At 32.3% G+C, this 111,761-nt stretch carries 111 protein-coding genes, 1 other RNA gene and 1 pseudogene; 57 read left to right on the forward strand and 56 right to left on the reverse strand.

All coding sequences use genetic code 11. The annotated features are described in order from the left end of the window. The coding region (locus BKH44_RS03295) for a hypothetical protein (RefSeq protein WP_143428293.1) at nt 1-1,092 on the reverse strand (1,092 nt) is incomplete at its 3' end. 147 nt (nt 1,093-1,239) lie between these two features. Between BKH44_RS03295 and carB the strand changes: the two genes are divergently transcribed. The 7 genes from carB to BKH44_RS03330 all read left to right on the forward strand — a co-directional run bounded on the left by carB (nt 1,240) and on the right by BKH44_RS03330 (nt 8,782). Further along, on the forward strand, nt 1,240-4,521 hold the full coding sequence (gene carB / locus BKH44_RS03300) for a carbamoyl-phosphate synthase large subunit (RefSeq protein ID WP_095270052.1): 3,282 nt from the start codon (nt 1,240-1,242) through the stop codon (nt 4,519-4,521). Continuing rightward, nucleotides 4,518-4,961 carry a Sua5 YciO YrdC YwlC family protein gene (locus tag BKH44_RS03305; protein ID WP_257842580.1) on the forward strand — a complete coding sequence of 148 codons (444 nt, stop codon included), beginning with the start codon at nt 4,518-4,520 and terminating at the stop codon, nt 4,959-4,961. The genes carB and BKH44_RS03305 overlap by 4 nt, the downstream gene beginning before the upstream one ends. A 70-nt stretch (nt 4,962-5,031) precedes the next feature. Further along, nucleotides 5,032-5,700 (forward strand): outer membrane beta-barrel protein, encoded by a 669-nt coding sequence (locus tag BKH44_RS03310; protein WP_095270054.1) that lies wholly within the window; start codon nt 5,032-5,034, stop codon nt 5,698-5,700. A gap of 83 nt (nt 5,701-5,783) precedes the next feature. Then, complete coding sequence (locus BKH44_RS03315; RefSeq protein ID WP_095270056.1) at nt 5,784-6,038, forward strand: RNA-binding S4 domain-containing protein; 255 nt, start codon at nt 5,784-5,786, stop codon at nt 6,036-6,038. 18 nt (nt 6,039-6,056) lie between these two features. Further along, the gene (locus BKH44_RS03320; RefSeq protein ID WP_095270058.1) at nt 6,057-7,043 is read left to right on the forward strand and encodes an A/G-specific adenine glycosylase; all 987 of its coding nucleotides are present in this window, start codon (nt 6,057-6,059) and stop codon (nt 7,041-7,043) included. A gap of 153 nt (nt 7,044-7,196) precedes the next feature. After that, on the forward strand, nt 7,197-8,096 hold the full coding sequence (locus BKH44_RS03325) for a hypothetical protein (protein ID WP_143428294.1): 900 nt from the start codon (nt 7,197-7,199) through the stop codon (nt 8,094-8,096). Between the two features lie 50 nt (nt 8,097-8,146). Continuing rightward, nucleotides 8,147-8,782: a C39 family peptidase gene (locus BKH44_RS03330; protein ID WP_257842581.1), complete on the forward strand. Its 636-nt coding sequence runs from the start codon at nt 8,147-8,149 to the stop codon at nt 8,780-8,782. A gap of 71 nt (nt 8,783-8,853) precedes the next feature. Here the strand turns inward: BKH44_RS03330 and BKH44_RS03335 are convergent, their stop codons facing one another. The 4 genes from BKH44_RS03335 to BKH44_RS03350 all read right to left on the reverse strand — a co-directional run bounded on the left by BKH44_RS03335 (nt 8,854) and on the right by BKH44_RS03350 (nt 11,834). Then, nucleotides 8,854-9,768: a hypothetical protein gene (locus BKH44_RS03335; RefSeq protein WP_095270064.1), complete on the reverse strand. Its 915-nt coding sequence runs from the start codon at nt 9,766-9,768 to the stop codon at nt 8,854-8,856. A 13-nt stretch (nt 9,769-9,781) separates the two neighbouring features. Next, the gene (locus BKH44_RS03340; RefSeq protein WP_095270066.1) at nt 9,782-10,108 is read right to left on the reverse strand and encodes a hypothetical protein; all 327 of its coding nucleotides are present in this window, start codon (nt 10,106-10,108) and stop codon (nt 9,782-9,784) included. Nucleotides 10,109-10,426: 318 nt separating this feature from the next. Continuing rightward, nucleotides 10,427-11,023: an FAD-dependent oxidoreductase gene (locus BKH44_RS03345; protein ID WP_095270068.1), complete on the reverse strand. Its 597-nt coding sequence runs from the start codon at nt 11,021-11,023 to the stop codon at nt 10,427-10,429. A gap of 28 nt (nt 11,024-11,051) precedes the next feature. Continuing rightward, a complete protein-coding gene (locus BKH44_RS03350) occupies nt 11,052-11,834 on the reverse strand; it encodes a sulfite exporter TauE/SafE family protein (protein ID WP_095270070.1) in 783 nt (260 codons plus the stop codon). Nucleotides 11,835-11,968: 134 nt separating this feature from the next. Between BKH44_RS03350 and BKH44_RS03355 the strand changes: the two genes are divergently transcribed. The 5 genes from BKH44_RS03355 (at nt 11,969) to BKH44_RS03375 (ending at nt 16,960) form a co-directional block, all read left to right on the forward strand. After that, complete coding sequence (locus BKH44_RS03355) at nt 11,969-12,745, forward strand: DnaJ domain-containing protein (RefSeq protein ID WP_095270072.1); 777 nt, start codon at nt 11,969-11,971, stop codon at nt 12,743-12,745. Nucleotides 12,746-12,912: 167 nt separating this feature from the next. After that, nucleotides 12,913-13,764 (forward strand): NAD(+)/NADH kinase, encoded by an 852-nt coding sequence (locus BKH44_RS03360; RefSeq protein WP_343217633.1) that lies wholly within the window; start codon nt 12,913-12,915, stop codon nt 13,762-13,764. Beyond that, entirely contained in the window at nt 13,761-15,311 is a 1,551-nt protein-coding gene (locus tag BKH44_RS03365; protein WP_095270075.1) for an AAA family ATPase, read from the forward strand. Before BKH44_RS03360 ends, BKH44_RS03365 begins: the two co-directional genes overlap by 4 nt. 8 nt (nt 15,312-15,319) lie before the next feature. Continuing rightward, nucleotides 15,320-16,645 carry an NFACT family protein gene (locus tag BKH44_RS03370; RefSeq protein ID WP_095270077.1) on the forward strand — a complete coding sequence of 442 codons (1,326 nt, stop codon included), beginning with the start codon at nt 15,320-15,322 and terminating at the stop codon, nt 16,643-16,645. 9 nt (nt 16,646-16,654) lie between these two features. Further along, a complete protein-coding gene (locus tag BKH44_RS03375) occupies nt 16,655-16,960 on the forward strand; it encodes a hypothetical protein (protein ID WP_095270079.1) in 306 nt (101 codons plus the stop codon). Here BKH44_RS03375 and carA read toward each other — a convergent pair. From carA to BKH44_RS03400, 5 genes are all read right to left on the reverse strand, one after another. Then, nucleotides 16,957-18,078, reverse strand: a complete 1,122-nt coding sequence (carA, locus tag BKH44_RS03380) for a glutamine-hydrolyzing carbamoyl-phosphate synthase small subunit (protein ID WP_095270081.1) — start codon at nt 18,076-18,078, stop codon at nt 16,957-16,959. The genes BKH44_RS03375 and carA overlap by 4 nt on opposite strands. Further along, nucleotides 18,078-18,629: a DUF507 family protein gene (locus tag BKH44_RS03385; RefSeq protein WP_095270083.1), complete on the reverse strand. Its 552-nt coding sequence runs from the start codon at nt 18,627-18,629 to the stop codon at nt 18,078-18,080. Before BKH44_RS03385 ends, carA begins: the two co-directional genes overlap by 1 nt. A gap of 78 nt (nt 18,630-18,707) precedes the next feature. Next, complete coding sequence (locus BKH44_RS03390; protein ID WP_095270085.1) at nt 18,708-20,690, reverse strand: PBP1A family penicillin-binding protein; 1,983 nt, start codon at nt 20,688-20,690, stop codon at nt 18,708-18,710. Beyond that, nucleotides 20,683-21,786, reverse strand: a complete 1,104-nt coding sequence (locus tag BKH44_RS03395) for a pyridoxal phosphate-dependent aminotransferase family protein (protein ID WP_095270087.1) — start codon at nt 21,784-21,786, stop codon at nt 20,683-20,685. The genes BKH44_RS03390 and BKH44_RS03395 overlap by 8 nt, the downstream gene beginning before the upstream one ends. Beyond that, nucleotides 21,779-23,107 (reverse strand): methyl-accepting chemotaxis protein, encoded by a 1,329-nt coding sequence (locus tag BKH44_RS03400; protein ID WP_095270088.1) that lies wholly within the window; start codon nt 23,105-23,107, stop codon nt 21,779-21,781. The genes BKH44_RS03395 and BKH44_RS03400 overlap by 8 nt, the downstream gene beginning before the upstream one ends. Nucleotides 23,108-23,303: 196 nt before the next feature. On the opposite strand from BKH44_RS03400, the gene BKH44_RS03405 reads away from it, so the two are divergent. Further along, entirely contained in the window at nt 23,304-23,756 is a 453-nt protein-coding gene (locus BKH44_RS03405; RefSeq protein ID WP_095270090.1) for a Fur family transcriptional regulator, read from the forward strand. On the opposite strand, the gene pseI is transcribed toward BKH44_RS03405, so the two are convergent. From pseI to flgH, 5 genes are read right to left on the reverse strand one after another with little or no spacing between them, the layout of a single operon-like run. Next, nucleotides 23,749-24,762, reverse strand: a complete 1,014-nt coding sequence (pseI, locus tag BKH44_RS03410) for a pseudaminic acid synthase (RefSeq protein WP_095270092.1) — start codon at nt 24,760-24,762, stop codon at nt 23,749-23,751. The two genes, BKH44_RS03405 and pseI, sit on opposite strands and share 8 nt — an antisense overlap. Next, the gene (gene pseH, locus BKH44_RS03415; RefSeq protein WP_095270094.1) at nt 24,755-25,267 is read right to left on the reverse strand and encodes a UDP-4-amino-4,6-dideoxy-N-acetyl-beta-L-altrosamine N-acetyltransferase; all 513 of its coding nucleotides are present in this window, start codon (nt 25,265-25,267) and stop codon (nt 24,755-24,757) included. Before pseH ends, pseI begins: the two co-directional genes overlap by 8 nt. Before the next feature lie 7 nt (nt 25,268-25,274). Continuing rightward, on the reverse strand, nt 25,275-26,201 hold the full coding sequence (locus BKH44_RS03420) for a glycosyltransferase (RefSeq protein WP_095270095.1): 927 nt from the start codon (nt 26,199-26,201) through the stop codon (nt 25,275-25,277). Further along, a complete protein-coding gene (gene pseF / locus BKH44_RS03425; protein WP_095270096.1) occupies nt 26,198-26,884 on the reverse strand; it encodes a pseudaminic acid cytidylyltransferase in 687 nt (228 codons plus the stop codon). The genes BKH44_RS03420 and pseF overlap by 4 nt, the downstream gene beginning before the upstream one ends. Then, nucleotides 26,885-27,595, reverse strand: a complete 711-nt coding sequence (gene flgH, locus BKH44_RS03430; protein ID WP_095270097.1) for a flagellar basal body L-ring protein FlgH — start codon at nt 27,593-27,595, stop codon at nt 26,885-26,887. Between the two features lie 67 nt (nt 27,596-27,662). On the opposite strand from flgH, the gene BKH44_RS03435 reads away from it, so the two are divergent. Then, on the forward strand, nt 27,663-28,109 hold the full coding sequence (locus tag BKH44_RS03435) for a GatB/YqeY domain-containing protein (protein ID WP_095270099.1): 447 nt from the start codon (nt 27,663-27,665) through the stop codon (nt 28,107-28,109). On the opposite strand, the gene BKH44_RS03440 is transcribed toward BKH44_RS03435, so the two are convergent. Beyond that, a complete protein-coding gene (locus tag BKH44_RS03440) occupies nt 28,103-28,633 on the reverse strand; it encodes a phospholipase D-like domain-containing protein (protein ID WP_095270101.1) in 531 nt (176 codons plus the stop codon). The genes BKH44_RS03435 and BKH44_RS03440 overlap by 7 nt on opposite strands. Before the next feature lie 79 nt (nt 28,634-28,712). Between BKH44_RS03440 and BKH44_RS03445 the strand changes: the two genes are divergently transcribed. The 4 genes and pseudogenes from BKH44_RS03445 to argS all read left to right on the forward strand — a co-directional run bounded on the left by BKH44_RS03445 (nt 28,713) and on the right by argS (nt 32,578). Then, nucleotides 28,713-29,957, forward strand: coding sequence for a hypothetical protein (locus BKH44_RS03445; RefSeq protein WP_095270103.1), 1,245 nt, complete (start codon nt 28,713-28,715; stop codon nt 29,955-29,957). Beyond that, on the forward strand, nt 29,957-30,574 hold the full coding sequence (gene gmk, locus BKH44_RS03450; protein ID WP_180674097.1) for a guanylate kinase: 618 nt from the start codon (nt 29,957-29,959) through the stop codon (nt 30,572-30,574). Before BKH44_RS03445 ends, gmk begins: the two co-directional genes overlap by 1 nt. A 66-nt stretch (nt 30,575-30,640) precedes the next feature. Then, nucleotides 30,641-30,862: pseudogene (locus tag BKH44_RS03455) on the forward strand (twin-arginine translocase TatA/TatE family subunit); the annotation flags it as partial. A gap of 126 nt (nt 30,863-30,988) precedes the next feature. Then, nucleotides 30,989-32,578 (forward strand): arginine--tRNA ligase, encoded by a 1,590-nt coding sequence (argS, locus tag BKH44_RS03460; RefSeq protein ID WP_095270107.1) that lies wholly within the window; start codon nt 30,989-30,991, stop codon nt 32,576-32,578. 3 nt (nt 32,579-32,581) lie between these two features. Here the strand turns inward: argS and BKH44_RS03465 are convergent, their stop codons facing one another. Genes BKH44_RS03465 through BKH44_RS03480 form a run of 4 tightly spaced genes read right to left on the reverse strand, consistent with a single transcriptional unit; the run spans nt 32,582 to nt 38,436 of the window. Then, a complete protein-coding gene (locus BKH44_RS03465) occupies nt 32,582-33,853 on the reverse strand; it encodes a TolC family protein (protein WP_095270108.1) in 1,272 nt (423 codons plus the stop codon). Then, nucleotides 33,850-36,978, reverse strand: a complete 3,129-nt coding sequence (locus BKH44_RS03470; protein WP_095270110.1) for an efflux RND transporter permease subunit — start codon at nt 36,976-36,978, stop codon at nt 33,850-33,852. Before BKH44_RS03470 ends, BKH44_RS03465 begins: the two co-directional genes overlap by 4 nt. Further along, nucleotides 36,975-38,006, reverse strand: coding sequence for an efflux RND transporter periplasmic adaptor subunit (locus BKH44_RS03475; protein WP_095270111.1), 1,032 nt, complete (start codon nt 38,004-38,006; stop codon nt 36,975-36,977). The genes BKH44_RS03470 and BKH44_RS03475 overlap by 4 nt, the downstream gene beginning before the upstream one ends. Further along, entirely contained in the window at nt 37,999-38,436 is a 438-nt protein-coding gene (locus BKH44_RS03480) for a MarR family transcriptional regulator (protein WP_095270112.1), read from the reverse strand. Before BKH44_RS03480 ends, BKH44_RS03475 begins: the two co-directional genes overlap by 8 nt. A 131-nt stretch (nt 38,437-38,567) precedes the next feature. On the opposite strand from BKH44_RS03480, the gene rnpB reads away from it, so the two are divergent. From rnpB to BKH44_RS03510, 7 genes are all read left to right on the forward strand, one after another. Then, nucleotides 38,568-38,900: RNase P RNA component class A (gene rnpB / locus BKH44_RS03485), an RNA gene on the forward strand. Between the two features lie 52 nt (nt 38,901-38,952). Continuing rightward, complete coding sequence (locus BKH44_RS03490; protein ID WP_095270114.1) at nt 38,953-40,173, forward strand: malic enzyme-like NAD(P)-binding protein; 1,221 nt, start codon at nt 38,953-38,955, stop codon at nt 40,171-40,173. Further along, the gene (rsmH, locus tag BKH44_RS03495; RefSeq protein WP_095270226.1) at nt 40,173-41,111 is read left to right on the forward strand and encodes a 16S rRNA (cytosine(1402)-N(4))-methyltransferase RsmH; all 939 of its coding nucleotides are present in this window, start codon (nt 40,173-40,175) and stop codon (nt 41,109-41,111) included. Before BKH44_RS03490 ends, rsmH begins: the two co-directional genes overlap by 1 nt. A gap of 3 nt (nt 41,112-41,114) precedes the next feature. Continuing rightward, entirely contained in the window at nt 41,115-41,405 is a 291-nt protein-coding gene (locus tag BKH44_RS03500) for a hypothetical protein (RefSeq protein WP_257842582.1), read from the forward strand. A 373-nt stretch (nt 41,406-41,778) separates the two neighbouring features. Next, the gene (locus BKH44_RS03505; protein ID WP_095270115.1) at nt 41,779-42,042 is read left to right on the forward strand and encodes an HpaA family protein; all 264 of its coding nucleotides are present in this window, start codon (nt 41,779-41,781) and stop codon (nt 42,040-42,042) included. A 2-nt stretch (nt 42,043-42,044) separates the two neighbouring features. Then, nucleotides 42,045-42,206 carry a hypothetical protein gene (locus BKH44_RS08770; RefSeq protein WP_180674098.1) on the forward strand — a complete coding sequence of 54 codons (162 nt, stop codon included), beginning with the start codon at nt 42,045-42,047 and terminating at the stop codon, nt 42,204-42,206. A gap of 9 nt (nt 42,207-42,215) precedes the next feature. After that, the gene (locus BKH44_RS03510; protein WP_095270117.1) at nt 42,216-42,515 is read left to right on the forward strand and encodes a hypothetical protein; all 300 of its coding nucleotides are present in this window, start codon (nt 42,216-42,218) and stop codon (nt 42,513-42,515) included. 145 nt (nt 42,516-42,660) lie between these two features. On the opposite strand, the gene BKH44_RS03515 is transcribed toward BKH44_RS03510, so the two are convergent. The 10 genes from BKH44_RS03515 to ribE form a co-directional block, all read right to left on the reverse strand. Continuing rightward, on the reverse strand, nt 42,661-43,743 hold the full coding sequence (locus BKH44_RS03515; protein WP_095270118.1) for a hypothetical protein: 1,083 nt from the start codon (nt 43,741-43,743) through the stop codon (nt 42,661-42,663). Between the two features lie 180 nt (nt 43,744-43,923). Then, complete coding sequence (locus BKH44_RS03520; RefSeq protein ID WP_095270120.1) at nt 43,924-44,478, reverse strand: YceI family protein; 555 nt, start codon at nt 44,476-44,478, stop codon at nt 43,924-43,926. 53 nt (nt 44,479-44,531) lie between these two features. Next, a complete protein-coding gene (gene gltX, locus BKH44_RS03525) occupies nt 44,532-45,920 on the reverse strand; it encodes a glutamate--tRNA ligase (protein WP_095270121.1) in 1,389 nt (462 codons plus the stop codon). A 495-nt stretch (nt 45,921-46,415) separates the two neighbouring features. Further along, nucleotides 46,416-47,591 carry a DegT/DnrJ/EryC1/StrS family aminotransferase gene (locus tag BKH44_RS03530; RefSeq protein ID WP_257842583.1) on the reverse strand — a complete coding sequence of 392 codons (1,176 nt, stop codon included), beginning with the start codon at nt 47,589-47,591 and terminating at the stop codon, nt 46,416-46,418. Beyond that, entirely contained in the window at nt 47,566-48,330 is a 765-nt protein-coding gene (locus BKH44_RS03535) for a MetQ/NlpA family ABC transporter substrate-binding protein (RefSeq protein ID WP_095270124.1), read from the reverse strand. Before BKH44_RS03535 ends, BKH44_RS03530 begins: the two co-directional genes overlap by 26 nt. Then, nucleotides 48,327-49,124 carry a MetQ/NlpA family ABC transporter substrate-binding protein gene (locus BKH44_RS03540; protein WP_095270126.1) on the reverse strand — a complete coding sequence of 266 codons (798 nt, stop codon included), beginning with the start codon at nt 49,122-49,124 and terminating at the stop codon, nt 48,327-48,329. Before BKH44_RS03540 ends, BKH44_RS03535 begins: the two co-directional genes overlap by 4 nt. A 13-nt stretch (nt 49,125-49,137) precedes the next feature. Further along, nucleotides 49,138-49,782, reverse strand: a complete 645-nt coding sequence (locus BKH44_RS03545; RefSeq protein WP_095270127.1) for a methionine ABC transporter permease — start codon at nt 49,780-49,782, stop codon at nt 49,138-49,140. Beyond that, nucleotides 49,772-50,815: an ATP-binding cassette domain-containing protein gene (locus tag BKH44_RS03550; RefSeq protein WP_180674099.1), complete on the reverse strand. Its 1,044-nt coding sequence runs from the start codon at nt 50,813-50,815 to the stop codon at nt 49,772-49,774. Before BKH44_RS03550 ends, BKH44_RS03545 begins: the two co-directional genes overlap by 11 nt. Nucleotides 50,816-50,950: 135 nt before the next feature. After that, nucleotides 50,951-51,220, reverse strand: a complete 270-nt coding sequence (locus BKH44_RS03555; RefSeq protein WP_095270129.1) for an EscU/YscU/HrcU family type III secretion system export apparatus switch protein — start codon at nt 51,218-51,220, stop codon at nt 50,951-50,953. Further along, the gene (gene ribE / locus BKH44_RS03560) at nt 51,221-51,841 is read right to left on the reverse strand and encodes a riboflavin synthase (protein WP_095270131.1); all 621 of its coding nucleotides are present in this window, start codon (nt 51,839-51,841) and stop codon (nt 51,221-51,223) included. Between the two features lie 105 nt (nt 51,842-51,946). Here ribE and BKH44_RS03565 point away from each other — a divergent pair, with 105 nt between their 5' ends. The 10 genes from BKH44_RS03565 to mrdA all read left to right on the forward strand — a co-directional run bounded on the left by BKH44_RS03565 (nt 51,947) and on the right by mrdA (nt 59,978). Beyond that, nucleotides 51,947-52,714 (forward strand): TatD family hydrolase, encoded by a 768-nt coding sequence (locus tag BKH44_RS03565; RefSeq protein WP_095270132.1) that lies wholly within the window; start codon nt 51,947-51,949, stop codon nt 52,712-52,714. 95 nt (nt 52,715-52,809) lie between these two features. Next, nucleotides 52,810-53,925 (forward strand): lytic transglycosylase domain-containing protein, encoded by a 1,116-nt coding sequence (locus BKH44_RS03570; RefSeq protein ID WP_095270134.1) that lies wholly within the window; start codon nt 52,810-52,812, stop codon nt 53,923-53,925. Further along, nucleotides 53,922-54,887, forward strand: coding sequence for a septal ring lytic transglycosylase RlpA family protein (locus BKH44_RS03575; RefSeq protein ID WP_180674100.1), 966 nt, complete (start codon nt 53,922-53,924; stop codon nt 54,885-54,887). The genes BKH44_RS03570 and BKH44_RS03575 overlap by 4 nt, the downstream gene beginning before the upstream one ends. A 2-nt stretch (nt 54,888-54,889) precedes the next feature. Next, nucleotides 54,890-55,474, forward strand: a complete 585-nt coding sequence (hisB, locus tag BKH44_RS03580; RefSeq protein ID WP_095270135.1) for an imidazoleglycerol-phosphate dehydratase HisB — start codon at nt 54,890-54,892, stop codon at nt 55,472-55,474. Further along, entirely contained in the window at nt 55,471-55,965 is a 495-nt protein-coding gene (locus BKH44_RS03585; protein WP_095270137.1) for an HAD hydrolase family protein, read from the forward strand. The genes hisB and BKH44_RS03585 overlap by 4 nt, the downstream gene beginning before the upstream one ends. A gap of 85 nt (nt 55,966-56,050) precedes the next feature. Next, a complete protein-coding gene (locus BKH44_RS03590) occupies nt 56,051-56,515 on the forward strand; it encodes a hypothetical protein (RefSeq protein ID WP_143428295.1) in 465 nt (154 codons plus the stop codon). After that, nucleotides 56,512-57,015 carry a lipopolysaccharide transport periplasmic protein LptA gene (lptA, locus tag BKH44_RS03595; RefSeq protein ID WP_095270140.1) on the forward strand — a complete coding sequence of 168 codons (504 nt, stop codon included), beginning with the start codon at nt 56,512-56,514 and terminating at the stop codon, nt 57,013-57,015. The genes BKH44_RS03590 and lptA overlap by 4 nt, the downstream gene beginning before the upstream one ends. Continuing rightward, nucleotides 57,012-57,635 (forward strand): ribosome biogenesis GTP-binding protein YihA/YsxC, encoded by a 624-nt coding sequence (gene yihA / locus BKH44_RS03600; protein ID WP_095270141.1) that lies wholly within the window; start codon nt 57,012-57,014, stop codon nt 57,633-57,635. Before lptA ends, yihA begins: the two co-directional genes overlap by 4 nt. 86 nt (nt 57,636-57,721) lie before the next feature. Then, nucleotides 57,722-58,213, forward strand: a complete 492-nt coding sequence (locus BKH44_RS03605; protein ID WP_095270143.1) for a hypothetical protein — start codon at nt 57,722-57,724, stop codon at nt 58,211-58,213. Next, nucleotides 58,188-59,978, forward strand: a complete 1,791-nt coding sequence (mrdA, locus tag BKH44_RS03610) for a penicillin-binding protein 2 (RefSeq protein WP_095270145.1) — start codon at nt 58,188-58,190, stop codon at nt 59,976-59,978. Before BKH44_RS03605 ends, mrdA begins: the two co-directional genes overlap by 26 nt. A 12-nt stretch (nt 59,979-59,990) precedes the next feature. On the opposite strand, the gene BKH44_RS03615 is transcribed toward mrdA, so the two are convergent. The 6 genes from BKH44_RS03615 to BKH44_RS03640 all read right to left on the reverse strand — a co-directional run bounded on the left by BKH44_RS03615 (nt 59,991) and on the right by BKH44_RS03640 (nt 67,270). Then, nucleotides 59,991-60,983: a formate dehydrogenase subunit gamma gene (locus BKH44_RS03615; protein WP_095270146.1), complete on the reverse strand. Its 993-nt coding sequence runs from the start codon at nt 60,981-60,983 to the stop codon at nt 59,991-59,993. Then, entirely contained in the window at nt 60,970-61,647 is a 678-nt protein-coding gene (gene fdh3B / locus BKH44_RS03620) for a formate dehydrogenase FDH3 subunit beta (RefSeq protein ID WP_095270148.1), read from the reverse strand. Before fdh3B ends, BKH44_RS03615 begins: the two co-directional genes overlap by 14 nt. 9 nt (nt 61,648-61,656) lie before the next feature. Continuing rightward, nucleotides 61,657-64,494 (reverse strand): molybdopterin-dependent oxidoreductase, encoded by a 2,838-nt coding sequence (locus BKH44_RS03625; protein WP_095270149.1) that lies wholly within the window; start codon nt 64,492-64,494, stop codon nt 61,657-61,659. An 18-nt stretch (nt 64,495-64,512) separates the two neighbouring features. Continuing rightward, nucleotides 64,513-64,719: a hypothetical protein gene (locus BKH44_RS03630; RefSeq protein ID WP_095270151.1), complete on the reverse strand. Its 207-nt coding sequence runs from the start codon at nt 64,717-64,719 to the stop codon at nt 64,513-64,515. An 80-nt stretch (nt 64,720-64,799) separates the two neighbouring features. Continuing rightward, the gene (locus BKH44_RS03635) at nt 64,800-65,567 is read right to left on the reverse strand and encodes a molecular chaperone TorD family protein (protein ID WP_095270152.1); all 768 of its coding nucleotides are present in this window, start codon (nt 65,565-65,567) and stop codon (nt 64,800-64,802) included. After that, nucleotides 65,567-67,270 (reverse strand): 4Fe-4S binding protein, encoded by a 1,704-nt coding sequence (locus tag BKH44_RS03640; protein WP_257842584.1) that lies wholly within the window; start codon nt 67,268-67,270, stop codon nt 65,567-65,569. Before BKH44_RS03640 ends, BKH44_RS03635 begins: the two co-directional genes overlap by 1 nt. A 218-nt stretch (nt 67,271-67,488) precedes the next feature. On the opposite strand from BKH44_RS03640, the gene fdhD reads away from it, so the two are divergent. Further along, nucleotides 67,489-68,286 (forward strand): formate dehydrogenase accessory sulfurtransferase FdhD, encoded by a 798-nt coding sequence (gene fdhD, locus BKH44_RS03645; RefSeq protein ID WP_095270154.1) that lies wholly within the window; start codon nt 67,489-67,491, stop codon nt 68,284-68,286. A 3-nt stretch (nt 68,287-68,289) separates the two neighbouring features. Beyond that, complete coding sequence (locus BKH44_RS03650; RefSeq protein WP_095270155.1) at nt 68,290-68,628, forward strand: LysR family transcriptional regulator; 339 nt, start codon at nt 68,290-68,292, stop codon at nt 68,626-68,628. Here the strand turns inward: BKH44_RS03650 and BKH44_RS03655 are convergent. From BKH44_RS03655 to tig, 6 genes are read right to left on the reverse strand one after another with little or no spacing between them, the layout of a single operon-like run. Then, nucleotides 68,625-70,670, reverse strand: coding sequence for a heavy metal translocating P-type ATPase (locus tag BKH44_RS03655; RefSeq protein WP_095270157.1), 2,046 nt, complete (start codon nt 70,668-70,670; stop codon nt 68,625-68,627). The two genes, BKH44_RS03650 and BKH44_RS03655, sit on opposite strands and share 4 nt — an antisense overlap. Nucleotides 70,671-70,728: 58 nt before the next feature. Next, a complete protein-coding gene (locus BKH44_RS03660) occupies nt 70,729-72,240 on the reverse strand; it encodes a YifB family Mg chelatase-like AAA ATPase (protein ID WP_095270158.1) in 1,512 nt (503 codons plus the stop codon). 20 nt (nt 72,241-72,260) lie between these two features. Continuing rightward, on the reverse strand, nt 72,261-72,782 hold the full coding sequence (def, locus tag BKH44_RS03665) for a peptide deformylase (RefSeq protein WP_095270160.1): 522 nt from the start codon (nt 72,780-72,782) through the stop codon (nt 72,261-72,263). Further along, nucleotides 72,782-73,852, reverse strand: a complete 1,071-nt coding sequence (locus BKH44_RS03670; protein ID WP_095270162.1) for a diguanylate cyclase — start codon at nt 73,850-73,852, stop codon at nt 72,782-72,784. The genes def and BKH44_RS03670 overlap by 1 nt, the downstream gene beginning before the upstream one ends. 19 nt (nt 73,853-73,871) lie before the next feature. After that, nucleotides 73,872-74,459, reverse strand: coding sequence for an ATP-dependent Clp endopeptidase proteolytic subunit ClpP (gene clpP / locus BKH44_RS03675; RefSeq protein ID WP_095270163.1), 588 nt, complete (start codon nt 74,457-74,459; stop codon nt 73,872-73,874). Then, a complete protein-coding gene (gene tig, locus BKH44_RS03680) occupies nt 74,459-75,814 on the reverse strand; it encodes a trigger factor (RefSeq protein WP_095270165.1) in 1,356 nt (451 codons plus the stop codon). The genes clpP and tig overlap by 1 nt, the downstream gene beginning before the upstream one ends. Nucleotides 75,815-75,895: 81 nt before the next feature. Here tig and fliI point away from each other — a divergent pair, with 81 nt between their 5' ends. The 5 genes from fliI (at nt 75,896) to BKH44_RS03705 (ending at nt 81,146) form a co-directional block, all read left to right on the forward strand. Next, a complete protein-coding gene (fliI, locus tag BKH44_RS03685; protein ID WP_095270166.1) occupies nt 75,896-77,197 on the forward strand; it encodes a flagellar protein export ATPase FliI in 1,302 nt (433 codons plus the stop codon). A gap of 134 nt (nt 77,198-77,331) precedes the next feature. Continuing rightward, complete coding sequence (locus tag BKH44_RS03690; protein ID WP_095270167.1) at nt 77,332-78,501, forward strand: NifS family cysteine desulfurase; 1,170 nt, start codon at nt 77,332-77,334, stop codon at nt 78,499-78,501. Between the two features lie 33 nt (nt 78,502-78,534). Next, a complete protein-coding gene (locus BKH44_RS03695; protein ID WP_095270169.1) occupies nt 78,535-79,515 on the forward strand; it encodes an iron-sulfur cluster assembly scaffold protein in 981 nt (326 codons plus the stop codon). A 24-nt stretch (nt 79,516-79,539) separates the two neighbouring features. Further along, nucleotides 79,540-80,319: a type II restriction endonuclease gene (locus BKH44_RS03700; protein WP_095270170.1), complete on the forward strand. Its 780-nt coding sequence runs from the start codon at nt 79,540-79,542 to the stop codon at nt 80,317-80,319. Beyond that, nucleotides 80,319-81,146, forward strand: coding sequence for a Dam family site-specific DNA-(adenine-N6)-methyltransferase (locus BKH44_RS03705; protein ID WP_095270171.1), 828 nt, complete (start codon nt 80,319-80,321; stop codon nt 81,144-81,146). Before BKH44_RS03700 ends, BKH44_RS03705 begins: the two co-directional genes overlap by 1 nt. Nucleotides 81,147-81,167: 21 nt before the next feature. On the opposite strand, the gene pstS is transcribed toward BKH44_RS03705, so the two are convergent. Further along, nucleotides 81,168-82,166 carry a phosphate ABC transporter substrate-binding protein PstS gene (gene pstS, locus BKH44_RS03710; protein ID WP_095270173.1) on the reverse strand — a complete coding sequence of 333 codons (999 nt, stop codon included), beginning with the start codon at nt 82,164-82,166 and terminating at the stop codon, nt 81,168-81,170. 107 nt (nt 82,167-82,273) lie between these two features. Between pstS and BKH44_RS03715 the strand changes: the two genes are divergently transcribed. After that, nucleotides 82,274-82,942 (forward strand): response regulator transcription factor, encoded by a 669-nt coding sequence (locus BKH44_RS03715; RefSeq protein WP_095270175.1) that lies wholly within the window; start codon nt 82,274-82,276, stop codon nt 82,940-82,942. Then, entirely contained in the window at nt 82,935-84,284 is a 1,350-nt protein-coding gene (locus tag BKH44_RS03720; protein ID WP_095270177.1) for a HAMP domain-containing sensor histidine kinase, read from the forward strand. Before BKH44_RS03715 ends, BKH44_RS03720 begins: the two co-directional genes overlap by 8 nt. Here the strand turns inward: BKH44_RS03720 and pstB are convergent, their stop codons facing one another. Genes pstB through pstC form a run of 3 tightly spaced genes read right to left on the reverse strand, consistent with a single transcriptional unit; the run spans nt 84,285 to nt 86,742 of the window. After that, nucleotides 84,285-85,049 carry a phosphate ABC transporter ATP-binding protein PstB gene (gene pstB / locus BKH44_RS03725; protein WP_095270179.1) on the reverse strand — a complete coding sequence of 255 codons (765 nt, stop codon included), beginning with the start codon at nt 85,047-85,049 and terminating at the stop codon, nt 84,285-84,287. It abuts the gene before it with no gap. Beyond that, nucleotides 85,046-85,888: a phosphate ABC transporter permease PstA gene (pstA, locus tag BKH44_RS03730; RefSeq protein WP_095270181.1), complete on the reverse strand. Its 843-nt coding sequence runs from the start codon at nt 85,886-85,888 to the stop codon at nt 85,046-85,048. The genes pstB and pstA overlap by 4 nt, the downstream gene beginning before the upstream one ends. Further along, on the reverse strand, nt 85,885-86,742 hold the full coding sequence (gene pstC / locus BKH44_RS03735; RefSeq protein WP_095270185.1) for a phosphate ABC transporter permease subunit PstC: 858 nt from the start codon (nt 86,740-86,742) through the stop codon (nt 85,885-85,887). The genes pstA and pstC overlap by 4 nt, the downstream gene beginning before the upstream one ends. A 143-nt stretch (nt 86,743-86,885) precedes the next feature. Here pstC and purM point away from each other — a divergent pair, with 143 nt between their 5' ends. From purM to rpsR, 8 genes are all read left to right on the forward strand, one after another. Beyond that, a complete protein-coding gene (gene purM / locus BKH44_RS03740; RefSeq protein ID WP_095270186.1) occupies nt 86,886-87,881 on the forward strand; it encodes a phosphoribosylformylglycinamidine cyclo-ligase in 996 nt (331 codons plus the stop codon). Nucleotides 87,882-87,900: 19 nt separating this feature from the next. Beyond that, on the forward strand, nt 87,901-88,578 hold the full coding sequence (locus tag BKH44_RS03745; protein ID WP_095270188.1) for an SH3 domain-containing protein: 678 nt from the start codon (nt 87,901-87,903) through the stop codon (nt 88,576-88,578). Continuing rightward, nucleotides 88,575-89,393 (forward strand): shikimate dehydrogenase, encoded by an 819-nt coding sequence (locus BKH44_RS03750; protein WP_095270190.1) that lies wholly within the window; start codon nt 88,575-88,577, stop codon nt 89,391-89,393. Before BKH44_RS03745 ends, BKH44_RS03750 begins: the two co-directional genes overlap by 4 nt. Further along, nucleotides 89,393-91,354: a ribonuclease R family protein gene (locus tag BKH44_RS03755; RefSeq protein ID WP_095270191.1), complete on the forward strand. Its 1,962-nt coding sequence runs from the start codon at nt 89,393-89,395 to the stop codon at nt 91,352-91,354. The genes BKH44_RS03750 and BKH44_RS03755 overlap by 1 nt, the downstream gene beginning before the upstream one ends. Next, nucleotides 91,336-92,337, forward strand: coding sequence for a DNA polymerase III subunit delta (holA, locus tag BKH44_RS03760; RefSeq protein ID WP_095270193.1), 1,002 nt, complete (start codon nt 91,336-91,338; stop codon nt 92,335-92,337). The genes BKH44_RS03755 and holA overlap by 19 nt, the downstream gene beginning before the upstream one ends. A gap of 83 nt (nt 92,338-92,420) precedes the next feature. Then, nucleotides 92,421-92,849, forward strand: coding sequence for a 30S ribosomal protein S6 (rpsF, locus tag BKH44_RS03765; protein ID WP_095270195.1), 429 nt, complete (start codon nt 92,421-92,423; stop codon nt 92,847-92,849). A gap of 15 nt (nt 92,850-92,864) precedes the next feature. Next, a complete protein-coding gene (locus BKH44_RS03770) occupies nt 92,865-93,368 on the forward strand; it encodes a single-stranded DNA-binding protein (RefSeq protein WP_095270197.1) in 504 nt (167 codons plus the stop codon). Between the two features lie 8 nt (nt 93,369-93,376). Continuing rightward, nucleotides 93,377-93,631 (forward strand): 30S ribosomal protein S18, encoded by a 255-nt coding sequence (gene rpsR / locus BKH44_RS03775; RefSeq protein ID WP_095270199.1) that lies wholly within the window; start codon nt 93,377-93,379, stop codon nt 93,629-93,631. Nucleotides 93,632-93,695: 64 nt separating this feature from the next. On the opposite strand, the gene BKH44_RS03780 is transcribed toward rpsR, so the two are convergent. The 5 genes from BKH44_RS03780 to glmU all read right to left on the reverse strand — a co-directional run bounded on the left by BKH44_RS03780 (nt 93,696) and on the right by glmU (nt 98,987). After that, nucleotides 93,696-94,196 carry a chemotaxis protein CheW gene (locus BKH44_RS03780; protein ID WP_095270201.1) on the reverse strand — a complete coding sequence of 167 codons (501 nt, stop codon included), beginning with the start codon at nt 94,194-94,196 and terminating at the stop codon, nt 93,696-93,698. Then, nucleotides 94,189-96,495: a chemotaxis protein CheW gene (locus BKH44_RS03785; RefSeq protein WP_095270203.1), complete on the reverse strand. Its 2,307-nt coding sequence runs from the start codon at nt 96,493-96,495 to the stop codon at nt 94,189-94,191. Before BKH44_RS03785 ends, BKH44_RS03780 begins: the two co-directional genes overlap by 8 nt. Before the next feature lie 96 nt (nt 96,496-96,591). Then, nucleotides 96,592-97,341, reverse strand: a complete 750-nt coding sequence (locus BKH44_RS03790) for a metallophosphoesterase (protein ID WP_095270205.1) — start codon at nt 97,339-97,341, stop codon at nt 96,592-96,594. Nucleotides 97,342-97,360: 19 nt separating this feature from the next. After that, nucleotides 97,361-97,585, reverse strand: a complete 225-nt coding sequence (thiS, locus tag BKH44_RS03795; RefSeq protein ID WP_095270207.1) for a sulfur carrier protein ThiS — start codon at nt 97,583-97,585, stop codon at nt 97,361-97,363. A 70-nt stretch (nt 97,586-97,655) separates the two neighbouring features. Further along, the gene (gene glmU / locus BKH44_RS03800) at nt 97,656-98,987 is read right to left on the reverse strand and encodes a bifunctional UDP-N-acetylglucosamine diphosphorylase/glucosamine-1-phosphate N-acetyltransferase GlmU (RefSeq protein ID WP_095270208.1); all 1,332 of its coding nucleotides are present in this window, start codon (nt 98,985-98,987) and stop codon (nt 97,656-97,658) included. Nucleotides 98,988-99,124: 137 nt separating this feature from the next. Between glmU and fliP the strand changes: the two genes are divergently transcribed. Continuing rightward, nucleotides 99,125-99,835, forward strand: a complete 711-nt coding sequence (fliP, locus tag BKH44_RS03805; RefSeq protein WP_095270210.1) for a flagellar type III secretion system pore protein FliP — start codon at nt 99,125-99,127, stop codon at nt 99,833-99,835. 33 nt (nt 99,836-99,868) lie between these two features. Further along, nucleotides 99,869-100,762: a site-specific DNA-methyltransferase gene (locus BKH44_RS03810; protein WP_219349881.1), complete on the forward strand. Its 894-nt coding sequence runs from the start codon at nt 99,869-99,871 to the stop codon at nt 100,760-100,762. Nucleotides 100,763-100,767: 5 nt separating this feature from the next. Here BKH44_RS03810 and BKH44_RS03815 read toward each other — a convergent pair whose 3' ends face one another. From BKH44_RS03815 to gatC, 4 genes are all read right to left on the reverse strand, one after another. Beyond that, nucleotides 100,768-101,505 (reverse strand): hypothetical protein, encoded by a 738-nt coding sequence (locus tag BKH44_RS03815; protein WP_219349882.1) that lies wholly within the window; start codon nt 101,503-101,505, stop codon nt 100,768-100,770. A gap of 89 nt (nt 101,506-101,594) precedes the next feature. Continuing rightward, nucleotides 101,595-102,119: a TaqI-like C-terminal specificity domain-containing protein gene (locus BKH44_RS03820; protein WP_180674101.1), complete on the reverse strand. Its 525-nt coding sequence runs from the start codon at nt 102,117-102,119 to the stop codon at nt 101,595-101,597. Continuing rightward, nucleotides 102,061-105,975, reverse strand: a complete 3,915-nt coding sequence (locus BKH44_RS03825) for an Eco57I restriction-modification methylase domain-containing protein (RefSeq protein ID WP_095270212.1) — start codon at nt 105,973-105,975, stop codon at nt 102,061-102,063. The genes BKH44_RS03820 and BKH44_RS03825 overlap by 59 nt, the downstream gene beginning before the upstream one ends. A gap of 12 nt (nt 105,976-105,987) precedes the next feature. Then, on the reverse strand, nt 105,988-106,269 hold the full coding sequence (gene gatC, locus BKH44_RS03830; RefSeq protein WP_095270214.1) for an Asp-tRNA(Asn)/Glu-tRNA(Gln) amidotransferase subunit GatC: 282 nt from the start codon (nt 106,267-106,269) through the stop codon (nt 105,988-105,990). A 170-nt stretch (nt 106,270-106,439) separates the two neighbouring features. Between gatC and BKH44_RS03835 the strand changes: the two genes are divergently transcribed. The 3 genes from BKH44_RS03835 to BKH44_RS03845 all read left to right on the forward strand — a co-directional run bounded on the left by BKH44_RS03835 (nt 106,440) and on the right by BKH44_RS03845 (nt 111,037). Next, nucleotides 106,440-107,603, forward strand: coding sequence for a class I SAM-dependent methyltransferase (locus BKH44_RS03835; RefSeq protein WP_095270216.1), 1,164 nt, complete (start codon nt 106,440-106,442; stop codon nt 107,601-107,603). Between the two features lie 79 nt (nt 107,604-107,682). Beyond that, on the forward strand, nt 107,683-109,290 hold the full coding sequence (locus tag BKH44_RS03840) for an MFS transporter (protein ID WP_095270218.1): 1,608 nt from the start codon (nt 107,683-107,685) through the stop codon (nt 109,288-109,290). Between the two features lies 1 nt (nt 109,291). Further along, nucleotides 109,292-111,037 (forward strand): amidohydrolase, encoded by a 1,746-nt coding sequence (locus BKH44_RS03845; protein ID WP_095270220.1) that lies wholly within the window; start codon nt 109,292-109,294, stop codon nt 111,035-111,037. Between the two features lie 10 nt (nt 111,038-111,047). On the opposite strand, the gene BKH44_RS03850 is transcribed toward BKH44_RS03845, so the two are convergent. Then, nucleotides 111,048-111,761: DUF1561 family protein (locus BKH44_RS03850; protein WP_143428297.1), on the reverse strand; the 714-nt coding region annotated here is incomplete at its 5' end.

The raw sequence follows: 111,761 nt of genomic DNA on the forward strand, positions 1-111,761 counted from the left end.
AGCCCTGATGGTATCTATTAAGCCCCTATCCACATCTGCCATCAACCTGAAAACTCCATTATTGCCATTGATGGTATTGACATTGAGGGTTCTTGATGCAAAAGGGGTAGGGGATATGAGGCGGTAAGAAAGTCCATCATCAGCGATTCTGGTAAAATCAACTACAGCTAATTTGCTTGTAGAGGTGTATAAATTTTGAATGATTTCATCTTCATTATTGGTATCTAGGGTGGTGATTTGTGAATTTGCATTCAATATCCATTTTCCTCCGTGATTGAGGTAAAGTTCAATATTTGATGTAGAGCCTGGTGCTAATGAAATCCTACCTTGAAAGAAACTTTGAGGGTTGTCTAAATTGATATTGATATTTCCCCTTGAGGTGCTTTCAGCTGAGAGATCACCTTTGAGTTGTATGATATTACTTTTATCTAGAGTTGTTCGAGTAGCTTCATTATAATTTATATAAACAGCACCATCTCCTTCTAGACTAAAAATCATTCGATATCCTTTGCCATTCTTTGCTGCTCCCCAGCCTTCAGAGGGTTGCATTTCAGAAACATCAATGAATACATTTTTGGTAAACTTAAAATAACCAGCGTTGTGTCCATTTGATGTGAAAACACCTCTTTGAATGTATACATCAGGACTTGCAATAAGGTAAAAATTTGTATTGAAATCAAAATCCGCATTTTTGCCATAATTCATTGCTTGTCCCATAAACATTCCTTCAATACCTTGACCTATTTTTTGAATTTGTTTGACATTAAATACAATGGTTCCCCCATTGATAACATAGTTACTCCCATTTTGTCCTCTAAAGATGGCTCCAGAATAACCTTCATAGTTTCCTTGAGTGGATACATTTACAGTGACTGTAGCATTAGGGTCTATATTCATAGTTGTATAACCATTAAACATTATTCCTGTGAAAAGTATGGGCAGTCTATCAGTTGCTTGGAATGTAAAATCTTCATTGATAGTGGCATTTGAATTATAATTAGGCTGTAGTTGGACAATAGTTCCTGTAACTGAATAGGAGAAAATCGGGATGTAAATACTTAAAAAATAAAATATTTTTTTATAAATTTTCATAATATTGTTTTCGATTTTGATATTAAATTTGACTTGGAAACTTTAAACCCTTTTAGCTTTTAGAATTCTGCATATATATCGACTATTATTAAGTTAGATTTAGATTTTTTTGATTAAAATTCAAAGAAATATAAGATGAGGAAACATATGCCAAAACGAGAAGATATCAAAACAATTCTTTTGGTTGGATCTGGACCAATTGTCATAGGTCAAGCCTGTGAGTTTGATTATTCTGGAACTCAAGCAGCTAAAACTCTTAAAGAATTAGGCTATAGGGTTGTTTTGATTAATTCAAACCCTGCTACGATTATGACAGATCCAGAATTTGCACATCGTACTTACATTGAGCCTATCACTGAAGAAGTTTTAGCCCGTATCATACAAAAAGAGAATGTAGATGCTATATTGCCAACAATGGGTGGTCAAACAGCTTTAAATATTGCAATGAGTATGTATGAAAAAGGAATGCTTGAGGATGTCGAATTTTTAGGTGCAAAACCAGATGCTATCAAAAAAGGTGAAGATAGGAAAGCTTTTAAGGAAACAATGCTCAAAATTGGTATGGATTTGCCCAAAAGTCATTATGCGTATGATGAGAATGAAGCTTTAGAGGCAGCTAAAGAGATTGGTTTTCCTTTGATTATCCGTGCGAGCTATACTCTTGCAGGTGGAGGTAGTGGGGTGGCTTATAATATTGATGAGTTCAAGGTATTAGCCCAGAATGGATTGGAAGCTTCACCTATTAATGAAATCTTGATTGAAGAGTCATTGCTTGGTTGGAAAGAATATGAGATGGAAGTCATTAGGGACAAGGCAGATAATTGTATTATTGTCTGTTCAATTGAGAATTTTGACCCTATGGGTGTGCATACAGGTGATAGTATAACGATTGCACCAGCATTGACCCTTACAGATAAAGAATATCAACGGATGAGGGATGCAAGTTTTGCTATTTTGCGTGAAATTGGAGTGGATACTGGAGGCAGTAATGTCCAATTTGCAATCAATCCTCAAACAGGGAGGATGATAGTTATTGAAATGAATCCACGAGTGAGCAGGAGTTCAGCTTTAGCATCAAAAGCTACAGGATATCCTATTGCTAAAGTAGCCACACTTTTGGCTGTCGGTTATTGTTTGGATGAGATAAAAAATGATATTACTCATACGCCTGCAAGTTTTGAACCGAGTATTGATTATATTGTTAGTAAAATCCCTCGCTGGACATTTGAAAAATTCCCTCAAGCAGATTCTACGCTTGGCACTTCAATGAAAAGCATTGGCGAAGTAATGGCTATAGGAGGTAATTTTGTTGAATCAATCCAAAAAGCTTTATGTAGTCTAGAAACAGGATTGTGTGGATTTGAATCTTTGAGTACTGATGTAGAATTTATCCGAAAAGAGATTCGTCGCCCTAATGCAAATCGTATTCTTTATATCGCTGATGGATTTCGTCAAGGGTTGAGTGTTGATGATATTTATGAGCTTAGCAAAATTGATAGATGGTTTTTGTATCAGATTGAAAGGATTATTAAGGCAGAACCTCAAATCACTTCTGAAATTTTACAAAATGCAAAACGAATGCATGAAATAAAATTGATGGGTTTTAGCGACAAGATGATAGCTAAACTTATCAATAAAAATGACAGAATGGATATGAGTGAGATTGAAGTTTATCAAGCTAGGCTTCAGCTTGGTGTGAAAGTAGTTTATGAGGAAGTAGATACTTGTGCAGCAGAGTTTCCATCTTTGACATCTTATTTTTATTCTACTATTACACCTGATGAATTTTTAAGCACTCAATTCAAATCCCTTAATCCTGTCATAGAGAACCAGCCAACAGAGAATAAAGTAATGATAATCGGAGGAGGTCCTAATCGTATCGGTCAGGGTATTGAGTTTGATTATTGTTGTGTGCATGCAGCTTTTGCTTTGTCTGATATGGGTGTAAAAAGTATCATGTATAATTGTAATCCAGAAACTGTAAGCACAGATTATGATATAAGTGATATTTTATACTTTGAACCCATTGATTTTGAACATGTCCGCACTGTGGTAGAAAGAGAAAAACCAGATGGTATTATTGTTCATTTTGGTGGACAGACTCCATTAAAGCTTTCAAAAAATCTTACAAAAATAGGGGCTAAAATCATAGGGACTCCTGCAAAGGTCATTGATATTGCCGAAGATAGAGAAAAATTTTCTAATTTTGTAAAAGAAAACAATCTCAGACAGCCTGAAAATGGTGTTGCTTTTACCAAAGAAGAAGCTTATTTGATTGCTGGTAATATTGGATTTCCTGTGCTTGTCAGACCTAGTTATGTGCTTGGTGGACGTGCAATGAGGATTATTTATAACAATGAAGATTTGCGTGTTTATATGGAAGAAGCAGTAAAAGTGAGTGAGGACACTCCTGTTTTGATTGATAAATTTTTGGATCGTGCTATTGAACTTGATGTAGATGCTATTTGTGATGGGAGGGATATATATATTGGAGGGATCATGCAACATATTGAAGAAGCTGGAATCCATTCAGGAGACTCAGCAAGTTCTTTACCTACTATAAATATTGAGGAAAAATTGCTTGAAGAAATTGAACAAACTACATTTAAAATTGCTTTGAATCTTGGTGTGATTGGATTGATGAATATACAGTATGCAATATATCAAGGCAAACTTTATCTCATTGAGGTTAATCCACGTGCAAGCCGCACAGTACCATTTGTCAGCAAGGCTACAGGACTTCCTTTGGCAAAAGTGGCTACTAGGGTTATGTGGCAGGGAAATTTGAAGGAATGCTTAGAATATTATGATCATTTTAAGATAGTGATATTTGAAAAAGGGATATACAAACCAAAAAGGGTTGATTATATTGCTATTAAAGAATCTGTTTTTCCTTTTAATAAGCTTTATGGAGCTGATTTATTGCTTGGTCCTGAGATGAAAAGTACAGGAGAAGTGATGGGTATCAGCAAGGATTTTGGTTTGAGTTTTGCTAAAAGTCAAATAGCTTCTCAAAATGCTTTGCCAAAATCAGGGAAAATATTTATTTCTTTGAGTGAACAAGATAAGCCTGAAGCCCATAAGCTAGTAGAGAAGTTTATTGATTTGGGGTTTAGCATTTGTGCGACAGAAGGGACTCATCAGATTTTAGAATCCAAAGGGATTATTTCAAGCAAAGTTTTAAAAATTTCTGAAGGTCGTCCTAATATAAAGGATTTAATGGCAAATGGAGAGATAGCAATGGCTATCAATACAAGTGATGGTAAATCTAATAAAGAAGATGTGAAGCTTATCCGCACCCAGGTCTTGAGGAATAAGGTTTCTTATTTCACTACGTTGGCTGCGGCAGAAGCCGCCGCACAAGCACTTAAAGATATGAATTTAAGTAATATTAATGACGCAGTTGCCTTGCAGGATTATTTGAATTGAAAAGCAATGATTTTATTTATTTAGCACAGACTGATACCACGGCTGGTTTGTTGAGTAAAAATCCTTTTAAGCTCAATCAAATCAAAGGTAGGAACAGCTATAAGCCTGTTTTGAGGGAGGTGGATTCTTTAAAGACGCTTAAAGGGATTGTTAGGGTACCAAAGCATTTTAAAAATCAAGTTCGTCGTTTGGAAAAAACTACTTTCATATACCATAATTCCCAAGCAATACGTGTTGTTAGGGAAAGGCAACATTTGGGTTTTTTGCAACATTTTGGTAGCTTATATTCTTCTTCTGCTAACAAAACAGGTGATAGTTTTGATTATGAGCAGGCTTTTGAAATGTGTGATGTGCTCGTCATAGATTCTAGAGGGATTTTTTCTAGTCTGCCTTCAAAGATTTTTCAGATCAATCAAAGTAAAATCAAAAAAATCAGATAATAAATTTTTTTAATATTCTATAAAATTATGATAAGATAACATAAATATTTAATACTTAAAAAGGGGTAATATGAAAAGATTTTTTATAATTTTTGTTATAGGTTTTATTAGTTTAGTACATTTGAATGCGGATGAAGTGAATAATAGTAGTGAAAAATCAGGGATTTTTGTTGGGATTGATATAGGATTTGCACTTAATTCAATAAGTGGCAGTGCTTCTGTGAAAAATATTTTTGATAGTACTTATAGTGAACAAACAGTAGCGGGCTATAGAGCAAATTTTGATGGGAATTATGGGCTTAGAGTGGGCTACCAACATTTTTTTGGAGCTCATAATGGTTTGAGATTTTATGGGCATTTTAACTATAATGATTTTAGTGGGTATTCTGTGATGCAATATGGAGGTAATGTTGATTATTTGCTCAATTTTTCAGATAAACCTGGTGCTTGGGGACTCTTTTTAGGTGCTGGATATGAGTGGACATCAGGGAACTTTGCAAAATTTCTTAAAGATACAAGCCCTACTGTTGAAGGTCAAACTATGGAAAAAAGCCTGAATGGAGTTTTTATGAATATTGGTTTATCAAAAACTGTCCGGAATAAGAATCGCTTTGAGTTTGGAGTAAAAGTTCCTTTTTATACTTATTATAAAACAGAATATACAATTTTGGGTGCTGAGGCTAAAATGACATTGAAGAAATCATCAGTGATTTATTTGGCTTATACTTACACTTTTTAATTATATAGATTCACAATGATTCTTGAATCTTGTCTTTATATTGACTTTAATTTTTTGTATGATTTTGAAGGTATACTTATAATATGAGAGTTGATAAATTTATGAATATAACCAATATTGTCAAAAAACGTTCTATTGCTCAAGATATGTGTGAGAGCGGTGTCATATCTGTGAATGGTGTTATAGTAAAGGCAAGCCGTGAGGTAAAAGTTGATGATGTCATTGAACTAAGGTATTTGAATCGTGTTGTGCAATACAAAGTTTTACAAATCCCTTTGTTAAAAAGTATTCCAAAATCTCAATCTCAAAAATATGTCATGCTAAATACCTTCTCTTAAATTCAATAAGAGGAAGTTTTGAAAAAAGAAGATTTAAAAGTCATACATCAATCAATATTGCAGTGGTATGAAATCTATGGCAGGAAAGAGCTACCTTGGCGGAATCTTAGAGGTGAAAATGCTCCTTATGTTGTGTATGTGAGTGAGGTTATGCTCCAACAAACACAAGTTACTACAGTACTTCAAAGATATTATCAACCTTTTTTAGATGTGTTCCCGACTTTGGAAGCTTTGAGTTTAGGCAATGAAGAAGAGATTTTGTTTTTGTGGAGAGGTTTGGGGTATTATTCACGAGCAAAGAATATGCTCAAGACTGCTAAAATTTGTGGTAAATCTTTGCCAAGCGAACCTAAGGAATTGGTGAAATTACCTGGTATTGGCGAATATACGGCTGGAGCTATTGCTTGTTTTGGTTTTGGGAAAGCAGTGGGTTTTGTGGATGGGAATATTAAGAGAGTTTTGTCAAGATTTTATGCTTTAGAAAAACCCAGTATGAAGCAATTACAGCAGTATTCAGAAAAAATACTCAATCATCAAAATAGTTTTGATCATAATCAGGCACTTTTAGATATTGGTTCGACTATTTGTGTTCCTTTAAATCCAAAATGTTTAATTTGTCCCCTTGAAATATGGTGTAAGGGCAAAAATAGACCATCTTTTTATATTCAAAAATCTAAAATAGTCTATGAAAATCTAGCTTTCAAATTAGGTGTGAGCATCAATAGTGATAAAATTGGGCTTATAAAAAGTCAAGTTCATCTTTATAAAGGACTATATAATTTTCCAAAGATACTCATTGAGGGAATTTTGAATTTTCCATTCATCGGTCATATCAAGCATTCTTATACGCATTATCGATTAGATTTGGAAATTTATTGTGTCAATGGAGTTGATAGTCTTGAGGAAGGAGTGGAATTTTTTAGTCCTGATGAGTTAAAGAGTTTGCCTATGAACGCGATGACTTTGAAGATTTTAGCCTTAATAGAGAAAAAAGGTATCTGGTAATATTCTATCCTAACAAGTTGTTTTATATTAGAAGTAAATAAAATTTTATTACTTTTATCTAATTTATATATAATTATTCATAATTTATTCATAAAATATAGATTTTTAGATAAAATAAAAGTAATTATTTTAGTATTTTTAGATGAGGTTTAGATGAAAAAAATATCAATAATATTTCTTATAACTATTTCTAATTTATATTCGGATATGGTTAGGGTTGATGAGATGTTCACTCAAAAGTCTAGCTTGAGGTTAGAAGCATCAATATTTTATGCTAATATCCAGAGACAAAATAATGTTATAGCACCCGTGATTATAGGTTCAGGGATTGGTTCTTCACCAATATTTGCTATCCCTGCGATACTCAATACACAAAAAGCAAATCAAGATTATCTGAATTTTGGACTCAATTTGAGGTATGGTATCACAAGAGATATAGAAATTTTTGCTGCACCTAGCTTTTTTTATCAGCACACTAATATCAGTGATATAGGTTTTTCTCATCAAGATGATTATAATTTCAATAATTTTAATATGGGTTTTGTCTATCAGGTCAAAAAAGAAAATAAATACCCTTCATTGCTTGTTGGTGCGACACCTATTGTGATAGAAAAATCTTTGTTTGATGATAAGAACACTAAAAGTAAAATGGGTAATATTGATTATTTTAAAAGTTATTCAATTTTTGCTACTAGTTATTATACTGTTGATCCTGTGATATTCTTGTTACAAGGTGGAGTGAGGTTTAGTTTGAAAAGGAAATTTGATGGTCATAGTTTGAAGATAGGGGATGTTTTGAACCTGAGTCCGATGGTTTATTTTGCTCTGAATCCTTATACTTCTATCAATTTTGGTGTGCGGTATGAATATAAGTTTAAAGATAGATTAGATAATAAGGTGGTTGTCCATCAAGGTTCTTCAATAGCTTATTTGTTTGGCGTAAGCTATGAAATCAATCCTGCTTTAATGGTGAGTATAGATATCAATAGCTTGGATACAAACTTATATGCTAGCAATAGTGTGAATGTTTTGTTTTCATATAGACTAAAATGAAAAAAATTTTTATTTTTTTTATTTTTTGCTTGCTTGATGCTAAGGTGTATATGAAATATGACAATGTAATTTTGGAAAAATCCCCAAAATCTTGGATAGAGTTCAAAAATGATAATCTTGTCAGGCAAGAATATGACTATACCTGTGGGAGTGCATCCCTTGCTACGATTTTAAAGTATTATTATTCTGTGGAGGTAACAGAAAGTGATATTATAAAAGGGATTTTGAAATCCAAAGGCTATGATAGCACTCAAAATGAAGTTTTAAAAGAGGGGGATAATATCATATCTTTTTTAGATCTCTCTGAGTATGCTAGAAAAAATGGCTTTAGGGCAGTGGGGCTTGCTATTGATTTTGAGGCATTGAAAAAGCTAAAAATCCCAGCTATTATTTTTGTGAATGTTAGGAATATTGGTCATTTTAGTGTTTATAAAGCTATGGATGAGGAATATGTATATTTATCTGATCCTAGCTTTGGGAATATAAAAGTGCGACTTAGTCAATTCAAAGAAATGTTTTATCAACGCAATGATGGGAAACATCCGGGCAAAATCTTGGTGATTTTGCCTCAAAAAGATAACTTGAATGTGAGTGTCAATAGAGATTTTATGGGTGTAAAAAAAGATTCAAGCTTTACCTATGAGGTGATAAAAGAAAAGATGATTTATCAAAGAATATTGCACTAGACTTGTATGTATTGAAAAGAAATTAAGGTTTTTGAGGCTAAGGATTTTAGCCTCAAAGAAATAAAATTTAGTTATTTCAGATAAAGTCCAAAGGTTATCCCAGAATAGACTGCATTGTATTCCATTCCATAAGCCATAAAGGTAAAATCAATTTTGTAGCCAAGATGACTATTGATATCATATTTTCCGCCTGTTGAGAATCCTACTCCAAGTCCATCAAAGTTATCTTTATGTCCTGTGTAGACCCCATTGATTTTATCAGAACTCCTGAAGGCTACATTTGCTCCAAAATACCCCATTTTATTGTCTTTACCAAGCTGCCATAGGTATTTGACACCTGCTTCATCCCCATTTTTGAAACTCTCATCTTTGTGTTTTTGAGTGAGGTTGAGTCGATAATAAAATTGAGCTGTATAAGAGCCAATTTTGCCATCAGCTTCTTTTATTCTTGTAAGGTTTAGCATAAAGGTATGCCCTTTGAAAAAATTTAGGCTTGAGCTATTATCATCAAATATAGCGTTATTGACGATATCTGAATTATCCCCGATAGCTACCCTAAAAGTCTCTCCTTTATATACTGTGAGCATTGCTCCGATGTTGGCTCCTGCAAAGTTCATTTCATTGATATGGGTATCGGTATAGTGAGTATTTGAAGCTTGATAATATCCATTGGCATTCCCAAAGACTTCAACATAGTCTAATATACCATAGCGAACATTTAGATTTAAAAGGGCATCAAATTGATCTGATTTTATCTTGTCTTTTGAATAAGTAGGCAAAGAAATATATTGACCATTGATATTTGGATTGCCTATGAGGATAGGGGCTCCTAAGTTATCTTTCCTGCCTATGCCCATTGCACTTATATTTGCACCGACTACAAGATGATTGCCTTCTAGTACATCTCCCTCTATAGGAGGCGTAGCTTGGGCTATGCCAAAGCTAAAAAATGTCAAGAATGATAAGATTGTTGATATTTTTTTCATAATCTTCTCCTAGTTAAAATGCAAATGTGAGGCAACCAGCCCCATAAGTAACTGCACATAATGCTGTGCCACCAATAATTGTAGGAACTGCTACCCAAGGATTTTTGATCGTATCCCAAACACTGCTCCAAAATCCAAAGCCTTGCGTTGATTGCATTTCATCATTATTGAGTAACATTGCATTCACATCAGAGCCAAAGATCATATTTTGGTCAGCTGTGTTTAATGTCGTTGTATGGCTGATGGATTGTCCCCCATTTGCTATTGAACTAGGTTGTCCATAAGCAAAATTAAAACTTATAATAAAAGCAATTATAGAAATCAAAATATTCTTTTTCATTGATTAATCTCCTTGAAAAATTAAAATTTTAATGATAATTAATTGATGAATTATCATAATGAGAATTTATATTATTTTTTATAGATAGTCAATAAAATTAAATACAAAAATTATTAAATATCAAAATTATGTTACTTTTATATACATTTATAAAATATTTAGTTTGAAATAAATAGTTATATAAATTATTTTTTTCGGTTATTCTTTGGGTATTTTAGGAGGTGATTGGGATGAATGAAGTATTAAGCATTCAAGTCAAAAGATAAAATATTTTCTCATTAATAAATAAAAATATATACAAATATAGGTAAGGGGGATTTATCCCCTAGAACCTTTAAAATCATGCTGGACAGTGATGGTGCCTTTGATATCACTTAAGATAGCACAAGCACTCTCTGCTGCTGAGCCTAATGCACAGCCTACCATTGAGGTTACCCCTGATGCTATCCCTGCGACATAGATACCATCTTTGATGAGGTTCCTCTGAGTATGCTTGAGTTTGATTTTTCCGGGTTTGGTCATTAGGCTATGTGGCTCTGTGATATTGCCTAAACCTTGAATATCAAAAGCATTTGCTCCAGTAGCAAGCACGATATAGTCCCCTTCAAAATCTCCTTTAGTTGTCTTGAGTTTGAAAGCACCTTTTGAGCCTGATATTTCTGTGGCTTTGGCTTGAATGTAGTTGACTTTTGTAAAAGATTCTATTTGTTTTTTGAACTGTTCAATGATCATTTCTCCTGTGGCTGCTTTTGGGAAAAATGGGACATTATAGATTTGGGCTTTGAAAATATCTCCATCCCCTTCATCAATAACACAAATAGCAAAATCTAAGTCTTTATTGATTGCTGAAGCAAGCGTTAATGCAGTATTCAAACCTCCTACACTGCCACCTATGATAAGTATTTTTTTAGTCATTTTTATATCCTTAGAAAATAAATTTTGGTTAGCCCGCAAACAGCTTGTAGGCTGTAACGAGCACAGAAAGCATATAAATGCTTAAGAGTCCATTCCTATGGACTTTGGCACTGGCTTTTTGGATGAGCTTGATACCGATCCAAACTCCAATCATTGAAGCTATGCCTATATAAATTCCTATATGTAACACTTGTGCATCTATCACATTGGAATTGTGAAAAGATATGATCCCTGAAATGGAAGAAAATATAACAAAAAATAACCCCAAAGGCACAACTTTTTTGGATTCATACCCTAAATAATACCCGAGTATCGGTACCATCAACAATCCACCACCAATGCCTAATGAAATGGCAAATATTCCAGTTATGATACCTGTTATGATAAGGATTAGACGTTGTTGAGATTTGGATTTTATAGGTGGGGTGAGGTTAGTGGAGCTTTGGATTTTGAAGGCATATTTGAGTAAAGAATAAAGAGTGATAAGCAAAAATAAAAATGTGAGTGTTTTTGAAGAAATACTATCAAGCAACATGCCACTAAAGCTTGCTCCTATAAGTCCCCCTATGCCTGCATAGATTCCATCTTCAATATTGAGGAGTCCTTTTTTATAGTTTATGATAGAGCCAAAGGTGGAAGAAAAAATCATTTGCATTACAGATACACCAATAGCATGATGGATAGGCTGACCTAAAAAAAGCATTACAGGCACAATGATAGTACCCCCTCCCATCCCAAAAAACCCTGCAGCCACACCAGTTATCAGACCAATGATAATATATGAGAAAATATCTAAGATTTCTAAACTCATTTTTTCCCTCATCACTAAATTTTTTTGTTATTATGCGATTTTTTTGTATAAAGTTATTTAAAAAATTGATTTTTTATTTGATTGGGAATTGATTTTGCTTGATAAGTATTAAAATTGTCTTATTAAGGGATTGGATGAATGTGAGTTATTGTAACCAATATATTCAGATTGAATTATTTGAAGGGAGTCGCTTTTTGTCAAAAGTTTTAGAATATGCCAATAAGCATTTTTCCCAACATTACCATCTTTCTTCCTCTCTTTTGATACTTGATGATGGGGAGAAATTTAAAAAAGATTATTTGATAAATTGGGCTTATCATATTAGCCTACAAGGGATTAAATTAGACAAAGAAAATTTAGATGTTTTGTTGAGCCATAGTCATTTGCCAATGCGGATCAAAATCGTAAAAAGAAATGAAATACTCCAAAAAATAAAAATTTCTTTGTGTGCTGTTGGTTATGATAAAGTCGTTTTAAAAATGGATAAAACTAGTCGTGTTGCTAAGAGATATTTGAAAAGTGTGTTTGGGCAATATTGTGTTTTTGAGTCTGGAGATACTTTGTATTTGAGTAGTGTTCAAGAGGATTTTTGGGAGATGATGATAGATATTATTGGATCTAAAGTCATTCATAATGTTGTGATTGATTTTGATTATGAAGGGTTTGGAACCTCGTTGACGCAAGAAGAATATTTGCTTAGGAAGTGTTATATGGAACTTTGTTGTGCTTTTGGTGATGATTTTGAAAGTGTGAAGAAGTCTTATTTGAAATTAGCTCGTCTTTATCATCCTGATAATGCCTATGGAGAAGATGAAAGCATTATTGCAAGTTATGAAGAACATTTTAGGAAAATCAATGAAGCTTATGAGATCATCAAAAAATCACATAAAAATAATAAAAAGGTATCATAAGGATTTGAATGTATAAAGACAAAATTCTTTTTATAATCTTAAATTTTTTGATTGGAGTGATTGTCTATTTGATAGCATTTATAGCCGTGTATGGTTATATGAAATTTTATTCTTGTCTATAGTTTGATACAATAATAAGGCATAAAAATCAATCTTAAAGAATGAAGATGAATCCATCTATATTAAAAGTAGGGACTCTTTTAAGACCATCTACCCCAACGCTTAAAGAGTCTTTTTTACAGATAAAAGAAGTATTTGAAACTCAAGGTATTGAAGTTATGCTTGAGAGCATTAGTGCGGGGATGATTGGTTTTAGGGGGATGGATTTTGAATTGATGTGCCAAGAAGTTGATGCGTTGCTTTCTTTAGGTGGCGATGGGACATTGATTTCAGCATTGAGGCGAAGTTATGGGTATAAGATTCCAGCATTTGGTATCAATACAGGACATTTAGGTTTTTTGACTGCTATTGGACCTAGTGAGGCTAAGGAATTTGGATGCATGCTTACAAGCGGAAATTATGCTATTGATGAACATATGATGTTGGAAGGAATTATCCAGACTGACAAGGGAGAAAAAAGATTTTATGTTTTGAATGAGGTATTGATTTCTAAAAAAAATATTTCAGGGATGCTCAAAATTTATGCCAAAATCGCAAAAGAGATTTTTAATGTTTATTATGTAGATTCTTTGATTGTAGGGACGCCTACAGGTTCTACAGCTTATAATATCAGTGCAGGTGGTGCAGTTGTTTATCCATTTTGTAGGAACATATTACTCACACCCATTTCAGCACATTCTCTTACCCAACGCCCGATGGTTTTGAGTGATGAGTTTATGTTGGAATTCAGTGTGGAAGATGATTGCGTACTTGTTGTGGATGGTCAAGAGATTTTACAAATGCAAAAAAATGATATTTTGTTTATAAGTCCTGCTAGTTTGAGTGCAAAGCTTATTCAAAAAAAATCAAGGAGTTATTTTAGAATCTTGAAAGAAAAATTCAAATGGGGTGAGGAATGATCAATCGACTTATGGTTAAAAATTCTGTAGCATTTGGAGATGTAGAATTAGAGTTACAAAGTGGATTTAATGTTTTTAGTGGAGCTAGCGGGAGTGGTAAATCAGTATTTTTTGAATCCTTATTGGCTATATTTGGGATTAAAGAGAGTAATGCTGAAGTGATTGAAGCAGATTTAGATATTTGTTTGAAGGATTTTGGAATTGAACTTGATGAGTTTGGGCTTGATGATTTCGGGGATTCATTGGTTCTGAGTATTATCAAAAAGGAGAAAACAAGGTATTTTTTGAATCGTTATGCCAGCTCAAAAAAACGTTTGAGTGAACTGGTGAGTGGATTTGGAAAACATATTTCTTCAAAAGGTGCGAGTGAACTTAAAGCTGAAAATCTTTTGCGGGTATTGGATGATTTTGTATCTCAAAAAAACACTTTGCATAAAACACTTTTAAGTGATCTATGTAATGAATTCGAATTGCTTTTAAAGGCAAGGATAAGATTAGATGAACTCCATGAACAAGAGAAAAATATCCAAAGCCTCAAAGAGCTTGCTGAATTTGAAATCCAAAAGATTTCTTCTATTGATCCCAAAGAAGCTGAATATGAGAAATTACTTGAACTAAAAAAAACACTATCAAAAAAAGAAAAGATTCAAGAAAGCGTTATGGATGCTATGCAGGCATTAGATACAATTCCTAAAATACAATATACTTTGAGTCTTTTGGGTAAAGAGAATATTGTATTTAATGAAGCTGTATTTGAAGTAAAGGCGATTTTGGAAGATGAGCAAGCAAAACTTGAAGAGCTTGATGAAATCAATGCAGAAGAATTGCTTAATCGGATTGCACAGCTTTCTGAACTCAATCGAAGGTATGGTAGTATAGCCGAAGCATTAGCTCATTTGGATATCCAAAGGCAGAAGCTTAAAGATTTTGAAAATCTAAGTTTTAATAAAGAACAAGTCATAAAAGAAATAAACATTTTAGAATTGAAATGTAATAAATTGGCAGATAGTATAGGAAAGAATCGTCAAGAAAATCTTAAAGATTTTGAAAATCAAATCAAATTAAGGTGTGAAGAGCTTTTGCTCAAAAATCCTAAGGTAAGTTTGCAATATTGCGACCTTAAAAGGACTGGGAAAGAATTTTTAGATTTGAGATTAGAGGAAACTCCAATTGAAGCTTTGAGTTCAGGGGAATATAATCGTTTAAGATTAGTAATGATGTGTTTGGATGCTAAGATAAATCATTCTAAGGGTATTTTAGTTTTAGATGAAATTGATGCTAATTTGAGCGGTCAAGAGAGTGAAGGGGTTGCTAAAGTCCTTAAAACCCTTTCTAAGACTTATCAGATTTTTGCTATTTCCCATCAACCTCATATGCCTGCTTTGGCAGATTATCATTATTTGGTATCTAAAAAAGATGGTAAGAGTAAAGTGAAGCTTTTGGATAATCAAGGCAGGATTGAGGAAATGGCAAGGATGATAAGTGGAGCTGATATTACTAAGGAAGCTTTAGAGTTTGCTAAAAAACGGCTTGAATATAATCAATAAGGATTATAATGAAACTTTGGCTACTAAAAAATATCGCCAAGTTTTTTTCAAATCAAGGGATAATCCGTAGCCTTAAACGAATTGATGATAATTTGTTCAAGCTTGAGTTTACTAAATATATTTTTTATTTGGATATGACTAAAGGGATGAGTAATATTTTTATCAATCATGATTTATTGCTCCCTATGAAAAAATATAATGCTCCTTTTGATGTTATGCTCTCCAAAATTGTCACTTATTCAAGGATTTTAGATTCTTGTGTAGATGGACAAAATAGGATTTTAAGATTATTTTGTCAACACTCTGGGAGTTATAAGAATATACAATTTTGTATTCAATTTGAATTCACAGGTAGGCATACCAATGTCATTTTGCTTGATGATAAAAATGTTGTTTTGGAAGCTTTGAGGCATATTAATAGAGATAGAAGTATCAGAGAAGTTCGTATTAATAAGATTTTAGAGCCTTTAGCACAGCCAGTTTTACATCTAAAGGATGACTTTGTCGAGCTTAGTATTGAAGCATTGCTTGAAGAGCTTAAAACAAATCATACCCAAAGCCATATATTAGAAGGTAAAAAACAAACCCTTATCGTTAAGATTTCAAAAAAGATTGAAAAACTTCAAAAAATGCTTGATGGATTGCCTAAAGAGCATGATCTTCAAAAGCAAGCTGATGAATTAGCTAAGAATGCAACTATTGTATTGGCGAATCTCAATTTTATTGAAAATTTTGTTAAAGAAGTTAGGTTAAAAGATTTTTTTGATAATGAAGTTAAAATCATTTTGCCTGAAGATTGTAGGACTCCTCAAGAAGGTTCAAATATTATGTTTTCTCAGTCCAAAAAACTTATAAAGAAGGCTAAAAATATTCATTTGCAAATCCAAAATTTTGAAAGTAAAATTAATTTTTTACTCCAAGAAATTAACTATATTAAGACTGTAAAAAATTTGCAAGACCTTCTGATACTTGAACCTAAAAAGATGAATAAAAAAAGTGCTTCAAAATATGAAGTTATTTTTATTGAAGGGATAAAAATCTCTATAGGGAGGAATAAAAGTGAAAATCAAGCTCTTTTGGAGGAAGCTAAAGCAGATGATATCTGGTTACATATCCGTGATATTCCTTCTTCTCATATGATAATTCATTGTGGTAAAAGTAAAGTTTATGATGAAGTATTGTATAAAGCAGGTCAAATTTTAGTAGGATTAAATTCTATTCAAATAGGTAACTTTAGTGTCGATTATACTAGAAGAAAGTTTGTAAAAATCATTGAAGGTTCCAATGTAATTTATTCTAAATATCAAACTTTTCATTATAAAAAACCATTTTAAGGATCAATAATGGCAATTTCACCTATTGGCAATATAACTTATATAAATCAAAATTCTCAAATCAATTCAATCCAGCAGGCAAATACTTTGTCTCGTGTTGATATGGTTGATATTATCAATAAAGAGTTTGAAGATAAATTAAAAGATATTGAAGAAACTCGTCCTGCAGAAGGAACACAATCTCTTCACCCTGATTCTAAGGGTAATGGATCTTTTAATGAAGATAATGCAGATCAAGAAAAAGATAATTCAAAAAGCCAAGAATCAATCACAAATAATTCAAAAAGCCATCATATTTTAGATATTAAAGTTTAGAGCATATCGGCAAATTGTTTGAAGAGGTTGGCAGATTCTTTGGGTCCTGGACTTGCTTCTGGATGATATTGTACTGAAAATATTGGAGAATTTTTGTATTTTATCCCCTCAATAGTGCCATCAAAAAGATTTCTATGAGTGATTTGAGCTATTTGTTCTATCTCTTCAGGTATAGAATAATTGTGATTTTGAGAGGTAATTTGAATGGTATGTGTCTGGAGATTTTTTACAGGATGGTTCCCGCCATGATGACCAAATTTTAGTTTGTGGGTTTTGTAACCATGTGCAATTGATAGGAGTTGATGCCCTAGGCAGATTCCAAATATGGGTATTTTTGCTTCAATGAGGAGCTTGATTTGAGTTACTTCATCTTTAAGCATTAGAGGGTCGCCCGGTCCATTGGATAGAAAAACACCTTTGATTTCTCCACTTTTATATTTTTGCACAATAGTATTGGCTTGAAAATTATGAGGTATTACCTCAGGTTCAAGTCCTACAGCTACAAGCTCATTAAGTATGTTTCTTTTGGCACCAAAATCAACAGCAATGATTTTTTTGGTGATTTTTGGAGGCGAACCATATTTAAAATTATTGAAATCAAAGACTGAATTTTGATGGACATAATTAGTTTTTGTTGAAACTTCTGGGATGAGATTGATTTCTTGGATTTGTTTGGATTGTGAAAGCTGTCTTTTGAGATCTTTTGATGTGCAAATAGAAGTTGAGGCAATCATCATCATTGAGCCATTATTGCGGATAGTCTTGATAAGGGATCTTGTGTCAATATGAGTGATGCCTAGAATGTTTTGAGATTTTAGAAATTTTGCTAAGCTTTCTTGTGATCTAAAATTTGAATAAGATTTATTATAATGACGAGTGATGAGACCTTTGCAAAATGCTTTTTTGGATTCCATATCATCAGTATTACTCCCAACTATACCAATTTCAGGCATACTAAAAACGATAAATTGTCCAGCATAACTTGGATCTGTAATGATTTCTTGATATCCAGTCATTGAGGTATTGAATACAACTTCACCTATGTGTGTTCCATCGGCTCCAAAGCTTTTTCCTTTCAAGAAAAGACCATTTTCGAAATAAACATAAATATCTTGCATTATAAAAACCCTTTTCTTTTTAGCTCCTCTTCATAAAGCTTTTCAAAAACTAGTTCATATTCATCAGTACCGACCAATAATCTTCTTTTGTAGTTTTTAATTTTTTCAATGACTTCTTCTTGAATTTCTTCATATAGTTTTGAGTAAGTCTCAATTGATTTGAAAATCAAATTTTTAATGAGATTTTCTGATACATTGAATATGATAAAACCTTCCAGACTGATTTCATCTAAGATTTTATGTGATATTTCATTATATCTATCTTCCCAAGAGAGTAAGAAATTTTGTTCTTCAGCAATTTGACGTTTTATCATCCAGAAAAGCTGTCTTTCATCTGCACGCATGAATTCAATTTCATCAAGATTTTCTTCTAAAAGATTTTTAGCTTTTTGATCAATTTCTAGTTCTTTTTTGAGATCATTTTCTAAAATCTCTTTAGCAACATTAGCAATATTTTCTAATGTTGTTTTGAGTTCTAAAAGATCAGAGTTGGCAATATCTAATGCAATTTTGTTAGCTACATGGGGAATATGGGTTAGTTTTAATTTCATTGCACACCTCTATAAAGATTTTTGTGCAAAATTCTAGCTTTTTTTAGGTAAATTTCTATTTAAAGCAAAAGATAAGTTTTAGAACAATAATTTTTCATCAATGGTATCTTGTACTTTATTGTCTGGTAGTTTTGAGGTATGAGTATAATAATAATCACTTTTGTTGATGGTTTTTTTAGCTACACCTTCAGGGATGTCAAATTTACGTTTTAAGCCCGGATCTATTTTCAATACATTGCTGATGAAATAAGAGAATACAGGAGGAGAAACAATACCTCCTGATTCTTTTGGTCCAATAGGCGTATTATCATCTCTCCCATACCATATTATTGCTTGGATTGAAGGTGTGAAACCTGAAAACCAACCATCAATATTGTTATTTGTTGTCCCTGTTTTTCCTGCCATTTCTATTCCTTTGACTTTTGCCCTCCTCCCAGTGCCATTTGAAACCACTTCTTTGAGGATAGAAATCGTTAAGAAGGCTTGTTGAGGAGAAGTTATCTCTTGGGGTTCTTTTGGTTCAAAAACTTCTACATTTCCATTCCTATCAGTGATACTTTCAATCATATTGGGTTCAACCATTTGTCCATAATTTGAAAAAATTGAATATTCTTTGGCTGCTTCTAAAGGAGAGATTCCAAAGCTTCCTAATATGATTGACATATCTTTAGGTAGGTTTTTAAACCCATATTCCTGAAGTTGTGTATAGACTTTATTGAAGCCTACCATTTCGACCAAATTAATAGTAGCAAGATTGAGTGAGTGACTAAGTGCTTCTTTGAGTGTAACAAGCCCTTTGAAGCTTTTTGAAAAATTATTGGGTCTCCAGTACTCATCTTTTTCGTCCGTCTCGGTAATATCAGTATTATAGCTTTTATTAAAGCTTCTAGCGACATCAGGAACAGAAGTGGCAGTAGAATACCCACTATCAAAAGCTATTTGATAAATAAAAGGTTTGATAGTGCTTCCAAATTGTCTTTTTGTCTGAGTAACACGGTTGAATGCACTTTTAGCATGATCAATACCACCTACTAAAGCTAGGATTTTTCCTGTTTTAGTATCTGTGACAATCATTGCACCATTTAGAGAGTCATATTCATCTGGAATTTCTTGAGCTTTTTTGTAATGTTCTTTATCTAGTCTTTTTTTGATATTTTCATAGCCATATTTTAAAGCATCTTGAGCGATTTTTTGGTAATCTAAATCAATGCTGAGTTTGATTTTATACCCTCCGCTTTTGATATCAGGAATATAGCTAAGTTGTTTGAGTACTTCATCTGTTACATACGGAGCTACATTTTGAGTGAGTGTTTGATTGTATACTTGAGGGATTTGGGTTGTTGCTTTTTCATATTCTTCTTTGCTTATCCAACCAAGATTGTACATTCGAGAAATGATATTATTAGCACGACTCAAAGAAAAATCAAGATTTTTAGTAGGATCATAAAAACTTGGAGCTCTTGGAAGTGCCACTATCATTGCAATTTCTTTTAGGCTCAAGCGATTGATAGGTTTTTTGAAATAACCCATTGCGGCTGTTTTGACACCATAATACCCATGCCCAAAAAAAGTTTGATTGAAATAACGTTCTAGAATCTGTTCTTTGGTCAAAATATGTTCTATTTGGATTGATAATAAAGCTTCTTTAATTTTTCGCGATAGTGTTTTATCGCGAGTCAAGACCATGTTTTTTATGAGTTGTTGGGTGAGGGTACTCCCACCTTCTACATATTTTCCATTTTTAATATTTTTTATTATCGCACGTAAAATTGCATCATAATTGATGCCACCATGTTCAAAATAAAGTGTATCTTCAACTGCTAAAAGAGCTTCAATCATTTTTGGAGGGATTTCATCAAATTTTGCATAAAATCGGAATTCTTTATCATAAATATTGGCTATAAGATGATTTTTACGATCAAAAATTTGTGTGGTTAATTGAGGGTGGTAGTTTTTAATCTTTACAATGTCTTCTTTGAGCCCCATCCATAAAGCTCCTATATAAATAATGATACATATGATGAATATCGCTAAAATTAAAATAATGATTTTTTTAAGCATAAATAACCTTGAGTTTTTTGATAATTTTACACAATTTTTCTGTGTCTTTAGGAGAGTTTTTTATAGATAATACAATTCTTAATATCGGTTGGGTGACAGTGGGTTTGCGAATAGCTCCTACTAAGAATCCTTGTTTTTGGAGTATTTCATATGTTTGTTGCATTGTGCTTATGTTTTTAAAAGGGATGGTGATTATTTGAGTAAGAGGGTAAATCCCTAATACTTCATGAACAATTTTTTTGTGTAAATGGATTTTTTTAATTAATTCTTGTTTATTTTGTTGTATATATTCTAAATTGACTAGTGCGAGTGCAGTATCAAAGATTGAAAGGGCTGTAGTGTAAATAATACTTTTTGCACGATTACATAAAAAATCAATTATTTTTTTGTCTGCTGCGATATAAGCACCATAACTTCCATATGCTTTTGAAAGGGTACCCATTTTGATAAAATTAGATTGGATAGGGATCTGATAGTGATCAAAATACCCTAATAAATTATTCCCAATACTGCCATTGCTGTGTGCTTCATCCACAATTAAAATAGCATTGTTATTGCAAGCAATTTTTGAAAATTCTTCTTGTGCTATATCCCCATCCATAGAATAAATACCTTCAATGGCAATGATAATTCTCCCTTTTGGTTTAGTGGTGTTGATTTTGTTTGATAAATCTTTAGCGTCATTATGTTTGAAATATATGACTCTTTCTCCCAATGATTTTGCTGCGTAAATACCGCTAGCATGATATTTTTCATCAATATAAATTTTATCATTTTTACGAACCAAAGCATCAAAAAGTGCAATATTAGCTAAAAAACCACTCCCTAAAATAATGCAATCATCAAATCCATTTTGTTTGCAAATCATAGATTCAAGGTTTTGGTGTAGAGGGCTATAACCATTGATAAGTAAAGATGCTTTCGGAGAATGAGAATCTTGAGAGATTGCTAGGGCAGCTGCTTTTTTTGCAAGTATTTTTTTATTTGATAGTCCTAGATAATCATTAGAAGCGAAATCCCTAAAAGATTTTGGGAAGATTTTTCGCTCCCTGTATAGATTAAAATGCTTGATGGTAGCAATTTCTTTATCAAACATCTTGTTGTGGTTTTTGTTTGTTCAATAGATTTTCGATATTTTGATTGATTTCTTGAGATTTTTCATAAAGCATTTCTTCAATACTTTTTATGACACCCATACTGCCATTTTCCATTGCAGAGATTTTTTGATCAATAAAATTTTTGTTCAAAGAATTTGGCTCTTCTAGTAATGTTTTGGCTAAAGTATTGGCTTCTGTATGTACGGTTGCGTGATAAGTATCAAGATGTTTATATCCTTGCGTTGTAGAGAAATATTTTTTCCCATCACCTTCAAAATACCATTTCCCTAAGCGACAGTTTTGGTGTTGGACTTGATTGAAAGATTCAGAAATTTTAAAAAGTAAGGCATAAAGATTATTTTTATAGATAGTATGATCAAGCTTAGCGAGTGCACAAAATATTTGATTATTTGAATTGTAGATTGCGTATTTGGCAAGCTGAGAACCTGTTTTTAACCTGTTGACCATTTCATGTATTTCATCAATACCTGTTTTGACTTCTTGAGTGATTAGATTTGTTTCATCTGTACTGGTTTGAATATCGCTTGCTTCTTGCTGCATAGATTTCACAACAATAGCGATTTCTTTGGTAGCTTTTTGAGTTTTTTCAGCAAGTTTACGAACTTCATCAGCTACCACAGCAAAACCTCTGCCATGTTCACCTGCTCTTGCAGCTTCAATAGCTGCATTGAGTGCTAAAAGATTTGTTTGTTCGGCAATATCATCAATGAGTGAAATTACATTGGTGATTTCATTACTCCGTTGTGTCAGCGAATTTACAAGCATGATTGCATTCTGCATCTTTTCATAAAGAAAATTAACATTTTGTGAGGCTTTGATGCTTGTATTAAGTCCTTGAAGACTGCTTTTTTCTGCCTCAATGGCTTTCTCTAAAATATTTTTACTTTCATTTAAGATATTTTGAAAGGATTCTTGAGCTATCAAAAGACCATCTTTTAGACTTTTATGATAGGTTTCAAAAAGGTTGAGACCATTTTCTTTTTCATAAATAAAATCATTTTCTGCAAGTGCGAAATAAATTACTCCATTAATATTTTTACTCTTGACTTTGAAGCTATGATTTTTTATAGTCAAACTATTGATACCTTCTTGAAGTTTTGGAGCTATCTCGTCAATATCTATAATTCTTGAGGCATTTTCATTTTTAAAAATAATTTTCCCATCTTTGAGACCAAATATTATTTCATTAAGAGAAAATTCTGCTAATGATTGATAAGAATGAAGTTGTTTTTTTAATTCTTCAATTTGAGTATTTTTTTCTGTCAGTTGGAGTTGAAAATTTTTGTTATTTCTAAACATAATATCTTTACCTCGCTATGATATTTTGAGATGAGACTTAAGGCTTGTTTATTATATTGATTTTTGGAAAATAATTTATTAAAATGCCATAAGATTTACTTTACTCTTGTTGGAAAAAGATATACTTAACAGAAAACATAGAAAATCGTGAATACAACATAGATTTATGTTTGAATATAAAAAATTGAGGTTTATGATGCAAAATAGATTAGAGACATTAGAATCCATACTTGATAGGCTCCGTTCTTCAATTAAAAAAAATGGTTTGAAGAACTCTAAACAAAGGGAAGAAATTCTTTGTGTTCTTTATAAAAGTGGTACCCATTTAAGTCCTGAAGAGATTGCATCCGAAGTAAAAATAAAGGATAAAACTACTAGCATTTCTTCAGTCTATAGGATATTGAGTTTTTTAGAAAAAGAAAATTTTATTTCTGCATTAGAGGCTGATAAGAGTGGTAGGAGATATGAAATTGCAGCTAAAGAACACCATGATCATATTATTTGTTTGCATTGTGGGAATATTATTGAATTTGTAGATCCTGAAATTGAAGAGAGACAAGTTAAAGTAGCGAATAAATATAATACTAAATTGATAAGTCACAATATGAAGTTATTTGTACTTTGTGAAAAATGCCAGAAAATTAAATAAAATCTCCAAATTCAAGAGGTTTGCCAAACTTTAGATTTTGAGTTGCTTTTTTCCCTATGATTTCTTTGAGGTATTTTGGTGGGATTCCATTATTTGGTCTGATTGATCGAATGTTATTTGTATTGAGTATTTCTCCTTTTTTGATGTCTTGGGATACAAAGAGACTCCTTGCAAATTTTCGATTATTTTTAAATTTTTCTATATCAATAGAGGGGTTTTTTTCTCCTAATATGATAATACATTCATTGATTTGTTCTACCATTTTTTTGAATGCTATTTTATCCATGCTGAAAGCAGAATCTGGAGTATTTATTGAAGAATCCAAAATAAAATGTTTTTCTATTATTGTTGCTCCAAGTGTGGTTGCAATAATAGGGGATAGGTTACCTTGAGTGTGATCAGAAAGACCATATTTTACTCCATATTTTTCTCCTAGTTTTATCATAGAAAGTAAATTAGCTTCTTTAATGGGTGCAGGATAGGCACTGGTGCATTTTAGCAAAGTGATATTTTCATTCCCTGCTTGTTTACAGGTATCTATGGCTTCTTGAATTTCTTCTTCAGTGGCTATTCCTGTTGAGATAATGATAGGTTTCTTTGTTTTGGCAGTATGATAAATCAGTTCTGTATCAGTTATTTCAAAGCTAGCAATTTTATACATTTCGCAATCAAGGGATTCTAAAAAATCTAATGCCTTGATACTAAAAGGTGAGCTGAAAATTTTTATCCCAATTTTTTTAGCCAATTCAAATAACTCTTGATGCCATTCCCAAGGAGTGTATGCTTCTTTATAAAGTTCCCAAAGAGTTTTACCATCCCATAAAGTGCCTGAATTGATTTGAAAATAACTTTCTTGAGAATTTAAAGTTAGGCATTCTGGTGTATAGGTTTGAAGTTTTATAGCATCGGCACCACATTCTTTGATTGCTAAGATGGATTTTTTTGCAATTTCAAAATCTTGATTGTGATTGGCACTGAGTTCGGCAACAATAATTGGTTTAGTCATTGGGATTCCTTTTGGTATAAATGAGTACATTTTCATATACCCCTTCTTGATATATAAAATCTAAAAGCTCTCCACTATAGTTATAATCATATTTTTGATAGAAATCAATAGCTTTTTGATTGTTTTTCATTACTTCTAAATGCAGTGTGTGGAGCGAAAATTCTTTGAATGCAATATATTCAAGGCTTTTTAAGATTTCTTTACCCACCCCTGTAAGATTTGGGTTTTTGTAAAGCCCCAAGAAGGCATGTTTATGCAAGGGGTTGATTCGTGTAATAGAGCCGACTCCTAATTCAATTTGGTTTTTTTTGAATAACCAATAATAACTTTTAGATGTTTTCTTGAGTCCTGCAATGAACTTTAGATGTGAAGAGAGTGAAATATTTTTGGTATACATCCATTTTGATATTTCAGGATGGTTTCTGAATTCTAAGATTTTGAGGCAATCGTTTTTTTGTAGTTGTGTAAAATCTATAGCATTAATATCTTTGATATTGTAGTTCATCTTATCCTCAAATACATTCACATTTAGGAATGATGGTTTTTAGTTTTTTGAAAAGTGATTTTCCAAAAGGGATATTTGAATATTTTAAAATCATTTCTTGGCGAATTTTTAAGGATTTGATTGTTTCTAAATCTTTGTATAAAGACTCAAGATCAGTGATCCTCATCGCTCCTTTTTCTTCCCATTGTTTGGCTTGAAAATTCTGATTAGTAGCAATGGGGATAATCAAAGTGGGGACTTGAGACATTGCCAATTCATTAAGTGTTCCTCCTCCAGCTGATATGGCTACATCACATTTTTTCATCAACACAGCCATTTGGGAACTAGAGATATTATTATAGAATTTGATTTTGTTTTTGAAGGGGTGTTTTTTAAAATTTATTCTTGAGATGATATGTAGATTGAAGGGTAATTCTTTGATAATTTCAAGGATTTTTTTTGTCATTCCTAAAGGGTCTGTCCCCCCTAGTGTGAGCAAAAGATCAGTTATCTGTTTTTTTGGTATTTTAGTAGAAAAAAATTTTTTGTCAATGATGGCATATTCAATACCCAAAAGATAGTTTTCATTTGTATCATAAAGTTTTTCGGCTCCTAATGCACCATTTAAGACAATAGTATTTTTAGGATAAGTCATCATTGCACTATCATCAAGAACGATTAGTTTTTCTGTTAGTTTGATTGTTTTTTGATAAGTTTTTTTTGTTGCTTGGTAGCTATCAATAATAACGACATCAGTTTGAGCAAGTAAAGATTTTAATTTATTATTTTCTAACCATTCACAATGATGATCTGCAAGTGGTGATATTTCATCACCTCGTTGATAGAGTGTGACATCAGGAGATATTTCTAATAAAAGTTTTTTGAGTCGATAGCAACGTATCAAATGACCCAATCCTTGACTTTTGCCAGCTTCGCAAAATATTTTTATTTTCATTTTTGATTTTTGAGTTTATATTTGATTTCTGCTATATGCCAATCATCAAGAGTATCAATATCTTGTACATTCATCCGTGGTAAAATAATGCCAATAGAATGAGAATCAAAAATTGTTCTTTCTTCATAAAATGTGTGGGCTTTTGCCCAATAGAAAGCACCTGCGTCGTGGTAAAATGTTTTTAGATCTTGAGAACGACTTAGGGCATATTGGGGGAAAACCATTGATATTTTTTCTTCATCAATTACAAAGCCTCTCCAAGGAGAAAAATCAAATTCTACACAAGAAAAAGCATAAAATTTTTCAGGATTTTGGAGGAGTTTTTCCATTCCTAAAAGGATATGTTCAGGTTGAATTAAAGGTGCTGTAGGATAAAGGCAACAAACTAGATCTTCATCTTTAAGTTCAAGCATTTTACAAGAGTGCGCAATGACAGGGATAGTGGGAGTGTTGTCAAGTGCAAGTTCCTTTGGTCGCATAAATGGGACTTTTGCCTTATAAGTTTTTGCAATTTGTGCTATTTGTTCATCATCAGTACTTACAATGATTTCATCAAATATATCACATTTTTTTGCTGTTTGTATAGAATAGCTGATGATAGGTTTGTCGCAAAAAAGCTTGATATTTTTTTTGGGTATACGTTTACTCCCACCTCTAGCTGGTATAATGGCTATTTTTTTCATTTAATAAGGCCATTCAGATTCTACAACATCAGAAGCGATTTTTTTCTTGTTGGTATTACTGAGTGCACCTATGTTTGAGTACTGTATTTTGGCATCTGCAATGAATTTAGATTGGATAGTATTGTTCCTATTGATATCATAAGGTCTTATCACGCCACTGATCCTTAGTATCTGCTTTTCTCCATCAACTAAAACTTCTTTATTGCCATAGATAAAATAATTACCATTTTCTAAAACCTTGATGATCCTAGCTGTTACAGTCAGTGTGAGGTTTTCATTTTTGCTTTGAGAACCTCCACCTTTAAAGTTTGTATTATTGCTTGGTTTAGTGAGGCTATAGTTGGTTTGATCATCTAAGAATTGACTAGATTTTTTTTTGTTTTCATCTGTCCCATTATAGCTTAATCTTGGGGGTGTGGAATTTCCACCTGATGTGCTGTTGTAAGTTTTTGAGGTAGAAAAATTAGCATTAGAAGATTCGTTAATAATAATAGTGATAAGGTCATCAGGCTTCATAGCTCTTCTATCTGCAAATAATGGTCTTTCGCCTTGTCCAAAAAGACTTCCAGGTTTGCTCAATTCAGGGATAAATTCTTTAGAAGGCATTTCTTCGACATATTCAGGTGGATTGAGATCAATTTCAGGTTCATAAGCATTGATATAGATGCTTGTTAATGTTAATATCAAACTGAAGATAGATATTTTTTTCATTTTAACTCCTTTTGAGTAACGAATAACTTGTATAATGAAAGCAAATTTTATTCCTAAAGGAAAGCTAATGAGTGCCATAAAAGAAAAAATGACTCAAGATTTAAAAAAGGCAATGAAAACAGGAGATATTTTTAGACGTGATACGATACGTATGCTCAATAGTTCTCTCAAACAAGTAGAAGTTGATAAAAGGATCGTGCTGAGTGATGAGGATGTTATTGGAATTTTGAAAACTGCTTATAAGCAGAGAGAAGATGCTGCAAAAGCTTATAAAGAGGCAAATCGAGAAGATTTATTTGAAAAAGAAAATAAAGAAATGGCTCTTATTTTGGAATATTTACCCTTGCAGCTTAGTGATGAAGAGTTGGATGAAGAAGTTTTGAAAGTAATTGAAAAACTTGGGGCAAACAATCCAAAAGATATGGGCAAAGTAATGGAGGCTTTGAAACATTTAAGTCAAGTGGCTGATGGTAGAAGAATTTCTTCAAGTGTGAAAAAGTTTTTGTCTCAGTAAGGTTTGCATTGTGAAAACATTTTTTTAAAATAGTTTATTGATTTTGAGATAATTGTTTTATCATTGCTTTTTAAAAGCAACTCATAATTATTTTCAAAGGCATTTTTACTCCAGTTAGCAGAGCCAATAAGGATAGTGTTGTTATCTATGATTGCCATTTTTTGATGCATTATGCCATTGTATTTGTCATTTTTTGCTCTTTTTCCATCTAGAAGGCAAGTTTGAATCCCATTATATTTACTCAGATAACCAATAGTCGAATAAGGATTATTAATATTGGCTTCTTTATCATAAATAATTTTTATTTTTACCCCTCTTTTTGCTGCTTCTTTTAAACTTTTTGCTATTTCTTTATTTGTAAAACTAAAGATAGAGATATAAATATTTGCTTGAGAAGATTTGATGGAATCCATAAGCGTATGAAGGGCTTGTTTTTGCTCATAAGGCATAAAATAAATTTGATTTGCCATAAGCGAACTTGATAAGAATACGATAGAAAAAAGTTTAAAAAATATGCGATTCATTTGAATCCTTTAATCTAAAATGAGGTAATTAATCGGTATAATCCTAACACTTTTTAAAAAATAAAGCGTGGAGTAGAAATTGAAAATACTTCTGATAAATAACGATTCAATGGTAACCAAGCTTTTTGAAGCTAGTGCTAAAAAGTTGGGACTAGAGCTTATTGTTCAAACTGAATTAAAGATTCAAGATATTGAAGGAGAATTATTTTTATTTATTGATGAGGGAATAGAGGGTGATTTTTCTGAATTTTTGCAAAAAAATAGTTTAGTTTTAAGCTGTTTTTTGCATAAGTATTCAAGTCCTAAGAAAGAAGGATTTGATATTTATATTAGGAAACCTTTTTTGCCTACAGAAATTTTAGATATTTTGAAGCCAAAGCTAGTAGAAATGGGGATAACAGAAGCAACTACTAGTGATATTACAAAAGATCAATTAGAAGACTTATCAAAAGCAGCTTTACGCTTGAGGCAAAATAGTTTAGAAGATATAGATGATTTAGAAAGTTTAGAATTAACTAGTTTGGATGATTTGATAACTGATAATAAAGCTCCATTAGTGGATTCAAAAGGGTTTGAAGAATTCGATAAGCCAAATTTAGTTGAATATAGCCTTGATGATTTAGAAAATGAAGAGTTTGATTTATTCGATAAAGAGCAAGAAATTCAAACATCAGATAAAAAAGATGAAGGTAAAACTATTGAGCTAGAATCTGAAAAAATGGATTTTGATTTGCAGGCACAAGAAGAAGATAAACCCAATCAAGATAACTTTATCGAAGAAGAGTTTTTAAAAGAAGATATTGTTAATCTTAAAGAAGATCCTCAAGAAGAAAATAATCTTGAAAATCTTGAATCTGTATTGGAACCTCAAGATTTACAAAATGATTTTGAAGGAATTCTAGATTATAAAGATAATCTTTCTGTCCTTGATAAAAATCAGGTTGATGAGGTTAAAAAAATATTAGAGCAGACAGACAATAAAGATATCTCAGCACAAAAGACAAATACTCCTAATCAAATTGAAGATTTTGAAGGGATTGATGAAAAAGATATTATCAGTGCTTTAAGTGATAAAGAAATCAAAGATATACAGCCTTCAGATGTAGAAAGTAAAAAAAATATCCCCAAAACTAACAAGAAAAGAGTTTCCAAACAATCTTCAAAAAAACCAACACGAAAAGATTTAGATATTTCATCTTTGGATAATATTGAAGAATTAATAAAAAATATGCCTTTAGAAACTTTACAGACAATCTTTAATGGAGCACAATTCACAATCAATATCAGTTTCCCTAATCAAAAAAAATCTAATAAGAAAAAATGATGAAGCATGGTGGGATTTTAATTTTATCAGGACCTAGTGGTGCAGGCAAAAGCACACTTTGTAAGCATTTGCAAGAAAACATTAAAAATATCTATTTTTCTATCTCAACAACAACAAGGCGTCCAAGAGATGGAGAAGAAGATGGTAGGCATTATTATTTTGTTTCTAAAGATGATTTTGTAAAAGGTATTAAAGAAAACAAATTTTTAGAATGGGCACAGGTGCATAATAATTATTATGGGACTGCTTTAACCCCTATAAAAAAAGCACTTGAAGATGAGAAATTAGTCATTTTTGATGTTGATGTACAAGGACATAAACAGATCAAAGATTATTATAAAAATGCTCGTTCTGTTTTTGTTATAACCAAAAATAGGACGATTTTGAAAGATAGACTTTGTTTGAGGCAGACAGATTCAGAAGAGGTCATTTCATTGAGGTTAAAACATGCTGATGAAGAGGTAAAATATATTGATGAGTTTGATTATTTACTCATTAATGATGAAATAGAGGCGGCGAAAGAAATTATTATTTGTATTGCTAAAACTTTACCCTATACCCAAAATACGGAGAATTCGAAACAATTTTATCAAGAATGGAACCAAGATTTCTCTTAAGGGCAAAAAGTATAGGTTTGATGTTATAATTAAAAACAAGAAATTTATTTGAGAAAGGATTTTTAAATGGGTGGTTTTGGAAGTGTATGGCATTGGGTGATTGTTCTTTTGGTTATTGTTTTGCTTTTTGGGGCAAAAAAAATCCCTGAATTGGCTAAAGGTTTAGGTAGTGGTATTAAAAATTTTAAGAAAGCTGTTAAAGAAGATGATGATTCAGAGATTGAAACAACACCTATTGAGGTAGTAGAAAAACAGGTTACTACACCAACTGTTGAAAAAAAACAAAAAACTACAAGGGCTTATACAAAAAAGACGACTACAGCAAAAACTGTTTCTAAGGAAAGTGTTCCTTCTGAGCCTAAAAAAAGGGGAAGAAAACCAAAGGTACAGACTAATGTTTGATTGGAAACAATGATGTATCATTGTGTTAAAAAAATTTTAGAAGATACTTTAGAAGCCAGTATTGTCTTAGAACATCCAAAAAATAAATTACATGGGCATTATGCCACTCCAATAGCTTTCTCTTTGGCTAAAATTTATAAGAAAAATCCTGCTGTCATTGCCGAGGAGATTTCCAAAAAACTTGCTTGTGTAAAAGAATTTAAGCAAGTTATTCCTCTTAATGGTTATATCAATATTACACTTTCAAAAGAATTTTTAAATCAGCTTGCTTTGAATGCAATCAATAGAGGAATGGATTTTGGTCGGCAAAAAGACCCTAAAGATAAAATTTTATTAGAATATGTTTCTGCTAATCCTACTGGACCACTACATATAGGTCACGCTAGAGGTGCTATATTTGGGGATGCTTTATACAGATTAGGGAATTTTTTGGGGTATGGTATAAATACTGAATATTACATTAATGATGCAGGTTCTCAGATTCAGATGCTAGGCTTATCTATTTATCTTACGGGTAGGGAATATTTTTTAAAAGAGGCAGTCATTTATCCTGATAGTTACTATAAAGGTGAGTACATCCTTGAGCTAGCTATTTTAGCAAAAGATAAATATGGACAGAAAATTTTTCAAGAAGAGAGCAATATTGCTTTATTGAGTGATTTTGGAAAAGATTTGATGCTAGGAGAAATCAAGAATAACCTTTTGGAAGTGGGTATTATTTTTGACAATTTTGTCAGTGAAAAATCACTTTATGGAGAATGGGGTGAGACTCTCAAGAAGCTTGAAAAAAGTGGCGGCATATATCAAAATGAAGGTAAAGTCTGGCTTTATTCAAGCCTTAGAGGAGATGAGAAGGATCGTGTGATTGTAAGAGAGAATGATGAGCCTACTTATCTTGCTGGTGATATTATCTATCATGCTAATAAGTTTGAACGTCCTTATGATCGTTATATTAATATTTGGGGTGCAGATCATCATGGTTATATTGCTAGGGTAAAGGCAGCTATTCATTTTCTGGGTTATGATGAGGGTAGGCTTGAAATCTTGCTTTCTCAAATGGTTAGTTTGCTTAAGGGTGGACAACCTTACAAGATGAGTAAACGGGCAGGGAATTTTATCTTGATGAAAGATGTAGTCGCTGAGATTGGGAGTGATGCATTACGATTTATATTTTTATCCAAAAAATCAGATACGCATTTAGAATTTGATATAGAGGAACTCAAAAAACAAGATGCCTCTAACCCAGTTTTTTATATCAATTATGCCAATGCTCGTATCCATACATTGTTTGAGAAGTCTTCTTTAGATGAGAATGAGGTTTTGAATATTACTTTAAAAGACTTAAATCAAGAAGCACAGAATCTACTGTTTAGTGCTTTGCGGTTCCCTTATATCCTTGAAAATTCTTTTGCTGAAAGGGGTTTGCAGAAATTATGCGAGTACCTTAAAAATCTTGCTGCTGATTTTCATAGTTATTATAATGCCCACAAAATCATTGATACTCCAACAGAAAGCCAAGTCTTAAAAGTCTGCAAAGTCGTGAGTCTTTCTATAACTATAGGGCTTGATTTATTGGGTATACAAGCAAAGAAAAAAATGTAGTTTTTATTCACTTAAGAAATGGTTTGATTGGATTGAATTGCTGTTTAGAAGTCTATCAATTTTAGATCTTGAAATGGCTATCTCATATTTGGATTGAGTGATATTGGTTTTGGCTGTTGTTAGTAAGAACTGTGCGTTCAAGAGTTCTGTATAGGTTGCAATATTTTGTGTATATCGGTTATTTACAATGCGATAATTTTCCTCTGCTTGTTGGAGTGATATTGAAGCAAGTGAATATTGCTCTTTGGCTAATTCAAATTCATTGATGATTTTGTTGATTTGGATTTTGAGGTCTTTTTTGTATTGATTGATTTTACTTTGTAGGGCAAGATAATGGAGTTTTTTGGATTCATAGTTGTAATGATCATTTAAGCCATTGAAAATATTCCATTCAAAAACAATCCTTGCTTGGCTTTGGAGAAAATAACTTGTTCTTGCAATATTGCCTCCATTAATATACCAAAATTTTGTCCCTATAATATCAATTTTAGGCATAAATGAACCCTTAGCAATATTGATTTGTAACCGTGCTGATTGTAAGAGAGATTTTAAATGCAAATAATCAGGGCTTTCAGAAAGAACTTTAGATAAAATATCTTCTTGATTAAAATCAGCTTTTGTATTTGTATTGATATCTTCAAGTGCTTCGGGTTTGATAGGAGAATTTGTGAGCATGCTGAGTGTATTTGAGAAATATTGTAGGTTGAGTTGTGCATTTTTGAGAGCAATGTTTGCATTGGCGAGCAAAACTTCTACGCTTAAGACTTCATTTTTAGCCCTAAAGCCTTGTTTAAAAAATTGTTGTGCTTTTTGTCTTTGTGCTTCAAGAAGTTTTTTAGATTCTTGAGCAATTTTTAGAGAATCCATTGCTTGCAATGTTGATATATAAGCAATTTTAGTTTCTAATGCAACGTCTGCAATATTACTTTGAAGGATATAGTTTTGTGTTCTTTGTTCTTGTTTGGCATCCTTAATCGTGTAGTAGTCCTTAAATCCATTGAAAATATTGTATTTCGCACCAATATTGAAGTTATTAAGAAAGTAAGTTGAACTTGTATTAGGGATATTGTAGCTAAATAAATATCCAAAATCTATTCGAGGCATTAGGTTTGAAAGTTTGGCTTTGGTAATTTCTTGAGACTCAGAATAAAGATGGGTTTGTGATTTGATTTTATCACTATTTTGAATAGCCATATTGATAGCTTCTTCAATATTCATAGCAAAAGCAATATTGTGAGATATAAAAAGTATTAATAACATTAGCCAAGTTTTCATTGTTTTTCCATTTTTTTGTCTTTGAGGACAAAGAGTAAGAGTGAAGGAATGACAAAAACTGTAATGATAGTTGAAAAAACCAATCCACCAATAATGACAGCACCTAGTCCACGATAAATCTCACTGCCTGAACCTGCAAAAAATACTAAAGGGATCAATGCAAAAACACTTGTAAGCATACTCATATAAATTGGAGCGAGCCTACTTTTAGTAGCATTTAATACAGATTCATAGGCATTTATATTATATTCTTTGAAATTAATGAGTGTTTGATAAACAATTAAGATAGCATTATTAACGACACTTCCTACAAGGATAATGAAGCCTAACATTGTGATAACATCTAGGTTTTGAGGAGCGATAAATTTATTTACAAGGTATAGACCAATAAGTCCTCCAGTAGTTGCAAATGGGACGGTTAAAATGATAATAAAAGGATAAATAAAATTACTATAAAGAGCACAAAGTATCAGATAAGTAATGATAATAGCAAGCACAAAACCACCTAAAAGCTCTGTTTTAAGCTTTGTTAGTTTGCCTGCACTGCCACTAAGAGTTATGTTGTTCTCAGTATTTTTTTGAATATTTGGTAAAATATTATTTTCAATGATATCTGTTATTTTTTCAAGTGGTTTATTTCCCTTTAGATTGAGGATAATAAGTATATTTCTATTTTGTTCAAAATGTCTGATACGTGAGATGCCTAATTCGTTTTTAATGGTTGCAAGTGAGTTGATAGGTAATATTCCCCCATTTGGAGTATAGATTTGTGAATATAGGATATCTTCAGGAGATGTTTTTGATTTGGTTTGAGAAGATTTTAAGAGAATATCAATATTTTTTCCATTGTTGTCTTTGTATTGCGAAATTTTTTTCCCATCCAGTAGGACTTGTACAATGGTTCCAAAGCTTATTAGATTAAGTCCATTTAAAGCTAATGATGTTGCATTTGGATAAAGATTGATTTCTCTATTATTGATTTCTAGTGATGGGACTGTGCGGATACTAAGGTTGGGTAATTGTTTTTTTATAGCACTGATAATATCATTGGCTGTAGTGATAAGAGAATTTAAATCATTCCCATTGATATTAATATCGATGCTAGAACCACTTGAGCCACTAAAAATACTTTGTTGAAAAACAACTCCTGAAATATTGGGGATAGAATTAATAATATTTTGTGCATAGGGAATGAGTTTGTTTGCAAGTTTTGGGTTTAGGGCTGTGAGATAAAAATACATATTTGCACCAGAACTGATAAAAAAATCTTTTATAACAGGGACATCATCAGGAGACATTTGTTTATAACCATTGACTTGTAAAAATGGTTTGAAATCATCATAAATTTCTTTGATGATACGATCTTTTTCTTCCAATGATAAGCCTGGTGGAGGGCTTAGATAGCTAACGATAAAATTTTGTGAACCCTTTGGGAGATAATCAGTTTTAGGGAATGCCCAGAAGCTAAACACTGAACAAAATCCGATGAATAAAATAATAGTCAAGCTACGAGATAAGGTATTTTTGATACATAAATGCAATATATTCATCAATAGATTTGAAGTTTTTTGACCAATTTTTTCTATCAATGTGTTTATAAAACAGAAAATTTTGAATCTGATCGGTTTTATTTTAGATAATTTTTGAAGTATATACAGCATAAAAGGGGGGATGACAAATATACATACAAAAAATGAAATCAAGATTGAACTGCTTGAAGCTAATGCGATGTCTGAAAAAAGTTGACCAGCTTCGTCTTTAAGACCAATAATGGGGATGAAAATTGCTACCGTGGTGATACTGGTTGCAAATAATGCCCCTATAACCTCTTTTGTCCCAATATATGCAGCATCAAAGAGATTTTTGGTTTTATTTTTGTGTGCGATGATATTGGCAGCTACAACAATAGCACTATCAATAATCATACTGATAGCAAAAGATATCCCTGCCAAAGAAATTACATTGAGTGTCCTATTAAAAGACTCTAGTAGTATAAATGAAGCGATGATGCTAATAGGGATAATCAAAGCAATGACTATTAAAGAAGAAAAACTCCTTAAAAATAAAAACAAAACCAATACAGCCAGTATGATTCCAATGAAAATATTTTCTTTGACTTGAGAAATAGAAGATTCAATATAATACCTTTGATCTCTGCCCCAATCAATATAAAGTCCATTTTTTTTCATTATTGTAGCATTGAGTTTTTGTGTGAGTTGTTCTACTTGATTGGTTAGGTTTAATATATTTGCATTTGCATTAGGGCGGATTTGCAGAGAGATAACATTGTCATTATTATGTATATTGTAACCAGTTTTATTTTCATAACCTTGTATGATAGAAGCGATATTTTTGAGTGAGATGATTTTATTGCCTTGTGATTTGAGCACAGTTTTATAAATGTTATTGAGATCTTGATATTCTCCTATTGTTGATATACGATAATTTCGTTGATTGAAGTCAATATTACCAGCACTGATATTAGTGTTTTGTGTTTTGATAGCATTGATAACTTCATCCATTGTGATATTATTATAAGCAAGCCTTTGTGTGTCTAAAATGATTTGTATTTGTTTGCTTTGTCCACCACTCAGATAGACTTCACCAACATCATTTAGACGTTCATAATATTTGATGATATTATCATAAATAAAATTTTTATAATGATCAATGGATTCTTGATTGTCTTTTGAAGTCTTGACAAAGAGATATACTGCAATAGGGATATTTTCTCCTGTTGTTTTGATAATAGGTTTTTCAATATCTTTAGGGTATCCCCTGACTTCATCAAGTTTGGCACTTACATTTAAAAATGCCATTTTCATATCTGTATTGATATTGAATTCTAAATTGATAGTACTCATCCCATCTCTTGAGGTTGAGGTCATTGAAAGTAGACCTGGTATATTTTTGAGGTATTTTTCTTGTCTGTCAGTGATTTCTTTTTCTACTTCATAGGGTGTAGCTCCTGGATATGATGTATAAACACTAATGATAGGGCGGATAACCTGAGGGAGCAATTGATAGGGCATTTTCAAAAAAGCCAAGAAGCCAAAAAGCAGTAAAAAAATAACACCTACACAGACAATAACTGGATTTTTAAGGCAATATTGAATTGATTTCATTTTTTTCGTGTATTTTTTTCTTCAATATCACTACCATTTTGCAATCTATCTTGCCCCCGATAAACCACTTTATCCCCTTCAGATATTTTGCCTCGTATTAAGGCAAGCGAATCTTGGATAGAAAGAACTTCTATGTGTACAGCAAAAGCTTGATTGTTTTTGATTATAAAGATGCTTGGATATCCTAGATAATTAACCACACTGTCTCTTGGAACTATAAAACCTGAACTTTTGCCATCAATATTTAGCATCGCTTCTACTGGCATTCCATCTAAAAAACTTCCGTCATTTTTTAGTGCAATGTGTATAGGGAAAGTTCTTGAACGGATATCTGCTTTGGGTATCATTGCAGTGATTTTGCCACTATAACGTTTGTTATTGATGATGACATTGACATTTTGCCCGGTTTTGATATTTTTAGCAATAGAGCCGGGTATATCTACGATAGCTTCTACATCTGAGTTATTTAGGATTTGACAGACTGCTTCTCCAGTGTTGACCCATTCAGCAATATGAATTTTTTGCTCTGCAATGATACCATCAAAAGGTGCGTAAATAGTCTTTTTAGAAAGCTCTACTTTTGATATTTCAAGTTCAGATTTTAGAGCAAATACATTTGCTTCTTGTGATTTGAGTTGGTATTCAAGATTTTCATATTCTTGTAGGGGTATTGATTGGCTATCTAGAAGATTTTTATAACGTTGGAGTTCTTTTTCTTGTCTTTGTAGTGAATATTGTGCTTGATTGAGTTTTGCTTGTTTGATTTGAATGTCTTTTTGTAATAATTCATCATCTAGACTTAAAAGTTTTTGTCCTTTCTTGACTTTTTGTCCAATATGGAAATAGATTTTTTGTACTACCCCTTGACTTTGAGAAGCAATATTTGAAATCTCTTTGAAATTGATTGTGCCAATAAAGGATTCTTGTTTTTGTAAACTCCCGCTTTTGATAGGTTGGGTATTAACATAGATAGGTTTTGCGTAGGTTAAAATTGCATTCAATAAAACAATCAGAAAGATTTTATACATTTTGATTGGTAATCCTTACGATTTTGTTTAAGATTTTGAAAAATTGTTCTTCTTCTTCTTCTGTGATTGAACAAGAGAAAATGTCTATAATTTCTTGCTTGTTTTTTTTGATAGCATTTAACTTGTCTCTGCCTTGAGGAGTGATAGATATTTTTGTGATACGGTTATCTTCTTTTTCTTGAATTTTTTTAACAAACTGTTTTTTACACAAGGATTCTATAGTGCGTGAAATTGTTCCTTTGTCTTTTAGGGTGATATTGGAGAGATCTGTGATATTGAGTGTCCCTTCTTTTTCTAATATGGCTAAGATACCAACTTGTTCAATACCAATGTTGAATGGTCGAAGTTTTTGGGCAAAAAAATTTTTTATCTGTCTGGAAGCCAGGATAATCGAAAAAACTATTTCTTTATGTTCTTCGCATTGATGCATTGATAAAAAATATTCCCTTTCTGTAAAATGGTTTTCTAAAAATTTTTTGAAGATTTTTCATGTTTATCATAGCATAAAAGTCATAGAATTGTAGTTGGTTTTTAAGTTAGTTTTTAGTAAAATATCATATACAGGCATAACAGGTGGTTGCTCCAAAAAGTTGTTAAAATTGGAGAGGAAAGTCCGAGCTGCAAAGACAGGATTCCATTTAACAAATGGCCAGTGTAAACTGAGGGAAAGTGCAACAGAAATAAAACTGCCCAATATTTTTGGGTAAGGGTGAAATGGTGAGGTAAGAGCTCACCGGGATTTAAGCGATTAGATCTGACCGTGTAAACCCAATCTGCAGCAAGAAGAGTATGGTTAAAGTCTTCTTTTAGCTCTTCGCTTGAGGTTTGTTGTGAAACAAATCCTAGATAAATAACCACCCTTGACAGAACTCGGCTTATCGTTATGCCTGTAGATGATTTTATTTAATGATATAAATTTTAGATTTGAAAATTAAGGTAAAAATTTATGAATGAAGTTGACTCAAAATTTCAAGCACAATATCAAAAAGCACTTGATTATCATAAAAATGGTAAATTAAAAGTCGAACCTAGAAGTCCATTAAAATCTCAAGAAGATTTATCACTTGCTTATTCGCCGGGTGTAGCTATCCCTTGTAAAGAAATACATCAAGATATACTTAAGGCTTATGATTATACTTCAAAATCACATTTAGTCGCTGTTATCAGTAATGGAACAGCTGTATTGGGATTAGGTGATATTGGAGCCATTGCTAGTAAGCCTGTAATGGAAGGCAAGGCAATTTTATTTAAAACTTTTGGCGATATTGATGCCTTTGATATTGAGATTAATGAGACAGATGTTGATGCTTTTGTTGCTGTTGTGAAAGCTATTTCCCCTACTTTTGGAGGGATAAATCTTGAAGATATAAAAGCTCCGGAATGTTTTGAAATAGAGCGACGTTTGGTAGAAGAACTTGATATTCCTGTCATGCATGATGATCAGCATGGTACAGCTATTGCCTCAAGTGCTGCTATTATAAATGCATCTTTTATTATCAGCAAACCTATTGAATCTATGCGTGTGGTTATCAGTGGAGCAGGTGCTGCAGCAATAGCTTGTGCAAAAATGTATAAGGAATTAGGTGTAAAAGAAATTATTATGTTTGATAGTCGAGGGGTTATTTATTCTGGCAGGAGTGATTTGGAAGGACTTAAAAAAGAATTTGCAGTTCAAAAGCATTATGTTTCTTATGAAGAAGCACTAAAGGGTGCAGATGTTTTTTTAGGACTTTCTAAGGCTGATTTGCTCAAGGCTGAAGATATTATGGGGATGAATGAAAATCCATTGATTTTTGCTATGAGCAATCCTATTCCTGAGATACTCCCCGAAGTTGTTCACACAGCTCGTCCTGATGCTATTATGGCTACTGGAAGGAGTGATTATCCCAATCAGATCAATAATGTTTTAGGTTTTCCTTATATTTTCAAAGGTGCTTTAGAGGTTCGAGCTAAGAAAATAAATGAGGCAATGAAATTTGCTGCTGCTTATGCTATAGCTTATTTAGCTAGGGAACCTGTAGAAGAAGAATTGAAAAAAATTCATGATCGTGATTTGAGTTTTGGCAAAGAGTATTTAATCCCTTCCCCTTTTGATAGTCGTTTGAAAGAAAAAGTTTCAAGAGCTGTTGCTCAGGCAGCTATAGAAAGTGGCATGGCTCAACTTTGATTTGCCAAGCCAAGATTTTGCATAAACCTGTTTTGCTTAATGAAGTACTTGAACTTTTTTCAGGTATAGAAGAGGGTATTATTGTTGATTGTACTTTAGGCTTGGGAGGTCATAGTGAAGCAATCTTGCAGGCAAAGCCAAATATAAGAGTTATTGGGATTGATAGGGATGAAGAAGCAATAAGATACGCTACCCAAAGGCTTGAAAAATTTGGTAAAAGATTTTCTTATATTAATGGGAGATTTGCAGATAAATTTAAAGAGATTTTATCTGAGAATAGGGTGCATATAAGGGGGGTGTTAGCTGATATTGGTGTAAGTTCTTTGCAACTTGATGGAGATCATAGAGGCTTTGGATTTCATTCAGATGTATTGGATATGCGGATGGATACGAAGCAAAGTCTAGATGCAAAAGTTATTGTCAATCGTTATTCATTGTATGAATTGCAAAATATTTTGAGGGATTTTGGCGAAGTTAAGGAATATAAAAGAATGGCTACCCTTATTGTGCAACGGCGAGTTGAGAAACCCTTTGAGAGTGCACAAGATTTGAGTAATTTTTTGCAAAAATATTTTAAAAATTCTAGGATACACCCTGCAACACTTGCTTTTCAGGCTATTCGTATTGAAGTGAATGATGAGTTAAGACAATTACAACTACTTTTAGAATCTGCTTCTGAGCTTAAAAATGCTATTTTGGGTTTGATTACTTTCCATTCTTTGGAAGATAGATTGGTTAAAAATACATTCAGACAATGGACAAAATCTTGTATATGTGATGCTTCTATCTATAAATGTGAGTGTGGTAATAATCATTCAAAAGGTAAACTGATAACTAAAAAGCCTATTATACCAACATTTCAAGAGATTGCTTCAAATCCAAGATCGCGTAGTGCTAAATTGAGAGCTTTTATTTTTGAGAAAGATGATATGGAGTAAGGAATGGATTCAAAAGAATATCAAAGGATTGATAGTGATGAAAAAGATGCTTTATTATTTGTAGAAGAACAAAAAGGAGTCAGTATCAATGTTCTTTTTGGCGTTTATGCGATTTTGATTTTCTCTCTCCTTTTTTGCCTTCCTAAGATTTATTTAACTTCTAATATTTATTATGTGAGTCGTGATATTGATAAGCTCCAGACTCAACAAACTTTGCTCAAAGAAGAAAACAATCGATTGGAACGCGAACTAGAGGATGTAAAATTTAAATATTTGATGATGAATTTGGATTGATTTATCTTTGGATGAAAATCCATTGTATATTTTTCTAACTTTATATATTTGTTTAATTTCTCCTATTTTAGCAAGTTTAACTTGATTATTTTAATGAAATTTTGATATTAAAATAGATTTTTTTATCATATGCTCAATTTTTATTATTTTTCTATTGACACCCCCCCCCCCTCCTATAAATTATAATTATATTTTTAGTTCAAGTTTTAAAATAATTGTATTAAATGATTTATTTAACTTGAATTGAATATATTTTAAAATGGAGCAATCAAATGAAATTTTATCTTGATAGCAATTCAGCTAGCCTAGAAGGATTTTATCAGGCTTTAGGAAAAATAAAAGTTAGGTTTTGGAGCCATTGTCAGGGGAAGTAATGGATACCCTTAATATTGATATAAATAGATTTAATATCAAAGCTTCATTTAAAGTTTCATCAGAAGGAAATGCAGGAACTTTTTTACTCCCTAAGGGCTGGGCTGAACCTGATATGAAGGACAATAGTCTTGATTCTATGAGGAAAGTATTGAATGAACTTTGGGTAAAAATACTTGATAAGATTGATAATAAAATTGTCTATCAAACACTTAATGGATACGAAAAAGATATTAAAGAAATCAAATCAAATAAAAGATTTTAACAATGTTTAGTAAAATATTATTTATATTTACCCTATTCATATTTTTATCTGGGAATATTTTGTTTGCTGATGAGGGAGATTTAGGTGTTGGAGATTATAAACAAAATCAAGGTTGGCATTTTAATCTCAGTGCGGAAGGCTCATTTGTATTCCCTACTACATGAGATATCTTGATGATTTTCGATTTCAATCCAATAGCTATTCAAATATCTTATGGTCTGAATGAAAAGATTGCATTAGGGGCAGGGGTAGGTTTGGGTGCACAACTTGGTGTGTATGAAATTGGTAGGAGAAAAGAATATAATGGAAGCACGACAAAATATTATACTTATGGAGAGACTAGCTATTCTTTACCTTTGAATTTTGATTTGTCTTATGAGCATTATTTAGGGACAAGTTATACGTTTGGAGGTATAATTGATAGTTTGAGTGTATATTTTGGATTTCATAATCCAGCTTTTCATAGTTTTTGAAAATAGGTTATACACCTTATATTAAGACTAATAGCAAGATTGGTAAAACTATTAAGGATGCAAAACTTTCTGGTTTTTTTGTTTCAATTGGTGTGGATTATTTTAGTTTTTAATCATCAGGACATGTATTGAATAAAATTAGATTTTATTCAATATTTTGTTTGATTTTTTTGAATAATTTGTGTGTATCTAGCGAAATAGTGAGCATTTGTTGAGAAGCAACAGTTTTTGGAGTGAAATGGAAAATAAAACTTATGCGTGCAGTTAAAATATCATTTTTGTATTCATAATAAAAATCTGCTCGGTCATAATTTGTGGCTTGATAAAAAGGTAATCCATTATAAAAATCTTCCCCATATTGAGAAAAATATTTCATCTGAGGTTTTCCAAAATAATAGCTGTTTTTGATCCCAAACCCTTTATATTGTATTCCAGCATCAAACTCCCAACCAAGCCCATTATAAAAAGGATCTAATCCTGTACTTAATCTTCGTTTTCTCTCTAAGCTTGAGATTGTTCCAAATTGAACATAAGCTTTATCCATAAAAGGCATCAAGGTTTTTAGGCTAGAACCTACGTAGAGATTGTAATAGATGCGATCAAGTAAGTAAGTATCTCCATTTGAACCATCTTTAGCTAGGTATTCGTCATTTTTAAAATGATACATCAAGAAATTTCCCCCAATATAAAGGTATTCTTGTAAAAATTTGAATTCTGAAGATGCTAACACCATAAATTCATCAAGTCTTTTGGATAGGTTCCCTCCATACCAGTCAAAAATAAATTCTGCATATCCATTAACATTATTTTGAGGTTTGTATTGGAATAATAACCCATTGATATTGGGGTTGAAAAAATAAAAATCATTGCGGAAAAAACTTAATGGATAATGTGCAATAGAATGTGTTCTTCGGAATATACCAAAGTAGCCGCGAAATTTTTCACCAATAGCACTATAATAAATAGAAGCATTTGCTTTGGTGGGGAATTTTTGTTCACCCATATTTTGAATGGCATAGCCTCCGATCATTAAAGATTGATGATTATCAAAGGCAATGCCAATCTCAGGGGCTAATCTTACTCCATAGATAGTCCTAGTAGCCCAATAAGGATCAGAATCTTCAAGATTATCTAAATAAAAATCAAATCCTAAGGAGTATTTCCATTCATAAGCTTCAAGATGTCCTGATAAAAGACATAAAAATAAAAAAAAACAAATCCAACGCATAGAACACCTTTTATACAATTTTTAAAATTGTATAAAATTAAGCTTTGAACTTGTTAAAGACATAAAGATATTGATGATTGTTTGAATTTTGTTAGATAACTTATTGTATTCAAAATTATATAGATTATGGTTTAGAAATATTTTGAAAAATTAAAACCAAAATATTTCTAAACTAGAAAGTTATTCAGAAGCTTCTATTTGAATGTTTACTTTTACTTCATCGCTTACAATTGTATTTGGGGTATCTACACCTACTTGAAAATCTTTTCTATTGATTTTACCCTCAATATCAAGTGCCATCAATTGTTTTTTAGTCATTGGATTGGTGACTGGACCACTCACTTTTACTTCCCAAACTACTGGTTTGGTGATACCTCTAATAGTGAGGTCTCCATAAAGTTTATCACCTTCTTGTTTGGTCATTTTGAAAGTACCTTTTGGGAATTTTTGTAAATCAAAAAAGTCATTGGCTTTGAGGTGAGTGTCTCGTTTTGAATTTTTTGTATCTACAGAAGAAATGCTGATTTCTCCTTGCAGTTTATTTATTTTTTTTGTACTAGGGTCAATATCTAAGATGCCATCAAAGTTATTGAATACCCCATTAACCTTACTAATAAGCATATGTTTTACTTCAAAATTTACTGAAGAATGCGATTTGTCAATAGTGAAGTTTTTTGCGATCATAGGACTTAGAGAAAGTGCTGAGATAAGAGCGATTGAAAGAAACTTTTTCATTGTTTTTCCTTTTTGGATTTATTTAAAATTCATCTTATTTTACTCATAAAAAGTTAAGGGTTTATGAAGGGAGTAAAATTTTGAATCCTTTTGATAGTCTCTTCTTTGCCAATGATATAGATTGCTTGGGCTAGCCCTATGCCTCCAGATTTACCAAGCAATGCAATACGTAGTGGTTGCATTAGCTCAGCAGGTTTGAGGGAATATTTTTGTAAAAAAGATTGTATATGTTTGTCGAAATCCTCTTGAGTTAGCAAATCTGAATTTGTAAATGAATTTATAAAATCATTCAAAATATTTTTAGCTGAAGGGTTTATTTTTTTAAGGCTTTTTTCATCATAGGTATTTGGAGATGTGAGTATTTCATTTGCCATAATACTGAATTCTTTTAAAGTCTGGACCCTATCTTTGAGTTCATTGTATAATACATCTTTTTTTTTGCCATTAATAATAGGGCAATCAAAAGGTTTGAGTAAATTTTCTAGGATATCATTGGATTTTTCTTTAATATAGTGAGCATTAAGCCAAAGGAATTTTTCTTGATTGTAGCTGCTTGGAGAAGAATTAAGGTTTTTAGGATCAAAAAGATTTAGCATTTCTTTGAGGTTGAATATTTCTTGATCTTTGTGACTCCACCCTAGACGAATGAGGAAATTCAAGATCGCTTCAGGTAGGTAACCTGCGTCTTTATAGTCCATCACGCTCATAGCCCCATCTCGTTTACTGAGTTTGTGCCCTTGATGATTGAGTATCATTGGGACATGATAAAATTTTGGGATTTTTAATCCTAATGCGTTGTAAATGATGATTTGTTTTGGGGTATTTGAAAGATGGTCATCTCCGCGTATGACATCAGTGATACCCATCAAAGCATCATCAATCGTCACGACAAAATTATAAGTAGGACTCCCATCACTTCGAGCGATGATAAAGTCATCAACTTCTTTGGATTCTACTTTAATGATACCTTTGACACCATCCTCAAATTCTATAAAACCTTCTAATGGAGCCTTTATGCGTACTACTGGAGAAATATTTTTTGGAGGAATACCTGTGAAATCTCGGTAACGGTTATCATATTTTGGTGTTTTTCCCTCTGCTTTTTGTTTTTCTCTTAAAGATTCAAGTTCTTCTTTGCTCATATAGCAATAATAAGCTTTATTTTCGCTGATAAGTTTATTAATATAGGTTTTGTATAAATCAAAACGTTTTGATTGATAAATAACCTCTCCATCATAATCCAATCCTACCCATTCAAATGATTCAAGGATAGCTTTTGTAGCTTCTTGAGAGTTTCTTGCCATATCCGTATCCTCAATCCTAAGGAAAAATTTTCCCTGATGAGCTCTGGCATAAAGATAATTAAATAATGCTGTTCGTAAGCCACCTATATGTAGATGACCTGTAGGAGATGGGGCAAACCTAGTTCTGATTTCATTCATTAATATTCCTTGTTTGATATTCAATGAGATTTTACTAAAATTTTATATAAGCCTATATCAATCTATAAAACCCCATATAAAACATAAGTTATTTGAATAACTAAATAACTCAAGCTCATTTTTTTCTCTATTTAAAATCTTTATAAAATTCTCTGATAAATTGACAATCATTATAACTCAATAGCTTCCTGTGTTTTTATAATGTGATTTTGTATTTACCATAAAGTGGGTTGCTAAAAAATGTACTTTCATTGTCATATGTAAGGAATAAAACTAAACTATTCTTTGCTTAGATTTAATATGAAGTTATATAGAATTCTAAAAAAATTAATTAAAATTTTTATATTTTAAAATATATTAAGATTTGAATTTATTTTTAATATTGCCATTTATTTTAGTTTTCAGTGGTATATTACATTAATTTATACGAAGGAAAAATATGGATTTTAAAGATTATATAAATATTGAATTTTTTGTAAGTAAGATTGTAATACTTTATTTAATTAAATTTTGCAATTCTTGGAATTTGTTTGCAATATATTCTATTTCTTTTTCTCTGATATGTGTGCCTATTGGAAGACTAAGAATTTCTTTAGAGTATTCTTTAGCATATTGATTAGAGGAAACCTTGCAGTTATCTAAAGAGTTGATAAAAGGTAGACTACCTAAGTCTTGAGGGTAGTGTATGCCACAAGCTATATTGTTTTTTTCTAAAAAATCCAGGATTATTTTTCTTTTACCTTTAAACTTATTAATAAGTCTGATGACATATAAATGCCATACATTGGAATCTTGGTAATCTGTTTTGGGTGGGAGTAGAATATTTTGGAATACAGAAAGGTGTTTGTCATAGATTTTGGAGATATTTTGTCGGTATTGATTGTTAGTTTGGAGATATTTTAGCTTGATATCTAAGATAGCTGCTTGGATTGTGTCTAATCTTGAGTTTCTACCAACAAGGCTATGGTCATATTTATTATTTTTAATCCCATGATTGGCAATGATTTTGCATTTTTCTATCAAATCAATTTCATTGCTTACGATAGCCCCACCATCGCCATAAGCACCTAAGTTTTTTCCTGGATAAAAGCTAAAACAACCTATATCACCGATACTACCAATGCTTTTTGGTTTACCATGATAGAGTATTTTAGCTCCATGTGCTTGGGAGCAATCTTCAATTATCTTGAGGTTATGTTTGTTTGCAATCTTTAAGATAGACTCCATATCGCAAGCTCTGCCATAGAGATGGACAACCATAATAGCTGAAGTTTTTGACGTGATGGCATTTTGTATTTTTATAGGATCAATGAGATAATCTTCACCACAATCGACTAATACTGCTTGATGACCAGTATTTAAAATGGCTTCAAGCGAGGCTATGAAGGTATTGGATGGGAGAATAATCTCGCTATTTTTTGGTAAATTCAGTGATTTGATAGCGATTTCAAGTGCATCTGTTCCATTACCCACCCCAACACAACCTTTTGTTTGAGTGAATGTAGCAAAATGATTTTCAAATTCCCTAAGGGGTTCACCACCAATAAAATTTGCTTTTTGGATAATATTAACGATAGCCCTGTGGATTTCGGGCTTTATGTTTTGATATTCTTTGAATAGGTCAAGGGATTTGATTTGCATAGTTTTAGAATGCTGGGATAATCTCGCCATTGTAATTATCTAAGATAAATTTTTTTACTTTTTGGCTTTGGAGTGCTTTTTTTAGCTCAATGATGTCTTTTCTGTTTTTTTCATCTTCTCTGATGACCAAGAGATTGGCATAAGGAGAATCAGGACCTTCTGTAAAAAGAGCGTCTTTGATAGTTAATCCAGCTTGTAAGGCATAATTTCCATTGATGATAGCTCCATCAAGATCATTAAGTGTTTTGGTAAGCATAGCAGCTTCTAGTGGACGAATTTTGAGATTTTTTGGGTTTTTGATAATGTCAAATTCATTTGAAAAGAGATTATTGGGGTCTTTGAGTGTGATAAGTCCTTGTTTGTGTAGTAAAATAAGTGCTCTACCTCCATTGCTAGGATCATTAGGAATCCCAATAGAAGCACCATTTTTTAGTTCATCAATGGATTTTATTTTTTTAGAATAAAAACCTAAAGGCTCAATGTGAATTTTTGCAATTCCAATAAGGTGTAGATGCCTATCTTTATTGAATTTTTCTAAATAAGGTCCGTGTTGGATGAAATTAGCATCCAGAGATTTATCAGCCAATGAGAGGTTTGGTGTGACATAGTCAGTGAATTCAATGACTTTGAGTTCAATACCCTTTTTTTTCAAATCAGGGATGATAGCTTTGAGTATTTGTGCTTGTGGGACTGGGGTTGCACCGACTTTTAAAACTCCTGCTTGCATGAAACTAAGTGTTAAAAGTAAAATAAAGCCTATTTTTTTCATTTGTTTTTCCTTGTTTGTGAGGGATTTTGTGCTGGGAGGATTTCTCCTTTGTATTTATTCAAGATAAACTTTTTTATTTCTGGACTCAAAAGCACTTTTTTAAGTTTTTGAATATCAGGATTATTTTGATTGTCTCTTCGTGATGCTAGGACATTCATATAAATGGATTTGTCATTTTCATGAAAAAAAGCTTGTTTGAGGCTAAAACCTGCCTGAAGAGCATAGTTTGCATTGATAATAGCTGCATCGACTCCATCTAGGATTTTTGGCAACATTGCTGCTTCGACTTGCTTGAATTTGAATTTTTTTGGGTTATCAATGATATCAAATTCTGTAGAATCTGTATTTGAAGGATCTTTTAGTTTGATGAGATTGAAATCATTGAGTAAAATAAGAGCTCGAGAATAATTTGTTGGATCATTAGGGAGTGCTATGGTAGCACCTTTTTTTATATCTGCTAGATTTTTATACTTTTTGGAATAAAATCCAAGTGGGACGACATAAATAGGATCAAGTGCTATGAGATGAAAACCTCTGTCTTTGTTCATCTTCTCTAAAAAAGGTTTGTGTTGATAGAGATTTGCATCACTAGAGCCTTCATTTAATGATATATCTGGGGTTACATAATCAGTGAAGTTTTGGATAATCAAATTCACCCCTTCTTTGGATAAGATTGGTTTAGCAAATTGGAGTATTTCGGCTGCTGGGACTGGGGTTGCACCGACTTTAAGATCACCTCCAAATGATACAGTAACTATCAAAATGGGAAGTATAAGTGCATTGCGTAATTTCATTATTATCTCCTTATTATTTATATTTTCTGAGTCGCTTAGCAATTAAATCACCAATACTCTGAATGATTTGCACTAAAATAATAATAGTAATGACTGAATAAAACAATATATCTGGGCGATAAGTCTGATAGCCAATACGGATTGCTAAATCTCCTAGTCCACCTGCTCCAACAGCTCCTGCCATTGCAGAGTATCCGATAAGAGAAATAGTAGTGATGGTGAGTGCATTCACCAAAGAGGGGAGGCTTTCACTAACCATCATTTTAACAATAATGAATTTATTGGCTCCTATACTTTGGGCTGCTTCAATGAGTCCTTTAGGGACTTCGGCTAGTGCTGCTTCAAAGAGTCGTGCTACAAAAGGGATAGCAGATATTGAAAGTGGTATGATGGCAGCTGTGCTACCAATACTTGTTCCAATCATAAAACGCGATAATGGAAGTAATAATATAATCAATATGATAAAGGGAAATGAACGAGCAGTATTGACAACCCCACCCAAAATTTTATTAACCAGTGGCATTGGAGCTATGCCATCTTTTTGTGTGATCTGTAAAAATATACCTAAAGGCAATCCAAAAATAACAGCAAAAATACAAGAAAAAAAGACCATATAAAGGGTCTCAAATGTAGAGTTATAAATCATATTAAATATCATTTGACCTACCTAAATTGTGAATAGTTAAGCCTTTTTCTTTGAGATAAATTATAGAATTTTTGATTTTGTCTTGCCCTCCAGTGAATTTGATTACCAAATGCCCAATACTTTCTGTGGCGAGCTCTTCAATATTTCCTGATAATATATTAGCATCAATATCAAATCGTTTGATGATATCAGAAATTAATGGTTCATTAGCATTTTCTCCAGTAAAAATGATTTCATAAACATTGGTTTGATCTTTGAGAGAAGATAGGATGTGTTTATTGTCTGTTGGGGGGAGGTAGGAGATCAGTTCTTTGGTGATTTCGTTTTGAGGATTGCTAAAAACTTCGTGTACAAGACCCTTTTCAATAATCTCTCCATCACTCATCACACACATTTTATTGCAGATTTCCTTGATGACTTCTATTTGGTGAGTGATGAGGACTACAGTGAGGTTGAATTTTTTTTGAATATCTTTAAGTAGTTTTAGGATGGATTTTGTAGTTTTTGTATCTAGAGCACTTGTGGCTTCATCACAAAGGAGTATTTTAGGGTGGTTTGCAAGTGCTCTGGCTATGGCTACTCTTTGTTTTTGTCCTCCACTGAGTTGGCTTGGATAAAAATTGACTTTTTCTGTGAGTCCTACAATTTCAAGTAATTCTAAAACTCTTTTACGAATATCTTGTTTCTTCCAATGAGCAATCTCAAGAGAGAAAGAGATATTATCAAAAACATTCCTGCTGCTCAATAGATTGAAATGTTGAAAAATCATACCAATTTTTTGACGTGTTTTTTGTAATTCTTTAGGTTTGAGTGTGAGCATATTGATACTATCAACTGTAATATAGCCAGTAGTAGGTTCTTCAAGTCGGTTTATGAGACGAATGAGGGTTGATTTTCCTGCACCAGAATAGCCAATAATGCCCATAATATCACCTGCATTTACTTCTAAATCAAGTTTTTTAATAGCACAAAATCCATTTGGATATGTTTTGGATATATCTTTTAAAGTAATTATAACAAGCTCCTTATGTGGAATTGCACACATTAAACCAATTATTCAAATTTGGTTCGAATTCTATATTAATTTTTTATAAACACGATTTGTATTTGTATTTTATTCGGGTATTTTATTTTTCAGTGTTACAAATATTCTCAAAGTTTAATTCAGATATATTTTAATTTAGCTTAATTGTGAAGTATTTTCTGTGTTTTTTAGCCAAATAAAGATTTCTATGATACTTTCATAGAGCTCTTCAGGAATAGAATCTTGAATTTGAATTTTTGTGAGCGAATCAGCTAATTCAGGGTTAGCAAAAATAGGTATTTGGAATTCTTTTGCTTTAATAATAATACTTTTTGCTAATTCGCCTATCCCTGAAGCAACGACTTTAGTCGTGCCATTGATTTCAGAATTATAAGCTAATGCAGCTGCTTTGAGGGTGTTTTTCATTCAGTAACTTAATAGGATAGAATTGATTTCATCCCAAGAATGAGAGTTTGATGTTTTGTCACGTTTCTTTAATAAATGAGCAATACTCCTTACTAAAATGTCAGTCTCTATATTTACCCTTCTACCACTTACATAGGTATGAAATAATGTATGTTGGAAGGTATATGGGATGACAGTGACTTTGAAATTTTGGGCAGAAATATCAGATACAGTGAGGCTTATTCCATCTATGGTAATAGAGCCTTGAGGGATAATGAGGTTTAGGATTTCTTTGTTTGCTTGGATTATAAAATCAGTTTGATTATAATTTGGTGAAATGGTTTTGATAAGACCAATACCATCAATATGCCCTTGTACAAAATGTCCATCAAGACGTGAATTTGCCAATAAGGCAGGTTCAATATGGACAAGGTTTTGATAATTTTCTATTGCTATGTATTGTTGAGTGTGTTTGCTAAGCTCTACCTCAAAGCCATTTTTAGTAATTTTGATGACTGTGAGGCAGGCACCATTCACGGCAATGCTATCCCCAATTTCTGGTTTATAGGTGCTTTGTAGACATAAAATATTATTTTGAATTTTTTTTACTTTTGCAATTTCTCGTATGAGACCACTAAACAAATTAGATTCCTTATTTTCTCATTGTTAAAATATCTTTTTTTTGAGTTAGAATGTTATATCAAATTTTTTGTAGATTTTACCATAACAATATTAAGGGACAATCAAATGAGTTGTTTGATAGACACGCATTGCCATTTGGATAATGAGATTTATGAAAATGATTTAGAAGATGTAATCAAACGTGCTATGGAAAATGGTATAAAAAAGATTATTATTCCAGCAGCTGATCCCAAAGATTTACCAAAGGCTATAGAAATTGTAAATAAATATGAACATATTTATTTTGCAGTTGGTATCCATCCAGATGAGGTAATGAATGCCAATCTTGAAGGAATAAGGCAATATGTTCATCATCCTAAATGTGTTGCTATTGGTGAATGCGGCCTGGATTATTATCGTTTGCCACCACACGAAAAAAGGGAAGAACTTAAAAAGATTCAAAAAGAGACTTTCAGGCATCATATAGAATTGGCTATTGAGGTCAATAAACCCCTAATTGTACATATACGTGAAGCTAGTTTTGATGCTTTTGAGATTTTGAAAGTATATAAGGTAAGGGGTGTTTTGCATTGTTTTAATGCAGATGAAATTTTATTAGAGCTTTCAGATAGATTTTATTATGGAATTGGTGGGGTGGCTACTTTTAAAAATGCGAAAAAAATTGTAGAAATTATGCCAAGAATACCTAAAAATAGGATTGTGCTTGAAACAGATGCACCTTATTTGACTCCACATCCTCATCGTGGAGAACGTAATGAGCCAATGTATATTCCTTTGGTTGTGGAAAAACTCTCTGAAATCCTCGGATTATCTGCTTTTGATATTGGAATGTTGAGTACCCAAAATGCTTTTGATTTGTTTGGTGAGATTTGAGGATTAGATATTAGGATTTTGAGTTTTAAGTATTTTTCAAGTAGAATCAATATTTCCAAAAAGAATGTGTTAAAAGTTTTTGTTTAGGAAGTTTGATGAAATTTAAAATATTGGTATTATCATTTTGTCTTTGTTCTATAGGATTCCTTAGAGCTGAATTTAAAAATTTGGTTTATGATCGCTATGGTGAGGATATTTTGAATTCATTTGGAGTGAGTGGTTCATTTTTAGCCCAATTACGTGTGGAAAATCCACTTAAAACTTGGAGTGCAGAAACCAGATGGGATTATTTTTTAGAGAAGTTTGATTCTAGTTATGAATTCATTCCTATTTTAAGAAGCATGATGGCAGAAGCTGGAATACCACAAGAATTTTTATTTTTGGCAATGGCAGAGTCAGAATTTTCTACAAAGGCATATAGCCCAAAAAGAGCAGCTGGCATTTGGCAGTTAATGCCCACTACCGCCAAACAACTTGGTCTTAAAATCAATGATTATGTTGATGAAAGACGCGATCCTATCAAGAGTACGCAAGCTGCAATTAAATATCTTCAATTTTTACATAAAATGACAGGTCAGTGGTATTTGGCAGCGATGGCATATAATTGTGGTGTAGGGAGATTACAAAAAGCGATAAAAGAGGCTAAAACAACAGATATTAGCGTACTTTTAGATGATAAAAAAAAGTATCTCCCCAAAGAAACTAGAAATTATATGAAAATGATTTTGAGTATGTCAGTGGCATTCAATAACATTGATAAACTCAAGAGTGCAGATAGAGAATATTTGTTGAATCGTGGAGCTATGGATACATTAGTAAGCGTCAATATTAAGGGAGGGACATTATTAGAGAGTATTGCAGAGGGTGCGGGTATGAGTTTAGCAGATTTGAAAAAATATAACCGACAATTTCGATATAATTTTTTACCTCCAGGATATAAGGAATATAGCGTTTATATTCCTTATGAAAGACTGGCTTATTTCAAACAAAATTTTAAAGAAGATCAAAATCCTAATGAAATGTTTGTATTGCATAAGGTCAAACAAGGTGAAACCCTCACTTCTATTTCAAGGAGATATAAGGTGAGCATTCAAGAGATAAAAATCACTAATAACCTCAAAAACTCATTTTTATCTATCAATCAAAAACTCATTGTCCCAGTTATCAGAAAAGATTATGCAAAATTAGCTCAAAATGAGGTTAAGCATTGAGAAAATGTTTGATCAGAGGGGTTTTATTTTTATGTTTAGTTTTGTTTTGTGCTTGTTCTCCTCAGAGTGTTTATAATGGTGGTATTGGTGGATTTAGTGATTATGAAGGGTTGAAATCTTATCGTTCTAAAAAATATACTTCTAATTATACCAATCAATCTTCTTTAGATGAGAGTTCTAATTTTGGTGGTGGAAATAGTCCAGTAGATATTTTTTCAAATTCAAATCCTTCAATGTTGGAAGGAATGAGGGATTCTGCAGCAATACAGAGGGCTACAATGAGACCTTATCAGATAGCAGGTAAGTGGTATTACCCTACACGTGTTGATGTAGGTGAAATTTTTGATGGTATTGCGAGTTGGTATGGACCTAATTTCCATGCCAAAAAGACTTCTAATGGGGAAATTTATAATATGCATGCACATACTGCTGCAAGCAAGATATTACCAATGAATACGGTTGTAAAAGTTTATAATAAAGAAAATAGAAAAACCACTGTAGTTCGAATTAATGATAGGGGTCCTTTTGTCGATGGAAGGATTATTGATTTATCGAATGCGGCAGCTAGGGATATTGATATGGTAAATAAGGGAACTGCAAAAGTTCGCCTTGAGATTTTAGGTTTTGGTGGAGTGATTTCTAAAAATTATGAAAAATCTATTGATATGCCCCAAGCAGAAGGTTTAAAAAAAGAGTTTAAAATTGGTGAGAGTAAAAGCAGTATAGAAGGGGGTAATTTTTCTTTACAGGTTGGAGCCTTTAAGAAAAAAGAAGGTGCTATCAGTCTCAAGAATCAGAATGAAAAATTTATCCAGAATGGTGATTATAAGGTTGTTATAAAAGAACAAACAAGCAACGGTGAGCCAATTTATAGAGTTTTTGTCGAAGGTTTTAAAAGTGAAGATGAGGCTTTGGATTTTGCCAAATCAAAAAATATAGCAGGCATTGTTATCAGGGAGTGAATATGCAAGAAATGAAACGATCTACCAAAGAAACAGATATAAATGCTTTTTTAGAAATATATGGGAGTGGTCAAGCTAAAATTGATACAAAAATAGGTTTTTTTGATCATATGTTAGAGGCTTTTGCTAAGCATTCTTTGATGAATATACAAATTATTTGTGAGGGAGATAGGTATATTGACGATCATCATAGTGTTGAAGATTGTGGGATAGTGATTGGAGAACTTTTGAGGAAGGAAATCTATCCTATTGCTTCTATTGAAAGATTTGGTAATAGTGCTGTTGTCATGGATGAAGCTTGTGTAGAATGTGATATTGATCTTTGTAATCGTGCTTTTTTGGTTTTTGATATGAGTGTTTATGGAAATTTTAGAGGAAGAGTAGGGGATTTTGATATTGAGCTTATTGAGGAATTTTTTCGTGCTATAGCAATGAATGCAGGTATATGTTTGCATATTTACCTCAAGAGAGGAAAAAATCTCCACCATATTATTGAGGCAACTTTCAAGGCTTTTGCGATTTCTTTACGCAGGGCATTAGGTCAAAATGCTGCTGTTGGTATCCCTAGCACAAAAGGTTCTTTATGATTGAGTTGATTTTATTAGATGTAGATGGTACATTGACAAATGGAGGATTAAGTTATAATAGTGATTTAGTTGAATTTAAAACTTTTTGTATTAAAGATGGTTTAGGCTTGGTTATTTGGCAAAAACTTGGAAAAAAGGTTGCGATTATTTCAGGGAGAGATTCAAAAATCACTGTTTTTAGGGCAAAAGAATTAGGGATAGATTCTATTTATATGGGTATAGCTGACAAAGGAAAAGTGGTTTCAAAACTCAAAGATGATTTTGGTTTACACGCTTCACAGATTGCTTGCATAGGAGATGATTTGAATGATTTGAGCATGTTTAAAGAATGTGGTTTGTGTTTTGTTCCAAATGATTGTGCGTTATGGATAAGGGATTTTGCTGATATTGTTTTAAACAGCAATGGTGGTCAAGGGGCTGTGAGGGAAATGATAGAATATATCTTGATGGAAGAAGGGCTCAAGGATGAGGTTCTTAAATTTTACCAATAGTGTAACGAATTTTTTTTTGATACTTTTTTTGATTACCTTAGGTTCAATATTTTTCTTCACCCCCTCGAAACTTTCTGAAAATAAAATGACTGAGCAATGGCCAAAAATTGAACTTAATCAATTCAGTATGTATCAAATCAATACAGATTTTGTGGATATGAAGGTAGAAGGTTCTGGTGCTTTGCAATTTGATGATTATGAGATATTGTTTGGTTTTTTAGCAAGTCGTTACAACACACATTCAAAAAGGACATATGAGTATATCAGTGGTGAAGAGGTTATTAAGACAGGAGATATTTATACTTTCCCTCAAGGTGTTGTTTATACAAAAAGTGATGGTGGGAGCTTTTGGAGTGAAAATGGTGTTTATGATTATCAAAAAGAAATTTTTAAGGGCAAAGGAGATTTTATCTTAAGCACATTAGAAGGTAATTTTGAAGGTAAAAATATAATTTATAATAGAAAATCTCAAAATATCCAAGCCATTGATATTGTTTCAAAAATATTCCTTGATACGAATAAAAATACCTCCAAAAAAGGAAAAAAATGAAAAAGATATTTTTGTTGTTTTCTCTTTTTTTCGCATTAAATGCTCAAGAAACTCTTGAAGTAACTGCTCAAAAATTTTTTGGCGATGATGCGAAAGGAATAACTGTCATTGAGGGAAATGTGCATATCAAAAAATCTAAAGATACATTGGAGGCTAATAAAGTCATCATTCATACAGACAAAGATCGAAAGCCTGAGTTTTATGAGGCAGAAGGCAACGTTAAATTCCATATATTCATGGAAAATGGTAGAGAGATTAAAGGGCATTCTGATAAACTTACTTATAATGCAGGAAGTGGTGAATATAGGCTTTTGCAAAATGCTGTAGTGAATGAAGTTGGCAAGGAAAATACTATTAGGGGTGAAGAGATCATTGTCAATAATGAGAGTGGGTATGCTAATGTGCTTGGGAGTCAAAATAAACCAGCTAAATTTATCTTTAATCTTGATGATATAGGGAAAGATAAAGATGAAAATAAGCCTGAAGAGAAAAATGAATGATTTTTGTCAAAGAAGCAAATTTCCTTACATCTGCGAAAAAGCTTGTAGAATGTCCTCCTCCTGATGTGATTGAAATTGTATTCTTAGGTAGGAGCAATGTTGGTAAAAGCACTTTTATCAATATTTTATTAGACAAGAAACTTGCCAAAAGTTCTGCCACACCTGGTAAAACACGTTTGATAAATTTTTTTACTTCTGTTTGGGAAAGGAAGGGAGAAATTTGTGAATCTATATCTTTGAGGTTAGTGGATTTACCTGGTTTTGGATATGCAAAAGTTTCTAAAGAGGTCAAAAGAGAATGGGAAAGTTATCTTTGGGATTTTTTACACAGACGAAATTGTATTAAACTTTTTATACATTTGATTGATTCTAGGCATACTGGCCTTGAAATAGATACTTATGTTGATGAAGTTTTGTATTCTATAATAAAGGGTGATCAAAAGATTTTGAATATTTATACTAAGTTTGATAAATTAAATAAAAATGAGCAATATTTTTTTTATCGTCAAAATAGGGTTGTTGTATCAAATAATGATAAAATCATAGACAAAAGATATGGCGGGAAAGATAAAGTTAGAGAGTTGATTTTGAATACTGCATTGGGTTTTGGAATGAATTAAGTAAAAAATTGATTAAAAAACTAAGGTTTATGATGGATGTGAAAGTACTTAAATAAAGGGATATGATTTATGATGAGCAGTATTGAATGAAAGTGATTTCAAAAGTTCGAAAAAAAGGCATATTTAGAGAAATATTAAAAGCAGGACTCCTTTTAATATGTTTTTATTTTTATACTTGTTTGAGTGATGTTTATTTGTTTTTGCCTCCTATGATTGGCTTATTGTTTGTGTTTTATATCCAGATTTCAAGGGATAATTTGTGGATTTTGAGTTTTGCTGTTTTTGTTTGCTTGATTTTTTTTGAATATGATCACGATCAGCATGCAGGGATTTTGCCTCTTGTCTTTGTTGTCACTAATTGGTTGGTGATTAAGAAATTTCGTTTATTGTTTGAGGAAAATGTTTTTTTTGTTATTATATATATTGCTTTGATCTATCTTGTTTATTTTTTCTCATTATATTCATTTGGTATTTTTAATGGTGTTTTTAATTCCGATTTGAGTTTGAGTTTTGTTTATTATATTTTTTATGAATCTTGTTTGGCGATAATCTATGAAAAAATTAAATATCAGATATAAAATTGTTTTATTTATCTTTATTTTAGTTTGGATTATTCTGAGCTTAAAAATATTTGTTTTGACCATAAAATCACACCAATATTTTGAAAAATTAGCTGAACGTAATATGACTAAAAAAGAGATTTTAGTACCTGTTAGAGGACAAATACTTGATAGAAATGGAGATCCTTTAGCCATCAATGAGTTAGGTTTTTCTATTTTATTAAATCCTTTTTTGAAAGACAAGGATTTAGAGAAACAAATTGCTTTGATTCAAGGATATTTTCCTGATATTGATACTTCAGATGTATTCAAAGCTTATAAAAAGCAATATTCTTCTTATAATCATTCTCCTATTAAAGTAATCAATTTTATTTCTTATGACAAAATGCAAAGGTATTATGCACAGATTATTCAAAATCCTGATATTTTTGTGGAACCTTCGACCAAAAGGCTTTACCCTGGAAATGCTAGTGCTTCTCATATTATAGGTTATGTAGGTGCTGCTGATGAACGTGATATTGCTAATGATCCTGTGAGTAAATATACAAGTATTATTGGCAAAACAGGATTAGAAAAAGAATATAATTTATTCTTGCAAGGGCATATTGGTTATCGTGTTGTAGCAGTTAATGCATTTAATCAAGAGATTGAAGTTTTAGAAGAGTCTAGACCAGAAAAACAAAATGATTTGACTTTAAGTATTGATATGAGACTTCAAATGATTGCAGACAAAGAGTTTGAAGGCAAGACAGGTGCAGTGATTGTTATGGATGTGCATACAGGTGAGATTCTTGTAGCAGGTAGTTATCCTGAGTATAATCTGAATGATTTTGTTGGAGGGATAAGCTATAAGAAATGGAATGCTCTTCGTGAAGATATTTATAATCCTTTATTGAATAGACTTGTGAATGCACTTTATCCTCCAGCATCTGTTGTGAAAATGGGGATGGGGTTAGCTTTTTTAGAATATGCAGGTATTAATGAGAATACAAAAATTGATACCCCTGCATATATTGAATTGGGTGGTAGGAAGTTTCGTGATTGGAAGCCAACTGGGCATGGCAAATCAGATCTTGTAAAGGCTATCAAAGAATCTGTGGATGTTTATTTTTATAAACTTTCTCAAGTTGCTGGGATTAATAATATTGCAAATGTCATGAAACAAATGGGTTTTGGAGAAAAAACAGGTGTGGATATACCAGGTGAATTTATTGGCATTGTGCCTGATCCTGAATGGAAGATGAAAAGATATAGAAAAAATTGGTACACAGGCGATACGGTTGTTACTTCAATCGGACAAGGAGCTTTTTTGGTAACACCTATGCAGATTGCTAGATATACAGCTTTGATAGCCAGTGGCAAATTGCCAACGCCACATTTTGCAAAAAACTTTGGGAATAAAGATTATGAAGATAGAAGTGAAGATGTTTTGGATGATTTTCAAAAATCAAAGTTAAGCATCCTTCAAAAAGGAATGTATCAAGCTTGTAGTGTTCCTGGAGGTACAGCTTATAGGCATACTTTGGGATCTAAAATGCCTCTTGCTTGCAAGACTGGAACAGCACAGGTTGTTCAAATACCACAGGATATTAAAGTCAGGATAAAAGAGAGTCAAATGGAATATTTTCATCGTTCTCATGCTTGGATCACAGGATTTGTTCCTTATAAAAATCCAAAATATGTCATTACTGTTTTGCTTGAACATGGCAAGAGTGGAGGTAGTGGGGGACCCATTATGGTAAAAATGGCGAATGCACTTTATGATTATGGTTATTTAAAGTAATATTTCTTACTATTATAATTTTTTTAAGAGTTCTTTATAATAAAAACTATGCATGATAGCTAACTCTTCCTCACCCATATTTCCATTTAAAATAGATTCTAAAGCCCCTTCAATAGCAAATACAGCCATATAAATATGTGTCATGAGCATAGCAATAACACCAAATCCTAGGAGATTATGGATAATTGCATTGAGCCTCAAAAAATTTATATCTCCATAAAAGTAATGCATTATCAATCCTGTTGCTGCCATTATGAACCCTCCAATTGTGGATAGCCAAAACCATATTTTTTGTCCAGCATTGAATTTCCCTGCAGGGACTGGATTTTTTGAAGTTGAGAGATAGCCTCCCATGATCTTTAGCCATTTGATATCATAGAGTTTAAATAAAGCAGGTTTGAGCCACATTAAAAACATTAAAATACCAAATACTATAAAAATAAATGTTGCCAAGAAGTGAAGATTTTTTGCTATTCTAATAGGCGTACCTCCACCAAGTTTATCACCAAAAATCATCATCAGTCCACTGACACAGATTATCATAAAAGGTATAGCTGCTCCCCAATGAATAAGTATATTATATTTGGAGAATACTTTGAATTTTTTGCTATGATGATTGAATTTTTTTGACCCAATGATTTTATAATGTCCAAAAAATGTAAGGATCACTAAAATAATAATCCCCAAAAATATTGGAGCAAAAAATCTATTTTGAAGGATTGTGAATGCTTCACCAAGGCCTATAATTCCTGCGATACCTGTGATTTTTTCGCTATGTATACCGACACTCAGTCCTTCCATTTTTAATACAGAGTCACTAACAACTCCTGCTGTTGGCGAGTTTAACCCCCAGTTTTTAATAGACTCAATTTGAGGGGTTCCATAAATTTTTTTGTTGTAGTTAAAATCAACAGGTTCTTTTGGATTTTGATTTCCAAGTGCTATTTGTCCTAAGGAAAAGATCAAAAAAAACTTTAGGATCAAAGCAATTTTAGTTATTTGCATCACTTTCTCCTAAAGTATCCCCATAGGCTTTACTCCAAGTGTAAGGGATTTCAGTTGTTTGGCTTCCTCTATTGATAGATCGAATTCTAATAATATTACTCACTTCTTTTGAACTTCCTGCTAAGAGTGCTTTGGTTGAACACATAGCAGCACAAGCGGGTACTTTTCCTTCAGCGATTCGATTTTGTCCATAGAGTTTGAATTCTTTTTCACTATGTGTAGGTGCAGGACCACCTGCACAAAATGTGCATTTATCCATAGCACCTCTAGAGCCAAAGATATCATTGGTAGGGAATTGAGGTGCACCAAATGGGCAGGCATAAAGACAGTATCCACATCCAATACAAGTTTCTTTATTGTGCAAAACAATCCCATCGTATCTGATATAAAAGCAATCTACTGGGCATACTTTTGCACAAGGAGCATCTGCACAATGCATGCAAGCGATTGATATGGATTTTTCTTTGCCTTTTATGCCTTCATTGAGCGTTATAACCCTCCGACGATTGATGCCTACAGGTAGATGATGAGCTTCTTTGCAGGCTACATCACATCCATGACAATCAATACATCTGTTGTCATCGCAGTAAAATTTTATTCTAGAATGATCAGGAACAAAAAATCCTCCATTTTCATTGTGGGTAATGTTGATTGTATTGTCCATAAAGACTCCTTATGCTTTTTCTATACGACATAAACCGCATTTAGTTTCAGGGATTTGAGTTACGATGTCATAGCCATAATTGGTGACTCCATTGATATTTTCTCCGATACTATAGGGTATATAGCCTTGTGGATAATTTTGGCTCAGATTTTTTCCTCTGAAGATACCCGCCCAGTGGAAAGGTGCAAATGCTACATTCTCTTTAATGCTAAAACTTAGCTTAAGTTTTATCTTTGCTTTGCCTCCTTCAGGGCTATATACCCAAACCATATCTCCATCTTGTAGCCCTAAATTTGCAGCTGTGTTTGGGTGAAGATTGATAAACATTTCTGGATTGATTTCACTGAGTGCTAGGCTTACTCTTGCTTCAATTCCTTGACCATTATGTGTTACTAGCCTTGCAGTATTAAGTTGGATGGGGAATTCTTTTGTGTAATCTTTTTGCAGAGATTGATATTTCGTATCTACCCTCCAATGATTGGATTTATCAGCATAGGTAGGGTATTTTTCTATTAAGTCAGGTCTTGGGGTGTGGATAGGCTCTCTATGAGTGGGGACTTTATCTATCCATTCTCCTACATACATCCTTGCTCTACCATTACCAAAGGGACATAGTCCTGCTTCAAGAGCTTTATTTACAAGTATCATGCTTAAATCAGTTTTCCAATTTTTTCCTTGAACTATTTTCTTTTCTTCATTGGAAAGCTTTTTACCAATTAATTTTTCAATATTATCGGCAGTGATTTCTGGATATCCTCCCTTTATATTTGATTTAGGAGGGAAACTATTTTTGGCTGCTAACATATCATAGGTTTTGCCATTGATTTCTTGTGTGAGTCCAAAATTTTGTCTGAATCCAGATCCTCCTTCTGAAACAGGCAAATGTTCGTCATATAGATTTGGAGTGCCAGGATGATTTTGGTTCCAACATGGCCAAGGAAGTCCATAATATTGGTCTTGCATAGGACCAAATCCTTTTAAGGTGAGTGTATCAAATAGTCCCCAATTATCTGTATGAGATTTTAGTCTTTCAGGTGTCCAGCCACTAAGCCCTATAGTTTTCATCCCAATATTAAGTTCTCTGGTAGCATCTTCAGGCCATTGAAATTGTGTCCTATTGTATTTTTTCGCTATGTTGTAAAGCGATTTGGTATATTCTTCATAAAATCCTAGTTTTCTTGCCAAAGCAAATAAAATCTCTTGGTCAGGTTTTGATTCATAAATAGGTTCAATCACCCGATATCTCCATTGACCAGATCTATTGGTTGCAGTTACTGACCCACTGACTTCAAATTGGGTGGTGCCTGGCAATAAATATACCCCATCTTTTTTATCAGTATAGGCTATTGCATCGTGTGGAAAAGGATCAATCATGATGAAAAGTTCAAGATTATCAAGTGCTTCTTTGACTTTGGAAGTTTGGGCTACTGAAATGATTCCATTGCCCATTACCATCATAGATCGGATTTTATTTGATTTGCCATTATGGATTTTTTCATCATCTTCTTGTAAGACACCTTGCCACCATCGGGCTAAAGTAAAGCCATTTTTATCCATCATATCAGGAGAAAATCTTGATTTTATCCAATCATAATCAATCCCCCATACATCAGACCAATGTTTGAATGCTCCTTCTGAGAGTCCATAATAGCCAGGCAGTGAATCAGCATTACACCCAACATCAGTCGCCCCTTGCACATTGTCATGCCCGCGTAAAATATTTGTTCCTCCACCACTGATGCCAATATTGCCTAATATGAGTTGTAAAATAGGTGCTAAGCGAGTGTTCCCAGTGCCAATACTGTGTTGGGTTAAGCCCATAGCCCATATTAATGTGCCAGGTTTTGTATTGGCATAAAGCTTAGTTACTTCTAAAAGTTCTTTTTTATCGACACCACAAACATTAGCTACAACATCAGGAGTATATTTTTGAGCTTCTTTTTTGATTTCTTCAAATCCAAAAGTCCTCTCATTGATATATTGAGTATCTGCCCAGCCATTTTCAATAATGAGATTAATCATTCCATACATAAATGCAATATCAGTCCCACCCCTGATTTGTATAAACATGTCAGCTTTAGCAGCAGTGCGTGTGAATCTAGGGTCAATTACAATTAATTTTGAACCATTGATTTCTTTTGCTTTTAAAAAGTGTTGGAAACCAACAGGGTGGTTGACAGCAGGGTTTGCACCAAAAATAATGATTGCTTTAGATTTTTGAATATCAGCTAAATGGTTGGTCATGGCTCCATAACCAAATGTATTCGCCACACCGGCGACTGTGGAGCTATGTCAGAGTCTAGCTTGATGATCTATATTATTGGTACCATACATTGCTGCAAATTTGCGATAATAATAGGCTTGTTCATTGCCCATTTTTGCAGAACCAAAAAATACCATACTATCAGGACCATATTTTTGTCGAATATCTCCTAATTTTTCAGAGATTTCATCTAGTGCATTTTCCCAGCTAATCCTTTCCCATTTACCATTGACTTTTTTCATTGGGTATTTGATACGTTTTGGGCTACGGACAGAATCTATCATATCTGCACCTTTGGAACAGTGTCCACCAAGACTTACAGGATGATCTTGTGCAACTTCTTGCCTTATCCATACACCATCTTTTACTTCAGCAATGATCCCACATCCTACAGAACAGGCTGCACAAATTGTTTTTATTTTTTGCGAACCAGGATAGGCTTCTGCAACTTCTTGCTTGTTAGCTTTTCGTACAATATTTTCAGAAGCTCCTAAAGTGCTTACCATAGCCCCAAAACCCAAAGTGCTCATTTTTAAAAAGCTCCTGCGAGAAGCTTTAGGTGGGTTGAATTTTTGATCGTTCATTTTCTTCCTTTTTATGGCTTATTTGGCTACAGAGTAATATGCTTTCCAATATTTTGTGTCCCCTTGATACAAAATTTCTTCTTTATTGGATTTTCCTTCTATTACATTGTCTTGTTTGATTTCTTTGTCGCTACAAGCATTTATAGCTAACCCTCCTATAGCTATAAATGCACCTGTTTTTGTGGTTTTTTTTAGAAATTCACGACGGGGATTTTTTTCTTTCATTTTTTTCCTTCTGAATTCTTTTGGGAAGTTATCCTGTGTTATAGGTTTGTAAAAAACCTATAATGCAAGACAATTATCCCTCAGCCTTTAGCATCAAGTTCTTCAATACTCAAAGGTCTTTTTTGGCGAATTTTAAGCTTTGGATTTTTTTCTTTATATAAAGCTTCACTTTTATCAATAAAATCAAGGTATTTTTGAGCAGGAGCATTCAAATAAATACGTTCAAACTCAATGAATGATGTCAATAATCTTGCAATGGGTTTGTAAAATAAGGTTTGAGTATTTTTTAGGATTTGAGTAATGATGTAATTCACGCAAGGATTGATGATGTTGTCAAATATTTCTTTGACAAGCAAGAGAGAGTCTTGTTTATTTTCTGCCAACAATGCGGTATTGAACATACATAAGAATCCTAAATCATCTTCTGTCTCTATAAATTTTTCAGATCGACGAAAATGACTTTTTTTTACGATTTGTTTTGCTAAAGAATACTTTTCACCCCTTTCATAACCCTCATCATAATAAGACATTGTGAGATTGATAGCTTTGGTATTGAAATTGTTAATGAATAATTCATTGAATTCATAAGTGATGTTTTTTGCTCCATTGGTTTCGAGTTCTTTGAGGAGTTTCAATACATCTTCTTTGTCATTTTCATTCATTGGTTGTGTGAAAATTTGTTCTAAAATGCAAATAGCTTGTTTGTATTTTTTTTCTAGTTCACCATAAATAAAAAAGAATCCAAATAAATTGTAATACATCAAACGAGCTTTATTGATAGAAATTTCTTGATCTATAGGTAAAGAAGAGATTTCAATTTCCTGGGTTTTTGTATGAATAATTTCCATCAAATAACCTCCTGTAAATTTTTTTTAAACATGATTTTTATTTTGCACTCCGGACAACATTCAAGAGTTTTGATTTTAAGTTTATCCTCTGCAAATATAGGGATCATAATAGATTTTATTTTTTCAATAGATTTTTTTGTAGCGAAGGCTTTTTTGCATTCAATACAATTGAATGTCTCATCTTGAGCTATTGTTTTATTTTCAAACCAATTTGGATTCAAGTCTATCCCACTGAGCTCTAAAGAAAGAGCATTTTCAGGACAAGAATCTATGCAATACCCACAAGTTGTACATAAAGATGGATTGAATTGGAGTGAAAATTTTGAGGCATTTCCTTGCAAGCTACCAACGTTGCAAGCACCTACACAACTCATGCATAGAGTGCATTTGTCTTCTTGAATATGTATTTTTCCATAACGGATTAATTCTGCACTTTCTCCGCTTTTGACATTCCCATAATCATTGTTTTTTATGGCAAATCTTAGACGTTCTGCAAAATGCTGTCTTTTGTACTCATTAGGACTTATGGAGTAATGATAAGGTTGGATTTGTTCTATATTGGATATAAATTCATTAAGTTCAGAAGGTGTTTTAGCAATATAAAATCCAGTTTTTTGATAAATCTTTTGATAAATATCATTGATAAGTTTTATAGCTTCATTGCTAGGTTGTGAAATAATTTCAGAAAAATACACACAAGAACTCCCGCTTTCTTGTAAGAGGGCTAAGATATGGTTTTCTGATAAGAATTTTTCTCTATTTATAATCAGAGGTGAGATGTGAGGAGGGATTTTAAAATTTTCAAGTTGGTTTAAAAATGGTTGAGCGATTAATAAAATTTGGGTATTTTGATAATATTTTAAAGCCTCATTAAAGGCTTGCATATTAAATGGAGCATAATCTAAAGAACCACTTGGACATACAGCAACACATGCTCCACAGCCAATGCAATCAAGCTGTGAAAAGCTTAGTTCCATTGATGAATCATCTTTAGTGATACCAAAGGTTGGACATACATTCGCACATTTATGACAATAACCTTGCCCATCTTTATTAGGTCTTCTATGAAAATATTGACAATTTTGAGTTTGATAAGTGATGGTTGTTTTGTAATGATAAGTGCCTACTCTTGAATTTAGTTTTTCTAAAAGTGTATATTCATCTTCATAATCACTTGCTTTTTCTACTCCCATAAAACGGATGAGGTTTTCATCTTCATAAAAAATAACTGCTTGAGCAAAAATGATTTTGCCAACTCCCTCATCAATTTTGACTCTAGCTTCAAATGCACCTAAACTACCTGAGATAGAGAGTATTTTATCTGGGCTAATTAAGCCTATTTCATAATGAAATTCTTTATAATCTTGCATAAAAGTTAAAAAACTTTCAGCCTCATTCCCTTCGCCGATTATGAGTAGAGTCGGATTAACATGGGTCATAAAATCTCTTTCTGTGCCATAATCATATCGAGACATTCGTGAAAAATACATTCTTTTTATATTTTGGATTTTAATTTGTATTGAAGCCTGCGAATTTTTTAAATACCAATTGATTTCAGGGGCATAAATATCACAGTTGAAAGGATGATTTGAAATAGTGGCATGGAAATTAGGAGAATCAGAAATCATAAGCCAATCTTCTTGCCCTTGTATTTGAAGTTTGAAGTTTGGATCATTGACAAATAGAAATTCACAGGAATTCATATTTAATTGCCTTACATTATCTCTTTGAGAATAATTATATATTGTTTATGTGGATTTTAAAAAAAGAATTATAGAGTTTTGTTTGGCTTACAAGTTGGTATTGCAGTCATAATTTATGGAAAATTGACATAACGATAGTTTTTTATTCAATAAATGATTGACTAACTTGAGGTATTTTTAAAACTTGATAAAATAGACAAAATTTTTAAAGGCAATGTATGGCTGAAATACTAAAAAATATTTTAATCCATCGTTTTGATGGAGATGAAGTGTTCCTTAAAGAAGATATAGTGATTTTAGAAAATAGGGTGCATATTTGGCTAAATGGAGAAAAAATTATTTCTACAATGTGCATTCCTATGCAACAGGATGCCCATGCTGTAGGATTCCTATTGAGTGAAGGAGTTATTGAGAGGGTAGAGGATATTTTCGAGTTAAAAATCGCAGCAGATGGTTTGAATGTTTTTATCCAAGCTAAAATTAATGAAAATAATTTACAAAATCTTTATAAAGAAAAAACATTGGTTTCTGGTTGTGGTGGTGGTATAACAGGCAATACTCAAAATGTTATTGGTATTCCTTTTAATACAAGTGCATTAAAAATAAAAGCAAAACAGATTTCAAAGAACATTGCTTTGTTTTATAAAGAAAGTGAATTGTATTTGAAGACTGGTTGTGTGCATAAAGCGATGTTGCTTTTTGAGGATGGTTTTAAGATAAGTAGTGAAGATATTGGCAGACATAATGCCATTGATAAAGTTGCAGGGAAGGCAAGATTGATAGGTTTAGATACTTCTATGGCAGTGTTGATGGTAAGTGGCAGGCTTAGTAGCGAGATGGTTATAAAGGCTGTGATGCATTCAGTCCCTATTGTTGTTTCTCGTACGGCTCCAACTTTTTTAGGTGTAAAGACAGCACAAATTCATGGGCTTACATTGATAGGATTTGCTAGAGGAAAGGCGATGAATATTTATACCCATCCTACAAGGGTTTTGGATTTTGACTCAAAGGAGTAGAAAATGGAGGCAAAAATAAAGATTTGGCTTGAAGATGAAAAAGGTAAAATGATTTTTGGAGATGGGAAAGCTAATTTATTGCTTAAGATTGATGAATTAGGATCTATATCAAAGGCTGCAAGTGCTTGTGGTATTGATTATAAAAAAGCTTGGAATCATATTGATGTTTTGGAACAAAGTATCAAAGAAGTTATTATCAAGAAAAAAGGAGGACGTTATGGAGGTGGTAGTGAACTTACTTTGAAAGGAAAAGAGCTGGTAAGTTCATATAAAAAGTTACGTGAAATTTTGAATAAAGAATGTCAAAAATATTATGAAAAGATTTTTGATATAAAATTTTAAATCCTCATTGTTCTCATTGAGTTTGCTAAAGCAATGAGTGCGACACCTACATCTCCAAAGACTGCTTCCCATAAATTAGCCAAACCAAAAACACCCAATACAATGAACACACCTTTAATAGCAAGGGCAAAAATAATGTTTTGCCATATGATATTTTTAGTTTTTTTAGCAATTTTAAATGCTTTGACAATCGATAGGATTGAGTTATTTGTGATTATAATATCTGCATTTTCTTTACTTACATCACTCGCACCACCCATACTGATGCCTACATCTGCACTTGCTATTGTAGGGGCATCGTTGATACCATCACCGATGAAGGCACTTTTTGTATTATTTTTTATTTTTTCTTGGAAAATTTTTGCTTTCTCTTCAGGGAGCAGATTGGCAAAGAATTTACAATCCAGTATATCAGCTGTTCTTTTTGTTGCATAAGTATTATCACCACTTAAAATTGTGATGTTGTTGATTCCTATTGATTTGAGTTGTTCAATCCCATCTTTGGCATCTTCTTTGAGTTCATCAGAAATGATAATATAGCCTATATAGTTCCCATTGAGTGCGACATGAACGACAGTACCTTCAATATCGCAATTATTATGTGGTATGTTGAATTTATGCAAGATTTTATCATTCCCTGCAATGATAAGATTAGAATTACAAATTGTTTTGACTCCATAGCCACTGATTTCTTCATATTCATCAATATGGTGTGTATGGTGAGTGTCTATATATGCTTCTTTAATAGAAGCTGCAATTGGATGGTTGGAAAAAGTTTGTGCACAAGAAGCATGCCTTAAAACATCATTTTTTGTATAACCATTGTGTGGGATGACTTGAGTGACTTTAAAAATTCCTTTTGTAAGTGTACCTGTTTTATCAAAAGCAATAGTTTTTACAAGACTCAAGGCTTCAAGATCATTAGCACCTTTGATAAGTATACCATTTTTACTTGCTGCACCAATCCCGCCAAAATAACCTAATGGAACAGAAATTACAAGTGCACATGGGCAGCTCACCATTAATACCACTAACCCCCTATAACCCCATTCTTCTAAACTTCCATAGTTCAATAAAGGTGGTAAAAATGCAATACATAAAGCGACAAAAAATACAATAGGCGTATAATACCTTGCGAATATTGTAATGAATTTTTCTGTTTGGGATTTTTTGCTTGCAGCACTTTGAACAAGTTCAATGATTTTTGCTACTGAAGAATTTTCATAGAGTTTTTCAACTTTTATTTCTAATACTCCTTGTAGATTGATGCTACCTCCTAGGACTTTTGTATCTTTTTTTACATTCAAAGGAATTGACTCTCCAGTGAGTATCTTTTGATCAATACTGCTTTCACCTTTAATCACAATGCCATCTGTGGGAATTTTTTCACCGGGTTTGATGATAAGTGTATCGCCTATTTGAAGTTCTTGAGGTTTTTTTTGGATGATTTTATTGCCTTTTTTGAGGTAAGCAATTTCAGGGGCGACAGCTAGTAATGATTTTATGGAAGCTTTAGATTTTGATACTGCAAGTTCTTGGAGGAATTCTCCTGTAGCAAAAAAGAGCATAACAGAAACAGCTTCTTCATATGCACCGATAAAAAATGCTGCAACAGTTGCTGTAAGCATCAAGACATTTTCATCAAAAATATATCCTTTTTTGAAGTTTTGAATCGCACCTAAAAAGACATCTTTGCCTGAATACAAATAAACAAATCCTAAAATCCCATAAGCAATTGAATGTAGCCAATTTATTTGTGAAAAATGCAATAAGAAAATAGCGATAAAAAATAAAATAATAGGATAAATAATGTTGCTTAATTTTGGTTTTTGATTATCTTCATTTTTTTGAGATATTTTTATATCAGGTTCAAGTTTTTTTAAGATAGAAGAGACTTTTTTAAAATCAGTAGTGTCAATATATAATGTATTGGTGGCAAAAGAAATTTTTGCTTCTTTCACTATATCTAGCTTATTAAGTTCTTTTTCAAGCCGATCGGCACAATCAGGACATTCTAAGTTCGAAATCTTGTATTCTCGCATTTTCAACTCTTTAAATTATAATAGTTATTATTATAATTTTTTATAATAAATAAAATGATTAAGTTTTACGATAACTTAAGCTTTCTAATAAATGTGTTTTGCCAATCAATTCGCTACCATCTAAATCAGCAATGGTACGGGAAACTTTTTTGATTTTTTGGATAGAACGTTCTGAAAAATTAAAACGTAGGATTGCTTGAGAAAGAAGAGTTTGGGCTTCATTTTCAAGGATACAAAATTTTTGGACTTCTTTTTCATTCAATTTGCCATTAAATTTTTTTTGTTTCCGTGATATTTGTAGTTTAAAAGCTTTAAATATTTGTTCTTGCATTTGCTTAGAAGTGATAGTTGATTTGGCATCTTCTTGGGTTTCATTCATTTGTATGAATAAATCAATCCTATCAATGAAGGGTTCACTCAAACGATTTTTATAAGATTGTATTTCTTTCTCTTGACAACGGCAGCTTTTATGTTTGCTGAGTAAATTTCCGCATGGACAAGGATTTTGAGCGCCTATAAAAAGAAATGAAGTATCATATTGGATTTTGCTTTGGACTCTTGAGATAGTAAGATGGTTATTTTCAAGAGGTTCACGTAAGGATTCAAGGATATCTTTTTTAAAATGGGGCAATTCATCAAAAAATAAAATCCCTTGATGGGCAAGGGCAATTTCTCCAGGTTTAGGTTCTGATTGAGTTGCTGAACCTAAAATACTTGATTTTGAAGCACTTTGATGAGGATTCCTAAAACTCCTAAATGGACTATAAAATGCTTCTTGTTGATTTAAGGTTTGGATTTTTACAGATTCTATCATTTCTTTGAGTGTGAGGGGAGGTAAAATATAACGCATTCGTTTTGCGATCATGCTTTTGCCACATCCTGGACTTCCTTCAAAAATAATATTGTGAAAGCCACTCGCAGCTATTATGGCAGCTCTTTTAGCCATATCTTGACCCTTAACTTCAGAAAAATCTAATTCAAACTCAGTTGGATAATAATAATGTTCATTATCAATTAAAAAGGATGCAAAATCCAGTTCTTTTTTATAAGTATCGGGGATTGGGGATTCTTCTTTGAGAATTTCTAGAGCTTCATTAATATGGTCAACATAATAAAAATTTAGATTAGGTATCAAGCAAAATAAGTCTCTACCGCCTTTTGGAACAATTATATTTGCTTGAGGATATAAAAGAGCAATATCTAATAAAATTGGGTAGATATTGTCATTGTGTTTGATTTTTCCATCTAAGCCTAATTCACCGAATGCAAACCATTTTTCTAGAATAATATTTTCTTTTTGCAAAGCAATTAAAATTGCAATTGGCAGGTCAAAATGACTGCCACTTTTTGGGAAATCAGAAGGGGAAAGATTGATGATGATTTTTAATGGAGGAAAATTAAATCCATTATTTTGTAAAGCAGAGTGAACCCTTTGTTTTGCTTCTTGAATTGCATTATTTGCAAGCCCTGAAATAATAAATCCAGGCAATCCTCTGCTAAAGGTTGCTTCTACTTCAACGATTTTTGCCGAGATTCCAAATTTTGTAGCACATAAGATTTTATTAACCATTTTTATACTTTCTTAAAAAACTATTTTATATCTTTTTGGATTTTTTTGAGTTCTTTTTCAAATTTTTTACGTTTTAAAATTGGAAGTTTATCAATAAATAAAGTTCCATTCAAATGATCAACTTCGTGCTGGATAGCGATTGCTAAGAGTCCTTCGCCTTTTAAGATTTTTCTCTCTCCATAACGATCTTGATAGGCTAGTGTGATTTTTTCAAATCTATCAACTTCTTCGTAAAATTCAGGTATAGATAGGCAACCTTCGTTCCATTTAATAGAACCTTCTTTTTTTAAGAAAACAGGATTGATGATTTCAAACAAATTTTTTTTATCAATTACTTCATTTTCTTCATCTGGAATATTTATGATAAAGATTTTTTTAGGAATACCTACTTGTATGGCAGCAAGCCCTACACCATTTTTTTGACTCATTGTTTCATACATATCATCTAGGAATTGATGAAGGTCTTTATCAAATTTTTCGACTTCTTGAGAGGGGGTTCTGAGGATTTTGTTGGGGTATTTTAGGATATCTAAAATAGCCATTATACCTCATCTCCAGGAAAGATTTTGTAACTTATTTTTTCATCAAGGGCATTTTGAAGTGCAGAAAGGGCAGCATTTAAAGAATCTTGAGCATTTCTTTGGGGGGATATTTTCGCTACTCCTACAGAAACTTCCAAAGAAATATCTTTATCTCCTAAAAATAAGCTTGTTGCTTTAATGGATTGAACAAATCTCTCTGTTGCCTTTGTTGCACTTTCTATGTTGGAGTATTTTAGCCCTACACCAAAGATACCATCTCCAAGATACCCAATAATGTCACTTCGCCTTGAATTCTTTAAAAGTAATTTAGCAATGCTTTTGAACAATACCATTTGGGTTGCTTTATCGGAGTCATCTTGAATATTTTTTGATAAAGCCATTACCAAAACACTAGATGAATGTGTAAATTCTTCCATTATTTTGTTTTCTCGTTCAATCAGATTCATAAAATAACGTTTATTATAGATGCCAAATCGTGAATCATAAATAGTGCTTTGATTGATATCTGAAATAATTTTAGAAGTTTTTTGATAAAGGTCTTTGATTTGATCTAATTGTGAAGCAGTGATAGAGTTTACTTTTTCAATATCTTTTACAAATAGTTCAATGGCACTGTTTAAGGCAATTTTGTTATCAATTTTTTCAATCCCTTTAACATGTTTATCAGTGATACTTTGCATTAACTGAAGATTTTTATACAATATGGCTATAAAATCTAAAATGTGTTTAATATTTTTGAAACCATCTTTTACATTTTTCTCAAATGTAACAGCCCTTTCTTCAGTGATTGATTGTAAGTCAATTACATTTTCTATTTTTTGTCTAAATGATGCTTCTTCTTTTTCCAATAATCGTTCAAAATATAATTGATAGTTTCCTGGAAACGCAGGAAGATCTTCTTGTTCAAGTTGTTTCACGGTATCATATGCAATTTCGCTAACTTTTTTTGTGATTTGATCTTCAATTTCAAAACTATCATTCTGGTTTGTTTCTATATTATTAGGGTCAAGTTTTCCAAAAAATATATTGCTTCCAAAATCTGATGGTTCTTCTTTTATAATTTTTGCCATTTGTAGCCTCTTTATAAGATTATTTTAAACTTTTTTCAAGTATTTTGTCTATTATGCCATAATTTTTTGCTTCTTGTGCACTCATAAAAAAATCTCTTTCAGTATCTTGAGATATTTTTTTTAAAGTTTTAGATGTATTTTTTGCCATAATTTCATTTAAAATATTTTTTAAACGTAAAATTTCTTTGGCTTGTATCTCAATATCACTTGCTTGTCCTTGTGCACCTCCAAGGGGTTGGTGTATCATTATCCTGGAATTGGGCAAAGAGTATCGTTTGCCTTTTGTGCCACAACTCAGAAGAAATGCTCCTGCTGATGCTGCTTGACCAATGCAAATTGTGCAGATATTAGGTCGAATATAATTCATTGTGTCATAAATACTGAAAGCACTTGTTATCACACCGCCTGGAGAATTGATATATAAATTGATATCTTTTTCTGGATCTTCGGCTTCCAAGAATAATAATTGTGCTACAATAGATGAAGCAACCATATCATTGATCTCGCCACTTAATAGGATAATACGATCTTTAAGGAGTCTTGAATAAATATCATAACTCCTTTCGCCTCTGCCAGTTTTTTCAATTACATAGGGGATATAATTCATTATTCTGCCTTATCTTTTGTTTTTTTGGCTTTTTTTTCAGGTTTTGGCGTTTGGTTTGAATTATTAAGTTTTTTGTCTAAGAGGTGTGAAAGGATTTTATCTTCTATCATTGCCATTTTCATTGCTGGCAAGAGATTATTTTTTTGGTAATAATCAATAGTGTCTTTTGGATTTTGTCCATTCATCATTGATTCATAATAAATGGTTTGTAGGACTTCATTATCTTCAACACTGATTTTTTCTTGTTTGGATAGGGCATTGATGATAAAAGTTATTTTAACACTTTTTTCTGCTTGTTCTCGGAAAGTTTCACGTTTTTGTTGAGCTTTTTTAGTGTCGGATTTGAGTATTTCAAGTTCTTTTTCTTCTATTGTATTGAGGGCATTTCTAAATAACAAATCCATTTCTTGTTCGATGATGAGATCAGGTAGGTCAAATTTAAATGATTTATCAAGATTTTCAATCACTTTTCCTTTGAGTTCCTCATTATATATCTTAGTTTTGCTTTCAAGTTCAAGTTGTTCTTTTATTTTTTCTTTCAATAACTCTAAAGTAGGTTGTTTTTCTTGAGGCAATAAGGATTTCACTAGATTATCATCAATTTTTGGAGTTTCTTTGACTTGGATTTTATTTAGTTTTACTTTGAAGGTAGCAGGTTTTCCGGCAAGATCTTTGGAATGATAGTCTTGAGGAAAATCGACATTGATTTCTTTTTCTTCGCCAGTTTTCATCCCTATGAGGGCATCTTCAAATCCAGGCATGAATTGGTTACTCCCAATGAGTAGATCAAAATTTTCTGCTTTACCGCCTTCAAAAGCTTTGTTGTCAATAAAACCTTCAAAATTGATATTGGCAATATTGCCTTTTGAAAGTTTTTTGTCTTTTTTAGCTTCAATAAGGGGTGTTTTTGATTTGGCTACTTCTTCAAGTCTGATTTCTATTTCTTTTTCGGTAATTTTTTTGAGTTTGACTTCAGGGATACATTCAGGAACGTTGTCAAGTTTAAAATCTGGATTCAAGCTTATTTTAATTTCTAAATCAATAGAATTTTCTTTTTTATCAAACTTCGTTATAATAGGATCACCAATGATTTCTTTTGGTTCTATATTGAGTTCTTTTAAGGCTTCTGAAAGGATTTCTTGCACTGCTTCTTTTTGAGCATCTTGTTCAATATTTTCTTTATATCTTGATTTGATAACATTTAAGGGTACTTTTCCTTTTCTGAATCCATCTAATTTGATATTTTTACTGATTTTAGTTGCTATTTTATTAAGCTTACTTTCCATATCTTTTGTAAGTAAAGTTGCAGTTACGCAAGCATTTGCAGTATTAATTCTTTTTGTCTGTAAATTCATAGAATTCCTTAGCAATATTAAAGTATAATTTTGTATTCTAACAAAAAATTCTTTAATAAAAGCAAAATCCTAAGGCTATGAATGTCTCTTAAAGAACTCAGAGTGAAATTAAATCAAAATATTAATCTTTCTCCGCAATATGGAAGGATTAGGAAAATTTCCCCGAATATTGTTTATGCTACCGGAATCACACCATCAGTTGGGGATGTTGTTCGTATTAACCGATCAGATGGCAGTGATTGTCTTGGGATGGTGATTGTGAGTGAAGATGAGGAGTTTGGCTTTACTCCGTTTTCATTTGTAGAAGGATTTAAAAAAGGCGATAAGGTTACATTAGATAAAGAGGGTTTGCTTTTCCCAGTAGGTGAAAGTATATTGGGTCGAGTATTAGATCCTTTAGGTAGACCTATTGATGATAAAGGAGCATTGAAAGATATCTCTTTTGTTCCTGTCATCACTCCTCCAATAAAAGCAATGAAAAGAGGTATTATTGATGAAGTTTTTAGCGTAGGAGTAAAAAGTATTGATGGGCTTTTGACTTGTGGAAAGGGTCAAAAAATGGGTATTTTTGCAGGTAGTGGTGTTGGTAAATCAACTTTAATGGGGATGATAGTTAAGGGTTGTTCAGCACCCATAAAGGTTATTGCTTTGATAGGAGAGCGAGGTAGGGAAGTACCTGAATTTATCCAAAAAAATTTAAATGGTGATTTGAATAATACTATTTTAATTGTCGCTACGAGTGATGATTCAGCTTTAATGCGCAAATATGGTGCTTTTGGTGCAATGGCAATTGCAGAATACTTTAAAAATCAAGGTAAAGATGTCCTTTTTATGATGGATTCAGTTACCCGATTTGCAATGGCACAAAGAGAAATTGGACTTGCACTTGGAGAACCACCTACAACTAAGGGATACCCACCTTCAGTACTCTCACTTTTGCCACAGCTAATGGAAAGGGCAGGGAAAGAGGAAGGTAAAGGTTCTATCACAGCTTTTTTTACTGTTTTAGTAGAAGGAGATGATTTGACAGATCCTATTGCAGATCAAGCTAGAAGTATTTTAGATGGACATATTATTTTAAGTAGAGAAATGACAGATTATGGTCTTTATCCTCCTATTAATATTTTGAATTCTGCTTCTAGGATTAGTAATGATATCATCTCTATTGAACATAAAGAAGCAGCAAGAAAATTTCGTCGTCTTTATGCTCTTTTGAAAGAAAATGAGATCCTAATACGTATTGGTTCTTATCAAAAAGGTTTTGATGCCCAATTAGATGAAGCTATTGATAAAAAATCCATAATGGAAGATTTTCTCAAACAGGATGAAAATCAGAACTTCCTTTATGCAGAGAGTGTAGAAAAATTAATAAATTTAATGTAAAATTATCTTCTTATATAATTTAAACTTTTTGAAAGATTTTTGTTTGTAAATTGCGTGAAGCAAAACACGATTTTAGAACTAAAACATTATATTTGTTTTGCGTCATGAAAATGAGTGATATTTAGGAGATAATAATGCAAAGGCGAGTATATCTAGATAACAATGCGACAACTATGGTTGATCCAAAAGTAAAAGATCTAATGGATCCTTATTTTTGTGATCATTATGGGAATCCGAATTCATTGCACAAATTTGGTACTGAAATTCATCCGGTCATCAGTGATGCCTTCAACAAACTTTATGAGGGTATTAATGCTAGGAATGAAGATGATATCATAATCACTTCTTGTGCTACAGAGAGTAATAATTGGGTTTTGAAAGGTGTGTATTTTGACAAAATTTATACAGGTGAAAAAAATCATATCATCACTACTGAGGTTGAACATCCTGCAGTAGGTGCAACTTGTAAATTTTTGGAATCTTTAGGTGTGGAAGTAACTTACTTGCCTATCAACAAGGATGGGACGATTTCAGCCAGTCAAGTGCAAGCAGCAATCACTCCTCAAACTGCTCTGGTGAGTATTATGTGGGCAAATAATGAAACAGGTTTGATATTCCCTATTGAAGAGATTGGAGAAATTTGTAGACAAGCAGATGTATTATTTCATACTGATGCTGTTCAAGCTATTGGCAAAATTCCTGTTGATGTTGTCAGGGCAAATGTAGATTTTTTGTCCTTTTCAGCCCATAAATTTCATGGACCAAAAGGTATAGGTGCTCTGTATATTCGATCAGGAGTTCCTTTAACACCCCTTTTACATGGTGGTGAACATATGCGAGGACGGCGTAGCGGGACTTTAAATGTTCCCTATATTGTTGGTATGGGTGAGGCAATGGCATTAGCTCAAGAATATCTTGATTATGAAAATCAAGTTGTTATGCGTTTAAGAAACAAGCTTGAAGATGCTTTGCTTGATATTGAAGATGTTTTTGTTATAGGCAATCGTTTGCAACGTGTACCTAATACTACACTTATAAGTGTCAGGGGAATTGAAGGTGAGGCTATGCTTTGGGATTTAAATAAAGCAGGGATAGCTGCTTCAACAGGAAGTGCTTGTGCTAGTGAAGATTTAGAAGCTAATCCTGTAATGGTAGCTATTGGTGCAGATAAAGAACTTGCACATACAGCTATCAGGTTATCTTTGAGTCGGTTCAACACCGAAGAAGAAATAGATTATACAATTGAGGTTTTTAGGAAAGCAATTCAAAGACTCAGGAGTATCTCAAGTTCTTATGGAGCTTGATGATAAGCTATATAGCTATATAAAGGAAGAAAAATGGCAAAAAATGATTTAATTGGTGGTGCATTATGGGATGCTTACTCAAATAAGGTCAGTCAAAGGATGGATAATCCTACACATTTAGGCGTTCTTACAGAAGAAAATGCGAAAACAAAAAATGCTCAATTGATTGTTGCTGATTATGGAGCTGAAGCTTGCGGTGATGCAGTGAGATTGTATTGGTTAGTAGATGAAAATGATGTGATTATTGATGCAAAATTTAAGAGTTTTGGTTGTGGGACTGCGATTGCCAGTTCGGATATGATGGTTGAGCTTTGTCTGGGTAAAACAGTCCAAGAAGCTGTTAAGATTACTAACCTTGATGTTGAACATGCTCTCCGAGACAATCCTGACACTCCTGCAGTGCCTGGACAAAAAATGCATTGTTCGGTAATGGCTTATGATGTTATCAAGAAAGCAGCAGGAATTTATCTTGGTAAAGATGCTCAAGATTTTGAGAATGAAATCATTGTGTGTGAATGTGCAAGAGTTAGTTTGAGCACTATTAGAGAGGTGATTAAACTCAATGATCTTAAAACTGTTGAAGAAATTACCAATTATACCAAAGCAGGTGCCTTTTGTAAAAGTTGTATTAAACAGGGAGGACATGAAGAGAGAAAATATTATCTTGTTGATATCCTCACGGAGGTAAGGTCTGAAATGGATACACAAAAACTTAAAGAAAATCTCCAAAAATCTGCTGATGGTGAGCTTGCTTTCAAGGATATGACTATGGTTCAAAAAGTCAAAGCTGTGGATAAAACCATTGATGATACCATCAGACCTATGCTTATGATGGATGGAGGGAATATGGAAATCATTGATATTAAAGATACTAGTGATGGACATATTGATGTATATATTCGTTATATGGGTGCATGTAATGGTTGTGCGAGTGCATCAACAGGTACACTTTTTGCCATAGAAAATGTTTTGCAGGAAAATCTGGATAAAAATATTCGTGTATTGCCTATATGATATTTATCTTCTTGAAGGTTTTTAGTGGATAAAGAATGTTTTATTAATGAGTTTTTAGATTTTACAAAAAGCCTTAAAAGCTATGTTTCTGATCAATGTGATAACTGGTCTATCAAAGGATTTATTGATATACATAAAAATATCTTTACTATTTCAAATGATACTAAAATTGTATCAAAAATCCTTGAAATACATATTTTTCCTGTTATTGAAAAATTTGCCAATAGTATTGATTTTGATGTAGTTTTGGCTGATTGTCAGAATTATTATCCTGATATATCATTTGTATATAGGAAAAATCCAAAAATTAAATATGCTATTGATATTAAAACGACTTATCGAAAAACAAGCGATCTTTGCAATGGTTTTACATTGGGTTCGCATGGCGAATATTTTAGGAATAGAACTTCTAAGAAAAATATACAATATCCTTATGGAGAATATAATGGGCATTTTTGTTTGGGTATTATCTATACAAGGAACAATGAGGTTAATGAGATGAGTTTTTCCAGTATAGATAATCTGGATAAAATCACATCAGTTATTAAAGATATTGATTGTTTTTTTGTCGAAAAGTGGAAGATTGCCAATGATATTAGTGGGAGTGGGAATACTGCGAATATTGGTAGTATCACAAAAATAAATGATATTATGAATGGAAGAGGTATTTTTGTAAAATATGGTGAAGAAATTTTTGATGATTATTGGATAAATTATGGAAAAATTACTATTACAGATAAAAATGGGAAAATTAAGAAAATAACTAAACTCAAAGAATTCCTTGAATATAGAGGGATAAAGTAGTGTCAATACTTGTCCCTCCAATCAAATGCCAAGGGATAAAAACAAAATTAGTTGATTGGATAAAATTTAAAATCACAAATATAAATGGTATTTGGTATGAACCATTTATGGGTTCTGGGGTCGTGGGTTTTAATATTCAGCCTAAAAATGCTGTTTTTTCTGACACTAACCCTCATTTGATTGGATTTTATAATGATATTAAAAATCAAATTGTAAGTCCTGAAGCTATAAAAGAATATTTAGAAATAGAAGGTAAAAAATTATTTATAGAAGGGGATAGTTATTATAAAGAAGTCAGGGCAAGATTTAATATCTCTCCGAATTCTTTTGATTTTATTTTTTTAAACAGGTGTTGTTTTAATGGTATGATGAGATTCAATAGCAAGGGTGGATTCAATGTTCCATTTTGTAGAAAGCCTAACAGATTTACAAAATCTTATATTACTAAAATTACCAATCAGGTAAAGAATATATCAAATATCATAAAATCAAATAATTATTCATTTTTTTGTGATTCTTTTGAAGATATAATCCCTTCAGCAAAAAAGAATGATTTTATTTATTGTGACCCTCCTTATATTGATAGGTATTCGGATTATTTTAATTCTTGGAGTGAAAAAGATGAATTAAAGTTATTTGAATTATTGAAAAACACACCATCAAGATTTATCCTTTCAACTTGGAATCATAATCAATATAGAAAAAATATTTATATTGAAGAATATTGGGATTTATTCAATATTGATACTAAAGAGCATTTTTATCATCTTGGTGCAAAAGAAAAAAATAGAAACATAATGATTGAGTCATTAATTTATAATTTTTGATAAATCCAAAACTAAATATATTTAATTTTGGATACTAATGCCATTTGATTTCCAATAATCTTTGATGATATTTTTTACTTTTTGAGGCAGTGGTATGAAACCCATTTTGATGGCTTCTTCATCTCCATTCAAGAATGCAAAATTGAAAAATCTGATTACATTAGGGGTATTTTTTCCTTCTTTGGGGACAAGGATAAATGTCGCACTGACAATTGGATAAGTATCTCTACCTTTTTGATTTATAAGTTCTGTATAGAAATCTTTGTTTTTATCCCAAATGGCATTTTTGCTTGCATTTTCAATGCTTTTCAAATCGGCTTTGACCCAATTTTTTTGAGTGTTTTGTATTTGTGCTGCATTCAGATTCATATATTGTTTGTAGGATAATTCGACATAACCTAAGGAATTTTTGGTTTGTTTGATGAGGTAACTAAGTCCTTCATTCCCTTTTGCTCCAATCCCTATAGGCCAGCTGATTGCTTTACCAAAACCAATTTCTTGTGCCCATTTTTTTGATATTTTTGATAAAAAGAGTGTGAAATTATAAGTTGTTCCACTCCCATCACTGCGATGGATAACTTCAATTTTGCTAGAAGGGAGTTTGAGATTGGGATTGTCTTTGATTATTCTAGGATCATTCCATTGGGTGATTTTACCTAAAAAAATGTCACTGATGGTTTCATTGCTCAATTTGAGTTGATTGTCCTCTATCCCTTCTATATTGTATACAAGCACGATTGCACCACTGAGAGTAGGGAATTGTAATAAATTATTTTTAGCTAATTCATTAGATTTCAAAGGCTCATCACTCGCACCAAAATCAATTGTTTTGGCTTTGATTTGTTTGATACCTCCTCCAGAACCGATTGATTGATAGTTGATTTTAATCCCACTTGTTTTTTCATATGATTTCAACCAAGACATATAAGCATGAGCTGGGAATGAAGCTCCTGCACCATTGATAATGGGATTAGCATTCAGATAGAAAGCAGAAAGCAACAAAAATATAAGTGATTTCATTTTGATCTCCTTTTTGATTTTTGGAAGAGCATCACTATAAGATATAATCATTACAAATTAATAACAAGAATTTATAAGCAAATTGGTTATATGATTGGAGTATGAAAATGAAAGATTTGATTGTTGTGCTTGAAGATGAAGAAGATTTATTAGAACTTTTAGAGTATCGTTTAGGGTTGGAGGGGTTTGAGGTGATTGGTTGTTTGAAAACTTTGAGTGCAAAAAAAATCCTTTTGGAAGAAAATGTTTCTTTGATGATTGTGGATAGGAATTTAGGCAATGAAGAAGGATCAGAATTTGTAAAGGAGATTCGCAAAGAAGGGTATAGATTGCCTGTTATATTTCTTTCTGCAAAAGATTCTCAAGAAGATAAGCTCATTGGCTTTGAACGTGGTGGTGATGATTATATTACTAAGCCATTTGATTTTAATGAATTGCTCGCAAGGATAAAAGCTGTCATTAAAAGGTATCGTGGTTTGAATGATGAGGAAGTGCATAAATATAAAAATCTCATATTGCATTCAAAAGCACATTTTTTAGAAATCCATCAAAACCGCATTGAAATAACACCTTTAGAAACAAAAATACTTTTGGTTTTTTTGAAAAATGTAGGCTTGGTACTTGATAGAACATATCTTTTGGAGGAGATTTGGGGAAGCGAAGGAGAGTTAAAGAGTGTTAATGTAGCCATCAAACGTCTTAGGAATAAAATGGATTTTAAAGATGAAGAACAATATATAAAAACAGTTCGTGGTGAAGGGTATATGTTTGTTTAAAATACATCAACTTTTTTCTTTTAGCATTTTGGGTTTATTATTTAGCATTGTATTGTTTTTGGGTATTTTTTCTTATGTCAATCAGGTATATCAAGATAAAAAAATCGCACAAGAAAGATTGCATACTTTTTTTGAAATTGTAGATATTTCGATTTTAGAAGGAAGTTTTGATTCAAAATTTTTAAAAGATTTACAAAGACGTTCTAATATTGGAGTATTGATTGTTGACAAAACAAACCAAAAGATTTATTTTAGTGATGAAATTTTTCTAAATACAAAGCTAACATTTTTAACCCAACCTATTTATAAGAAGATAAAGATAAATAATCAGGTTTATTTTATACTTTCTAAAAATTCACTCATTGATGGTAGATTTTATGACATTGGAATATTTTTACCTCAAGATAATACGAAACATTGGTTTTTTTGGGTAGAGTTTTTGGCATTATTTGGTGTATTTTTGATTTTAAGCTTTGGACTTGTTTTTCTTATCAAGAAAAATACTCAAAAAGAACTTGATAAGATTATCTATCATTTACAAAATTTAACAAAAAAAGATTTTAGTGATTTTGCATATAGACGTGTTTGGTTCAAAGAGTTTGAAGAGATTTTTCAGCTTATCCAAAAAATAGCAGAAATGCTTCAAAAACAACGTAAAAAAGCTAAAAAATATTCCAAAAAATTACGTTTAAAATACTTACAAAGCTCTTCAATTATTTCTTCGCTTTCTCACGAACTCAAAAATCCTTTGGCAATCATTTCAGGTTATTGCGAAGCAATATTACAGACAACAAACAAAGATGAGCTCAATACTGAGCAATCGTATAGATTTTTGAATAAAATCCATATTCAATCTCAAAGATTAAATAAACTTATCAATCGTTTGAATTTAGCTGTGAAGCTTGAAAATGAGTTGATGAAGCTTGAATTTTCTACTTTTGATTTGAAAATCCTTTTAGAAGAGATTCTGCCGACATTATCGAGACGTTATGCTGACAAAAAAATTATCCTCAATATAAAAAATACAGAAATATTTGCAGATAGGATTTTGATAGAAAATGTAGTGGTCAATTTGATTGAAAATGCTTTGAAATATTCTAAAACGAGTATTAAAATTGTATTGAAAGAAAATAAATTTAAGGTCATTGATGATGGAGGAGGTTTACAAGAAGATGAGATCAAGTTAATAACAAAAAAGTTTTATCGTTTAGAAAAAAATAAAAATAAAGATTCATTAGGACTTGGATTATTTATTGTAAAGTATATTTTAAAATTACATCATATACAATTATCAATTAAAAGTAAAATTAATAAGGGTTCAAGCTTTAGTTTTGAGTTTTGATCATCCAAATTTACCTTTGATGTATTCTTTAGTGAGTTTTTCTTCTGGTTGTGTGAAAATATTTTGTGTTTTACCTGTTTCAATCAATTTACCAAGATACATAAAAGCAGTGTAATCACTTATCCTAAGTGCTTGAGACATATTATGAGTTACAATCACTATACTGATTTTATTTTTGAGTTCTATGATGAGTTCTTCAATAGCTTGAGTAGAAATAGGATCAAGTGCACTGGTTGGTTCATCAAAAAGCAATACTTCAGGTTCTATAGCTATAGCTCTAGCAATGCATAGACGTTGTTGTTGACCACCTGAAAGTGAATTGGCATTGTCTTGTAATCTATTTTTGACTTCATTCCATAGATTTGCATTTTTTAGAGCTTTTTGTACTTTGGAATGCAGGATTGTTTTATCTTTAATTCCTTGAAGCTTGAGACCATAAGCGATATTTTCAAAAATAGACATTGGAAAAGGGGTTGGCTTTTGAAAGATCATCCCTATATGTGTTCGGAGTGTGATTAAATCTGTTTTTTTCTTGAGTATGTTTTTTTCTCTAAAAAATATTTCACCTTTATACCTGCAGCCTTCATATAGACAATGTATTCGATTGAGGCAACGTAAAAGAGTGCTTTTCCCACATCCACTTGGACCAATGAGTGCAAGTATTTTATTTTGGGGGACTTTGAGATTGATAGATTCAATACTTGGAGTTTTATTATTGGGATAATAAAAGCTTAGGTTTTTGATTTCAAGGGCAATTTTATTCATTTGATTCCTTTGTGTAGGATGATTTTAGTTGTGATATTGATAAAAAATATAAATAAAATCAATATAAAAGCTGCACTAAAACCAAGTTGTTGCCATTCTTTATAAGGAGAGGAAGCATATTGAAACATCGTGATTGTAAGACTTGGAAAAGGTTCATTGAGATTAAGCGTAAAAAATGCACTGTTGAGTGAAGTGAATAATAAAGGAGCTGTTTCGCCAGCAATCCTTGAAAAAGCAAGCAAAATCCCGGTAAATATACCTAATTTTGCCCCTCTATATAAAACAGAAGTTATCATTTTATATTTTGGAGCTCCTAGAGCCATTGCAGCTTCTCTGAGTGTATCAGGGATTAAAGAAAGTATATCATCAGTGGTTTTTAATACGATAGGTATCATCAAAATACAAAGAGCTGCAATGCCAGCCCATCCGCTAAAATGTCCTATAGGCACAACTATAACTGCGTAAATGAAAGTTCCAATGATGATTGAAGGTGCAGAAAGCATAATTTCATTCATATTGCGGATAAATTCAATTATTTTAGGATTTTTGGCATATTCTCTCAAATAAGTTCCTCCTAATATTCCTATGGGTGTTCCAATTAAAAGTGCAGCAACACTTAAAATCAATTGTCCAATAAGTGCATTTCGTAATCCTCCATTTTCCCAAGGAGAGGCGGTATCTTTTGTGAAAATTTGCCAATTTAGTGCATTGAAACCTTTGTAGATCAAAATCCCTAAAATAAAAATAAGGAGTATTAAAATAAATATGGCAAATAATGATGAAATGAATAAGACTAATTTGTTGTATCGTTTGCGTTGAATTAAGTTGGAGTTTTTCATTTTCTTTTTATCCTATTGAGTAGATAAAATTTTGCAGTGGCTATTATCAAAAAGCTCAAACAAAATAAAATCAATGCAAGGTAAAATAAACTTGAGTAATAGATATCGCTATCAGCTTCAGCAAATTCATTGGCTAAAGTTGCAGGGATATTGGTAGCAGGACTGATAAGGTTTGTTATCTTGTGAGCATTACCAATTACAAAAGTAACTGCCATTGTCTCACCCAATGCCCTACCCAATGCTAGGATAATCCCTCCAATTACCCCTATTTTGACATGCGGAAGGATAATGTCTTTGATGATTTCAAATTTAGTTGCTCCTAGTGCGTATGCGGACTCTTTTAAGATATTGGGTGTGGTTTGCATACACTCTTTAGTAATGATACTCATAAAGGGTAAAATCATCACGCTCAAAATAATGCTTGCACTTAAAATCCCCAATCCCACTCCTCCAAATAATTTTCCAATGATAGGTGTCAGATAAAAAAGCCCCCACATCCCATATACAATTGAAGGTATAGAAGCTAGTAGCTCAATACAAGAACTAATGATGGTTTTGAATTTTTTTGGACAAATTTCATTGATAAAAATAGCAATGCCTATTGAAATAGGGATTGCAAAAGTCATTGCTAAAGTAGTGCTTATGATACTGCCATAGATTGCACTAGCAGCTCCAAATTGTTCTTTATTAGGAGACCAATGGGTAGAGATAAGGAAGGAAAATCCAAATGTTTTTATTGCCAAAAGAGCTTCAATAAAGAGGGTAATAAAAATACTTATCAACAATGCCAAACTAAGAAATGCAAAAATTTTAGAAATATAAAAAAAGATTTTTTCTTTGAATATATCTTTCATTCATTGCCTTTATTTTTGGATTATTAAAGAGGGATTTTAAATGTGTTTGATTACAAATAAATTACATTGTTGTATTTTGTGGGTATATTTTTTTTAAAACTATAATTTGATATAATCAAACCAGCTGGTAATATAGGGTAAAAATGAAAAAGATTACTTATAAAGATTCAGGTGTTGATATTGATGAGGGAAATTCTTTTGTAGAAGCCATAAAGCCATATGTCAAAAATACATTTGACAAAAATGTTATTGGAGGGATTGGTTCTTTTGCAGGGGCTTATCAAATGCCTAAAGGTTTCAAAGAGCCTGTTATATTGGCAACTACTGATGGTGTAGGCACAAAACTTAGGCTTGCTATTGATTCTGGCAGGTTGGGGAGTGTTGGGATTGATTTGGTGGCAATGTGTGTTAATGATTTGATTTGTAATAATGCTCTGCCGATGTTTTTTTTAGATTATTATGCAAGTGGAAAGTTAGACAAAAAGGATGCATTAGAGGTTTTAAAGGGCATTGCAAAGGGTTGTGAAATTGCAGGTTGTGCACTCATTGGTGGAGAAACTGCAGAAATGCCAGGAATGTATCATAATAAAGATTTTGATTTATGCGGGTTTGCTGTAGGGATTGCAGAGAAATCTGATTTGCAAAAAGAATCACAAGTTAGAGCCGGAGATATTCTTATTGCTTTACCAAGCAGTGGAATACATAGCAATGGTTACTCTTTAGTTAGGAAGATTTTATTTGATGAACTTAAAATGAATTTTGAAGATGATTTTTTTGGAAAGCCTTTGATTGAAACTTTATTGATCCCTACAAGGATATATACAGATGTTTATAAGAAGATAAAAGATAAGATTTATGCCTTAGCCCATATTACAGGGGGTGGTATAGTAGAAAATTTACCACGAGTTTTAGGGAAAAATCTTGGGGCTGAAATCAGTAAAAAGTTGATAAAAACTTTGCCAATTTTTGATATACTTAAACAAAATGTTCAAGAAAATGATATTTATCGGGTTTTCAATATGGGGATTGGAATGATTATCGTTGTTCCAAAACAAAATGTTTCTTATATACTTTCAAATACCGATGGATATGAGATTGGTCAAGTTATTGATCATTCAAATGAAATAAAATTAATATGATTGGAATTACTCAAAACTGATGGATTTAAAATCTTTCTTCAAACTTTATACAATGCCTATTCTTGCTTTAGTTGTTGGATTTGGTTTATATTATATGGTTTTTGTAGCTACCAATAAGGATATTTCTGTTTCTAATCCTATTTATCCAGTTCAAGGCACTAAAGAAGAATCTGATTTATCCAATACGCCTATGCTTAGTCTATCTAATGATGATTCTACTGAAGCCCAAACACAAGAGAATTCTGTTGAAATTCCTAATGTTATTTCAGAAAAATCCCTCCAATCAACCCCTTCTCTGACTAGCTCTGATAAAAATTTTTATGTTGTCATACCAAAAACACTTAATATTCGTGATAAACCTAATACTTCTTCTGCGATCAATGCTAGATTATCACAAAATCAGAAGATTGAGGTTGAGACTATTGAAGGAGATTGGGCAAAAGTTCAACAAGGTTGGGTACTCTTGAGTTTACTGAAGCCAGAAGAACCAGATATTTCAAATCCAGATGAAAGTAGATTTTATATTGTGATACCTCAAGTCATAAATATTCGTCTTGAACCTAATACTTCTTCAAAAATTATCAATCGACTTCCTGTTAATAGCATTATTGAAGTCCAGTATATTAAAAATGGTTGGGCAAAGCTTAAAAATGGTTGGGTTCTGGCTACATTGATTAAAAAACAGGATAATCATTGAATCTATCAAAAGATTTAGAATACAGACAGTTTTGTGTTTTTGGTAATCCGATCGCACACTCTAAATCTCCTTTGATTCATAATTTTACCTTTTCTTCTTTTATCAATGAGATTGGATTTTTAGGGCTATATGGAAGATATTTGTTAACAGAGGCTAAATCATTGCGTGATGCTTTTTTTGAGTTAAAACTTTTTGGAGCTAATGTTACTGTTCCATTCAAAGAAGAGGCTTATAACCAAAGTGATGAAATAAAAGGGATCGCTGCAGAGATTAATTCAGTCAATACATTATTGCTTGAAGATGGATGTTTAATAGGATACAATACTGACGCAGAGGGATTTTATCAAACTATTTTACCCTATGGTTTTAAAACAGCTCTTTTGATAGGTGCAGGGGGGAGCGCAAAAGCAATCGCTTATATTTTGCGTCAAAAAGGAATTGAGGTCAATATATTGAACCGATCAAAAGAAAGACTTAAGTCTTTTGAGGAAGCAGGCTTTATATGTTGGGGTACTCAAAATTTTGAACCAAAACCTTTTGATATTGTTATCAATGCCACTCCTGCAGGACTTAAAGACAGCACCTTGCCTTTAGATAAAGATTTGCTTTCTAAGACATTTTTACTTTCTAAAATGGCTTATGATTTGATTTATGGAATTTATACCCCTTTTTTGTGTTTGGCAAAATCAGTGGGGCTTGATGCTAAGGATGGTAGAGATATGTTGATTGAGCAGGCTGTATTAGCATTTGAGTTATTTTGTCGGTATAAAGTCAATAGGGATTTGATCAGAAAGAGAATGAAATCAATATATTAATGAGAGAATTTTATTTAAGACTTGCATATGGGATGAAAAGTATCCCTAGGAAATACAAACAAATAACAGATGATTTTAAAAGGAAAGGTTTTGTTAAAAAGATAGATGAGGTCTATTGTTTTTCTAAAGGATATTTAGTTGGGAGTATAGATATTTCTAGGGGAGGGAGAGTATTTTTATGCCCTTTTGGAAACGATAAAAAGGATTTTATCCTCAATGGATTGCCTAAGAATGTTTTTCAAAATGATATTGTGCTAGTCAGATTGATTAAAAACAGAGGTAAGGTAAAGGCAAAGTTTGTTAAATTATTGCACACACAGAATTCCAAGATTTTGTGTTACTTGAAGAAAATAAAAGGCGAGATTTTAGCTATTGAACTCAAAAATCCTAGAAAAAGGCCTATTCGATTGAATATTTCTAAAAAATCTCTTTTAGAATTGCCTAGATTTTGTGTGGTTAGTGTGGATTTGAGTAGCAAAACAATACAAGAGGTTATTGGTCCTTTAGAAGATGCTTTGATAGATGAAAAAATATCTCTTTTTGGTAGAGTGCAAGATTTTTCTTTTGAAGCTAAATTATTGGCTGATAGTTTTGGGCAGGAAGTTGATAGTAAAATGTACCCAAATCGTTTGGATTTAACTCATTTACCTTTTTTTACTATTGATCCTGATGATGCCAAAGATCATGACGATGCAATTTATTTTGATTCAACTGCTTCTGAATTGTATATAGCTATCGCAGATGTTAGCGAATATGTCAGTACAGAGTGTTGTTTGGATATAGAAGCTAGGCATAGAGGTTTTAGTGTATATCTACCTCATAAAAGTTATCCTATGTTGCCTCCAAATTTAAGTGAGAATATTTGTTCACTCAAAGAAGGAAAAACAAGACTTGCTTTTGTATGGCATTTGCGTTTACATAAGAGAAGCAACGAGGTTATTAGAGCTTCTTTGTTTGAAGCACTCATTTGCAATCATCAAAATATTAGTTATACTAAAGTAAATAGTCTTTTTGAAGGTAAAAAAATTTCTTTAGATAGCAGAGTAGAAAAGAGCATAAGAGATTTTTTACCTATTGCTCAGAGATTACGTTCTAAACGTTTAAAAAAAGGCTATGAGTTTTTTAATGATGAAATCAAGCTTAAACTCAATAATAAAGGAATGTTAGAAAAAATAAATGTTTTGGATGAGGGGAAATCACATATTATTGTCGAAGAAGCAATGTTGTTGGCTAATCAAGAGGCAGCAAAATTATTGGACACACATCTAGAAAAAGGTATTTATAGGATTCATCAAAAGCCTTCAGAAAGTCGTATGAATGAATTGTTGTTCGATTTAAAATCTATAGGTTTTATGATACAGAATACTAAAGATATACATCATTGTATAGAGTCTATCCAAAAACAAGCTAAAAAGAAAAATATGTTAAAGCAAATTGATAGAATGATAATCAAAGCTCAATCACAAGCATCTTATTCTCCAGATAATATTGGACATTTTGGATTAGGGTTTAAGGCATACAGTCATTTTACTTCTCCGATACGCAGATACAGTGATTTGATTTTGCATAGGATACTCAAAGAGATTGTTACAGATTCTAAGGATTCGGGAAGATTGGCTTATTTATTAAGGAATTTATCTTTTTATTGCTCACTTTTAAATGAGCAGGAGCGGGAAATATCTAAGATTGAGATTGATTTTAAAGATCGTAAATATGCCAGATGGGCTCAAGAGCATATTAAAACTAGACTACAAGCTGTAGTTATTGATGAAAATTATCCTCCTATTGCCAATGCATTGACTACAATAACAGGTGCAAGATTGTTTATGATGGATTTGGATGTGGAAGTAAACAAACTTGATGTTGTGGATGTAGAAATTATGGATGCAGAGGTTGCAACCGGAAGGATTTTTGTAAAAGCTTTGAAAAAAATGGATATCGAATGTATAGAAAAGAATTAGATTCTTTATTGCAAAAATTTACTCCAAAGGCAAGTTTACTTTATGGTGAATCAATATTTTTAATCAAATATTATTCTGACAAAATTGCCTCTAAAATTACAACTTCTTCAAACAAAACTACATTTTATTATAGTGATTATGACTTTGATTCAGTAATGAATTTATTGGGACAGAGTTCTTTGTTTGGGGATAAAAATCTTGTAGTTTTGAAATTGGACAAGAAATTATCAAAAAAAGAAACTGATTCAATGTTTCAAGCTATAGCTTTGAATACTCAAAATTCACTTATCATTGAATTTTACCAGTCAGAGTCTAAATCAAATGCAGAATATGCTCAAGATTTTAGAAATTTTGCTGCAGGTTTTAAAAATGCTCAATTAGGTAAAGATGTGATTGAAGTACGTTTTTTTAATCCAAGTTTTTATGAATGTATCGCTTTGCTCAAAGAAAGGTCGAATAATTTAAATATTAACATTGATGAACGTTTATTGGGGACTATTTTGACTATCCAGAATAATGATTTAGGGATTGCATATAATGAATTAGAAAAATTTACTCTTTTGGATTCTTCACCTACTATAGAAGATGTTCAAAGACTATGTTATGGACTTGGAAGTGTGAGTATTGAAGAGCTTTATGATGCAATTTTTGATAAAAAAAATATCTTTGAGATTTTAGAGAGGTTGCAGGAAGAAGGCTTGGATGAATTGCAAATTTTAAGGGAAATGGAGAGATATTTTTATCAACTTTTTTTATTTTTTGCTTACATTAAAAGTTATGGCACTCCTAATGCTAAAGATATTTTAGGATTTTCACCCCCACCACTGATAGTTCAAAAGATTGCTGGACGATCTATAAGGATAAAAGAAGAAGGTTATAGATATATTTTTGAGGTTTTTAGGAAGTGGAGGAATGCTAATATGAGGGGTGAAAAAAATATGGTTTTGAATGCTTTAATAAAATTGCAAGCATATATCAGATAAAATAGTTTCTTTTTAGAAATGTTGAAAAACCTTGCTCTTTTTAAGAAATAAAATAAAAGGGCCAAAACCATAAGGAGAATTTGATGAGATATTATGAGACAATGTTTATTGTCAAACCTACTTTAGTCGAAGAGGAGATAAAATCTAAAATCGACTTTTACAAAGAAGCTATCATTAAAAATGGTGGTGAGATTGAGACCTGTTTAGATATGGGTATGAGGAATCTTGCTTATGAAATTGATAAAAATAAACGAGGTTATTATTTTGTTATCTATTTTGCAGCAGAACCAAAAATTGTTCTTGAACTTGAACGTCTTTATCGTATCAATGAAGATATATTACGTTTTATTGTCATCAAATATGAGAGCAAAAAAGAACAAAAAGCTTGGAAAACATTAGTAGACAGAGCTAATAAAAAGCCTGAACCTAAGCCTTTGAAAGAAAAACCAAAACCTCAGGCATCAGAACCTCAACAAGAATTGCAAAATAGTGTTGAAACACAGGTAGAATAACTCAAAAGGAACTAGATGTATAATAAAGTGATTATGGTAGGCAATTTAACTCGTGATGTGGAACTTCGGTATCTTCCGAGTGGCTCTGCACTCGCAACATTAGGACTTGCCAGTAATCGTAGGTATAAAAAACAAGATGGGAGTCAGGCTGAAGAAGTTTGTTTTGTAGATGTAAAGCTTTTTGGAAGGGCGGCAGAGGTTGCTAACCAATATTTAAGGAAAGGTTCTAAAGTTTTGATAGAAGGTAGACTTACTCTTGAAACTTGGACAGATCAGACAGGTAGTAAAAAAAGCAAGCATACTATAACAGCCGAAGGTATGCAAATGTTAGATAGCAAAGGTTCTTCTGCTCAAGATGAAAGCTATGCAGGTCAGCATGAGTCAGGTTATACGCAACAACCTTCAGCAGTCCATAATCCTTATACATCTAAAGAAAGTCCACAAGGTGGGATGAACACTCAAAAATATGAGCAAAATATCCCTGAAATTAACATTGATGAAGATGAAATACCCTTTTAGGAGAAAAAATGGAACGCAAAAAGTATTCAAAAAGATATTGTAAATATACTGAAGCAAAAATTGAGTTTATTGATTATAAAGATATTGAAATGCTTAAACATTCTTTATCAGAAAGATATAAAATTATGCCAAGACGTTTAACTGGCAATACAAAAAAATGGCAAGAACGTGTTGAGGTGGCTATCAAAAGAGCAAGACAGATGGCTTTAATTCCTTATATTGTTGATAGAAAAAAGGTAGTTGAAAATCCATTTAAGATTTAAGTATTATTTTCTAGGTATTTTTTATAAAATACCTAGAAATATTGAATGCTTGAAATTTGAAAAATTAGAAATCTTTTTTTAACAAAGTTTCTATTTTGAGGATAGTAACTAATCTATCTTCTCTTTTTCCTACACCATACATTAAATTTTCTTGTTCGGCAAGTGTCTCAGGAATTGGGTCAATATCTGAGTGTTTGATACGAATTGCTTCAGTGAGTTTGTCTATCACAAATCCTGCTATATGATCATTATGCCTTACGACTAAATAACGAGTGTCTTTATCTTGTTTGATTGCTGGGATACCAAATTTTAGCCTCAAGTTAATCAGAGGAAAAACATTTCCCCTTAGATTAAATACACCCAAAACATAGTTTGGAGTACCCGGAACACGAGTAAATTCTATTGGTTTTACGATTTCTATTACATTTAAAATTGGAACAGCGAATTCTTCATTGCCTACAACAAACCCAATAACTTGTAAAATATCTTCAATTTCTTCTTGTTTGTTTATTTGCCTATTTTCTCTTTGTTTTTCAAAGATATCTTTCAAAGTTTCATTATTCATGGCTGGCTCCATTGGTATTGAGTTTTATATTGCGTTTGACTACATTGGTAAGGTATTCTGGAGTATAGGGCTTAGTAATATATTCAGTCATACCAGATTCTACACCTCGCATTCGATCTGTTTTTCTTGTCCTGCTTGTGACAGCTATGAGAGGCATATTTTTAAATTTATTGTATTTCCTTACTTCCATTGCGAAAGAATATCCATCCATTCCGGGCATTTCTATATCTACAAGCACTGCATCTAAGATTTCATCACCATTTTTTACAATCTCTAAGCCTTCTAATCCATTTTTAGCCTCTAAAATTGTTACTCCTAAAGGTTTGAGGCATTTTTTCATGATATTTCTATCTGTATTGCTATCATCTATGATGAGGACGGTGTAATCACTTGGTGTATTTTTAGTTTTTAGTGGTGGGGCTTCATTGATAAGATTGTTGATACTGATTTTGATATTTTTTGCCATATCCATCATTGCAGCGACGTCAACAATGAGTGTTATTTTGCCATCTCCTCTTACTGTTGCTCCTGCAATCCCTGCAGTATTTTTTAGATAGTAGCCTAAGGATTTGATTACAATTTCTTCTTGTCCAATCAAATAATCAACAATCACTCCAATTTTTTGATCAGCCAAACCAATAATCACAACATACACTTCATTAGTTTTTTCTAAAATAGCATCTACTTTGAAAATATCAGCAAGGCGAACTAATGATAATACTTCGTCTCTGAGTCTTAAAACACTTTTCCCATCCACTGTGTATATTTCATCTTGCGTAACTCGCACAGTTTCTAATACTGAGGAGAGCGGGATGGCATAATATTCTTCTTGTATCCCAACCAATAGTGCTTGGATAATGGCAAGAGTGAGGGGTATTTTTAGTTTCTGTGTTGTCCCTGCACCTTTTTCCGATTCTATTTCAATGATGCCATTGAGTTTTTCGATGTTTGTTTTGACAACATCCATACCCACACCTCTTCCAGAGACATTTGAAATATTTTTTGCAGTTGAAAAACCTGGTTTGAAAATGATCCCAAAGGCTTCTTTATCACTCATATTGTCGGCTTCTCTTTCAGTGATGATATTTTTTTCAATCGCTTTTTGCTTCAGCATATCAGCATCAAGTCCTTTGCCATCATCTGCGATTTCAATAACAATGTGATTTCCCTCATTGTAGGCTTTGAGTTCTACTTTTCCAGTTTCATTTTTGCCTGCTGATATTCTTTCTTGAGGTATTTCTATGCCATGATCACAAGAATTTCTGATAATATGGATGAGTGGATCACCAATCTCTTCTACAATTGATTTATCCAATTCGGTTTCTTCGCCAGTAATGATAAGTTCAATATTTTTACCAAGTTCTCTAGAAAGATCTCTTACCATTCTTGGAAATTTATTGAATACTTTACCTACAGGTTGCATTCTTGTTTTCATTACTGCTAATTGTAAATCTGTAGTGACAGTAGAAATTGAAGAAACAACTTGATTGAGTTCTTCAAGGAACTTTTCTCCATCGTATCTTTCTTCAACATCACTATAGATCCTAATGAGTCTATTTTTCCCTAATACAAGCTCTCCAATAAGGTTCATTAAGTGATCAAGTCTACGTACATCAACCCTGACAGTTTGTTCTACGCCAGTTGAAGGAATTTTATTTTCTTCAGGCTTTGTTTTTAATTGTTTGATTTTTTCTTCTTCGGGTTTTGTTTTGATTGTTTTGTTAGTTTGAGTTTCTTCTTTTTTCTTTTTAGAACGTTTTTGTTTATCAGCATTTTGTCGCTTTAAAAGCAATCGTTGGATTTCTGATTCGATCTCTTCAGGACTCATATTGGTATAGTCAAGATCGGGTTCATCTGCTAGTGGATTTTGCTCATTAGGCTTTTCTGGAGATAATTTGGTGTCTATTTTTTCATCTGAGATAGCTTGGAGTTTTTTGACTGTATGAGAAATATCAATACCGCTGTTAGAATCTGTTCCATTGTCCCTGATTTTTATTAGGAGTGCTTTCATTAAATCAATAGATTCTAAGACAATATCCATAATATCAGGTGTAAGTTTGAGTTCTTCTTTTCTTGCTTTATTCAGTACATCTTCCATATTATGGGTTAGGTGAGTTAGTGTATCAAAATTTAAAAAAGAGCTAGAGCCTTTGATAGTATGGGCGACTCTAAAAATACGATTTAGCAGTTCTAAATCTTGAGGATTGTTTTCAAGTTCTACGAGATCTTGATCAAGTTGTTCGATCATTTCAAATGCTTCAATCAAAAAATCTTCCATTATTTCTTGCATTTCATCCATATTTAGTATCCCTTTTTTTAGCATTTTTTAAGATTTTTGTATTTTACAATTTATTCATAAAAAATTCTACTTTAATCTTATTTTAGTCAAAAAATTTTAGATTTTTTCATCAAAACTTCCTATTTTTCCTTCATCTTTTTGAGGATCAAAAATAAATCCAATTTGTTCACAATAAAAAGAAGGCAAGCAGATGTAATTTTGCTCGATCTTTCCTATATGAAAATGTCCTTCTATGATACCATTTATGTGCTTTATATCGTATTTTTTTGCAAAATTAGAATATTTTTTTTGCCTTTGTTTAAGGAAAATTACAAAATCTTCATCATTGATTTGAAATTTTTTGATAGTTTTTTTATTGATTTTATTGGCTATATTTTTATAGATGACTCCAAAACTTAATAAATCCAAAAGTTTTAAAATGCTTAATACAAAAGGATTACCAAGTGTACGGATATAAATATCATAGTTTTTAGTCAAAAAAATATCCCCATGTGCAAGTAAAATTTTTTTATTTTGGTATTGGAAAAAGGCAGGTTGTAGGCTTCGAGGATATATTTTGACTTTATTTAAAAGATGGGCATCAATACCAAAATCGTGATTACCCTCAAAATAAAATACTTCTGTTTTTAAAGATAAGTCATTAATAAGAGAGATAATATCAGCATTATTTTTTATAGAAGTTGGTATATGTCCTATAAAGAGATGAAAAATATCCCCCATAAAAAATACTTGCGGGGGTGGATGGGCGATGAGCTTTTTTATCATCGTCTTTAATTTGTTATCAGGAGGTATGTGGTGTGCATCAGCAATAAAAAAGGCACCATTTTTGATTGTTGGTATTTGCATTTGTTTTAATATTCAACCTTTAATATATTTTAACACTTTGCCCCCCGCCCATAAATTGTAAAAATTCTATTTTGTCTCCATTTTTTGGAAATGTATTAGACCAATCATTTTTTTTTACAACTAATGAGTTGAGTGCAACAGCTACTACTTTAGATTCTATTTTTAGATGATCTAAAATTCTTTGAATATTAAGATTATCTGAATCTGAAAAGGTTTTTATTTCACCATTGATAATGAGTTCCATTTTTTCTCCGTTTTTAGGTTATTTTCACATTAAAACATAAATATAAAATTATTTTTTGTGATTGAAGATTTTATTTTGATTGATTTGGCTTGAAAAATCGATAAAATCCTCCGGTTTTATTTTCTTGTTTTGTCCTTGAGATGACTAAATCACCTTCTTTAGCATTTTTTGTAACAGTTGTTCCACTTCCTATGAGGACATTGGATTGAATCTGAATTGGAGCTATGAGTTGGGAATCGCTACCTATAAAGACATTTTTACCGATAATTGTCCTGTGTTTTGTTTTGCCATCATAGTTGCAGGTAATGACCCCTGCACCGACATTACTCCCCTTATCAATAGCACAATCACCTAAATAGCTTAAGTGTCCTGCTTTCACTCCTCTAAGTTCAGAAGCCTTAAGCTCGACGAAGTTTCCAATATGCGTGTCATCAATATAGCAATTTGTTCTAACATGTGCCATAGGACCTATTTTAGAATTTTTGATGGTGCTATTTTCAATTACGCTATGGGCTTTGATATGTGAATTGATTATTTTTGTTTCTCCATTGATAAATACTCCTTGCTCAATTTCACATTCTCCTTCAAATATAACATCAGATTCTAAGTAAACAGTATGAGGCAAATGGATAATAACTCCTTGTTGCATTGCTCTGGTTCGAAGACGATCTAACATTAAATCTTGTGCAATGGAAAGCTCAAGTTTTGAATTCACTCCTATAAAATTCTCTCTATCCACAAAAACAGGCGTAATTCCAATGCCATCATTTGCTGCTAATTGTATCAAATCAGTCAAATAATATTCTTTTTGTGCATTATGATTCTTGACTTTAGGTAGATAGGATTGTAATACTTTTTTTTCAAAAAGATACACACCAGCATTGACTGTTTTTATAGATTTTATATCTATGTTTGCATCTTTTTCTTCAATAATTTGCTTGACTTGATTATCTTTGATGATAACTCTGCCATAACCATTTGGATTAGAAATCTCAAAGATACCTATTGCAATAAGTGTTTTATGGACTATGAGTTGTTCAATTTGTTCTTTTGTAATCAATGGCATATCTCCATTGAGTATTAGTATTTGTTCATATTTTGTTGGGATGGGATTTTGAAGATCATCTTTTATCAGGGCTCCGCCAGTGCCTGGATATTTAGAATGGTTTTGGATATGAAAATGAATATGTTTGAGTTGGTTTTTGAATGTATTTTGCACATAATCTTGAATCCTTTTATGCTCAAAAAATAAGATAATATGGATATCATCACTGATTTTCAATGCTTCCTGTATTGAATAAAACAGCATTTCTTTCCCGCATATCTTATGCAAGACTTTTGGCAGGGTTGACTTCATTCTTGTTCCTGCACCAGCTGCTAGGATAACCACTGAAACAGACATTTGGTTTGCCTTCTTGAAATTGAAATTTATAAAATTTTAACACAAATAAGATTATACTAATATTTTTGTTTGAATAGCCCACATATTCCATTTGACAGGGAGTTTTTGTTTTGAGGTTAATATTTTTTATTGGGGTTATGTTTTTGATGATGGGTGTGGGTTATGGAGCTGAAACGATACCCACTGTGAACCTTTCTCTTTCAGCACCTTCTTCGCCTAAACAACTTGTTACTACACTTAATATTGTTATTATTTTGACTTTTTTAGTCCTTGCGCCTTCTTTGGTGTTAGTGATGACAAGTTTTACTCGTTTGATCATTGTTTTTTCTTTTTTGAGGACAGCCTTGGGTACTCAGCAATCCCCGCCAACACAAATTCTTGTTTCTTTGGCTTTAGTGTTGACTTTTTTTATCATGGAGCCAGTGGCTAAAGAAGGCTATAATTCAGGTATCAAACCCTATATGGATAATAAAATTTCTTATGATGTTGCGTTTGAGAAAACAATTGCTCCTTTTAAAGATTTTATGATGAAGAATACACGAGAGAAAGATTTAGCATTATTTTTTAGGATCCGTCATTTACCTAACCCTCAAAGTGTCCAAGATGTTCCCTTGAGTGTCCTTGTACCTGCTTTTATGATCAGTGAACTCAAAACAGCTTTCCAGATAGGATTTTTATTATACTTGCCATTTTTGGTCATTGATATGGTTGTGAGTTCTATTTTGATGGCTATGGGTATGATGATGTTGCCACCAGTAATGATTTCTTTGCCTTTTAAAATATTGATTTTTGTATTGGTAGATGGATTTAATTTATTAGTCGGGAATTTAGTGGCTAGTTTCAAATGATGATTGATAAGGTTGTTGGGAATTAGACTTAAAATGATTAAAAATATAAATAAGAAATTTCAAATATTCAATCAGGATTGTGCAGAAGGATTAAAAAATATTCCAGATGATTTTATTGATTTTATCGTTACAGATCCTCCTTATTTTATTGATGGGATGGGAGATGATTGGGATGACGAAGGATTGAATAAAAAGAAATCAAAATCAGGTGTTGTTGGTGGTTTACCTGTTGGAATGAAATTTGATAGGGAACAAGGCACAAGATTGCAAAAGTTTTTGGAACCTTTGAGTGTTGAATTTCATAGAGTGCTTAAGCCCGGAGGCTTTTGCATTGTTTTTTCGCAAGCTAGATTATATCATAGGACAGCAATGGCTCTTGATTTGGCAGGATTTGAGATAAGAGATTTGCTTGGTTGGAAATATGAAGGACAGGCTAAAGCTTTTTCACAAGATCATTTTATAAAAAAAGATAAAAAATTGTCTGAAAAAGAAAAAAAGGATTTAATCCTCCAAATGGAAGGATTAAAAACCCCTCAATTAAAGCCACAACTAGAACCAATGACTTTAGCACAAAAACCAAAAATAGGAACATTTGTTCAAAATTGGAAAAAATATGGCGTTGGATTATTGAATACAAAAGAAAGTTTAGATGGAAAATTTCCTGGAACTATCATGGAAGTTTCAAAGAGAGTTAGACAAAATGAATCAGATGAGAAAATACAACACATCACAATTAAACCTGTTATTTTAATTTCTCATTTGATCAAATTGTTTACCCAAAAAAATCAAATTGTTTTGGATCCATTTGCAGGAAGTGGATCGCACGGAATTGCTGCATTACAAAATGAAAGAAAATTTATCGGTTTTGAGATAGAAAAAAAATATTACGATATATGCTTGAGACGTTTTAATACATTAAAAACTTAGGAGTTTTATTCAATCTTTAAGTATTGTTTTAAAAAATTATATATATCTTGTTTGATGGATTTTGAAGTTGATTTTAAAAAGTTCAATACAACCCTCATCCCATCAGGAGTATCTGCTAGAGCGATAACTCTTCCAGTTTTATCATAAATCCATCTATTCCTATCAGGTCGATTACATATTTGACATTGCGGGATAATATTCCCAGCAATTAAATCTTTTTTTGGATTCATATGTCCTTGTTGGAGTTGAACAATTGTATTTTTTCTGATTAAATGAGGTTTATTTTCTTGTGATCCACAAACAGCACATCGCCAATTGTATTCTTTTTTAATCTTTTCAAAATCATCATTCATGATGCCAGTTTTTCGATTTTGAACATATGATGGATGTGGTATTTCCAAACTCATAAGATGATAAGTTCCTTTTGGTATTTTTATATTTTCTCCACGTGTTCCAGTTATGATATACCATCCTTTTTGCATTCCTAAGTGCCTTGCCTGTTGAACATCATTAGTGTCTGGATAGAATCCTCTGATAAAGTTTGTTAAATCTTGCTTGGATATTATTTTTGTATTAGGGTAGTCTTTTGCTAATAGAATTAATACTAATGCATCTTTTGTATATTTACCTTTTTTATTCTTTAATTTTGGGAGTATAACTTCATTTTTGGAGAGATAATTTGTGTGGTATTTTTTTATCAAATCATACAAATCTTCTATATCTTCGTCTGTCATTTTAGACATTTTTTTGATTCCCTAAAAATAATTTAAGGTAGATTAACATAATATTTTCAATCCTGAAGTGCCTGAGTTATGATTTAGGTTTTTATCCCTCATGATAAACTAGATTCAATGATTTGAATCTCTGTTTGATTCAATCCATAAAGTTCGTATATCAATGTATCGATTTTATTTTCTTCTTCAATGGTATCTGCTTGAGCATTTTTTTGTTTTGTTGATAAAATCTTTTGGGTCAATACTATGATTTTATCAATGGTATTTTGATTTTGGCTTGAAATTTTTGGGATTGGAAGGAGTTCAATATATTGTTTTATCCATCTGTATGCTCCTTCGCCTAACGAAGAAGCCAGATTCTTAATATAAAAATAAACAACTTTTGAATTGAGTAATGATAATAAATATTTATTTGCATTGGGGATAAAATAACAAGTTTGATTGATAAAAGCACCATCGTTATTCCAAACAAAACAAGGGGTTTTAGTCATTTCTGCCCATATAATTTTGCCCTCATATTCATAACTAAAATCTTGAGAATTTTTAATGAATTGATAAAATTTATCAATTATTTCTGCTCTCTCTCTCTCTCTCTCTCTCTCTCTCTCTCTCTGTAGAAGCAAATTCAGATTCTATCAAATCAATTTCTTTATCTGTTAGGTTATAAAGTTTATATATCAGATTATCTAATTGGATTTCTTGAGTGGAGGTATCTTTTTGTTTGGTTTTTGATTCTAGTATGCTGGTGGCTAGAGATTCTATCTCTTTGATTATCTTTTTATCTTTATGTTTTGGGATGGGTAGTCTTTCTACGAATATTTTTCTCATTTCATAGCCACTGGCTCCTAATGTAACCCCAATTTGTTTGAAATACCAAAAATTTGTTTTACAATTCAAAATAGCTGTGAGGTATGGGAGTCTATCCTTATTATCTATAGAGGACTCTGTGATAATAAAACTTTTATCGTTAGTCATAAAACCCTCTTTATCCAAGAAAGCTACAAATTCTTTTGCCATATTTGGGTAGATAATCTTTCTTTTATTGAAATCTTCCCAATAAGCACAATTCCTTAGGTTATAAGGTGTATTTCCTTTATCGGTTCTTTTGGTAATTTGTTCATCAAATTGATTTAAGTGTATTTTTATTGTAGGGTAATCATCAATATCAATCGCAGGGATTTTAATAAGTCCTTTTTTATAACCATTATGGGTTCCTATCACCCATTTTCCTGCCCATTCATAGCTATACCTTTTGATATCCCTTCCCCTTAAGATAGGCTTGATGATTTGCTCTGTCCTTTGTCTTTCGTTGAGGTAAATGATATTGTCTTTGTTGGTTTCTCCACTTTCCTCATATAAGATATATTCCCCATCCACATCGATAAAAGGTAGATTTGAAAGCTTTGAGTCATCACAAAGGCTTAAAATCTCATCTCTTTTGTCTGTATCAATGATAAAGGCTTCATTATAACCTGTTAAGATTCCACGATAAATCTTTATATCCCAATCTTTGAGTGGGGTGCCTATGGATTCTATCTTTTGTTTGATACCTAAAGTCAAAGGGTCTGAAAAGTTAAAAGATTCAGCTGAGAGGGCAGAAGTGTTTAAGGTAGTCTTTGAAAACTCTTCTATATCTTGTGCTATTATGGGTTTTTCTTTGATAGATATATAGTTAAAATCAACATTTTTAGCCACTTGCTTGGAAAAGCTAATGATTGAAGTGTCTACAGAAGCACTATCAAAGACTTTGATGCCATTAAAATCTACATAAGATTGGAGCTTGGTTTTTTCTAAAATAAAATTCCTAAGCCCTTTGCCATAGCCTGTTCGTACCCATTTGTTTGAAGTGATGAAGCTTAGAAGTCCTTTGTTTGAAAGGATTTTATAACCTTGTTCAAAAAAATAAGTGAAAATATCTGCTGTCGCAGTGTAGATTTCAAAATTTTTTTGGAGATAAGGTTTGAGTTCTTTGATGTTTTCTTGACGGATATAAGGTGGATTGCCAATGACCAAATCAAACCCGATGAAATCCCCTTGATTGTCTAAAATTTCTGGGAATTCAAATCGCCATTCAAAGCTTTTTGAAGTCTTAGTAGATTCTAAGAATTCAAAATCATTTTTGAGTTCTTCTAAGATTTTTTTTGCTTTTTTATCTATGGTTTTGGGTTCTGCATCTGTGAGAGTAGGTGTGAATTTGAAGTTATTTTCCCTAAATATTTTTATCATTTCCATCCCAAAAGCTTCTTTGAAATCAAAGCAGGCATCACCATATTCAAAGATAAATTTTGATAAATTTTTTTTGAGATTGGCAGTTTTTGGATGTTCTTCTATGAGGTAGTTTAAAAACATTGTTTTGATGTTTTGGATTTTTGTTAGGATTTGTTTCTTATTACTTAGGGCTTCTTTATATGAAGACACTTGAGTTTTGTAATCTTTGATGCTTTGTGATAAGTTATTTGAAAAGGATTTTTTTAGCCCTACTTTTAGTTTAGAATCAATTGGGAAAAAAGACACCAATGAATTCCCTTCTTTGATATTGATATCAATATTAGGCAATGTTTGAAGGGTTTTTTTATCAATATCTTTATAATAAGTGTATTTGAGCAATTCTATCCAAAGTCTTAGTTTGGTTATCTCACATGAATTTGGGTTGATATCCACTCCAAAAAGACAATTTTCTATTAATTCTTTTTTGGTATGAAAAAGGGATTTTTGTATTTTATGAGATTCTACATTCATATGGGCAGGCAAGCTGTAGTTAAAAATTTCATTGTTAGAATCTATAATGATTATTTCATCGTTATGGATTTCTAATTGAATATCTTTGAGTTTACGATAAGTCTCATCACATAAGATACCTAATTGGTATTTGAAAAAAATGAGTTGGTTGAGTGCAGAGACTAAAAAATGCCCACTACCGACAGCAGGATCGCAAATCTTAATTGTGTTAAAGATTTCATTGGCTTCTTTGATATCTTCAATTTTATTGTGTAAATCGGTGATATTTTTGCATTGCCAATTCTTTTTAGTATTGAATTTATTTAAAATAATTTCTTCAATGCTTGTTTTGCACATATAGTTGGTGATGAAGCTTGGTGTATAGAAACTTCCTTCTTTATAGCCATTTAGTTTCTCAAAGACTAAACCTAAAACACTTGAATTGATGAGCTTGTCCAGATTGATTTTTGTATGGCTTTGTATGTCTTTAGAGGTAGTTGTGAAGTCATAAGCGTTTAGGAAGGCAAATAAGTATTCTAAAAGTTCTAAAGAATCTTTTTGATGAGTAGTATTTTTTTTGAGGATGGAGTTTTTATAAAGGGTAAGGGGTTTGGATCTTAGGAATTTGATTTGTTTGTTGTTTTTACCAATATTTTGTTCATCACTTTCTAAATCTGTTTTTTCAAATAAAGAAGAATTGAGATAGGGTATAGAAGTTAGAGGAGCGGGGACATCTGTCCTACCATCTTCTTTTTTGGCTAAGACTTCAAAAAACAAAGCATTGAGGCTATCGAAATCAGGGATACTTTCTATATCTAAAAAAGGTTTTTGGATATGATTGAATGATAAAAGCATTGATTCTAAAAGCCTCAGGAACAATATACGGTTGTTCCAAGTGGTGAGGAGCGAAAAAATATCTTCAAAATCCTCATACCGATTAAACCCTAAATTTTGGACAATAGAATCTAAAAGGGTGTTTTTGACTTCACTTGGAGTGATGATGATTTTGCGTTCTTCTTGTTTTTCTTCTAAGCCTAGTATATAAAGGAGTTCGTTATAGAAATTTTGATTGAGTAAGTTTGCTTCAAAAGAAACCCTTTGTTTGAGTAGGAAAGTTGGACTCAAGATTTGATAAATCAAAGCAAGGTTTTCTTCATCTAGTTTTTCTCTTAAGCTAAAATGGGCATAAAAGATTTCAACTTCTAAATTATCTCTTAAATAAGCTTCAAGTTCATCATAAAATCTTTTAGTGCTAGTGTCATTGCCATGTTTGTTTTGGGTATCGTTGAAAAGTTTATGGATGGCTTTGTCTTTTTCAAAATATTTGTGGTATTCTAAAGCATCAACGATATAAAAAGACTCTAAATTACACAGAATAATATGTTTGATATGATTATTTTTATTGGTGATGGATTCTCTTAGGTAATACAAGATACTTTCATAGAAGGCTTTGGATTCTAAAGTCTTTGAGGAAGTAGGGAATTGTGCTTTGTTGTTAAAAGATTTTGCTTCAATGATGACTCTGACTTCATTGTCTTCAAAAATGGCTGCGTCAATTTTTTCTTTAGTATTGATAATATAGCCAAAGGTATTTTTTAAAAAGATATTGATGTTGTTTTTTTGGTGTTCTTCACTTTCAGATTTGTTGGTTTGTTTTAGTAATGAAAGTTGTTTTTTTAAGGATGTGATATTCTCTTCATTGGGGTAGGGGATTGAAAGATTTTTTAAAAAATCTTTCAAAGGGATTTGAGTGTAACGCATTACTAATAAGATTTATTCAATAATTTTAGGGACGATAAAATAACCTTCTTTTGAGCAAGGAGCATTCTTAAGTATATTTGAGCTTATGGAAGTATCAATTTGTTTGATATCTTCTCTAAGGGGTGTTGCAATGGGATAATCTTCATCAACATTATCAAAATCTAAATCTGAAATATTGGCAACAAAGCCTAAAATATCTCCCAAATCAATTTTAAGGGATTCTTTTTTATCTTCATCAATTTGTATCATCCCTAGTTTTTCTAATTTATTCAATACATCATCATCAATATTCATTTTTACTTCTTTAGAATTAATTGGACTAATCATTATATAATGATATTTCATAGAAGGCTATTATAACATAAATATTAAAAGTACTTAAAAGTTTTTTAGTGTATTTAGGGTTGAGAAGAGTTAGGTAAAGTGTTATAATAATAGGCAAATTTTTTTAGAAGGTCCCCAAAATGTTTTCAAAGTTTTTATTAAAAATGGCATTGAAGAGTTGGAAAATTGGTGATTATCAAATCCAATTTTGGGATGGAGAAGTTTATCAAAATGGCAATATGCCTTCTAAATTCACCATCAAAATCAACCGCCCACTTAAATGGAGTGATTTGAAAAAAGATATGTCTTTGACTATAGCAGAAGCTTATATGGATGGGGTCATTGATATAGAAGGTTCAATGGATGAAATCGCTAGGGTTTTATACCTACATACCAATTATAATGATTTGCACAAACACGATAATGCTAAAGCATTCCAAACTAGCATAAAAGAAAAATCTAATATTTCAAAACATTATGATTTGGGGAATGATTTTTATTCAATATGGTTGGATGAAACTTGGAGTTATTCTTGTGCATATTTTAAGACGCCTAAAGATACTCTTTATCAAGCTCAAATCCAAAAACTTGATCACACACTCAAAAAACTTGATCTTAAAAAAGGTGAGAAGCTTTTAGATATTGGTTGTGGTTGGGGTTGGCTTTCTATCAGGGCAGCTCAAACTTATGGTGTAGAAGTAGTTGGCATCACTATCAGTGAAGAACAATACAAAGCAGCTTCTATTCGTGTGAAAGAGGCAGGTTTAGAAGATAAAGTCAGTATACGTCTTTTGAATTATCAAGATTTAAGACCAAAAGAAGAATTTGATAAAGTAGTCAGTGTTGGTATGTTTGAACATGTAGGGAAAGAAAATATACCCCTTTATTTTAAAAAGGTCAAAGAGGTTTTAAAACCCGGTGGAATGTTTTTACTCCATTCTATAATGTGCTGTTTTGAGGGAGATACGAATGCTTGGATAGACAAGTATATTTTTCCAGGTGGTTATTTACCTTCTTTAAGAGAAGTCATTTCTATCATGAGTGAATGTGATTTCCATCTCCTTTTAGCAGAAAGCCTAAGGATACATTATGCAAAGACACTAGATTGTTGGTCTGAAAACTTCAAAAACAATTTAGACAAAATCCCTCAAAAATATGATCAAAGATTTATTCGTATGTGGGGATTGTATCTTGATAGTTGTGCGAGTGCTTTTAGGGTAGGGAGCGTGGATTTATTTCAGTTGCTACTAACAAATAATGTGAATAATGAATTACCATTGACAAAACAATATGTTTGGGAATGAAGGGAAAAATTTGAGTTATTAATTTTTTGTTAACTAGATTTGGAGTTTAATTGAAGTAAACTTTTTTAAAGATAATTTCATGCAAATAAATTTAGAAAAAAAGCCTTTTTGGTTACCCCTGATTATAGTTTGTTTAGCACAAATTGGTACTTCTGGTGATAATTCTGTTGTATCTTTATCAACACAACAATTCATCACTCATTTGGGTGCAAGTATGGACCAAGTACAACTTGCTAATATTGTTTATAGCCTTCTGACCGGTGCTTTAATGGTTTTTGGAGGGATGCTTGGCATTGCAAAGGGGTTTAAAAAGATCTTTTTGCTTGGTGCATTATTTTGTTTTTTTGGTGAATTGATTGTGGTTTTTGCCCCTGATATTTTTGTCATCACTTGGGTGGGCAGACTCATAATGGGATTTGGAGCTGCATTTATGGTGCCTAGCGTATTAGGGATCATTTCTTCATCTTTTGATGGAACAAAAAAAGTCTTAGCATTTGGTGCAGTGGGCAGTGCTACAGGTATAGCTGTTATTATTATGCCCTTGAGTGCAGGTATGATTATGGATACTTTAGGTTACAAAGCAGCTTTTGTTGCTCTGAGTATTTGGTTTTTAATCGTATTTGTTGGGGCAATAATATTTATCCCTTCTATCAAGCCCAATACAATGAAAGTTGATTATTGGGGGACTATTTTTACAGCAATTGGATTGGTTTGTTTTATTTTAGGGTTTTCAAAAATATCAGTTTGGGGATTAATAGAACCTTTAGATGCTCCTTTTGAAGTCTTTGGAATCGCTCCAAGCATTCCTTTGATTATCTTGGGTCTGGTCATCCTTGCACTCAATCTGTTTTATGAAAAATCCTTTGAACAAAAAAATGGTGTTGCCCTTATTCCTCAATCATTTTTAAAAACTCGTCAAGTTAGGAATGGCTTGTATGTAACAGGACTCATATTCCTTATTTTTGGAGCAGGATTTTTTCTTATCACTTCTTGGATAATGGTTGTGAGTGAGGGTACCAGTACTGATTCAGCCATTGCTATTGTATTTATGGCAGTACCAATGATTGTTTTTTCTTTCCTGCTTCCCAAAAAATTTGCATACCTTTCTCCCAAAATGGTATGCATGGTTTCTTCGGTCTTTTCTTTACTTTCCTGTATTGGTCTTTTCTTTGCATTTGAAGAAGGGGGTTACAATAGGGGATTAACCTATTTTTCACTTGTACTTTTAGGAATTGGTATGGGAGGATTTTCTTCTCAATCAGTGATGATTGTCGCCTCTGCTCTAAATCCCGCTGATGCGGCTCAAAGTGGAGGAATTCAGGCTTCAACTCGTAATATCTGGCAAGCAGCAGGTGTAGCAATCGTTGGAGCAGTGTTTTTATTTGGATTGAGTGCTACATTCAAAACCTCTCTTTTGCAAGCACCAATTTCTAGTACTATTAAAGAATACTTTGAAAGCCAAAAAGTCATTCCATTAGTCTCTTTAAAAACCATTAAAGATAAATTGAGTACTTACAATTTTGATGCTGATGAGACTAATAAGATTTTAGAAATATATAAACAAGATACTCTTAAGGCTGGTAGATATGCATTGATTGCATTACTCATACTCATATTATTGCATATTCCAGGATTTATGGGTCTCCCTACAAAAGGGTGGGTAGAAAAACCAAAAAAAGGAGCTTAAAATGCGATTTGACGATATTGCGTATGATTTAATTGATGTGAGTAAAAAAGTGGTTGTTTTTGGATCCAAAAAGGTTATCACTATGGATAAAACAAGACCTTATGCAGAAGCTGTTGGTGTTCAAAATGGTATCATTGTTGCGATAGGTAAAAAAGATAGTGTTATTAGAGGCTTAAAGGTTAGGAATATCTCTTTTGAAATTGATGATAGGTTTGAAAAAGGATATTTATATCCAGGTTTTAGCGAACACCATATGCATCCACATATAATGGGGGCATTTATGGAAGGAAGCAATTATATTGGCTTTACAGATAGGACAGCTGCGGATGGAAATATTTTACCAGGCATCAAAACAGTACAAAAGCTAAAAGAAAGGATAAAAGAACTTGTTAAAATCAATCAACAAAGACTTTCTAGAAGCGATAAAGAATGGCTAAACTGCTGGGGATATGATCCATTAATGCTTGGCGATGCTGATGTGGGAAGGGATATCTTAGATGAAGTGTGCAAAGATAATCCACTTTGCATTAATCATGCTTCTGGACATTTGATGAGCTTAAATTCTAAGGCTATTGAATTATCTGGGTATGATAAGCTCCCTGTCAATCCTAATCTTCCTAGATATGAAGATGGAAGGTTGAATGGCACAATTGAAGAGCCTGAAATGATGCATTATGCATTTAAAGCAGGTGCTTCACAATTGGATTATTCAGTACAAGGACTTGTAAGGGCAAGTGAAGTATCTACCCGAATAGCTAGATTGAAGGGCTGTACTTCAATCACTGACAAAGGAACAAATTTCCCACTCACTCCTAAAGATATGGCTTCAAAAGCTTGGTTGGCAGCAAGGGAACAAAATAAGCTTTTTACCAGAGTGAATATGGAAGTGTGGTTTAGTACGATTGATGTATGGGAATATGATGGTAAAAAAGGATGGGAAGCTATCAAGGAACTTCAAAAAAATAAAGACAATATGTTACGAGTTGGGAATCTAAAAATCTTAACAGATGGGTCTATACAAGGATTCACCGCAAATCTTTTGCCCAACTGTTGCTACATCAAACCTGGTAAAGAAAATGGTCTCTTGCAAGTGGATATTGACCATATTGAAAAGTATGTTAGGCTAGCAGAAAGTGCGGGAATGAGTGTATCTATTCATACCAATGGAAATGGAGCAACAGAAGCTTCAATACAGGCAATAGAAAGAGTGAGAAAAGACTCTCCAAGTATAGGTTATAGGCACAGTTTAGAACATTGCCAATTAGCTACAGAGAATCAATTTTGGCGAATGGCAAAGCTTGGTATTGAGGCAAATTTGTTTGCTAATCACATTTATTACTGGGGTGATGCACATGCTGCTTATACTGTTGGCGAACATGGTGTTAGGCATATGGATGCTTGTGCTTCAGCCTTGAGGTATGGGCTTAAGATTGGTCTGCATTCTGATGATATGGTGACAGAGGTTTCTCCTTTATTCGCAGCATGGTGTGCAACCAATAGAAAATCCCTTAGTGGGAAGGTATATGGTGAAGATCAGTGTATTTCTGTAGATGAAGCAATGCGTATCATTACCTATAATCACGCCTACCTAGCACATCAAGAAAATGTACGTGGGAGTATTGAGCTTGGAAAATGGGCGGATTTTACCATATTAGAAGAAGAGGCCATTGAAGAAAACAAAGAAAGGCTTAAGGACCTCAAGATCATTGGGACTGTGATTGGGGGCAATGATATTTTTATGAATTGATTTTCTTCTCCTATTTTGGATAGGCACATCTACCACTTTCACATTGATTTACAAGCGTACTGCTTGGTGATGCTCCACTCCCTCTCCTGTCTTCTCCTTCTCCGGTGCAATTATTTTGAGAAAAAGTTACACTCAAAGGTTCTTGGAATGTTCCGGTTAATTGTAATGTAGCAAATTCAGTTAGGGTTCTGGTCTCACGATTAGAAAGTCGTAAAAAGACGAGTTCAGGATCTGTTGTGTCTGAAACTGTATCAGTAAATTCAAATAGGCTCATTGTCGTTGTGTTTGTAGGGATGACTTTTAACCCAGCTGAAGATCGTAATATAGGAAGTGCATGTCTGCTTATACTTCCATCAGGGTGTGTATAGGTCATAAGTCCTATCCATATTGTTCCTGGTCTTTGGTCTAAAAGTGTGCGGATTGCAGCTAAAATATCAGAACGATTTGTAGAAGGTGCTGATAGACTCCAAGTGAAGTTAGGCAAGATGGATTGGGTAGTAGAGAATGCCACTCTTGTCGCGATCATAAAACTAGTATCGCTAGGATTTAAAGGCACACCATACCATTGGGGTGCATTTGTCATGATGCTATCAAGTGAAGGGAATCTCTGACGAAAAGATATGAAAGGATTGGTATTGGGTGCTGTATCAAAAAAATATCCTCCACTTTGTAAAGGAGTGCTAGAATAGTATTCTTGGAGTTCTGCTATCATTTGAAAGCTTTG

Origin of the sequence: Helicobacter sp. 13S00477-4 (genome assembly GCF_002272785.1) — a bacterium.
Taxonomy (GTDB): Bacteria; Campylobacterota; Campylobacteria; order Campylobacterales; family Helicobacteraceae; genus Helicobacter_J.

Bases quoted from the DNA above. Each gene is read 5' to 3' on its own strand.
- carB (WP_095270052.1), top strand. From the start codon at position 1,240: ATGCCAAAACGAGAAGATATCAAAACAATTCTTTTGGTTGGATCTGGA.
- BKH44_RS03310 (WP_095270054.1), top strand. From the start codon at position 5,032: ATGAAAAGATTTTTTATAATTTTTGTTATAGGTTTTATTAGTTTAGTA.
- BKH44_RS03315 (WP_095270056.1), top strand. From the start codon at position 5,784: ATGAGAGTTGATAAATTTATGAATATAACCAATATTGTCAAAAAACGT.
- BKH44_RS03325 (WP_143428294.1), top strand. From the start codon at position 7,197: ATGAAAAAAATATCAATAATATTTCTTATAACTATTTCTAATTTATAT.
- BKH44_RS03330 (WP_257842581.1), top strand. From the start codon at position 8,147: ATGAAATATGACAATGTAATTTTGGAAAAATCCCCAAAATCTTGGATA.
- BKH44_RS03335 (WP_095270064.1), bottom strand. From the start codon at position 9,768: ATGAAAAAAATATCAACAATCTTATCATTCTTGACATTTTTTAGCTTT.
- BKH44_RS03340 (WP_095270066.1), bottom strand. From the start codon at position 10,108: ATGAAAAAGAATATTTTGATTTCTATAATTGCTTTTATTATAAGTTTT.
- BKH44_RS03345 (WP_095270068.1), bottom strand. From the start codon at position 11,023: ATGACTAAAAAAATACTTATCATAGGTGGCAGTGTAGGAGGTTTGAAT.
- BKH44_RS03350 (WP_095270070.1), bottom strand. From the start codon at position 11,834: ATGAGTTTAGAAATCTTAGATATTTTCTCATATATTATCATTGGTCTG.
- BKH44_RS03355 (WP_095270072.1), top strand. From the start codon at position 11,969: ATGAATGTGAGTTATTGTAACCAATATATTCAGATTGAATTATTTGAA.
- BKH44_RS03360 (WP_343217633.1), top strand. From the start codon at position 12,913: ATGAATCCATCTATATTAAAAGTAGGGACTCTTTTAAGACCATCTACC.
- BKH44_RS03365 (WP_095270075.1), top strand. From the start codon at position 13,761: ATGATCAATCGACTTATGGTTAAAAATTCTGTAGCATTTGGAGATGTA.
- BKH44_RS03370 (WP_095270077.1), top strand. From the start codon at position 15,320: ATGAAACTTTGGCTACTAAAAAATATCGCCAAGTTTTTTTCAAATCAA.
- BKH44_RS03375 (WP_095270079.1), top strand. From the start codon at position 16,655: ATGGCAATTTCACCTATTGGCAATATAACTTATATAAATCAAAATTCT.
- carA (WP_095270081.1), bottom strand. From the start codon at position 18,078: ATGCAAGATATTTATGTTTATTTCGAAAATGGTCTTTTCTTGAAAGGA.
- BKH44_RS03385 (WP_095270083.1), bottom strand. From the start codon at position 18,629: ATGAAATTAAAACTAACCCATATTCCCCATGTAGCTAACAAAATTGCA.
- BKH44_RS03390 (WP_095270085.1), bottom strand. From the start codon at position 20,690: ATGCTTAAAAAAATCATTATTTTAATTTTAGCGATATTCATCATATGT.
- BKH44_RS03395 (WP_095270087.1), bottom strand. From the start codon at position 21,786: ATGTTTGATAAAGAAATTGCTACCATCAAGCATTTTAATCTATACAGG.
- BKH44_RS03400 (WP_095270088.1), bottom strand. From the start codon at position 23,107: ATGTTTAGAAATAACAAAAATTTTCAACTCCAACTGACAGAAAAAAAT.
- BKH44_RS03405 (WP_095270090.1), top strand. From the start codon at position 23,304: ATGCAAAATAGATTAGAGACATTAGAATCCATACTTGATAGGCTCCGT.
- pseI (WP_095270092.1), bottom strand. From the start codon at position 24,762: ATGACTAAACCAATTATTGTTGCCGAACTCAGTGCCAATCACAATCAA.
- pseH (WP_095270094.1), bottom strand. From the start codon at position 25,267: ATGAACTACAATATCAAAGATATTAATGCTATAGATTTTACACAACTA.
- BKH44_RS03420 (WP_095270095.1), bottom strand. From the start codon at position 26,201: ATGAAAATAAAAATATTTTGCGAAGCTGGCAAAAGTCAAGGATTGGGT.
- pseF (WP_095270096.1), bottom strand. From the start codon at position 26,884: ATGAAAAAAATAGCCATTATACCAGCTAGAGGTGGGAGTAAACGTATA.
- flgH (WP_095270097.1), bottom strand. From the start codon at position 27,595: ATGAAAAAAATATCTATCTTCAGTTTGATATTAACATTAACAAGCATC.
- BKH44_RS03435 (WP_095270099.1), top strand. From the start codon at position 27,663: ATGAGTGCCATAAAAGAAAAAATGACTCAAGATTTAAAAAAGGCAATG.
- BKH44_RS03440 (WP_095270101.1), bottom strand. From the start codon at position 28,633: ATGAATCGCATATTTTTTAAACTTTTTTCTATCGTATTCTTATCAAGT.
- gmk (WP_180674097.1), top strand. From the start codon at position 29,957: ATGAAGCATGGTGGGATTTTAATTTTATCAGGACCTAGTGGTGCAGGC.
- argS (WP_095270107.1), top strand. From the start codon at position 30,989: ATGTATCATTGTGTTAAAAAAATTTTAGAAGATACTTTAGAAGCCAGT.
- BKH44_RS03465 (WP_095270108.1), bottom strand. From the start codon at position 33,853: ATGAAAACTTGGCTAATGTTATTAATACTTTTTATATCTCACAATATT.
- BKH44_RS03470 (WP_095270110.1), bottom strand. From the start codon at position 36,978: ATGAAATCAATTCAATATTGCCTTAAAAATCCAGTTATTGTCTGTGTA.
- BKH44_RS03475 (WP_095270111.1), bottom strand. From the start codon at position 38,006: ATGTATAAAATCTTTCTGATTGTTTTATTGAATGCAATTTTAACCTAC.
- BKH44_RS03480 (WP_095270112.1), bottom strand. From the start codon at position 38,436: ATGCATCAATGCGAAGAACATAAAGAAATAGTTTTTTCGATTATCCTG.
- BKH44_RS03490 (WP_095270114.1), top strand. From the start codon at position 38,953: ATGAATGAAGTTGACTCAAAATTTCAAGCACAATATCAAAAAGCACTT.
- BKH44_RS03500 (WP_257842582.1), top strand. From the start codon at position 41,115: ATGGATTCAAAAGAATATCAAAGGATTGATAGTGATGAAAAAGATGCT.
- BKH44_RS03505 (WP_095270115.1), top strand. From the start codon at position 41,779: ATGGATACCCTTAATATTGATATAAATAGATTTAATATCAAAGCTTCA.
- BKH44_RS08770 (WP_180674098.1), top strand. From the start codon at position 42,045: ATGTTTAGTAAAATATTATTTATATTTACCCTATTCATATTTTTATCT.
- BKH44_RS03510 (WP_095270117.1), top strand. From the start codon at position 42,216: ATGATTTTCGATTTCAATCCAATAGCTATTCAAATATCTTATGGTCTG.
- BKH44_RS03515 (WP_095270118.1), bottom strand. From the start codon at position 43,743: ATGCGTTGGATTTGTTTTTTTTTATTTTTATGTCTTTTATCAGGACAT.
- BKH44_RS03520 (WP_095270120.1), bottom strand. From the start codon at position 44,478: ATGAAAAAGTTTCTTTCAATCGCTCTTATCTCAGCACTTTCTCTAAGT.
- gltX (WP_095270121.1), bottom strand. From the start codon at position 45,920: ATGAATGAAATCAGAACTAGGTTTGCCCCATCTCCTACAGGTCATCTA.
- BKH44_RS03530 (WP_257842583.1), bottom strand. From the start codon at position 47,591: ATGGCGAGATTATCCCAGCATTCTAAAACTATGCAAATCAAATCCCTT.
- BKH44_RS03535 (WP_095270124.1), bottom strand. From the start codon at position 48,330: ATGAAAAAAATAGGCTTTATTTTACTTTTAACACTTAGTTTCATGCAA.
- BKH44_RS03540 (WP_095270126.1), bottom strand. From the start codon at position 49,124: ATGAAATTACGCAATGCACTTATACTTCCCATTTTGATAGTTACTGTA.
- BKH44_RS03545 (WP_095270127.1), bottom strand. From the start codon at position 49,782: ATGATATTTAATATGATTTATAACTCTACATTTGAGACCCTTTATATG.
- BKH44_RS03550 (WP_180674099.1), bottom strand. From the start codon at position 50,815: ATGTGTGCAATTCCACATAAGGAGCTTGTTATAATTACTTTAAAAGAT.
- BKH44_RS03555 (WP_095270129.1), bottom strand. From the start codon at position 51,220: ATGAAAAACACCCTCAAAGCAGCTGCATTAGCTTATAATTCTGAAATC.
- BKH44_RS03565 (WP_095270132.1), top strand. From the start codon at position 51,947: ATGAGTTGTTTGATAGACACGCATTGCCATTTGGATAATGAGATTTAT.
- BKH44_RS03570 (WP_095270134.1), top strand. From the start codon at position 52,810: ATGAAATTTAAAATATTGGTATTATCATTTTGTCTTTGTTCTATAGGA.
- hisB (WP_095270135.1), top strand. From the start codon at position 54,890: ATGCAAGAAATGAAACGATCTACCAAAGAAACAGATATAAATGCTTTT.
- BKH44_RS03585 (WP_095270137.1), top strand. From the start codon at position 55,471: ATGATTGAGTTGATTTTATTAGATGTAGATGGTACATTGACAAATGGA.
- BKH44_RS03590 (WP_143428295.1), top strand. From the start codon at position 56,051: ATGACTGAGCAATGGCCAAAAATTGAACTTAATCAATTCAGTATGTAT.
- lptA (WP_095270140.1), top strand. From the start codon at position 56,512: ATGAAAAAGATATTTTTGTTGTTTTCTCTTTTTTTCGCATTAAATGCT.
- yihA (WP_095270141.1), top strand. From the start codon at position 57,012: ATGATTTTTGTCAAAGAAGCAAATTTCCTTACATCTGCGAAAAAGCTT.
- BKH44_RS03605 (WP_095270143.1), top strand. From the start codon at position 57,722: ATGAAAGTGATTTCAAAAGTTCGAAAAAAAGGCATATTTAGAGAAATA.
- mrdA (WP_095270145.1), top strand. From the start codon at position 58,188: ATGAAAAAATTAAATATCAGATATAAAATTGTTTTATTTATCTTTATT.
- BKH44_RS03615 (WP_095270146.1), bottom strand. From the start codon at position 60,983: ATGCAAATAACTAAAATTGCTTTGATCCTAAAGTTTTTTTTGATCTTT.
- fdh3B (WP_095270148.1), bottom strand. From the start codon at position 61,647: ATGGACAATACAATCAACATTACCCACAATGAAAATGGAGGATTTTTT.
- BKH44_RS03630 (WP_095270151.1), bottom strand. From the start codon at position 64,719: ATGAAAGAAAAAAATCCCCGTCGTGAATTTCTAAAAAAAACCACAAAA.
- BKH44_RS03635 (WP_095270152.1), bottom strand. From the start codon at position 65,567: ATGGAAATTATTCATACAAAAACCCAGGAAATTGAAATCTCTTCTTTA.
- BKH44_RS03640 (WP_257842584.1), bottom strand. From the start codon at position 67,270: ATGAATTCCTGTGAATTTCTATTTGTCAATGATCCAAACTTCAAACTT.
- fdhD (WP_095270154.1), top strand. From the start codon at position 67,489: ATGGCTGAAATACTAAAAAATATTTTAATCCATCGTTTTGATGGAGAT.
- BKH44_RS03650 (WP_095270155.1), top strand. From the start codon at position 68,290: ATGGAGGCAAAAATAAAGATTTGGCTTGAAGATGAAAAAGGTAAAATG.
- BKH44_RS03655 (WP_095270157.1), bottom strand. From the start codon at position 70,670: ATGCGAGAATACAAGATTTCGAACTTAGAATGTCCTGATTGTGCCGAT.
- BKH44_RS03660 (WP_095270158.1), bottom strand. From the start codon at position 72,240: ATGGTTAATAAAATCTTATGTGCTACAAAATTTGGAATCTCGGCAAAA.
- def (WP_095270160.1), bottom strand. From the start codon at position 72,782: ATGGCTATTTTAGATATCCTAAAATACCCCAACAAAATCCTCAGAACC.
- BKH44_RS03670 (WP_095270162.1), bottom strand. From the start codon at position 73,852: ATGGCAAAAATTATAAAAGAAGAACCATCAGATTTTGGAAGCAATATA.
- clpP (WP_095270163.1), bottom strand. From the start codon at position 74,459: ATGAATTATATCCCCTATGTAATTGAAAAAACTGGCAGAGGCGAAAGG.
- tig (WP_095270165.1), bottom strand. From the start codon at position 75,814: ATGAATTTACAGACAAAAAGAATTAATACTGCAAATGCTTGCGTAACT.
- fliI (WP_095270166.1), top strand. From the start codon at position 75,896: ATGTCTCTTAAAGAACTCAGAGTGAAATTAAATCAAAATATTAATCTT.
- BKH44_RS03690 (WP_095270167.1), top strand. From the start codon at position 77,332: ATGCAAAGGCGAGTATATCTAGATAACAATGCGACAACTATGGTTGAT.
- BKH44_RS03695 (WP_095270169.1), top strand. From the start codon at position 78,535: ATGGCAAAAAATGATTTAATTGGTGGTGCATTATGGGATGCTTACTCA.
- pstS (WP_095270173.1), bottom strand. From the start codon at position 82,166: ATGAAATCACTTATATTTTTGTTGCTTTCTGCTTTCTATCTGAATGCT.
- BKH44_RS03715 (WP_095270175.1), top strand. From the start codon at position 82,274: ATGAAAGATTTGATTGTTGTGCTTGAAGATGAAGAAGATTTATTAGAA.
- pstB (WP_095270179.1), bottom strand. From the start codon at position 85,049: ATGAATAAAATTGCCCTTGAAATCAAAAACCTAAGCTTTTATTATCCC.
- pstA (WP_095270181.1), bottom strand. From the start codon at position 85,888: ATGAAAAACTCCAACTTAATTCAACGCAAACGATACAACAAATTAGTC.
- pstC (WP_095270185.1), bottom strand. From the start codon at position 86,742: ATGAAAGATATATTCAAAGAAAAAATCTTTTTTTATATTTCTAAAATT.
- purM (WP_095270186.1), top strand. From the start codon at position 86,886: ATGAAAAAGATTACTTATAAAGATTCAGGTGTTGATATTGATGAGGGA.
- BKH44_RS03745 (WP_095270188.1), top strand. From the start codon at position 87,901: ATGGATTTAAAATCTTTCTTCAAACTTTATACAATGCCTATTCTTGCT.
- BKH44_RS03755 (WP_095270191.1), top strand. From the start codon at position 89,393: ATGAGAGAATTTTATTTAAGACTTGCATATGGGATGAAAAGTATCCCT.
- holA (WP_095270193.1), top strand. From the start codon at position 91,336: ATGTATAGAAAAGAATTAGATTCTTTATTGCAAAAATTTACTCCAAAG.
- rpsF (WP_095270195.1), top strand. From the start codon at position 92,421: ATGAGATATTATGAGACAATGTTTATTGTCAAACCTACTTTAGTCGAA.
- BKH44_RS03770 (WP_095270197.1), top strand. From the start codon at position 92,865: ATGTATAATAAAGTGATTATGGTAGGCAATTTAACTCGTGATGTGGAA.
- rpsR (WP_095270199.1), top strand. From the start codon at position 93,377: ATGGAACGCAAAAAGTATTCAAAAAGATATTGTAAATATACTGAAGCA.
- BKH44_RS03780 (WP_095270201.1), bottom strand. From the start codon at position 94,196: ATGAATAATGAAACTTTGAAAGATATCTTTGAAAAACAAAGAGAAAAT.
- BKH44_RS03785 (WP_095270203.1), bottom strand. From the start codon at position 96,495: ATGGATGAAATGCAAGAAATAATGGAAGATTTTTTGATTGAAGCATTT.
- BKH44_RS03790 (WP_095270205.1), bottom strand. From the start codon at position 97,341: ATGCAAATACCAACAATCAAAAATGGTGCCTTTTTTATTGCTGATGCA.
- thiS (WP_095270207.1), bottom strand. From the start codon at position 97,585: ATGGAACTCATTATCAATGGTGAAATAAAAACCTTTTCAGATTCAGAT.
- glmU (WP_095270208.1), bottom strand. From the start codon at position 98,987: ATGTCTGTTTCAGTGGTTATCCTAGCAGCTGGTGCAGGAACAAGAATG.
- fliP (WP_095270210.1), top strand. From the start codon at position 99,125: ATGTTTTTGATGATGGGTGTGGGTTATGGAGCTGAAACGATACCCACT.
- BKH44_RS03810 (WP_219349881.1), top strand. From the start codon at position 99,869: ATGATTAAAAATATAAATAAGAAATTTCAAATATTCAATCAGGATTGT.
- BKH44_RS03815 (WP_219349882.1), bottom strand. From the start codon at position 101,505: ATGTCTAAAATGACAGACGAAGATATAGAAGATTTGTATGATTTGATA.
- BKH44_RS03825 (WP_095270212.1), bottom strand. From the start codon at position 105,975: ATGCGTTACACTCAAATCCCTTTGAAAGATTTTTTAAAAAATCTTTCA.
- gatC (WP_095270214.1), bottom strand. From the start codon at position 106,269: ATGAATATTGATGATGATGTATTGAATAAATTAGAAAAACTAGGGATG.
- BKH44_RS03835 (WP_095270216.1), top strand. From the start codon at position 106,440: ATGTTTTCAAAGTTTTTATTAAAAATGGCATTGAAGAGTTGGAAAATT.
- BKH44_RS03840 (WP_095270218.1), top strand. From the start codon at position 107,683: ATGCAAATAAATTTAGAAAAAAAGCCTTTTTGGTTACCCCTGATTATA.
- BKH44_RS03845 (WP_095270220.1), top strand. From the start codon at position 109,292: ATGCGATTTGACGATATTGCGTATGATTTAATTGATGTGAGTAAAAAA.